General features: G+C 63.7%; 110 protein-coding genes, 4 tRNA genes and 1 pseudogene (2 of these 115 running past the window's edge). 55 read left to right on the top strand and 60 right to left on the bottom strand.

The window, feature by feature from the left end; all coding sequences use genetic code 11:
• On the top strand, positions 1-2,314 hold the 3' portion of the coding sequence (gene ihpC, locus RAD15_RS15550; RefSeq protein ID WP_458178853.1) for a divalent metal ion exporter subunit IhpC. Its footprint begins 899 nt before the window's first position; only the last 2,314 of its 3,213 coding nucleotides appear in the window; its start codon lies off the left edge, out of view; its stop codon occupies positions 2,312-2,314.
• Positions 2,315-2,316: 2 nt separating this feature from the next.
• On the top strand, positions 2,317-3,297 hold the full coding sequence (locus RAD15_RS15545) for a cation diffusion facilitator family transporter (protein ID WP_458178851.1): 981 nt from the start codon (positions 2,317-2,319) through the stop codon (positions 3,295-3,297).
• A 262-nt stretch (positions 3,298-3,559) separates the two neighbouring features.
• Here the strand turns inward: RAD15_RS15545 and RAD15_RS15540 are convergent, their stop codons facing one another.
• Positions 3,560-4,420, bottom strand: coding sequence for a class I SAM-dependent methyltransferase (locus RAD15_RS15540; protein WP_458178849.1), 861 nt, complete (start codon positions 4,418-4,420; stop codon positions 3,560-3,562).
• Between the two features lie 196 nt (positions 4,421-4,616).
• On the opposite strand from RAD15_RS15540, the gene RAD15_RS15535 reads away from it, so the two are divergent.
• Together RAD15_RS15535 and RAD15_RS15530 are read left to right on the top strand one after the other, a co-directional pair.
• A complete protein-coding gene (locus RAD15_RS15535) occupies positions 4,617-5,339 on the top strand; it encodes a hypothetical protein (RefSeq protein ID WP_458178847.1) in 723 nt (240 codons plus the stop codon).
• A 223-nt stretch (positions 5,340-5,562) separates the two neighbouring features.
• Positions 5,563-6,639, top strand: a complete 1,077-nt coding sequence (locus RAD15_RS15530) for an acyltransferase family protein (RefSeq protein WP_458178845.1) — start codon at positions 5,563-5,565, stop codon at positions 6,637-6,639.
• 46 nt (positions 6,640-6,685) lie between these two features.
• Here RAD15_RS15530 and RAD15_RS15525 read toward each other — a convergent pair whose 3' ends face one another.
• Together RAD15_RS15525 and RAD15_RS15520 are read right to left on the bottom strand one after the other, a co-directional pair.
• Complete coding sequence (locus RAD15_RS15525) at positions 6,686-7,294, bottom strand: acetyltransferase (RefSeq protein WP_458178843.1); 609 nt, start codon at positions 7,292-7,294, stop codon at positions 6,686-6,688.
• Positions 7,295-7,300: 6 nt separating this feature from the next.
• Complete coding sequence (locus tag RAD15_RS15520) at positions 7,301-8,314, bottom strand: Pnap_2097 family protein (protein ID WP_458178841.1); 1,014 nt, start codon at positions 8,312-8,314, stop codon at positions 7,301-7,303.
• 458 nt (positions 8,315-8,772) lie between these two features.
• Here RAD15_RS15520 and RAD15_RS15515 point away from each other — a divergent pair, with 458 nt between their 5' ends.
• Positions 8,773-10,599, top strand: a complete 1,827-nt coding sequence (locus tag RAD15_RS15515; protein WP_458178839.1) for a caspase family protein — start codon at positions 8,773-8,775, stop codon at positions 10,597-10,599.
• Positions 10,600-10,729: 130 nt separating this feature from the next.
• On the opposite strand, the gene RAD15_RS15510 is transcribed toward RAD15_RS15515, so the two are convergent.
• Positions 10,730-10,807 (bottom strand) — tRNA-Val (locus tag RAD15_RS15510).
• A 118-nt stretch (positions 10,808-10,925) separates the two neighbouring features.
• Here RAD15_RS15510 and RAD15_RS15505 point away from each other — a divergent pair.
• From RAD15_RS15505 to RAD15_RS15485, 5 genes are all read left to right on the top strand, one after another.
• A complete protein-coding gene (locus RAD15_RS15505) occupies positions 10,926-12,773 on the top strand; it encodes a caspase family protein (protein WP_458178837.1) in 1,848 nt (615 codons plus the stop codon).
• Positions 12,774-12,901: 128 nt separating this feature from the next.
• On the top strand, positions 12,902-14,749 hold the full coding sequence (locus RAD15_RS15500) for a caspase family protein (protein WP_458178835.1): 1,848 nt from the start codon (positions 12,902-12,904) through the stop codon (positions 14,747-14,749).
• Between the two features lie 151 nt (positions 14,750-14,900).
• Positions 14,901-16,742, top strand: coding sequence for a caspase family protein (locus RAD15_RS15495; RefSeq protein WP_458178833.1), 1,842 nt, complete (start codon positions 14,901-14,903; stop codon positions 16,740-16,742).
• 24 nt (positions 16,743-16,766) lie between these two features.
• Complete coding sequence (locus tag RAD15_RS15490; RefSeq protein WP_458178831.1) at positions 16,767-17,270, top strand: hypothetical protein; 504 nt, start codon at positions 16,767-16,769, stop codon at positions 17,268-17,270.
• A 119-nt stretch (positions 17,271-17,389) separates the two neighbouring features.
• Positions 17,390-17,466: transfer RNA gene (locus RAD15_RS15485), tRNA-Val, on the top strand.
• A gap of 120 nt (positions 17,467-17,586) precedes the next feature.
• Here RAD15_RS15485 and RAD15_RS15480 read toward each other — a convergent pair.
• The 6 genes from RAD15_RS15480 to RAD15_RS15455 all read right to left on the bottom strand — a co-directional run bounded on the left by RAD15_RS15480 (position 17,587) and on the right by RAD15_RS15455 (position 25,058).
• Positions 17,587-17,991 (bottom strand): GFA family protein, encoded by a 405-nt coding sequence (locus tag RAD15_RS15480; RefSeq protein WP_458178829.1) that lies wholly within the window; start codon positions 17,989-17,991, stop codon positions 17,587-17,589.
• Positions 17,992-18,053: 62 nt separating this feature from the next.
• On the bottom strand, positions 18,054-20,477 hold the full coding sequence (lon, locus tag RAD15_RS15475) for an endopeptidase La (protein WP_458178827.1): 2,424 nt from the start codon (positions 20,475-20,477) through the stop codon (positions 18,054-18,056).
• A 326-nt stretch (positions 20,478-20,803) separates the two neighbouring features.
• Positions 20,804-22,075, bottom strand: a complete 1,272-nt coding sequence (clpX, locus tag RAD15_RS15470) for an ATP-dependent Clp protease ATP-binding subunit ClpX (RefSeq protein WP_018320118.1) — start codon at positions 22,073-22,075, stop codon at positions 20,804-20,806.
• Positions 22,076-22,525: 450 nt separating this feature from the next.
• A complete protein-coding gene (locus RAD15_RS15465) occupies positions 22,526-23,158 on the bottom strand; it encodes an ATP-dependent Clp protease proteolytic subunit (protein WP_145666109.1) in 633 nt (210 codons plus the stop codon).
• Positions 23,159-23,437: 279 nt separating this feature from the next.
• Positions 23,438-24,799, bottom strand: coding sequence for a trigger factor (gene tig, locus RAD15_RS15460; protein ID WP_458178824.1), 1,362 nt, complete (start codon positions 24,797-24,799; stop codon positions 23,438-23,440).
• Between the two features lie 174 nt (positions 24,800-24,973).
• Positions 24,974-25,058 (bottom strand) — tRNA-Leu (locus RAD15_RS15455).
• A gap of 154 nt (positions 25,059-25,212) precedes the next feature.
• On the opposite strand from RAD15_RS15455, the gene RAD15_RS15450 reads away from it, so the two are divergent.
• The gene (locus RAD15_RS15450) at positions 25,213-26,538 is read left to right on the top strand and encodes a multicopper oxidase family protein (protein WP_458178822.1); all 1,326 of its coding nucleotides are present in this window, start codon (positions 25,213-25,215) and stop codon (positions 26,536-26,538) included.
• 4 nt (positions 26,539-26,542) lie between these two features.
• Here RAD15_RS15450 and RAD15_RS15445 read toward each other — a convergent pair whose 3' ends face one another.
• Positions 26,543-28,042: an NAD(P)H-hydrate dehydratase gene (locus RAD15_RS15445; RefSeq protein ID WP_458178821.1), complete on the bottom strand. Its 1,500-nt coding sequence runs from the start codon at positions 28,040-28,042 to the stop codon at positions 26,543-26,545.
• A 381-nt stretch (positions 28,043-28,423) separates the two neighbouring features.
• Here RAD15_RS15445 and RAD15_RS15440 point away from each other — a divergent pair, with 381 nt between their 5' ends.
• The 3 genes from RAD15_RS15440 (at position 28,424) to RAD15_RS15430 (ending at position 31,105) form a co-directional block, all read left to right on the top strand.
• Positions 28,424-28,762 (top strand): P-II family nitrogen regulator, encoded by a 339-nt coding sequence (locus tag RAD15_RS15440; RefSeq protein WP_007603495.1) that lies wholly within the window; start codon positions 28,424-28,426, stop codon positions 28,760-28,762.
• 152 nt (positions 28,763-28,914) lie between these two features.
• The gene (gene glnA / locus RAD15_RS15435) at positions 28,915-30,324 is read left to right on the top strand and encodes a type I glutamate--ammonia ligase (RefSeq protein ID WP_458178819.1); all 1,410 of its coding nucleotides are present in this window, start codon (positions 28,915-28,917) and stop codon (positions 30,322-30,324) included.
• Between the two features lie 205 nt (positions 30,325-30,529).
• Positions 30,530-31,105, top strand: coding sequence for a DUF4291 domain-containing protein (locus RAD15_RS15430; RefSeq protein ID WP_458178817.1), 576 nt, complete (start codon positions 30,530-30,532; stop codon positions 31,103-31,105).
• Between the two features lie 238 nt (positions 31,106-31,343).
• Here RAD15_RS15430 and RAD15_RS15425 read toward each other — a convergent pair whose 3' ends face one another.
• The 4 genes from RAD15_RS15425 to RAD15_RS15410 form a co-directional block, all read right to left on the bottom strand.
• Entirely contained in the window at positions 31,344-32,477 is a 1,134-nt protein-coding gene (locus tag RAD15_RS15425; RefSeq protein WP_458178815.1) for an asparaginase, read from the bottom strand.
• A 74-nt stretch (positions 32,478-32,551) separates the two neighbouring features.
• Positions 32,552-33,319: a slipin family protein gene (locus RAD15_RS15420; RefSeq protein ID WP_458178813.1), complete on the bottom strand. Its 768-nt coding sequence runs from the start codon at positions 33,317-33,319 to the stop codon at positions 32,552-32,554.
• Positions 33,316-34,713 carry an NfeD family protein gene (locus RAD15_RS15415; RefSeq protein ID WP_458178811.1) on the bottom strand — a complete coding sequence of 466 codons (1,398 nt, stop codon included), beginning with the start codon at positions 34,711-34,713 and terminating at the stop codon, positions 33,316-33,318. The genes RAD15_RS15420 and RAD15_RS15415 overlap by 4 nt, the downstream gene beginning before the upstream one ends.
• 180 nt (positions 34,714-34,893) lie before the next feature.
• On the bottom strand, positions 34,894-35,151 hold the full coding sequence (locus RAD15_RS15410; RefSeq protein ID WP_458178809.1) for a tautomerase family protein: 258 nt from the start codon (positions 35,149-35,151) through the stop codon (positions 34,894-34,896).
• A 149-nt stretch (positions 35,152-35,300) separates the two neighbouring features.
• On the opposite strand from RAD15_RS15410, the gene RAD15_RS15405 reads away from it, so the two are divergent.
• The 4 genes from RAD15_RS15405 to RAD15_RS15390 all read left to right on the top strand — a co-directional run bounded on the left by RAD15_RS15405 (position 35,301) and on the right by RAD15_RS15390 (position 41,204).
• The gene (locus tag RAD15_RS15405; protein WP_458178807.1) at positions 35,301-36,278 is read left to right on the top strand and encodes a GlxA family transcriptional regulator; all 978 of its coding nucleotides are present in this window, start codon (positions 35,301-35,303) and stop codon (positions 36,276-36,278) included.
• 260 nt (positions 36,279-36,538) lie between these two features.
• On the top strand, positions 36,539-37,969 hold the full coding sequence (locus RAD15_RS15400) for an HlyD family secretion protein (RefSeq protein ID WP_458178805.1): 1,431 nt from the start codon (positions 36,539-36,541) through the stop codon (positions 37,967-37,969).
• Between the two features lie 68 nt (positions 37,970-38,037).
• Positions 38,038-39,231 (top strand): hypothetical protein, encoded by a 1,194-nt coding sequence (locus tag RAD15_RS15395; RefSeq protein WP_458179123.1) that lies wholly within the window; start codon positions 38,038-38,040, stop codon positions 39,229-39,231.
• Positions 39,231-41,204 (top strand): glycosyltransferase family 2 protein, encoded by a 1,974-nt coding sequence (locus RAD15_RS15390; RefSeq protein ID WP_458178803.1) that lies wholly within the window; start codon positions 39,231-39,233, stop codon positions 41,202-41,204. Before RAD15_RS15395 ends, RAD15_RS15390 begins: the two co-directional genes overlap by 1 nt.
• A 22-nt stretch (positions 41,205-41,226) precedes the next feature.
• On the opposite strand, the gene RAD15_RS15385 is transcribed toward RAD15_RS15390, so the two are convergent.
• The gene (locus RAD15_RS15385; RefSeq protein ID WP_458178801.1) at positions 41,227-42,000 is read right to left on the bottom strand and encodes a gamma-glutamyl-gamma-aminobutyrate hydrolase family protein; all 774 of its coding nucleotides are present in this window, start codon (positions 41,998-42,000) and stop codon (positions 41,227-41,229) included.
• A 256-nt stretch (positions 42,001-42,256) separates the two neighbouring features.
• On the opposite strand from RAD15_RS15385, the gene RAD15_RS15380 reads away from it, so the two are divergent.
• A complete protein-coding gene (locus RAD15_RS15380; RefSeq protein WP_458178799.1) occupies positions 42,257-43,393 on the top strand; it encodes an AI-2E family transporter in 1,137 nt (378 codons plus the stop codon).
• 6 nt (positions 43,394-43,399) lie between these two features.
• Here the strand turns inward: RAD15_RS15380 and RAD15_RS15375 are convergent, their stop codons facing one another.
• The 6 genes from RAD15_RS15375 to RAD15_RS15350 all read right to left on the bottom strand — a co-directional run bounded on the left by RAD15_RS15375 (position 43,400) and on the right by RAD15_RS15350 (position 47,075).
• Complete coding sequence (locus tag RAD15_RS15375; RefSeq protein ID WP_035673823.1) at positions 43,400-43,696, bottom strand: antibiotic biosynthesis monooxygenase family protein; 297 nt, start codon at positions 43,694-43,696, stop codon at positions 43,400-43,402.
• 101 nt (positions 43,697-43,797) lie between these two features.
• Positions 43,798-44,034, bottom strand: coding sequence for a hypothetical protein (locus RAD15_RS15370; RefSeq protein WP_458178797.1), 237 nt, complete (start codon positions 44,032-44,034; stop codon positions 43,798-43,800).
• A gap of 58 nt (positions 44,035-44,092) precedes the next feature.
• On the bottom strand, positions 44,093-45,313 hold the full coding sequence (locus RAD15_RS15365; RefSeq protein WP_458178795.1) for a diguanylate cyclase: 1,221 nt from the start codon (positions 45,311-45,313) through the stop codon (positions 44,093-44,095).
• 229 nt (positions 45,314-45,542) lie between these two features.
• Positions 45,543-46,022: a 30S ribosomal protein S9 gene (gene rpsI / locus RAD15_RS15360; RefSeq protein ID WP_007611021.1), complete on the bottom strand. Its 480-nt coding sequence runs from the start codon at positions 46,020-46,022 to the stop codon at positions 45,543-45,545.
• A 1-nt stretch (position 46,023) separates the two neighbouring features.
• Positions 46,024-46,488 carry a 50S ribosomal protein L13 gene (rplM, locus tag RAD15_RS15355; RefSeq protein WP_091965253.1) on the bottom strand — a complete coding sequence of 155 codons (465 nt, stop codon included), beginning with the start codon at positions 46,486-46,488 and terminating at the stop codon, positions 46,024-46,026.
• 158 nt (positions 46,489-46,646) lie between these two features.
• Positions 46,647-47,075 carry a PaaI family thioesterase gene (locus RAD15_RS15350; RefSeq protein WP_458178792.1) on the bottom strand — a complete coding sequence of 143 codons (429 nt, stop codon included), beginning with the start codon at positions 47,073-47,075 and terminating at the stop codon, positions 46,647-46,649.
• 85 nt (positions 47,076-47,160) lie between these two features.
• On the opposite strand from RAD15_RS15350, the gene RAD15_RS15345 reads away from it, so the two are divergent.
• The 4 genes from RAD15_RS15345 (at position 47,161) to RAD15_RS15330 (ending at position 50,588) form a co-directional block, all read left to right on the top strand.
• Entirely contained in the window at positions 47,161-47,985 is an 825-nt protein-coding gene (locus tag RAD15_RS15345; RefSeq protein ID WP_458178790.1) for an enoyl-CoA hydratase, read from the top strand.
• A 19-nt stretch (positions 47,986-48,004) separates the two neighbouring features.
• A complete protein-coding gene (locus RAD15_RS15340; RefSeq protein ID WP_458178788.1) occupies positions 48,005-48,589 on the top strand; it encodes a CoA-binding protein in 585 nt (194 codons plus the stop codon).
• 149 nt (positions 48,590-48,738) lie between these two features.
• Positions 48,739-50,019 (top strand): O-acetylhomoserine aminocarboxypropyltransferase, encoded by a 1,281-nt coding sequence (locus RAD15_RS15335; RefSeq protein ID WP_458178786.1) that lies wholly within the window; start codon positions 48,739-48,741, stop codon positions 50,017-50,019.
• 224 nt (positions 50,020-50,243) lie between these two features.
• Positions 50,244-50,588 carry a hypothetical protein gene (locus RAD15_RS15330; protein ID WP_458178784.1) on the top strand — a complete coding sequence of 115 codons (345 nt, stop codon included), beginning with the start codon at positions 50,244-50,246 and terminating at the stop codon, positions 50,586-50,588.
• Here RAD15_RS15330 and RAD15_RS15325 read toward each other — a convergent pair whose 3' ends face one another.
• Positions 50,589-51,671 carry a COX15/CtaA family protein gene (locus RAD15_RS15325; RefSeq protein ID WP_458178782.1) on the bottom strand — a complete coding sequence of 361 codons (1,083 nt, stop codon included), beginning with the start codon at positions 51,669-51,671 and terminating at the stop codon, positions 50,589-50,591.
• Positions 51,672-51,765: 94 nt separating this feature from the next.
• On the opposite strand from RAD15_RS15325, the gene RAD15_RS15320 reads away from it, so the two are divergent.
• The gene (locus RAD15_RS15320) at positions 51,766-51,987 is read left to right on the top strand and encodes a DUF2842 domain-containing protein (RefSeq protein WP_458178780.1); all 222 of its coding nucleotides are present in this window, start codon (positions 51,766-51,768) and stop codon (positions 51,985-51,987) included.
• Here RAD15_RS15320 and RAD15_RS15315 read toward each other — a convergent pair.
• Complete coding sequence (locus tag RAD15_RS15315; RefSeq protein WP_458178778.1) at positions 51,977-53,020, bottom strand: polysaccharide deacetylase family protein; 1,044 nt, start codon at positions 53,018-53,020, stop codon at positions 51,977-51,979. The two genes, RAD15_RS15320 and RAD15_RS15315, sit on opposite strands and share 11 nt — an antisense overlap.
• A gap of 130 nt (positions 53,021-53,150) precedes the next feature.
• On the opposite strand from RAD15_RS15315, the gene RAD15_RS15310 reads away from it, so the two are divergent.
• The 11 genes from RAD15_RS15310 to RAD15_RS15260 all read left to right on the top strand — a co-directional run bounded on the left by RAD15_RS15310 (position 53,151) and on the right by RAD15_RS15260 (position 61,808).
• Entirely contained in the window at positions 53,151-54,332 is a 1,182-nt protein-coding gene (locus RAD15_RS15310) for a GNAT family N-acetyltransferase (RefSeq protein WP_458178776.1), read from the top strand.
• 324 nt (positions 54,333-54,656) lie between these two features.
• Positions 54,657-56,069, top strand: a complete 1,413-nt coding sequence (locus tag RAD15_RS15305; protein ID WP_458178774.1) for a hypothetical protein — start codon at positions 54,657-54,659, stop codon at positions 56,067-56,069.
• A 184-nt stretch (positions 56,070-56,253) separates the two neighbouring features.
• Positions 56,254-56,439: a hypothetical protein gene (locus tag RAD15_RS15300; protein ID WP_458178772.1), complete on the top strand. Its 186-nt coding sequence runs from the start codon at positions 56,254-56,256 to the stop codon at positions 56,437-56,439.
• Positions 56,417-56,731: a hypothetical protein gene (locus RAD15_RS15295; protein ID WP_458178770.1), complete on the top strand. Its 315-nt coding sequence runs from the start codon at positions 56,417-56,419 to the stop codon at positions 56,729-56,731. Before RAD15_RS15300 ends, RAD15_RS15295 begins: the two co-directional genes overlap by 23 nt.
• Complete coding sequence (locus tag RAD15_RS15290; protein ID WP_458178768.1) at positions 56,715-57,608, top strand: hypothetical protein; 894 nt, start codon at positions 56,715-56,717, stop codon at positions 57,606-57,608. Before RAD15_RS15295 ends, RAD15_RS15290 begins: the two co-directional genes overlap by 17 nt.
• Before the next feature lie 157 nt (positions 57,609-57,765).
• The gene (locus tag RAD15_RS15285) at positions 57,766-58,749 is read left to right on the top strand and encodes a hypothetical protein (protein ID WP_458178766.1); all 984 of its coding nucleotides are present in this window, start codon (positions 57,766-57,768) and stop codon (positions 58,747-58,749) included.
• Between the two features lie 28 nt (positions 58,750-58,777).
• Positions 58,778-59,227, top strand: a complete 450-nt coding sequence (locus RAD15_RS15280; RefSeq protein ID WP_458178764.1) for a hypothetical protein — start codon at positions 58,778-58,780, stop codon at positions 59,225-59,227.
• Position 59,228: 1 nt separating this feature from the next.
• Positions 59,229-59,621, top strand: a complete 393-nt coding sequence (locus RAD15_RS15275) for a hypothetical protein (RefSeq protein WP_458178762.1) — start codon at positions 59,229-59,231, stop codon at positions 59,619-59,621.
• 68 nt (positions 59,622-59,689) lie between these two features.
• On the top strand, positions 59,690-59,977 hold the full coding sequence (locus RAD15_RS15270) for a hypothetical protein (protein WP_458178760.1): 288 nt from the start codon (positions 59,690-59,692) through the stop codon (positions 59,975-59,977).
• Positions 59,978-60,024: 47 nt separating this feature from the next.
• The gene (locus RAD15_RS15265; RefSeq protein ID WP_458178757.1) at positions 60,025-61,089 is read left to right on the top strand and encodes a hypothetical protein; all 1,065 of its coding nucleotides are present in this window, start codon (positions 60,025-60,027) and stop codon (positions 61,087-61,089) included.
• A 401-nt stretch (positions 61,090-61,490) separates the two neighbouring features.
• Positions 61,491-61,808: a hypothetical protein gene (locus RAD15_RS15260; protein WP_458178754.1), complete on the top strand. Its 318-nt coding sequence runs from the start codon at positions 61,491-61,493 to the stop codon at positions 61,806-61,808.
• Positions 61,809-61,834: 26 nt separating this feature from the next.
• Here the strand turns inward: RAD15_RS15260 and RAD15_RS15255 are convergent, their stop codons facing one another.
• From RAD15_RS15255 to RAD15_RS15225, 7 genes and pseudogenes are all read right to left on the bottom strand, one after another.
• Positions 61,835-62,233 carry a hypothetical protein gene (locus tag RAD15_RS15255; RefSeq protein ID WP_458178752.1) on the bottom strand — a complete coding sequence of 133 codons (399 nt, stop codon included), beginning with the start codon at positions 62,231-62,233 and terminating at the stop codon, positions 61,835-61,837.
• Positions 62,234-62,281: 48 nt separating this feature from the next.
• Positions 62,282-62,983, bottom strand: a complete 702-nt coding sequence (locus RAD15_RS15250; RefSeq protein WP_458179134.1) for a hypothetical protein — start codon at positions 62,981-62,983, stop codon at positions 62,282-62,284.
• A 39-nt stretch (positions 62,984-63,022) separates the two neighbouring features.
• A pseudogene (locus tag RAD15_RS15245) lies at positions 63,023-63,178 on the bottom strand (HNH endonuclease); the annotation flags it as partial.
• Positions 63,175-63,438, bottom strand: coding sequence for a hypothetical protein (locus tag RAD15_RS15240; protein ID WP_458178750.1), 264 nt, complete (start codon positions 63,436-63,438; stop codon positions 63,175-63,177). The gene RAD15_RS15240 and the pseudogene RAD15_RS15245, both read right to left, overlap by 4 nt.
• A complete protein-coding gene (locus tag RAD15_RS15235) occupies positions 63,435-64,088 on the bottom strand; it encodes an SOS response-associated peptidase (RefSeq protein ID WP_458178748.1) in 654 nt (217 codons plus the stop codon). Before RAD15_RS15235 ends, RAD15_RS15240 begins: the two co-directional genes overlap by 4 nt.
• Before the next feature lie 14 nt (positions 64,089-64,102).
• Positions 64,103-64,639 (bottom strand): hypothetical protein, encoded by a 537-nt coding sequence (locus RAD15_RS15230; protein WP_458178746.1) that lies wholly within the window; start codon positions 64,637-64,639, stop codon positions 64,103-64,105.
• 3 nt (positions 64,640-64,642) lie between these two features.
• A complete protein-coding gene (locus RAD15_RS15225) occupies positions 64,643-65,056 on the bottom strand; it encodes a hypothetical protein (RefSeq protein WP_458178744.1) in 414 nt (137 codons plus the stop codon).
• A gap of 235 nt (positions 65,057-65,291) precedes the next feature.
• Here RAD15_RS15225 and RAD15_RS15220 point away from each other — a divergent pair, with 235 nt between their 5' ends.
• The 4 genes from RAD15_RS15220 to RAD15_RS15205 all read left to right on the top strand — a co-directional run bounded on the left by RAD15_RS15220 (position 65,292) and on the right by RAD15_RS15205 (position 69,383).
• Positions 65,292-65,465, top strand: a complete 174-nt coding sequence (locus RAD15_RS15220) for a hypothetical protein (RefSeq protein WP_458178742.1) — start codon at positions 65,292-65,294, stop codon at positions 65,463-65,465.
• Entirely contained in the window at positions 65,462-66,022 is a 561-nt protein-coding gene (locus tag RAD15_RS15215; protein WP_458178740.1) for a hypothetical protein, read from the top strand. Before RAD15_RS15220 ends, RAD15_RS15215 begins: the two co-directional genes overlap by 4 nt.
• Before the next feature lie 194 nt (positions 66,023-66,216).
• Entirely contained in the window at positions 66,217-67,719 is a 1,503-nt protein-coding gene (locus tag RAD15_RS15210; protein WP_458178738.1) for a tetratricopeptide repeat protein, read from the top strand.
• 650 nt (positions 67,720-68,369) lie between these two features.
• Positions 68,370-69,383 (top strand): DUF4145 domain-containing protein, encoded by a 1,014-nt coding sequence (locus RAD15_RS15205; protein WP_458178736.1) that lies wholly within the window; start codon positions 68,370-68,372, stop codon positions 69,381-69,383.
• A 288-nt stretch (positions 69,384-69,671) separates the two neighbouring features.
• Here the strand turns inward: RAD15_RS15205 and RAD15_RS15200 are convergent, their stop codons facing one another.
• Positions 69,672-71,936, bottom strand: a complete 2,265-nt coding sequence (locus RAD15_RS15200) for a GumC family protein (RefSeq protein ID WP_458178734.1) — start codon at positions 71,934-71,936, stop codon at positions 69,672-69,674.
• Positions 71,937-72,125: 189 nt separating this feature from the next.
• Here RAD15_RS15200 and RAD15_RS15195 point away from each other — a divergent pair, with 189 nt between their 5' ends.
• From RAD15_RS15195 to RAD15_RS15185, 3 genes are all read left to right on the top strand, one after another.
• Complete coding sequence (locus RAD15_RS15195; protein ID WP_458178732.1) at positions 72,126-73,259, top strand: glycosyltransferase family 4 protein; 1,134 nt, start codon at positions 72,126-72,128, stop codon at positions 73,257-73,259.
• A gap of 121 nt (positions 73,260-73,380) precedes the next feature.
• A complete protein-coding gene (locus RAD15_RS15190; protein WP_458178730.1) occupies positions 73,381-74,931 on the top strand; it encodes an undecaprenyl-phosphate glucose phosphotransferase in 1,551 nt (516 codons plus the stop codon).
• A 182-nt stretch (positions 74,932-75,113) separates the two neighbouring features.
• Positions 75,114-76,370 carry an O-antigen ligase family protein gene (locus RAD15_RS15185; RefSeq protein WP_458178728.1) on the top strand — a complete coding sequence of 419 codons (1,257 nt, stop codon included), beginning with the start codon at positions 75,114-75,116 and terminating at the stop codon, positions 76,368-76,370.
• On the opposite strand, the gene RAD15_RS15180 is transcribed toward RAD15_RS15185, so the two are convergent.
• Positions 76,339-76,815: a MarR family winged helix-turn-helix transcriptional regulator gene (locus RAD15_RS15180; RefSeq protein ID WP_458179121.1), complete on the bottom strand. Its 477-nt coding sequence runs from the start codon at positions 76,813-76,815 to the stop codon at positions 76,339-76,341. The genes RAD15_RS15185 and RAD15_RS15180 overlap by 32 nt on opposite strands.
• Before the next feature lie 150 nt (positions 76,816-76,965).
• On the opposite strand from RAD15_RS15180, the gene RAD15_RS15175 reads away from it, so the two are divergent.
• Entirely contained in the window at positions 76,966-78,162 is a 1,197-nt protein-coding gene (locus RAD15_RS15175) for an FAD-dependent monooxygenase (protein WP_458178726.1), read from the top strand.
• Between the two features lie 139 nt (positions 78,163-78,301).
• Here the strand turns inward: RAD15_RS15175 and RAD15_RS15170 are convergent, their stop codons facing one another.
• Genes RAD15_RS15170 through RAD15_RS15160 form a run of 3 tightly spaced genes read right to left on the bottom strand, consistent with a single transcriptional unit; the run spans position 78,302 to position 81,097 of the window.
• Entirely contained in the window at positions 78,302-79,480 is a 1,179-nt protein-coding gene (locus RAD15_RS15170) for a saccharopine dehydrogenase family protein (protein WP_458178724.1), read from the bottom strand.
• Between the two features lie 9 nt (positions 79,481-79,489).
• Complete coding sequence (locus RAD15_RS15165; RefSeq protein ID WP_458178722.1) at positions 79,490-80,272, bottom strand: DUF169 domain-containing protein; 783 nt, start codon at positions 80,270-80,272, stop codon at positions 79,490-79,492.
• A gap of 57 nt (positions 80,273-80,329) precedes the next feature.
• The gene (locus RAD15_RS15160) at positions 80,330-81,097 is read right to left on the bottom strand and encodes a YdcF family protein (protein ID WP_458179119.1); all 768 of its coding nucleotides are present in this window, start codon (positions 81,095-81,097) and stop codon (positions 80,330-80,332) included.
• 158 nt (positions 81,098-81,255) lie between these two features.
• Here RAD15_RS15160 and RAD15_RS15155 point away from each other — a divergent pair, with 158 nt between their 5' ends.
• The 3 genes from RAD15_RS15155 (at position 81,256) to RAD15_RS15145 (ending at position 83,146) form a co-directional block, all read left to right on the top strand.
• The gene (locus RAD15_RS15155; RefSeq protein ID WP_458178720.1) at positions 81,256-82,197 is read left to right on the top strand and encodes an acetamidase/formamidase family protein; all 942 of its coding nucleotides are present in this window, start codon (positions 81,256-81,258) and stop codon (positions 82,195-82,197) included.
• A gap of 200 nt (positions 82,198-82,397) precedes the next feature.
• Positions 82,398-82,595, top strand: a complete 198-nt coding sequence (locus RAD15_RS15150; protein ID WP_007603456.1) for a hypothetical protein — start codon at positions 82,398-82,400, stop codon at positions 82,593-82,595.
• Between the two features lie 71 nt (positions 82,596-82,666).
• Positions 82,667-83,146: a GcrA family cell cycle regulator gene (locus RAD15_RS15145; protein ID WP_458178718.1), complete on the top strand. Its 480-nt coding sequence runs from the start codon at positions 82,667-82,669 to the stop codon at positions 83,144-83,146.
• A gap of 304 nt (positions 83,147-83,450) precedes the next feature.
• On the opposite strand, the gene RAD15_RS15140 is transcribed toward RAD15_RS15145, so the two are convergent.
• On the bottom strand, positions 83,451-85,007 hold the full coding sequence (locus tag RAD15_RS15140) for a porin (RefSeq protein ID WP_458178716.1): 1,557 nt from the start codon (positions 85,005-85,007) through the stop codon (positions 83,451-83,453).
• Positions 85,008-85,415: 408 nt separating this feature from the next.
• On the opposite strand from RAD15_RS15140, the gene RAD15_RS15135 reads away from it, so the two are divergent.
• A complete protein-coding gene (locus RAD15_RS15135; protein WP_458178714.1) occupies positions 85,416-85,922 on the top strand; it encodes a MarR family winged helix-turn-helix transcriptional regulator in 507 nt (168 codons plus the stop codon).
• 72 nt (positions 85,923-85,994) lie between these two features.
• Here RAD15_RS15135 and RAD15_RS15130 read toward each other — a convergent pair whose 3' ends face one another.
• Together RAD15_RS15130 and RAD15_RS15125 are read right to left on the bottom strand one after the other, a co-directional pair.
• Positions 85,995-87,107, bottom strand: a complete 1,113-nt coding sequence (locus RAD15_RS15130) for an alpha/beta hydrolase family protein (protein WP_458178712.1) — start codon at positions 87,105-87,107, stop codon at positions 85,995-85,997.
• A gap of 252 nt (positions 87,108-87,359) precedes the next feature.
• The gene (locus RAD15_RS15125; protein ID WP_458178710.1) at positions 87,360-88,331 is read right to left on the bottom strand and encodes an SDR family NAD(P)-dependent oxidoreductase; all 972 of its coding nucleotides are present in this window, start codon (positions 88,329-88,331) and stop codon (positions 87,360-87,362) included.
• A gap of 613 nt (positions 88,332-88,944) precedes the next feature.
• On the opposite strand from RAD15_RS15125, the gene RAD15_RS15120 reads away from it, so the two are divergent.
• Positions 88,945-89,184 (top strand): hypothetical protein, encoded by a 240-nt coding sequence (locus RAD15_RS15120; RefSeq protein ID WP_007611067.1) that lies wholly within the window; start codon positions 88,945-88,947, stop codon positions 89,182-89,184.
• A 122-nt stretch (positions 89,185-89,306) separates the two neighbouring features.
• Here RAD15_RS15120 and RAD15_RS15115 read toward each other — a convergent pair whose 3' ends face one another.
• Positions 89,307-90,281 carry an alpha/beta fold hydrolase gene (locus RAD15_RS15115; protein ID WP_458178708.1) on the bottom strand — a complete coding sequence of 325 codons (975 nt, stop codon included), beginning with the start codon at positions 90,279-90,281 and terminating at the stop codon, positions 89,307-89,309.
• A 120-nt stretch (positions 90,282-90,401) separates the two neighbouring features.
• Between RAD15_RS15115 and RAD15_RS15110 the strand changes: the two genes are divergently transcribed.
• Positions 90,402-91,025, top strand: a complete 624-nt coding sequence (locus RAD15_RS15110; protein ID WP_458178706.1) for a TetR/AcrR family transcriptional regulator — start codon at positions 90,402-90,404, stop codon at positions 91,023-91,025.
• A gap of 264 nt (positions 91,026-91,289) precedes the next feature.
• Here the strand turns inward: RAD15_RS15110 and RAD15_RS15105 are convergent, their stop codons facing one another.
• Both RAD15_RS15105 and RAD15_RS15100 read right to left on the bottom strand, forming a co-directional pair.
• The gene (locus tag RAD15_RS15105; protein WP_458178704.1) at positions 91,290-92,372 is read right to left on the bottom strand and encodes a hypothetical protein; all 1,083 of its coding nucleotides are present in this window, start codon (positions 92,370-92,372) and stop codon (positions 91,290-91,292) included.
• Positions 92,373-92,854: 482 nt separating this feature from the next.
• A complete protein-coding gene (locus tag RAD15_RS15100; protein WP_458178702.1) occupies positions 92,855-93,121 on the bottom strand; it encodes a hypothetical protein in 267 nt (88 codons plus the stop codon).
• Between the two features lie 95 nt (positions 93,122-93,216).
• On the opposite strand from RAD15_RS15100, the gene RAD15_RS15095 reads away from it, so the two are divergent.
• Positions 93,217-93,294: transfer RNA gene (locus RAD15_RS15095), tRNA-Pro, on the top strand.
• Between the two features lie 94 nt (positions 93,295-93,388).
• Here the strand turns inward: RAD15_RS15095 and RAD15_RS15090 are convergent.
• From RAD15_RS15090 to RAD15_RS15065, 6 genes are all read right to left on the bottom strand, one after another.
• Positions 93,389-93,967 carry a MerR family transcriptional regulator gene (locus RAD15_RS15090; RefSeq protein WP_458178700.1) on the bottom strand — a complete coding sequence of 193 codons (579 nt, stop codon included), beginning with the start codon at positions 93,965-93,967 and terminating at the stop codon, positions 93,389-93,391.
• A 24-nt stretch (positions 93,968-93,991) separates the two neighbouring features.
• Entirely contained in the window at positions 93,992-94,333 is a 342-nt protein-coding gene (locus RAD15_RS15085; protein WP_206733146.1) for an integration host factor subunit alpha, read from the bottom strand.
• Positions 94,334-94,467: 134 nt separating this feature from the next.
• Positions 94,468-95,448 carry a beta-ketoacyl-ACP synthase III gene (locus tag RAD15_RS15080; protein WP_458178698.1) on the bottom strand — a complete coding sequence of 327 codons (981 nt, stop codon included), beginning with the start codon at positions 95,446-95,448 and terminating at the stop codon, positions 94,468-94,470.
• Complete coding sequence (gene plsX, locus RAD15_RS15075; protein ID WP_458178696.1) at positions 95,445-96,506, bottom strand: phosphate acyltransferase PlsX; 1,062 nt, start codon at positions 96,504-96,506, stop codon at positions 95,445-95,447. Before plsX ends, RAD15_RS15080 begins: the two co-directional genes overlap by 4 nt.
• A gap of 298 nt (positions 96,507-96,804) precedes the next feature.
• A complete protein-coding gene (locus tag RAD15_RS15070) occupies positions 96,805-97,374 on the bottom strand; it encodes a YceD family protein (RefSeq protein WP_458178694.1) in 570 nt (189 codons plus the stop codon).
• Positions 97,371-97,934 carry a ubiquinol-cytochrome C chaperone family protein gene (locus RAD15_RS15065; protein WP_458178692.1) on the bottom strand — a complete coding sequence of 188 codons (564 nt, stop codon included), beginning with the start codon at positions 97,932-97,934 and terminating at the stop codon, positions 97,371-97,373. Before RAD15_RS15065 ends, RAD15_RS15070 begins: the two co-directional genes overlap by 4 nt.
• 98 nt (positions 97,935-98,032) lie before the next feature.
• On the opposite strand from RAD15_RS15065, the gene RAD15_RS15060 reads away from it, so the two are divergent.
• The 4 genes from RAD15_RS15060 to RAD15_RS15045 all read left to right on the top strand — a co-directional run bounded on the left by RAD15_RS15060 (position 98,033) and on the right by RAD15_RS15045 (position 100,655).
• Positions 98,033-98,518, top strand: a complete 486-nt coding sequence (locus RAD15_RS15060) for an outer membrane protein assembly factor BamE (RefSeq protein ID WP_458178690.1) — start codon at positions 98,033-98,035, stop codon at positions 98,516-98,518.
• Between the two features lie 118 nt (positions 98,519-98,636).
• Positions 98,637-99,638, top strand: coding sequence for a Bug family tripartite tricarboxylate transporter substrate binding protein (locus RAD15_RS15055; RefSeq protein ID WP_458178688.1), 1,002 nt, complete (start codon positions 98,637-98,639; stop codon positions 99,636-99,638).
• 233 nt (positions 99,639-99,871) lie between these two features.
• On the top strand, positions 99,872-100,300 hold the full coding sequence (locus RAD15_RS15050; protein ID WP_458178686.1) for a MerR family transcriptional regulator: 429 nt from the start codon (positions 99,872-99,874) through the stop codon (positions 100,298-100,300).
• On the top strand, positions 100,239-100,655 hold the full coding sequence (locus RAD15_RS15045) for a carboxymuconolactone decarboxylase family protein (RefSeq protein ID WP_458179117.1): 417 nt from the start codon (positions 100,239-100,241) through the stop codon (positions 100,653-100,655). The genes RAD15_RS15050 and RAD15_RS15045 overlap by 62 nt, the downstream gene beginning before the upstream one ends.
• A 106-nt stretch (positions 100,656-100,761) precedes the next feature.
• On the opposite strand, the gene RAD15_RS15040 is transcribed toward RAD15_RS15045, so the two are convergent.
• The 12 genes from RAD15_RS15040 to RAD15_RS14985 all read right to left on the bottom strand — a co-directional run bounded on the left by RAD15_RS15040 (position 100,762) and on the right by RAD15_RS14985 (position 111,507).
• Entirely contained in the window at positions 100,762-102,882 is a 2,121-nt protein-coding gene (locus tag RAD15_RS15040; protein WP_458178684.1) for a sodium-translocating pyrophosphatase, read from the bottom strand.
• Positions 102,883-103,216: 334 nt separating this feature from the next.
• A complete protein-coding gene (gene thiL / locus RAD15_RS15035; RefSeq protein WP_458178682.1) occupies positions 103,217-104,215 on the bottom strand; it encodes a thiamine-phosphate kinase in 999 nt (332 codons plus the stop codon).
• 194 nt (positions 104,216-104,409) lie between these two features.
• Complete coding sequence (nusB, locus tag RAD15_RS15030; RefSeq protein WP_458178680.1) at positions 104,410-104,904, bottom strand: transcription antitermination factor NusB; 495 nt, start codon at positions 104,902-104,904, stop codon at positions 104,410-104,412.
• A 3-nt stretch (positions 104,905-104,907) separates the two neighbouring features.
• Positions 104,908-105,399 (bottom strand): 6,7-dimethyl-8-ribityllumazine synthase, encoded by a 492-nt coding sequence (ribH, locus tag RAD15_RS15025; RefSeq protein ID WP_458178678.1) that lies wholly within the window; start codon positions 105,397-105,399, stop codon positions 104,908-104,910.
• Between the two features lie 64 nt (positions 105,400-105,463).
• The gene (locus RAD15_RS15020; RefSeq protein WP_458178676.1) at positions 105,464-106,090 is read right to left on the bottom strand and encodes a riboflavin synthase; all 627 of its coding nucleotides are present in this window, start codon (positions 106,088-106,090) and stop codon (positions 105,464-105,466) included.
• Positions 106,090-107,238: a bifunctional diaminohydroxyphosphoribosylaminopyrimidine deaminase/5-amino-6-(5-phosphoribosylamino)uracil reductase RibD gene (gene ribD / locus RAD15_RS15015; protein WP_458178674.1), complete on the bottom strand. Its 1,149-nt coding sequence runs from the start codon at positions 107,236-107,238 to the stop codon at positions 106,090-106,092. The genes RAD15_RS15020 and ribD overlap by 1 nt, the downstream gene beginning before the upstream one ends.
• Positions 107,235-107,717 carry a transcriptional regulator NrdR gene (gene nrdR, locus RAD15_RS15010; RefSeq protein WP_128951432.1) on the bottom strand — a complete coding sequence of 161 codons (483 nt, stop codon included), beginning with the start codon at positions 107,715-107,717 and terminating at the stop codon, positions 107,235-107,237. Before nrdR ends, ribD begins: the two co-directional genes overlap by 4 nt.
• Positions 107,718-107,732: 15 nt before the next feature.
• The gene (gene glyA / locus RAD15_RS15005) at positions 107,733-109,031 is read right to left on the bottom strand and encodes a serine hydroxymethyltransferase (RefSeq protein WP_458178672.1); all 1,299 of its coding nucleotides are present in this window, start codon (positions 109,029-109,031) and stop codon (positions 107,733-107,735) included.
• A 259-nt stretch (positions 109,032-109,290) separates the two neighbouring features.
• On the bottom strand, positions 109,291-109,512 hold the full coding sequence (locus RAD15_RS15000; RefSeq protein ID WP_014494771.1) for a hypothetical protein: 222 nt from the start codon (positions 109,510-109,512) through the stop codon (positions 109,291-109,293).
• A gap of 43 nt (positions 109,513-109,555) precedes the next feature.
• Positions 109,556-109,792 (bottom strand): hypothetical protein, encoded by a 237-nt coding sequence (locus RAD15_RS14995; protein WP_458179115.1) that lies wholly within the window; start codon positions 109,790-109,792, stop codon positions 109,556-109,558.
• Positions 109,793-109,994: 202 nt separating this feature from the next.
• Positions 109,995-110,513: a transcriptional regulator LdtR gene (gene ldtR / locus RAD15_RS14990; protein WP_018320040.1), complete on the bottom strand. Its 519-nt coding sequence runs from the start codon at positions 110,511-110,513 to the stop codon at positions 109,995-109,997.
• A gap of 490 nt (positions 110,514-111,003) precedes the next feature.
• Positions 111,004-111,507: a DUF6163 family protein gene (locus tag RAD15_RS14985; protein WP_458178669.1), complete on the bottom strand. Its 504-nt coding sequence runs from the start codon at positions 111,505-111,507 to the stop codon at positions 111,004-111,006.
• A 138-nt stretch (positions 111,508-111,645) separates the two neighbouring features.
• Here RAD15_RS14985 and hemB point away from each other — a divergent pair, with 138 nt between their 5' ends.
• Positions 111,646-112,056, top strand: the beginning of a protein-coding gene (gene hemB / locus RAD15_RS14980) for a porphobilinogen synthase (protein WP_458178667.1). 651 nt of this gene lie beyond the right edge of the window; 411 of the gene's 1,062 nt are visible here — the first part of the coding sequence; it begins with the start codon at positions 111,646-111,648; its stop codon lies off the right edge, out of view.

Raw genomic sequence — 112,056 nt, 5'->3', positions numbered from 1 at the left:
GAACAGCCGCACGGTAGCCCAGCGCGTGAAGGCCAGGCTCGCCGAGATCGCGAAGTCGCTGCCCGACGGTGTGATCGCACGCGCCGTCTACGACCGCACGCATCTGGTCGAAGCGACCATCCAGACCGTCGAGAAGAACCTCGTCGAGGGCGCAGCGCTGGTGATCGCGGTGCTGTTCCTGATTCTCGGCAACATCCGCGCCGCATTGATCACCGCCTGCGTCATCCCGCTGTCGATGCTGTTCACGATCACGGGCATGGTCGAGAGCAAGGTCAGCGCCAATCTGATGAGCCTCGGCGCCATCGATTTCGGCATCATCGTCGACGGCGCGGTCATCATCGTGGAGAACTGCCTGCGGCTGCTCGCTGCCGAGCAGCATCGCCGCGGCCGGCTGCTGTCGCTGGAAGAACGGCTCGAGACCATCCGCGCGGCGAGCGGCGAGGTGATCAAGCCGAGCCTGTTCGGCACGCTGATCATTGCCGTGGTCTACCTGCCGGTGCTGACGCTGACCGGGACCGAAGGCAAGATGTTCACGCCGATGGCGCTGACCGTGCTGATGGCGCTCGCCGGCGCGGCGCTGCTGTCGGTCACCTTCGTCCCGGCCGCCATCGCGATCTTCGTCACCGGCAAGGTCTCGGAGAAGGAGAACATTTTCATGCGCGAAGCGAAGCGGCTTTACGTGCCGCTGCTCGACCGCGCCATTCGCTACCGCGCCAGCGTCGCACTCGGTGCCGTGCTGATCGTCGCCGGCAGCCTTTTCGCCGCGACCCGCATGGGCGGCGAGTTCATCCCGAGCCTGGATGAAGGCGACATCACCATCGAGACCATCCGGATTCCCGGCACCAGCCTGACCCAGAGCGTCGACATGCAGCTGCGGCTGGAGAAGGCGGTCAAGCAGGTGCCGGAGGTCGCGACCATCTTCTCCAAGGTCGGCACCGCCGAGATTGCCAATGACCCGATGCCGCCGAACGTCGCCGACACCTATGTCACGCTGAAGCCGCGCGAGGAATGGCTCGATCCCGCCAAGCCGAAGAACGAGGTGATCGAGGAGATCGAACGCGCCGCCAACACCCTGCCCGGCACGGCCTATGGCATGACCCAGCCGATCCAGATGCGCTTCAACGAGCTCATCGCCGGCATCCGCAGCGACGTCGGCGTCAAGATCTTCGGCGACGATCTCGACGTGCTCGCCGGGATCGCCCAGCAGGTCAACGGCGTGGTCCGCGGCATCGAGGGTGCCGCCGACGTCAAGACCGAGCAGATCGCGGGCCTGCCGATCCTCACCGTCAAGCTCGACCGCCAGGCGCTGTCGCGCTACGGCCTCAGCCTCGGCGAGGTGCAGAATCTGGTCGAGATCGCGATCGGCGGCAAGCCGGTCGGCAAGCTGTTCGAAGGCGATCGCCGCTTCGACATCGTGGTGCGGCTGCCGGAAAACCTGCGAGCCGACCCCGAGACGATCAAGTCGCTGCCGATCCCGCTGCCGCCGGGGGAGGATGCGGCCGCCGTCACCAAGACCGCCTGGCCGGGTGCATCGGGGACGGCGCTGCGCTACGTACCGCTGTCCTCGGTCGCGGCCATCGAGATCGCGCCGGGCCCGAACCAGATCAGCCGCGAGAACGGCAAGCGCCGCGTGGTGGTGATGGCCAACGTCCGCGGGCGCGACCTGCGCTCCTTCGTCGCCGAGACGCAAGCCGCCGTCGCCGAGAAGGTCAAGCTGCCGCCGGGCTACTGGATCGGCTGGGGCGGACAGTTCGAGCAGTTGGTCTCCGCCACCAAGCGGCTGACGATCGTGGTGCCGGTGGCACTGCTGCTGGTGTTCCTGCTGCTGTTCATGGGCATGGGATCGGCGGCGGATGCGGCGCTGGTGTTCTCCGGCGTACCGCTGGCCCTGACCGGCGGCGTCGCGGCGCTGCTGCTGCGCGGGATTCCCTTGTCCATCAGCGCCGGCGTCGGCTTCATCGCGCTGTCGGGCGTCGCCGTGCTCAACGGCCTCGTCATCATCGCCTTCATCGAACGGCTGCGCAGCGAGGGACGGCCCATCGCCGACGCCGTGCGCGAGGGCGCGTTGACGCGGCTGCGGCCGGTGCTGATGACGGCGCTGGTCGCCTCCCTCGGCTTCGTTCCTATGGCCATCGCCACCGGCGCCGGCGCCGAAGTGCAGCGGCCGCTTGCGACCGTGGTGATCGGCGGCATCATCTCCTCGACCATGCTGACACTGCTGGTGCTGCCGGCGCTCTACGTGCTGTTCCGCCGTGACGTGAGAAGCGAAACGCCTACAATGGCGACCGATTTGGCAGCTTCCGGGGAGCGCTAGAGGTGGGCAACCACGACCATCACGGTCATGACCATCATGACCATGCCGGCCATGACCATGGGCACGATCACGGCCATGCCCACGGTCCCGGCCACGCGCATGTCCATGCGCCCGCCAGTTTCGGCAAGGCGTTCGCGATCGGTATCGCGCTCAACACCGCGCTGGTGGTGGCCGAGGCGGTCTATGGCTATATCGGCAACTCCACCGCGCTGCTTGCGGACGCCGGCCACAACCTGTCCGACGTGCTCGGCCTGGTCGTGGCCTGGGGCGCGTCGATCGCGGCAAAGCGCGCGCCGAGCGGCCGCTTCACCTATGGCCTGCGCGCTTCCACCATTCTTGCAGCGCTGGCGAATGCGGTCTTCCTGCTGGTCGCGACCGGCGCGATCGGCTGGGAAGCGATCCTGCGGCTGCGCGAGCCGGAGCCGGTCGCGGGCGTGACCGTGATGGTGGTCGCCGGCATCGGCATCCTCATCAACGGCTTTACGGCCATGCTGTTCGCCAGCGGTCGCAAGGACGACATCAACATCGAAGGCGCCTATCTGCACATGGCCGCCGACGCTGCGGTCTCGCTCGGCGTCGTGGTCTCGGCGGCGCTGATCATCTGGACCGGCTGGCTCTGGCTCGATCCCGTCACCAGCCTCGTCATCTGCGCCACCATCCTCTGGAGCACGACGAGCCTGCTGCGCGGCTCCATCAACATGTCGATGGCCGCGGCGCCCAAGGGCACCGACCTGGCCGCAATCAGGGCATTCCTGCTGGCGCGGCCGGGCGTGTCGGCGATCCACGATCTCCACGTCTGGCCGATCTCGACCACCGAGACGGCGCTGACCTGCCACCTCGTCATGCCCACTGGGGCCGCCGACGCATTCCTGATGGAGACGGCGCAGCTGCTGAAGACATCCTTCCGCATCGGCCACACCACGCTCCAGGTCGAGACCCATCCGGACAATGGCTGCGCGCTGGCGCCGGATGATGTGGTGTAGGGGGTTGCTGCGGATGATATTCGCCGATTGAGCGCATACGCATCTACACTGTCACTAGGAATGACGAGGTTGGCGCAGCGTCCCAAATCTCTCACCGTCACCCTGAGGTGGCCGCTTCTTCAGCGGCCCTCGAAGGGCGACGGCCCGGCTGCATCCCGGCCGTTCATCCTTCGAGGCTCTCGGCGCGATGCTGAGCATCGCGCCACTCGCACCTCAGGATGACGGGTCTGATAGAGACGCAAACCGCTACGATAGCTTGCGCTTACCCCGCCTTCGCCGTCACGATCCAGATCGCGCCCTGCAGCGCCACGCTCTGCCCCTTCAGGAACGGCGCGAGCATTTCGCGGATCGAGGCTTTTGCGGCCTCGTACGTCTCGGGCGGATGGCCTTGCAGCGCCCGGCTGGCGGGGCCGATCTGGAGCGCGCCGTCGACCGCGGCGTCGAGCCCGCCGCCGATCGCGATGTCCATCGCAAGATTGTGCGGCTCCATCGCCACGTCCGCGAAGCCGGCACCTTTCAGGATGCGCATCACGCGCTCCTCCGAGGCGAAGGCGAACGGGCCCGGCTCCTCCGGCCCGACCGGCGGCATCTTCGGCACGTGTTTGTAGACCGCCATCAGCGGCGCCATCATCCACGGGTTTTCCTTGGGCTCGCGCCAGCAGGCAAAGGCGAGCCGCCCGGACGGCTTCAGCGCACGGCGGAGATTGGTGAAGGACGCAATCGGATCGGCGAAGAACATGACGCCGAAGCGCGAGGCCAGGAGGTCGAAACTCGCCGGTTCGAACGGATGCACCGTCGCATCCGCCAGCACGAAGTCGAGCGGCAGGCCTTTCGGCGAAAACGCACGCGCCTGCGAGAGCATGGGATCGGAGACGTCGAGACCGAGTGCGAAGCCATCAGGCGCCACCGCCTTCGCGAACGCCACGGTCGTCGCGCCGGAGCCGCAACCGACGTCGATCACACGCTCGCCCGGCTTCGGCCCGGCGCGATCGACCAGGACGTCCGCGATCGGCCCGAGCAGCTTCTCCTGCACCGCATGGCGGTCGGCCCAGCGCTGCCCGCTCGGTCCGTTCCAATAGGCAATCTGGTCGGCGTTCTCTGCGTGTCCGCTTGGCTGTTGCATCATATCTCCGGTCATTCCCGTTCACGCGACGCCTGCCGCCATCGCCGTCCAATCGCGCGGCCGCCGGCACAGCGGCGATATCACGTCAGGCCCCCCGGCGCAGCCCTTTGTTGGGCGAGCTCGGCCGCTGCTCTGCTCGACATGCTGCAACGCAGGCGGCTTGAATGGGTTCGCCCCGGGGTGGTAGAAGCGCTGCATGCGTTCATTGATAAAGAAGATCCCTGCCCTGAGGCGGGCTTATTACCGTCACAAGATGCGGCGGCCACAGAGCCAGTCGAACGAAACCGTCATTTTGGATCGCTTGGCGGAACGCTGCGAAAAGACATTCGTCGAATTCGGTTTCCACCCTGCCGAATTCAACTGCGCCAGCCTGGCGCGTCGGCCCGATTGGAGGGGTCTTCTCATAGACGGCAATCGGACCCAGGTTGAAGATGCGAAAGCGTTGCTGCCACCGAACGTAGAGGCAGTTCATAGCTTCCTCAGCCTCGAGAACATCGGCTCTATTGCTTCTCATTTTCGAAAGATCGGCGTCCTGTCAATCGACGTGGACGGCAACGATTACTGGTTCCTCAAGGCCCTGATCGACTCAAGGCCAGATGTGATCTCGGTGGAGTATAATTCAACATTCGGCGTAGAGCCGATAAGCGTGCCTTACGATCCTGCTTTCGACCGACATCAAAAGCACAGCAGCGGATGGTATCACGGCGCTTCGCTGACCGCCCTCGCCGGTTTGTGCCGCCAGCACGGCTATGGTCTGGCGGCAATTTCGGACAATGGCGGCAACGCCTTTTTCACGCCGGACGGCACCTTGGATCCGATCAGGGAATGGCGGCCGAGCACGTTCCGGCAGAGCTATTCCGGAATCGCTCAGCCCGGCCAGTGGGAAGCCGTCAAGTCACTCCCCTATATCAGAGTCTGATGTAAGCCGTTGCGGGACTTGAGGCGATCGGGGAGCGCTTGTCTCCGAGGATTTCATAACACGGGCGGCGCTCTAACCAGTTGAGCCAACCGCACCTCACCGGAAGGACGGCTCCCGGACGCAAGGCCTGTTCCGGCGACGCCGGATGCGGGCCGTCGCTGCCGCCGCGGAGTTGACACGATCGGGCACCGCTGGTCTAACTCGGGAAACATGGGGTAACCCTTTGAAATCCGAAAGATCAGTCGGCATCGATTGCCTGCGCGCAATCGCCATTATCTGGGTCCTGCTCTATCATTTCGTCCCGATGCAGGTATTCAACCGGGGCACCTTTGGCGTCCTGCTGTTCTTCATCATCAGCGGTTATTGCATCGCGTTCAGCGTCGATAGCTCGAAGACTGCCTGGCACTTCTACGCAAAGCGGGTTGGCCGGCTGGTGCCCGCGCTGATCGTCTGCGGCTTTCTGACCACGTTGTTCAAGCACCTGGCTCCGGATCTCGTCGAGCATGGCCGGGAAGCACCGTGGCTCCATTACGCCTACACGCCCTTCGCGCTTGCCACGCTCAACGTTCTCCAGAAGAACTACGCGCCCCCGGACTGGGCCTACTGGTCCTTGATGATCGAGTTTCAGTTCTACTTTTTCTGCTGCATGATGATGGCTCTGGGCCAGAAGCAGCGCCTGATCATGATGCTGTGCGCGATCACCGTCTTTCGCACGTTGACCACCAGCACCGACTACTACACGTCGAACGATTTCTTTCCGTTCTTCATTGCTGGAATGAGCGTGGCCGCCATCGTGAAGGGGCGCACGAAGGAAGCGGTTGCGGGTCTTGCTGTGGCTGCCTCCGTCGAACTCTATCATCTCGTCTTCCACTACAGGCAGCCGTCCGTTCCGATCGAGATGTACCGCTCGGTGCTGCTCTGGGTCGGGACGGCGGCGGTCTACCTTGCTGCCCGGTACGACCATCTGTTGCCGCGGTGGTTCGGCGTTTTCGCCTTCGTCGGCCTGATCAGCTATCCGCTCTACCTGATCCATCAGGATGTCGGGAACATGATCCTGCAATGGGCACACATCGGCCGCGACTCGACTCCGGACTTGCTGGTACGGGCCTTCGTCCTCCCGTCGTTCCTCGGCGGAATCGCCTGGCTGGTCTATGCGCTCGTCGAGAAACCCACGATCAAACCGCTGACCGCCTTCCTGGCCAACCCGCTCGCCTGGCTCCGCCAATGGCAAGCGGCGACGATCCCGATCGCGGCGGACGAGCCCAGCGGCGATGTCGCGCCTCAGGAGCTGGTGCGATAACGTCAATCAAATTCCGCAAAGCCCGCCGGCCGCCGATCGCGCGGCCTCAACCGATGCGCCTGACGAGCCGCGCCGGATTTCCGCCCATCACGACATTCGGCTCGACATCGGCAGTGATCAGGCTGCCGGCCATGACCTGAACATTGTCGCCGATGGTCCTGTTCGGAACGACGCCGCTCTTGATGCCGAAGAAGCAATTGGCGCCGACCTTGACTCCTCCGCCGAACGTCACACCGGCCGTCACCTGGGACAGCGCACCGAGAACACAATCGTGGTCGACGCTGGAAAGGGTGTTGACGATGGTGTCACGCCCGATCAGGGCTCTCGAGCCGACGACAGCACCGGCACAAATCACGGCGCCGCTCTCGATCTCGGCGTCCCGCGCGACGAAGGCTGTCGGAGCGACGCACGGCGGCATGTTCACCCTGGCTGCCCGCAAGCGCGAGGCACAGAGTTCGCGCGCCGCGTTGGCGCCTATTCCGAGATAGGCGTCCCCGGGCGGAAGCTCACGGAAATAGTCGTCCTCGGACATCACGCTTCCGGGCAGCGCCGCCTCGCCGTCCGGGCTGCGCACGACAAAGACGGGCGAGACATCGAGGAACGAGGCGATCACGCGCGCATGGCCGCCTCCACCGAAGATATATGCCTTAGCCATTATACCTTAGCCCTGGGATTTCTTCGTCAGCATGTAGGCCATCACGACACCATCGCTCTTGCGCGACAGGGAGGTCTCCGTCGCGAGCACGGCTTCGGACTGCTCCCATTTGTGAATACGGAAGACGATACGGTCCTTAATGTCGGCGTTGGCAAAGTAGTAGATGTCGCGCGAGACCGTGCTCTGTTCGGAAAACTCCGCCGAGTATCGCAGCGCGCAGATGTCGCTGATGATGGGATAGGACGCGAAGTAGAGCAGCCCGACGCCATTGACGTCGTGAAATGGTATGATGTCGTATTCCGTCTCGAACAGCGGCGCTGCCGGCGTCCTTGCCCTCACCTCACGGTATTCCGACACGAAGGCCGGCAGCGGAACTTCCGGAATCGGACAATTCGGCGGAATCGTCGGCTGCCCCTTCAGGAGCGAAGTGTTGTTCGCTTCGCCACGCCGGGAAAAATTCGACATCAGGCGCGCCTCACCCGCAGCAAGGTCGTGGCGCAGCGTGATGTCCGAGATGAACGTGCCGGCTCCGAACCGGGAAATCGTCCCGGTGAGATCGAGGCCGCTATCCTCGCCGATCGCACTGAGCGGCTTGCGCAGCGAATAGCCGATGCGCGTGAACGTGGCGTACAGGCGGTTGCCTCCGCCGTCCTTCAATGCCGAGCTCGGGCTGCCGAGGCCCGAGGTGATCATGGTCCAGTGCATGTCGCCGAGCTCCTTCAGGAGCCAGGACTCCGACAGCCCTGCCATCGCCATCTGCGGCATGTTCACGAACAGGCTGCGCCGCTCCATGGCCGCCGCTGCGGATGCGCGCGAAGGCTGCTGCACCGACGAAAGGGCCAGGATGTCGTTCAGGGTCTCCACGCGTCCCCAGGCCTCGTCACTGACGGGCCGTCCAAGCGCAGTCTCGATCCTTCCCCTCAGCACCACCAGCCCGAAACTGTCGATCGGCAGATCCGCGAGCGGAGCAGAAAAGTCGGGGCTGCCGGGTACCTCTTCCGCAATGATCTGGCGCAGCATCCGACGTCCCCTGGCAAGTCTTTCTCGCGCGACCGCCCCGACGGAAGCATTCCCTTGTTGGGGCAGCCGCTCTACGCGTCCCCGTTTGGGCCGATATGCCCGACGAGCAGACGGGCCGCAAGCAGAAGATACAGACGGAACCGGACGGATTATCGGCGAGAGGCCGCCAACCCACGCACGGAATTATCGCAGGCCTGCGCACGGGCACCAAGCCGGAAATTACCAGATCGGAATGATCGAGCCGCGCCGGCTCATGCGTCGCAACTCGCGCAGGCAAGCCCGGCAGCGGTTTCGATAGATCAGATCAAGCAGAGCACACATTGGCCGTCCCTCCGTTGTGACTTGCGGACTGACACTGGCCCACTCCCGCGCGGCCGCCTGTGACGTTCGTCACATAGGGGCTTTTGCCTTGATGGCACTCTGCGACTACTCTGGTGACATTGCGATTTGGGGCTGCAATGGGCGCGTTTCGGATTTTTCTATTTTTATTGGCCGTCTGCTGTCTGGGCTGCGCGCCGGCGCACGCAGAACGGCGCGTCGCGCTGGTGATCGGCAATTCGGCCTACAAGAGCGCACCGAGGCTGAGCAACCCGGTGAACGATGCGAGCCTCGTCGGCGGCATGCTGAAGAAGGCCGGGTTCGACAGCGTCGACATCAGGCTGGACGTGAACGCTGCCGACATGCGCAGGGCGCTGCGCGAGTTCGCCGGCAGAACCCGCGATGCGGACGTCGCCGTCATCTACTATGCCGGACATGGCATCGAGCTGGATGGCGCCAACTACCTGATCCCGACCGATGCGATGCTGGAAACCGACGGCGATGTCCTCGACGAGACGGTCGCGCTCGATCGGGCGCTGTTCGCGGTCGAGCCCGCGAAACAACTGCGCCTGATCGTCCTGGACGCCTGCCGCGACAATCCGTTTGCCAAGACGATGAAGCGCACCGTCGCTGCTCGCGCGATCGGTCGCGGCCTCGCCAAGGTCGAGCCGACCAGCCCGAACACCATGGTCGCCTATGCGGCAAAGGCCGGCTCGACCGCCTCCGACGGAGACTCCAGGAACAGCCCGTTTGCAGTAGCGCTGGTCGAGCGCCTCCCCACGCCCGGGCTCGACCTGCGCAAGGCGTTCGGCTTCGTCCGCGACGACGTTCTCAAGAACACCGGCTACAAGCAGGAGCCTTATGTTTACGGCTCGCTGGGCGGCGACGACGTGCCGCTGGTTGCGACGAAGCCGGTCTTCGCCGGCCCCCAGGCCAACCCCGACAGCGAGATCCGGCGCGACTACGAACTGGCGCTTCAGCTCGGTACGCGTGACGGATGGACAGCCTTCCTCAAAAGCTTTCCGAGTGGCTTCTATGCGGATCTCGCCAAAGGCCAGTTGAACAAGATCGCCGCCGAAGAAACCCGCGCGGCCACGGCAGACAAGGCCCGGCGGGCGGAAGACGAGAAGGCCCGGCTCGCCGCCGAGCGGGCCACCAAGGCCGAGCAGGACAAGGCGGCAACCGCGGCCAAGGCGGCCGAGGAGAAGCGCCTTGCCGCCGAGAAGGCCAAGCAGGTCGAGGAAGCCAAGGCAGCTGCGGCCGAGCAACGACGGAAAGACGCCGAGGCGGCAGCGGCAAAAGCTCTCGTCGACAAGCAAGCGGCCGAGAAGGCGCTGGCCGAGAATTTCGCGAGCGACAAGGCCGCAGCTGAGCTCGCCGCGAAGCAGGCCGCCGAGAAACAGAAGGTCGCGGCAGTTGCGCCCTCTTCGACCCCGCCAGCGATGTCGCCGCAGGAAACGACGAAATTGGTGCAGTCGGAACTCCGCCGCGTCGGCTGTCTGACAGCTTCTGCAGACGGCGATTGGAATGCGTCGTCACAACGTTCGCTGATGCTGTTCAACAAATATGCCGGCACCAAGTTCGACACCAAGCTCGCGACCTTCGATGCACTGGACGCGATCAAGGCCAAGCCGGGGCGCGTCTGCCCGCTGATCTGTGATCGCGGCTTCAAGGCCGACGGCGATGGTTGCGTGAAGATCACCTGTCGCGCCGGCTACAGCGTCAATGACGACAATGAATGCGAGAAGGTGCAGGACAAGAAGCCGGTCGCGAAGCGCGATGATGGACAAAAGCGAGATGCTGAGCGCAAGAACGCAGAGAGGTCGCCGCCCAAACCTGAAGCGAAATCATCGAGCCAGCTTTTCTGTGGTGCGGCGGGATGTCGTCCCACAAGGCCTGGTTGCCACGTCGAGGGGGCTGGCTCCTCGGGAGTGGGTTCCGTGGGGCAGAGGGAAGTGTGCCCCTAACTGATGGAGCCGCGCAGCATTCCTGCAGAAAAGACGTCGACAAGTCGGCCATCGGGTATCCGCGGCGGCTTTCCGGGATCGCGAAGTTGTTGGAAGTCTCGCTCGCCAGCCGCAGCCCGCGAAGTGGAGTTGGTGGGCGGTCACGGATTCGAACCGCGGACCCTGTCGGTGTAAACGAGATGCTCTAACCAGCTGAGCTAACCGCATCGCCACCTATTAACCCCACGCGGGCTGGCCCGGACGCCTGTGACGTTGGTCACATATGGGGGCTTTGCCTTGATGGCATGCTCTGGCCTATTCTGGTCACATTGCGATTTGGGGCTGCAATGGGCGTGTTTCGGATTTTTCCATTTTTATTGACGGTCTTGTGTCTCGGCTGCGGTTCGGCGCACGCGGAAAAGCGCGTGGCGCTCGTGATGGGCAATTCCGCCTACAAGAGCGCGCCGAGGCTCGCCAATCCCGTGAACGACGCCTCCCTCGTCGGCGGCATGTTGAAGAAGGCGGGATTCGACCTGGTCGAAATCAAGCTCGACCTCAATGCCGCGGAGATGCGCCGGGCGCTACGCGACTTCGGTGGCAGGACGCGTGAGGCCGATGTCGCCGTGGTCTATTATGCCGGTCACGGCATCGAGCTCGACGGCGCCAATTACCTGATCCCGACGGATGCCAACCTCGAGACCGACAGCGATGTCCTCGACGAAACGCTGCCGCTGGACCGCGCCCTGTTCGCGGTCGAGCCGGCCAGGCAGCTCCGGCTCGTCATCCTCGATGCCTGCCGCGACAACCCGTTCGCGAAAACCATGAAGCGGACCATGGCCGCGCGTGCCATCGGCCGCGGCCTCGCCAAGGTCGAGCCGACCAGCCCGAACACCATGATCGCCTTCGCGGCAAAGGCCGGCTCCACGGCCTCGGACGGCGACTCCAAAAACAGCCCGTTTGCCACAGCGCTGGTCGAGCGCCTGCCGACGCCGGGGCTCGACCTGCGCAAGGCATTCGGCTTCGTCCGCGACGACGTGCTCAAGAACACCGGCTACAAGCAGGAGCCTTATGTTTACGGCTCGCTGGGCGGCGACGACGTGCCGCTGGTTGCGACGAAGCCGGTCTTCGCCGGCCCCCAGGCCAACCCCGACAGCGAGATCCGGCGCGACTACGAACTGGCGCTTCAGCTCGGGACGCGTGACGGATGGACAGCCTTCCTCAACCGCTTTCCAAGCGGCTTCTATGCCGATCTCGCGAAAGGCCAGCTGAACAAGATCGCCGCCGAAGAAACCCGCGCGGCCACGGCGGACAAGGCTAGGCAGGCGGAAGAGGAGAAGGCTCGCCTCACCGCCGAGCGCGCCAACAAGGCCGAGCAGGACAAGGCGGCAGCCGCAGCCAGGGCGGCTGAGGAGAAGCGTCTTGCCGCCGAGAAGGCCAAGCAGGTCGAGGAAGCCAAGGCCGCCGCAGCCGAGCAACGACGGAAAGACGCCGAGGCGGCAGCAGCGAAGGCGCTCGCCGACAAGCAAGCCGCCGAGAAGGCGCTGGCCGAGAAACTCGCGAGCGACAAGGCCGCAGATGAACTCGCAGCGAAGCAGGCCGCCGAGAAACCGGCCTCAGGCAATGCGGAGCAGAAGATCGCGGCCGTTGCGCCCTCTTCGACTCCGCCGGCCATGTCGCCGCAGGAAACGACGAAATTGGTGCAGTCGGAACTCCGCCGCGTCGGCTGCCTCACAGCTTCCGCAGACGGCGATTGGAATGCCTCGTCACAACGTTCGCTGGCGCTGTTCAACAAATACGCCGGCACCAAATTCGACGCCAAGCTCGCGAGCTTCGACGCGCTGGACGCGATCAAGGCCAAGCCGGGACGCGTCTGCCCGCTGATCTGCGATCGCGGCTTCAAGGCCGACGGCGATGCTTGCGTAAAGATCACGTGTCGCGCCGGCTACCGCGTCAATGACGACAACGAATGCGAGAAGGTGCAAGACAAGAAGCCGGTCGCGACGCGCGACCAGCCCAAAGCTCGGGATGACGAGCGCAAGCAAGTCGAATCATCGCCTGCGAAACCGCAGGCAAAGACGAGCGGACAAATGATTTGCAACAATGCTGGTTGTCGGCCGATTAGAAGCGGGTGCAGATTGGTGGAACTTCCAATGGGACGCGTGGTGCTTCAAAGGCAAATTGAGGAGTGCAACTGAGCCCAGCTCGATGATTGGAAAGTCGGAAACTGCCGCAACCGCGGCGCTGGGATGCATGATGCCGATCGGTAACGCAGTATAAGTGTGACCCTCGGAATGTTCTATTCGCATTGTGATTTGGGGCTGCGATGGGCAGGCTTCGGTTTTTTGGTTTGATCATTCTTGCTGTCTGGCTCGGGTGCGGATCGGCGCACGCGGAAAAACGCGTCGCGCTCGTGATCGGCAATTCCGCCTACAAGAGCGTGCCGCGCCTGGTCAACCCGGTGAACGACGCCTCCCTGGTCGGGGGCATGTTCAAAAAGGCCGGGTTCGATACCGTGGACGTCAAACTCGACCTCAGCGCCGTCGACATGCGCAAGGCGCTGCGCGACTTCGGCGGGAAGGCGCGAGAGGCCGATGTCGCGGTGGTCTATTATGCCGGCCACGGCATCGAGCTGGACGGCAACAATTATCTCATTCCGACCGACGCCGCGCTGGAGACGGACACCGACGTCTTCGACGAGGCGTTTCCGCTCGATCGGGTGTTGTTCGCCATCGAACCGGCCAAGCAGCTCCGCCTCGTCATCCTCGACGCCTGCCGCGACAATCCCTTTGCCAGGACCATGAAGCGCACGATCGCCGCGCGCGCCATCGGCCGCGGCCTTGCCAAGGTCGAGCCGACCAGCCCGAACACCATGATCGCCTTCGCGGCGAAGGCCGGCTCGACCGCCTCGGACGGGGACTCCAGGAACAGCCCGTTTGCCGCAGCCCTGGTCGAACGCCTCCCCACGCCCGGGCTCGACCTGCGCAAGGCGTTCGGCTTCGTGCGTGACGATGTCCTCAAGAACACCGGCTACAAGCAGGAGCCCTATGTCTACGGCTCGCTGGGCGGCGGCGACGTGCCGCTGGTTGCGGCGAAGCCGGTCGTCGCCGGCCCCCAGGCAAACCCCGACAGCGAGATCCGGCGCGACTACGAACTGGCGCTTCAGCTCGGGACGCGTGACGGATGGACAGCCTTCCTCAACCGCTTTCCGAGCGGCTTCTATGCCGATCTCGCGAAAGGCCAGCTGAACAAGATCGCCGCCGAAGAAACCCGCGCCGCGACGGCAGACAAGGCTCGGCAGGCTGAAGAGGAAAAGGCCCGGCTTTCTGTCGAGCGCGCCAACAAGGCGGAGCAGGAGAAGGCGGCTGCCGCCGCCAGGGCGGCCGAGGAGAAGCGTCTTGCCGCCGAGCAGGCCAAGCAGGTCGAGGAAGCCAAGGCGGCCGCTGCGGAGCAGCGGCGCAAGGAAGCCGAGGCCGCCGCAGCGAGGGCGCTGGCCGAGAAGCAAGCCGCAGAGAAGGCGCTCACCGACAAGCTCGCCAGCGACAAGGCTGCAGCTGAGCTCGCCGCGAAGCAGGCCGCCGAGAAACAGGCCTCCGCCAACACGGAGCAGAAGGTCGCGGCGGTCGCGCCCTCTTCAACCCCGCCCGCGATGTCGCCACAGGAAACCACGAAGCTGGTGCAGTCGGAGCTGCGCCGCGTCGGCTGTCTGACGGCCTCGGCCGACGGCGACTGGAATACCTCGTCCCAGCGCTCGCTGACGCTGTTCAACAAATACGCCGGCACCAAATTCGACGCCAAGCTCGCGAGCTTCGACGCGCTCGACGCGATCAAGGCCAAACCGGGGCGCGTCTGCCCGCTGATCTGTGATCGCGGCTTCAAGGCCGACGGCGATGGTTGCGTGAAGATCACCTGTCGCGCCGGCTACAGCGTCAATGACGACAATGAATGCGAGAAGGTGCAGGAGAAGAAGCCCGTCGCGACGCGCGAGGGCTCCAAACGGCGGGACGAGCAGCGGAAGCAGGTCGAATCTACGCCATCCAAGCCGCAGACTTCCGGACAGATAATCTGCAACGACGCCGGCTGCCGTCCCGTGAGGAGCGGGTGCAGGCTGGAGCAGACTTCAACCGCAACCGCCCGCAGAATCACTGATCGGCAGTTCGAGGTCTGCAATTAAAGGATAGGGAGCAAGCAAGCCCACTTTCGCCCCTGCGGGCTTCGGCGCGGCGGCTTTCGCCCGCCGCCTTCCTGTGACGTTCGTCACATAGGGGGTTTTGCCTTGATGGCACTCTGCGACTACTCTGGTGACATTGCGATTTGGGGCTGCAATGGGCGCGTTTCGGATTTTTCTATTTCTATTGGCCTTTTTCTGTTTGGGCTGCGGAGGAGCGCAGGCGGAAAAGCGCGTGGCGCTGGTGATTGGCAATTCGGCCTACAAGAGCGCACCGAGGCTGAGCAACCCGGTGAACGATGCGAGCCTCGTCGGCGGCATGCTGAAGAAGGCCGGGTTCGACAGCGTCGACATCAGGCTGGACGTGAACGCAGCCGACATGCGCAGGGCGCTGCGCGAGTTCGCCGGCAGAACCCGCGATGCGGACGTCGCCGTCATCTACTATGCCGGACATGGCATCGAGCTGGATGGCGCCAACTACCTGATCCCGACCGATGCGATGCTGGAAACCGACGGCGATGTCCTCGACGAGACGGTCGCGCTCGATCGGGCGCTGTTCGCGGTCGAACCCGCGAAACAACTGCGCCTGATCGTTCTGGACGCCTGCCGCGACAACCCGTTTGCCAAGACGATGAAGCGCACGGTGGCCTCCCGCGCCATCGGCCGCGGCCTTGCCAAGGTCGAGCCGACCAGCCCGAACACCATGATCGCCTTCGCCGCGAAGGCCGGCTCGACCGCCTCCGACGGCGATTCCAAAAACAGCCCGTTTGCCGCAGCCTTGGTCGAACGCCTCCCCACGCCCGGGCTCGACCTGCGCAAGGCGTTCGGCTTCGTGCGTGACGATGTCCTCAAGAACACCGGCTACAAGCAGGAGCCCTATGTCTATGGCTCGCTGGGCGGCGGCGACGTGCCGCTGGTTGCGGCGAAGCCGGTCGTCGCCGGCCCCCAGGCAAACCCCGACAGCGAAATCCGGCGCGACTACGAACTGGCGCTCCAGCTCGGGACCCGTGACGTCTGGACCGCTTTCCTCAACCGCTATCCGAGCGGGTTCTACACTGACCTGGCCAAGGCCCAGCTCAACCGGATTGCGGCTGAGGATGCGCGTGCAGCGGCCGCAGAAAAGGCCCGGCAGGCGGAAGACGAGAAGGCGCGGCTCTCGGCCGACCGCGCCAAAAAGGCCGAGCAGGACAAGGCCGCCGCCGCTGCCAAGGCGGCCGAGGACGCGCGGCTTGCCGCCGAGAAGGCCAAGCAGATCGAGGAAGCCAAGGCGGCCGCAGCCGAGCAGCGGCGCAAGGACGCCGAGGCGGCAGCTGCGAAGGCAATGGCCGAGAAGCAGGCCATCGAAAAGCGGCTGGCCGAGAAGCTCGCCAGCGACAAGGCCGCCGCCGAACAAGCCGCCAGGCTTGCGTCCGAGAAGCAGGCTGCCGGCGCGGAGCAGAAGGTCGCGGCTGCAACACCCTCCTCTACCCTGCCGACGCTGTCGGCGGAGGAGAGGACGAAGCTGGTGCAGTCAGAACTGCGACGGGTTGGTTGCCATCCCGCTCCCGTGGACGGCATCTGGACAGCCTCATCCGAGCGCTCGCTCACGCTGTTCAACAAATATGCCGGCACGAAGTTCGACGCCAAGGTCGCGAACTTCGATGCGCTCGACGCGATCAAGGCCAAGCCGGGTCGCGTCTGTCCGCTGGTCTGCGACCATGGCTTCAAGGCCGACGGCGACGCCTGCGTCAAGATCACCTGCCGCGCCGGCTATCGCGTCAATGACGACAATGAATGCGAGGAGGTGCAGAAGAAGTCGGTCGCAACACGCGATGACGCCAAGAAGCGGGATGAGCAACGCAAGCGGGTCGAGTCTGCGCCGGCAAAGCCGCAAGCCACTGGTCAGCTCGTTTGCAACGCGGCAGGATGCCGCCCGGTTCGACCGGGATGCAGGCTCGGGTACGCGAGGTCCGGACAAGGCGTTACGGTGGCCGAAGGGACGCGGGAAGTCTGCAATTAGGAGCCACTTCCATGACACCTAATAGTGTCAGAATATCTGCATCCCGCGCAGCGCGTCTCACCTGTACACACTGCGGCCGCATTCGTTTCACCGAACGGCCACACCGGAATCAGACGCCAACCAGATTTCGTCGATAGGTTTCGCCGTTCCTCAAACTGGAAAGGCATGACCATGCGTAGCTTCACGGCATCCGTCATCGTTGCAGCTCTCTCCCTCGGAACACCGGCTCTCGTGCAGGCACAGGGAGCATCGTCGCAACCCGGCGCGGAGTCCCCGTCTGCTCAGTCCAGCACGGCGATCCGGAGCATACAGGTTGTCGACGTCAAGGAATTGCAGCCGGCGGTGCGCGCGAAAGTCGATGAACTCGTGGCGCAGACAAGCGACAAGGACATACAGTCGCTTCGGCAGTCCATCGACGCCACACCGCAGGCAGCCTCCGTGCTCAAGGCCAAGGGCTTGAGCTCGTCCCAAGTCGTCGCCATCAACATCGCCGACGGCGTCCTGACGATGTTCACCAAGACAGCCTGACAACCAGGCGGGGTTCCAGGCCGAGGCGTTGCGCAGCGGCGGCGAGCATGATCGCCGCCTCATCGGGCGCGCTCGGCCCTTGCTCCGACACCCGCCGAGGCGCTAAAGAGGGCGCCGTGGGGCGGTTAGCTCAGCTGGTTAGAGCATCTCGTTTACACCGAGAGGGTCCGCGGTTCGAATCCGTGACCGCCCACCAGCCTTCGCCTGCTTCGCAGGCTACGGCTTGGCAAGCCAGCCGAGGCGCTCATTGGTGCGAAGCTGGCGAAGGCTGCCACGCCGAAGCCGTTTGGCGAAGGCGGGCTTGTCGCGAGCCAGCTCAATCCCCCGGCCGCCCTGGAAGCAGCGCTACCGCGTCGATCCACACCGCCGCCGACTGGCACCAGATCTGCCTGACGGGGCGTAGCGCGTCGCGCTGGCGGATGCTGCCCCAGCGGATGCCCCAATCGTCGGCCTGGTCGCCCTCACCGCTCGTGAACAGCGGGGAACCGCAGTCGGCGCAGAAGTGCTGGAAGCGCATCCGGCCGTTGTCACCGCGCTTGCCGTAGATTTTTGGCGTGCCGCCGGTCAGGCGCACATCGGCCTTGTTGCAGACGGCCGTCACGCGGAACGGCGAGCCGGTCAGGGTCTGGCAGTCGCGGCAATGACAGACCGAAACCGCCTCAGGGTCGATCTCGGCCTCAAAGGCGATCTTCCCGCAATGGCATTGCCCGTCGATCTGCATCGCCCGCTCCCAAAACAAAAACGGCGCCCGAAGGCGCCGTTTTATCATCTTTTCGCTTGAGATCAGTGAGCGGTCAGGCCACCGGCGGCTTCGTCGCCGTCCGACTTCACCGTCACCTTGGTGTCCTCTTCCCAGACGATCGGCACCGGCTTCTTCACCAGCGCCTTGGCGACGACGTCGTCCAGGCGCGAGACCGGGATGATCTCCATGCCGCCCTTGATCGCATCGGAAATCTCCGTGAGATCCTTGGCATTGTCCTCGGGGATCAGCACCGTCTTGATGCCGCCGCGGGCAGCAGCCAGCAGCTTCTCCTTCAGGCCGCCGATCGGCAGCACACGGCCGCGCAGCGTGATCTCGCCGGTCATCGCGACATCGTGGCGGACCGGGATGCCGGTCATGACCGAGATGATCGCGGTGGCCATCGCCACGCCCGCCGACGGACCGTCCTTCGGCGTCGCGCCTTCCGGCACGTGCACGTGGATGTCGCGCCGGTCGAACAGCGGCGGCTCGATGCCGTAATTGATCGCGCGCGAGCGGACATAGGACGCCGCCGCCGAGATCGATTCCTTCATGACGTCGCGCAAGTTTCCGGTGACCGTCATCTTGCCCTTGCCGGGCATCATGACGCCTTCGATGGTCAGCAGTTCGCCGCCGACATCGGTCCAGGCAAGGCCGGTGACGATGCCGACCTGCGGCTCGCTCTCGATCTCGCCGAAGCGGTACTTCGGCACGCCGAGCAACTCTTCCAGAGTCTTCTCGGTGACCTTGACCGACTTCTTCTTGGAGATCATCAGCTCCTTCACCGCCTTGCGGGCGAGTGTCGAGAGCTCACGCTCCAGGTTACGCACGCCCGCTTCGCGGGTGTAGCGGCGGATCAGCAGAAGCAGCGCGTCGTCGTCGATCGAGAACTCCTTGGAGTCCAGGCCGTGCTTGGTCACCGCGTTCGGGATCAGATGCTTGCGCGCGATCTCGACCTTCTCGTTCTCGGTGTAGCCCGCGATCCGGATGATCTCCATGCGGTCCATCAGCGGGCCCGGAATATTGAGCGTATTCGCGGTCGTGATGAACATCACGTTGGACAGATCGTAGTCGACCTCGAGATAGTGGTCGTTGAAGGTCCCGTTCTGCTCGGGGTCGAGGACCTCGAGCAAGGCCGAGGACGGATCGCCGCGGAAATCGGCGCCCATCTTGTCGATCTCGTCCAGCAGGAACAGCGGATTGGACGACTTCGCCTTCCGCATCGACTGAATGATCTTGCCGGGCATCGAGCCGATATAGGTGCGGCGGTGACCGCGGATCTCGGCCTCGTCGCGCACGCCGCCGAGCGAGACGCGCACGAACTCGCGCCCCGTCGCCTTCGCGATCGACTTGCCGAGCGAGGTCTTGCCGACGCCGGGGGGCCCGACGAGGCACAGGATCGGGCCGGTCAGCTTGTTGGCGCGCGACTGCACCGCGAGATACTCGACGATGCGGTCCTTGACCTTCTCGAGCCCATAGTGATCCGCATCCAGGACCGCCTGCGCGGCTTCCAGGTCCTTCTTCACCTTGGACTTCTTGTTCCACGGAATCGACAGCAGCCAGTCCAGATAGTTGCGCACGACGGTCGCTTCCGCAGACATCGGCGACATCTGGCGCAGCTTCTTCAATTCATGCTGCGCCTTATCGCGCGCTTCCTTGGACAGCTTGGTCTTGGAGATCTTCTCTTCGAGATCGGCGAGCTCGTCGCGACCGTCGTCGTCGCCGAGTTCCTTCTGGATCGCCTTCATCTGCTCGTTGAGATAATACTCGCGCTGGGTCTTCTCCATTTGCCGTTTGACACGAGAACGAATCCGCTTCTCGACCTGCAGCACCGAGATCTCGCTCTCCATCAGGCCCAGCACCTTCTCCAGGCGCGTGGTGACGGACAGCGTCTCCAGGATCTGCTGACGATCGGCGATCTTGACCGCGAGATGCGAGGCAACCGTGTCGGCGAGCTTGGCGAAATCGGTGATCGCCTGCACGACGCCGACGACCTCGGCCGAGATCTTCTTGTTGAGCTTCACATAGCTCTCGAAGTCGGACACGACCGAGCGCGACAGCGCTTCCGCCTCGACCGACTTCGCATCGGTGTCGGCGAGCGCAATGGCGGTTGCTTCATAGTAGTCGGCGCGATCGGTGTATTTCTGCACGCGCGCGCGCTCGAGCCCTTCGACCAGCACCTTCACGGTGCCGTCGGGAAGCTTCAAGAGCTGGAGCACGCTGGCAAGCGTACCGGTCTCGTAAATGGAATCGGGCGCCGGATCATCGTCGGACGCGTTCTTCTGCGTCGCGAGCATGATCAGCGCATCGTTCTTCATCACCTCTTCGAGCGCGCGGATCGACTTCTCGCGGCCGACGAAGAGCGGCACGATCATGTGCGGGAAGACGACGATGTCGCGCAGCGGCAGCACGGGATAAGCGTGCGTTTCGCCATGAACGATGGTTGGCCGGGGTTTTGGATTAGTCATGGCCTTTTCCTTTTGCTTTGCCCCCTTGCACGCAGCCCGCCATGCTCATGCGCAACCGCCACAAGGTGCCGAGGTGATCCGCAAGACCGGTCGGTCCTTTTGAAAAGTTGGACCGGCTCGCCGGATCGGAACTGAGGCGAATCTTGAAGAGAAGTCTCGCTCGCCGCCGACATTAGGTGGCTATCGACCCGGGGGGTGTCAAGTCATTGAAAAACGCGCGCCATCAGGCGCTTACGCACGCAAATAAGCGACGCAACACCGGCTGCGGAGATACACTTCCGCAGCCTGACTTGATGAGACGATTGGAGCGTTCCAGCGCCGGGAAATCAGGCGCTGGCGTTCTCGACCGCGCGATCGGACCGATCGGCGTAGATGTAGAGCGGACGCGCCGTTCCTTCCACGACTTCGCGGGAGATCACGACTTCTTCCACACCTTCGAGGCCCGGCAGGTCGAACATGGTCTCGAGCAGGATGGCCTCGAGGATCGAACGCAGGCCACGCGCGCCGGTCTTGCGCTCGATCGCCTTGCGGGCGACCGCGCCAAGTGCCTCGTCGGCGAAGGTCAGCTCGATGTTCTCCATCTCGAACAGCCGCTGGTACTGTTTCACCAGCGCGTTCTTCGGCTCGGTAAGGATCTTCTTCAGCGAGGTCTCGTCCAGATCCTCCAGCGTCGCCACGACGGGCAGACGGCCGACGAACTCGGGGATGAGGCCGTACTTCAGGAGGTCCTCGGGCTCGACGTGACGGAAGATCTCGCCGGTCCGGCGATCCTCCGGCGCCATCACCTGGGCAGCGAAGCCGATCGAGGTCGACCGCCCGCGCGCCGAGATGATCTTCTCGAGGCCGGCGAACGCACCGCCGCAGATGAACAGGATGTTGGTGGTATCCACCTGCAGGAATTCCTGCTGCGGATGCTTGCGGCCGCCCTGCGGCGGGACCGAAGCCACCGTGCCTTCCATGATCTTCAGCAGCGCCTGCTGCACGCCCTCACCCGACACGTCGCGCGTGATCGAGGGGTTGTCGGACTTGCGGCTGATCTTGTCGATTTCGTCGATATAGACGATGCCGCGCTGGGCGCGCTCGACATTGTAGTCGGCGGCCTGGAGCAGCTTCAGGATGATGTTCTCGACGTCCTCGCCGACATAGCCGGCTTCGGTCAGCGTCGTCGCGTCCGCCATCGTGAACGGCACGTCCAGGATGCGGGCGAGCGTCTGCGCGAGCAGCGTCTTGCCCGAACCGGTCGGACCGATCAGCAGGATGTTCGACTTCGCGAGCTCAACGTCGTTGTGCTTGGTCTGGTGATTGAGGCGCTTGTAGTGGTTGTGCACCGCGACCGACAGGACCTTCTTCGCATGGCTCTGGCCGATCACGTAATCGTCCAGGACCTTGCAGATTTCCTTCGGCGTCGGAATCCCGTCGCGCGACTTGACCAGCGAGGACTTGTTCTCCTCGCGGATGATGTCCATGCAGAGCTCGACGCACTCGTCGCAAATGAAGACCGTGGGACCTGCGATCAGTTTGCGGACTTCGTGCTGGCTCTTGCCGCAGAACGAGCAATACAGCGTGTTCTTTGAGTCGCTCGTGCCGACCTTACTCATTCATCTCTCCGTCCGCGGTTCGATCCCGTTCCGCTCGATCGCTCCATTCCGGCACGATGGCCAGCATGAAGCTCAAATAGAGCAAATTCCGTACCAAAAAAGACCCTACGCGTTACTACATTCCGTGCGAATCACGGTCACTCGATTCTCCGCGATCATAGCCGATCGATCGTAGCCAACCATGCTGTCACCCGACTATCAAGAATTCGCTAATCGGGGGTCGGCGGCTACCCGTGACAATACCGTGATTTCCGGTCTTGGCACGGGCGAAGTGATCGAAATGACCCCGGCGTTGCTGGATTGCCACGAAAAACAAGCACGAAAGCGGAACTTTCTGCCTGCCGCAGGGCGCAAAACGACGTTTTGCGATGCGCACACGTGTCCTTAACGTGAACGCCGCCCTGACGGTCCCCGGCAATCCCGAAGGATCGCCGTGACGGACCAGTAGTGCTACGGAGCCTTCGCCGCCGGTTCCTCGGCGCGCTTGTCGATGACCTTGTCGACCAGGCCGAACTCCTTGGCGTCGTTCGCGGTCAGGAACTTGTCGCGCTCCAGCGCGTCCTCGATCGTCTTGTAGGTCTGGCCGGTGTGCTTCACGTAGATCTCGTTGAGCCGCTTCTTCAGGTTCAGGATTTCCTGCGCGTGCAGCATGATGTCGGTGGCCTGGCCCTGGAAGCCGCCAGAGGGCTGATGCACCATGATGCGCGCGTTCGGCAGCGAGAAGCGCATGTCCTTCTCGCCGGCGCAGAGCAGCAGCGAGCCCATCGAGGCGGCCTGGCCCGTGCACAGCGTCGACACCGGCGGGCGGATGAACTGCATGGTGTCGTAGATCGCAAGACCCGACGTCACCACGCCGCCCGGCGAGTTGATGTACATCGAGATTTCCTTCTTCGGATTTTCCGCCTCAAGGAACAACAGCTGCGCGACGATCAGCGTCGACATGCCGTCCTCGACCGGGCCGGTCACGAAGATGATGCGCTCTTTCAGAAGGCGCGAGAAAATGTCGTAGGCGCGCTCGCCACGGTTGGTCTGCTCGACCACCATGGGCACGAGGTTCATGTAGGTTTCAACCGGATCGCGCATGAGTCACCTAGGGTTTTAAGAGGCGGACATCGCCAGTCTTGGCTGCCAGTTTGGGCTGGATCTGCCGGAAGGCCGATGGACGTCCCGTGATGCAGGAACTTGGTAGAGTAGAAGGCGTAGCGACAGATATAGCCCAATTCGCGCCTGACAAGTGCGGAGCGGATTAAGGCTTAATCCAAGGGGCAGTTGAAGCTGATTCGTGCAAAGAGGCCCAGCCAGCCATCTGGCTAGCCGGGCCTCTTCGCTGATCATCCTTAATGGAAGGCTTGCTCAAAGCCTTCAGGCGGCGGTCTTTTCCGCCTCGTCGTCCTTGTAGAGGTCCTCGCGCGAGACCTTCTTCTCGGTCACGTTGGCGAGCTCGAGGATGAAGTCGACGACCTTGTCCTCATAGATCGGTGCACGAAGCTGGGCCAACGCCTGGGCGTTGTTGCGATAGTAGTCCCAGACTTCCTTCTCGCGGCCGGGCATCTGACGGGCGCGCTCGATCACGGCGCGGCCTACCTCGTCGTCGGTCACGGAGATCTTGTTCTTCTCGCCGATCTCGGAGAGCACGAGACCGAGCCGCACGCGGCGGTCGGCGATCTTGCGGTACTCTTCCTTGGCAGCGTCTTCAGTGGTGTCCTCGTCGGCGAAGGTCTTGCCGGCGGAGTCCATCTCGGCCTTGACCGAGTTCCACATCAGATTGAACTCCTCGTCGACCAGCGACGGCGGCGCCTCGAAGCGATGGGCCTCGTCGAGACGATCGAGCAGCGCGCGCTTGACGCGCTGGCGCGTCGCGGTCGCGAACTCGGCAACCAGACGCTCGCGCGCGGCTTCCTTCAGCTTGTCCAGCGATTCCAGGCCGAGCGTCTTGGCGAACTCGTCGTCGATCGCGATGTCCTGCGGCGCCTCGATCAGCGTCGCGGTGGTCTCGAACTCGGCCGGCTGGCCGGCGAGCTTGTCGTTCATGTAGTTCTTGGGGAACGACACCTTCAGCGTGCGCGTCTCGTTGGCGCCGATGCCGGTGAGCTGCTCCTCGAAGCCGGGGATGAAGGTGTTGGAGCCGATGACGACCTGGATGCCCTCGCCGGTGCCGCCCTCGAAGACTTCGCCGTTGATCGAGCCCTTGAAGTTGATGGTGACGCGGTCACCCGACTCGGCCTTGGCGCCCTCGGCCTTGGCGGCATAGCCGCGGTTGGTGTCGGCGATGCGCTTGATCGCCTCGTCGACGTCGGCATCGGCCACCTCGGCAACGGGCTTCTCGACCTGGAAGGTCTTGAAGTCGGCGAGCGCGATCGCCGGCACCACCTCGATCGCAACCGTGTAGGTCAGGTCGGTCTTGCCGTTGAGCAACTCCTCGACCTCGGCCTGCTCGGTCGGCATGGTGATCTTCGGCTCGGTCGCGAGGCGGAAGCCACGCTCGGAGAACAGCTGCGTGTTGGTGTCGCGGATGGTCTGGTCGATAGTCTCGGCCATCACCGAGCGGCCATACACCTTCTTCAGGTGAGTGACCGGCACCTTTCCGGGGCGGAAGCCGTTGATGCGGACCTTGTCCTTGAGGTCGACGAGCTTGGCGCCGGCCTTGGCGTCGAGATCGGACGCAGGAACGCTGATCTTGAACTCGTGCTTCAAACCTTCCGAGAGGGTTTCTGTGACCTGCATGGCGTCCAATCTTCTTCTCGTTCGGCCCCGGCGCGCATGCGTCGGGACGCTGTCATTAATCGATCCGGCGCAAGGCAAACGCCTCAACGCCGATGGTTCATCGGACCGGCTCCCTGCGGATAAACATCCGCGAGGAAGCAGACCCTCGTAATCCGTGCAAACGCTGAAAGCGCTTGGTGCGGGCGGAGGGACTCGAACCCCCACAACTTTCGTCACTGGAACCTAAATCCAGCGCGTCTACCAATTCCGCCACGCCCGCGTAAATTTGCATCAAGACCGGCCGCGATGCCGCGGGCGGCGGGCTTATAGCATGTGCCCGCCTGTTCGCAGCAAAAAAATGGCCTGATGGAGGCAGGCTTCAAGTAGGTACGGCGGCTGGACTTATCCAGCGCGGCGTGGTCCGGATCGGCCGCATGAAACCGCGGATTTTCGACCCTGATCGGCGCGAGGTTTTGGCCGGGCTTGGCGCCTCGCTTGGAGCCTCCCTTGGCGCCTCGGCGGCCGGGCTGATCGCCGGCGGCGCCGCACCTGCGATCACCGCCCAGCTCGCCCTTCAGGCAAGGCCAGCAACCCTGGCGCTCAGGCCGGGGCAGCCGGCTACACCAATCTGGGAGCTGGCCGCCGTAAGCCATCTCGGGAACGTCCGTCTCAAGCGCGGCGACCGCTGCGAGGTGGTGTTTCGCAACGACCTGCCTGTCCCACTTGCCCCGGTCTGGTACGGCCTCAATGGCCCGGCTGCGGCCGATCCGCTCCGAGGCCGCGCGCCGACCGCGCCCGACACAGCCGAAACGTCAATCATTTCAATACCAAGCTCGGGAACCCTGCTGACCGACTTCCGCCTCTTCGAGGACGCCCTGAAGCAACCCGCGCGCCCGCTTCCGGTCATCGCGCAGGAGACATCCCCCCTCGCCATCGATCGCGACGAGGTTCTGCTGATCGAGGAATGGCGCCTGCAGCCGGACGGAACCGCGCTCCCGCCGGCACGCGATCCGAAGGACGCGTCACTGCTCTATACGCTCAACGGGCGGACTTCATTTGAACTCTCAGCCGCAGCTGGCGAGCGGTTGCGACTGCGCATTATCAACGGCTCCCAACGCACTGTTCTGGCGTTCAAATTGGAAAGCCACGAGGTCCGCGTGATGGCCCTGGATGGACAACCGGCCGAGCCGTTCCCGGCGCGCAACGGCGCCCTGGTGCTGGCCCCGGGCGGACGGGCCGATGCCCTTGTAGATGCGGCCACATCGGCCCCATTCCTGCTGCATGACGGCAAGGAGGCGCGCCAGGTCGGGAGCCTTAAGGTCTCCGGCAAGCTGGAGCGCGCGCCACTGTCGCCGCCACAGCCGCTCCCGTCGAACGACCTGCCTGAGAAGCTCGATCTGAAAGGCGCCCTGCGGTTCGATGTCGCGCTCGGCGCACCCGAGGCCGGCTGGACGCGGCCTGCGAATTTCTCCACAGCCTCCGCCCCCGTCTTCCGCACCAAGGCCGGCCGCACAATCGTGCTGGCCCTCAAGAACGCAGGCCCGGTCGCGACCGTCTTCCACCTGCACGGCCACCATTTCCGCCTGCTCGACAAGCTCGACGACGGCTGGAAGCCCTACTGGCTCGACACGCTCGCGATCGAGCCCGGCCAGACCCAGCGCATTGCATTCGCCGCGACCGCGCCCGGCCGATGGCTGATCGAATCCGTCGTCACCGACTGGGCCGCGCCGCGGCTGGTGCGCTGGTACGGGGTCGAGTGAGCTTTCAGTACTCCACCCCGAGCGCACTATAGATTCGCCGGTGCACGGCCGGCAGCGTCTCGGTGAGGTCTTCCGCGATCAGCCCCGGCCCCGCTTCGCTCGCCGCTTCGCCATGCATCCACACGCCGATGCTGGCGGCCTCAAACGCCGGCACGCCTTGCGCCAGCAGTCCTGCGATCATGCCGGCAAGCACGTCGCCGGCGCCCGCGGTGGCGAGCCAGGGCGGCGCGTTGGCGGCGATGGTGGCACGACCGTCGGGGGCGGCGATCGTGGTGTCCGGCCCCTTCAGCAGCACGACCGCGCCGGAGCGCTCGGCTGCGGCGCGCACGCGCTCGAGCTTCGAGCGGCCTGGATGCTTGTTGCTGAGATCGGAGAACAGGCGCGGAAACTCACCCTCGTGCGGCGTCAGCACCACGGCCGCGTCGTGCGAGGACTTGATCGATTCGAACAGGCGCTCGGGATTCGCGGCAAAGCTCGTCAGCGCATCCGCATCGAGCACCAGATGCCGTTGCGCCGTTAGCGCGGTGTGGACGAGATCGCAGGTGCGTTCGCCGATTCCGGCGCCGGGACCGATGATGCAGGTGTTGTAGCGCTTGTCTCCGAGCAGCTCGCCGAACTCGACCACGGTGTCGACGGGGCGCACCATCACCGCCGTCAGCGCGCTTGCATTGATCGCGAGCGCATCGCGCGGTGTGGCAAGGGTCACCAGCCCGGCGCCGGCCCGCAGTGCCGCGCGCGCGGCGAGCCGCGCCGCACCGGTCGCGGCCGCATCGCCTGATACCGCCAGCACATGCCCTCGCGCGTATTTATGGCCGTCGATCCGCGGCACCGGGAACGCCCCGCCCCAGAAATCCGGATCGTTCTCGAAGATCTCAGGCGCGATCTCGTCGAGCACCTGCGCGTCGATGCCGATATCGGCGACACGCACGCGCCCGCAATGGGCGCGGCCCGGCAGCAGCAGGTGCGCCGGCTTCTTGCGGAAGAACGTGACGGTCTCGGTGGCGTTCACCGCGACGCCCAGCACGGCGGCACTGGTGCCGTTGATGCCGCTCGGCAGATCGACGGCGAGCACCAATGCGCCGTTGGCGTTGATCGCCTCGATCATCGCACCCGCCTCGCCGTCAACGGGACGGCTGAGCCCCGCGCCGAACAGCGCATCGATGATCAGCGCGGGTCTTCCGATCGCCTGCGGATTGAACGGCAGCACCGGGTGCTTCCAGCCGCGCGCGGCGGAGGCCGCATCGCCCTGGAGCTGGTCGCGCTCGCACATCAGGATCACCGAGACCTCGCGGCCCTGCGCGGCGAGCTCGGCGGCTGCGACAAAACCGTCACCGCCATTGTTGCCGGGGCCGGCCACGATCAGGATCGGCCCCTCCTCCGCCAGCGCATTGGCGGCCTCGGCGACCGCCTGACCCGCGCTCAGCATCAGCTTGAAGCCGGGCGTGCCTGCCGCAATAGTGAGCTGATCGGCACGCTGCATTTCGGCGTTGGTCAGTACTTCCATGCCACTTCCCTGGTCCAAACGCCTTTTCAACAGGCACGTCCCGTGCCGACCCACCCAACGGAACAACGATCTGCACAGATATTGAACCGTTTGCCTATTTCGTAGTCTGCGGTATTTTGAGCCGGTCGGCGCCACCTATCAGAGATGCTCGTTAAAAGGCTGATAACGCTCCAATAATCAGGGCATTTGCAACTTGGCATAGACCCTGCTTTCGAGGAAGCCGCTTCGGTTTGTCGTGCTCACTGGCATTCATCAGGGTGTGGCCGGCCGTTGCTGCCGGGTTGGTCAGGCATCCCGGCATACCGAAGACAAGATCGTGCGTGAGAAAAGCGCATCCTGACGAAGACGTTGCTATTTGATCGAAAGGCCGGGAGGCGCGCAGTGAAGAAAATCGAAGCCATCATCAAGCCATTCAAGCTCGACGAGGTGAAGGAAGCGCTTCAGGAAGTCGGCCTTCAGGGCATCACCGTCACCGAAGCCAAGGGCTTCGGCCGGCAGAAGGGCCACGCTGAGCTTTACCGCGGCGCAGAATACATCGTCGATTTCCTGCCGAAGGTAAAAATCGAGATCGTGATCGGCGACGATCTGGTCGAGCGTGCGATCGACGCGATCCGCCGCGCCGCGCAGACCGGGCGCATCGGCGACGGCAAGATTTTCGTCTCCAACATCGAAGAGGCGATCCGCATCCGAACCGGCGAATCCGGGCTGGACGCTATCTGAGCCGGGTGCTATCCCGAATTTTGCGACACTCTGACAAGAAAAAGGCTGCTTCGGCGGCCTGATTTCGTTTGTGCGGTCGCGCGCGAACTCGCCAAAAGCGAGAACAATCTTGCTCATCTGGAAACCGACCCGCAGAGCCAAAAGGGGTATGCATGAAGACCGCCAAAGACGTCCTGAAATCGATCAAGGACAACGACGTCAAATACGTCGACCTGCGCTTCACCGATCCGCGCGGCAAGTGGCAGCACGTGACCTTCGACATCGGCATGATCGATGAAGACATCTTCGCCGAAGGGACGATGTTCGACGGCTCCTCGATCGCCGGCTGGAAGGCGATCAACGAGTCCGACATGTGCCTGATGCCGGATCCGGTGACCGCGACGATCGATCCGTTCTTCGCCGAGACCACCATGGTCATCACCTGCGACGTGCTCGAGCCGACCACCGGCGAGCCCTACAACCGCGACCCCCGCGGCATCGCCAAGAAGGCCGAGGCCATGGTGAAGTCGATGGGCGTGGGCGACAGCGTGTTCGTCGGCCCCGAAGCCGAGTTCTTCGTGTTCGACGACGTGCGCTTCTCCGCCAACCCCTACAATACCGGCTTCCGTCTCGACTCCTCGGAGCTGCCGACCAATTCCGACACCGAATATGAAGGCGGCAATCTCGGCCATCGTGTCCGCACCAAGGGCGGCTACTTCCCGGTCCCGCCGCAGGACTCCGTGCAGGACATGCGCTCGGAAATGCTCGGCGCCATGGCCAAGATGGGCGTCAAGGTCGAGAAGCACCACCACGAGGTCGCCTCGGCCCAGCACGAGCTCGGCATGAAGTTCGACACGCTGACGCTGATGGCCGACCACATGCAGATCTACAAGTACTGCATCCACCAGGTCGCGCACATCTACGGCAAGACCGCCACCTTCATGCCGAAGCCGGTCTATGGCGACAACGGCTCGGGCATGCACGTGCATCAGTCGATCTGGAAGGACGGCAAGCCGGTGTTCGCCGGCAACAAGTACGCCGACCTGTCGGAGACCTGCCTCCACTACATCGGCGGCATCATCAAGCATGCCAAGGCGATCAACGCCTTCACCAACCCGTCGACCAACTCCTACAAGCGCCTGGTCCCGGGCTACGAGGCCCCCGTGCTGCTCGCCTATTCCGCGCGCAACCGCTCGGCCTCCTGCCGCATCCCCTACACCGCTTCGCCGAAGGCCAAGCGCGTCGAGGTGCGCTTCCCCGATCCCCTCGCCAATCCCTATCTCGGCTTCGCCGCGATGCTGATGGCCGGCCTCGACGGCATCAAGAACAAGATCGATCCGGGTCCGGCGATGGACAAGGACCTCTACGACCTGCCGAAGGAAGAGCTGAAGCAGATCCCGACCGTCTGCGGTTCGCTCCGTGAGGCGCTGGAAAACCTCGACAAGGACCGCGGCTTCCTCAAGAACGGCGGCGTGTTCGACGACGACTTCATCGACGCCTACATCGAGCTGAAGATGACCGAAGTCGCCCGCTTCGAAATGACCCCGCACCCGGTCGAGTTCGACATGTACTATTCGGGCTAAGCGGCCCGCGATCACGACATGCGAAGGGCGCCCCGAGGGGCGCCCTTCTTTTTGCGCGCAGTCATCTTCCACTGCACTGGCTGTGTTTCAATTGCATTCTCGTTAAGGTTGTTCTAGAGGCTGGAGGCGAAAGGGAATCTGCCAACCGACAACGTCGGATTCGCGATTGGCGCCGACAAGTCCCAGAACAAACTCGCGACCAACTATGATCGATATTCCCGAACGGCAAATAAGAGCCGTCTATGACGATCAGACGATACGGGTCTACCAGGCCTATAGCGACGAGATTGCGGACGCGGCTCTGGCAAAGGGCACATTCGTTTCTCCGCCCTTCAAGATCAGCCGCATGACTTGGATAAAGCCGTCGTTTCTCTGGATGATGTATCGCAGCGGCTGGAGCTACAAGGACGCGGGCCAACGGCGGATTCTCGCGATCGACATCAGCCGCGAGGGATTTCACTGGGCCTTGGACAATAGTTGTCCCAGCAAACCCGACGCCTCCATGAATGAGGCGGACTGGAATAAGCTAAAGACCAATTCGCCCGTACGGATTCAGTGGGACCCGGAGCGAGATCTCCATCTTCGAGCGCTGCCCCACCGCGCCATTCAGATCGGGCTCGGCGAAGCGGCTGTGCCACTCTATGTCGGCCAATGGATTCGGAAAATCACTGAGGTGACCGACCTCGCCCGCACGATTCATAGTCTGGTGAAGGACAACAGACTGGACGACGCTGCGGCCAGACTGCCGCCCGAGCGCGCCTACAACGCCATCGTACCGTAGAGATGAACCGTGCGGTTTGGAGCCGTCAACTTTTGTTCTGCGTCTGACTCCACTTCGTTCTCAAAGAACGAATCGGAATCGCGAAAATCGGCGCGCAGCAATTCTTGCTGATTGGTTTATTCGATCACAGTTTGTAGGGGCTGAAGCTTCAGCAAACGCGGGACGAAATTGGTGGGGTACGCCGTACGGACTGCGCTCCGCACAATCCGCACGGCTAACCCACCCTACAAGATACGAGTCACCACGTCGCCGTGAAGGCCTTCTGCAGCTCGGCAGGCGCCGTCACGCCACCCACGATCAGCAACTGCGTGAGCACGCGGGCCTTCTGCGGATTGAGATCCTCGGACACGACGAACCCGTTCTTGTCGTCGTCGACCTCGACGTTCCTCGTGACGAAGCCGGAGCGAACGCGCGTCGAGCGGACCACGATGATGCCCTTCTTCGCCGCCGCCTCGAGCGCATCGAGGGCCGGCTTCGACGTGTTGCCGTCGCCGACACCGGCCAGCACGATGCCTTTGGCTCCGTGGGAAATCGCGTCCTCGATCGGAACGGCGTCCATGTTGGCGTGCGAGTAGACGATCTCGACGCGCGGCAATTGCTCGCCGGCCGGAAGCTGATAGTTCGCACGCTTGAAGCCGGCGGCCTGCGCCATGAAACGAATGCCGCCGGCGGTGTCGACATAGCCGACCGGCCCGTCATTGGCAGAATTGAACGTCTCGATGCTCGTGGTGTTGGTCTTGGTGACCGAGCGGGCACCTTGAATCTTGTCGTTCAGCACGGCCATCACGCCGCGGCCGCGCGCGCGGGGATCGGCGGCGACCTGCACCGCCTCGTAGAGGTTGCCGGGGCCGTCCGCGCTCACCGCCGTGGCCGGGCGCATCGAGCCGACGATCACCACCGGCTTGTCGCCGCGCACCACGTTGTCGAGAAAGAACGCGGTCTCCTCCAGCGTATCCGTGCCGTGGGTGATGACGACGCCATCGGCCTCGTTCTTGTCGAAGGCCTCCTGGATGCGGCGGGCCAGCGCAAACCAGACCTTGTCGTTCATGTCCTGGGACCCGATCGACGAAATCTGCTCGGCGTTCAGCTTGGCCAGCTTGTCCAGGCCCGGCACCGATTGCATCAGCTGCTCGCCCGTGATCTGGCCGGATTTGTAGGCGCCGGTGGCTCGCGCGTCGGCCTGGCCCGCGATGGTGCCGCCGGTCGCGAGCACCAGGATGCGCGGCAGGCCAGCGGCCGCGTCCTTGCCCGGCTCCGCGGCCTGGACGGCTGCGCTCCCGCACGCCCAAAGTGTGAAGGCAAACAGGGGAATGGAAAGCATTGAAATCCAGCGTTGGCGGCGACCGGCTGCACTGGCGGTAGACGTCGTCATCGAATTGTCCTCCCGTTCAAGTAGGGATCGACATTCGATACGCCCATTAAGGCCGAAGATGGGTCATCCACTGCTTATGGCTGCGGGTTGTCCCGCCGCGGCATGAAATGGTCGAGCAGACCCGTAGGCAGCGGAAAGACGACAGTCGACGACCGTTCGCCCGCGATGTCGTGCAGGGCCGCGAAATAACGCAGCTGCATCGCCTGAGGCTCCTGCGCGAGAATCCGGCCGGCCTCGACGAGCTTTTCGGCAGCCTGCTGCTCGCCCATCGCATTGATCACCTTGGCGCGCCGTAACCGCTCCGCCTCGGCCTGCTTGGCAATCGCGCGCACCATGGTTTCGTTGATATCGACGTCCTTGATCTCTATGCCGGTCACCTTGATGCCCCAGACGTCGGTCTGCTTGTCGAGGATTTCCTGGATGTCGGCGTTCAACCGGTCGCGCTCGGCGAGCATCTCGTCGAGCTCGTGCTTGCCGAGCACCGAGCGCAACGTCGTCTGCGCGAGCTGGCTGGTGGCAGCCATGTAATCGCCGACCTTGATGATGGCCCGTTCGGGGTCGACGATGCGGAAGTACAGAACGGCGTTGACCTTGACGGACACGTTGTCCCGCGAAATCACGTCCTGCGGCGGCACGACCTGCACCATCACCCGGAGGTCGACCTTGACGAGTTGCTGCACGACCGGAATGAGGAGGATGAGGCCCGGGCCCTTCACGCCGGTAAAACGGCCGAGCGTGAAGATGACGCCGCGCTCGTATTCGCGCAGGATTCGAATGGCCTGGGATAGAAACATGATGACAAGCAGCGCAAGCGCCGCATAAGTCAGATATTCCAGCATCATGATGTACCTCCCTCACCGGTCCTGGCTGGTGCGCGCCGTATCAGCAGCGTCAGGTCGACGACGTTCGCGACTTCGACCGTCTCTCCGGGCTTGAACGTTTCGGCGCCGCGCGCCTGCCAGCGCTCACCATGGGCGAAGACGTGACCTTCGCTCCCATTCCAGTCGAGAACCTCGGCCGGCAAGCCTCGCATCGCCTTCGCGCCGACCCGTTCAGGAGCCCTGGCGGCACGCCGAAGCGAACCAAGCACGACCAGCGCAAAGCCGGCGAACACGGCTGCCGTGATGCCGATCACCCACCACGACAGGTGGTAGCCGGGCGCCTCGACCCTGAAGAGCATCAGCGCTCCCAGCACGAAAGCGATGATCCCCCCGAGACCGATCACCACCGTCGGATTGAAGGCTTCGACGGTGAGAAGCACGATGCCGACCAGCATCAGGGCAAGGCCGGCATAGTTGATCGGCAGCAAATTGAGCGCATAGAGACCGATCAGCAGGCAGATCGCGCCGACGACGCCGGGAGCGACGGCTCCGGGAGACATGAACTCGAAGATCAGGCCGTAGATGCCGACCATCAGGAGAATGAACGCCACATTCGGATCGGTGATGACCGCCAGGAAGCGGGATATCCATCCGGGGTCGATGGCTTCAACGACTGCATCCTTCGTCGCGAGACGTTGCGTCTTGCCGCCTGCGACCTCCACCACACGGCTATCGATTTGCCTCAGCAATTCAGCCTGATCGCGCGCAACGAGTTCGATGGCATGGGCCTGCAGCGCGCCGTTGGCAGAGAGAGTGGCGGCCTCACGGACCGCCTTCTCCGCCCAGTCCGCATTGCGGCCACGCAGCTCCGCAAGGCTGCGGATGAAAGCAACCGCATCATTGGTCACCTTTGCCGTCATGGCATCCTTGGGCTCGCTCTGCTGGTCCCCGTCCTTCTTGTCCTTGCCGCCCTTATCCGGTGCGCCGCTCGGCAGCCCCGGCAGCGGTCCGCCAATCTGCACCGGCGTTGCCGCACCGATATTGGTGCCCGGCGCCATCGCCGCGATGTGGGTCGCATAAAGGATATAGGTCCCCGCGCTCGCCGCGTGGGCGCCGGAGGGAGCGACGTAACCGACGACAGGCACGGGCGAGGCCAGCACATCCGCGATGATCTCGCGCATACTGGAATTGAGACCGCCGGGCGTGTTGATTCTCAGAAGCACGACCTCGGCGCGCCGTTCGCTTGCCCGGGCCAAGGCCTCCTTCACGTAACTGGCCGACGCAGGGCCAATCGCCCCGTCGATCGACACAATCAGTGCACGACGGCCGTTCTCCTCCGCTGAGCTGGGAAGGAGGCAGCAGATCAAAGCAACGACGCCAATCGCCGCAACGAGGGCCGCCTTCATGGTCTGCACGGCAGGGCTCCCTTGCAGAGCATATGGTGTTCGTCTGTTGAACCTCAATGCAGCCGTGCGCGGGTGCAGGCCCCTGTCGTGATTGTGCGATGCAATGGAAACCGCCTCGTAGATCGGTTGAGCACGGGGCGGTGGCGGGCGGACCATGCCTTGAGCTGATCCGCCACGCATTCTGTGCTGCTATCGCCGCGCGATCCGCACCCCATCCGGTCCGATCGGGCCGAACGTGCCGGCGATGATCTCGCTCGTCGGCTGCATGCCGCCGAGCGACCAATGGGAGGGCTCCTGCTCCTCGATCCTGACCCAGACGTTGCGGCGGAAATCCGCACTGCCCTGCCCTTCGACCTCGACCAGGAGGTCGGTGACGCGTTCGAGCAACGTCTTCTTCTGCGCGGCATCCAGGATGCCGCGGACGGTGGAAATGGTGACGTAAGGCATGTCTTTCTCCAATCATGTCGGTTGACGACGGCGGCAGATTGGACCGGACAGCGCAGGCGAGGCAGTGGCGGATAAGACAGAGATCGGGCAATTTCCGCCATGCGCCCCGCGCACCGATCGGCTAGGATCGCGGCCCGACTGGAGGTTTCATGAAGCTCGCAATTCTGGCGCTGGAAGGCTGCATGCATTCGGCGATCGCCGGGATCGCCGACATCCTGTCGCTCGCCAATCACGTGATGCAGCAGAGCGGTGCAAAACCCCGCTTCAGCTGGCAGAAATTGTCGCTCGACGGCAAACCGGTGCGCGCCGGCGGCGGCCAGATGGTCGCGGTCGACGGCGCGATCGGGCAACGCGCTCGCTTCGACGCGATCCTCGTCCCCGGCAATCTCGTCGATCACGTCACGGCGGAACGCCTGCAACCGCAATATGCGCGGGCGGGCGCCTGGCTCCGGCAGCAGCACGCCAATGGCCGGCTGATCGGCGCGTTTTGCAGCGGCGTGTTCCTGCTGGCCGGCGCCGGCCTGCTCGACAACCGCCGCGCCACCATCACCTGGTGGCTGCAAGGCGAACTGCGGCAGCGTCATCCCGCCATCGACCTCGCCCCGGATGCCGTCATCACCGTGGCGGACCGCATCGTCTGCGCGGCCGGGCCGATGTCGTGGGTCGACCTGCTGCTCAGGCTGATCGAGATGGTCGACGGCAAGGAGACCGCGAAACTATGCGCGGACTACGTCGTCATCGACACCGCGCAGCGCACCCAATCGATCTTCATGCCCGTCGGCTATCTACTGTCGCAGGACCCGCTGCTGACCAGGGCCGACCTGCTGGTTCGCCGCGCCGGCAAGAGCCCGATGACGGTCAAGCGTCTTGCCGATGCGCTCGGCCTCAGCGAGCGCACGCTGAACCGGAAGTTCCAGGAGCTCACGCACGAGCCGCCGCAAGCCTTCATCATGCGCCGCCGCGTCGAGCACGCGCGCACGCTCTTGGAGACGACGGCGCAGCCGGTCAAGGCCATCGCACGCGCGGCCGGCTATGAAGACGAGAGCAGCTTTCGCAAGGCGTTCCGCAAGCTGACGCTGATGTCGCCGCAGGCGTATCGGGCGCGACGGATGGAGCGGGCGGCGTAAGCGGCGGTCGAAAGATCCGATCACTGAAGGATTCCGCAGGATCGACACAATTCCGACGCGCCTGCGTCTCCATTGCCGATCCGGAAGACGCCGGATGCTACGTTCGATTAATACATTGGCTAGGAACGCAAGGCACCCAGCCCTGTTAGCAGGCGAACTGAAAAGCCATTGCCCGAGGCCATGAGAAGCGCTCGAAAATTTCATCGCTAGCCACGTCTGGAGGCGACGCTCTCTGGTGCCGGCCAAATCAGGAGCCAGGAATGCACCAGATCATCAGCGGCGGGATTCCAGATAGAAACGGCGGCAGGCGGGCGAAGCGCCATCCTGTGATCCTTCGAGCCTCCTCCCTTGTGATAGCGGGCGTGCTGTCAGTTCTGCTGGTCAGCGCTGTCGTTCCACCGATCCTCGCCGATCAATCTGATCGGGCAGTGGTCAACGCACCGCTGACCCTGTTGACAGCGCCGATCGATGGCGAAATCGGCTCGCTCTCCAAACGGATTGGCAACGCAGTGGAACCCGGAGATTCGCTGGCGCTCATCTCCAATGCGCGGGTCGACAAATCCGCGCTGATAGCGTTGGAGCAGAAAATCTCTGACGCACGTGCGAAACTTGAAGCAACGAGGCAAAAGAAGGACTCAGACAAAGCCTATGTCGATGCACTGGATTCCGAGATCGACAATCAGACCGCAACGCTGCGAGCGCAATTTCAGTCGCAGATCGTTGCATTGCGCGCAAAAGTGGCGGAGTCCGACGCCCTGAGCCAAGCAAAGAAGTCCCTGGTTGACCGCCAGTCAACTCTGGTTGCTCGCAACGTCGCAAGCATGGACATGCTGAACCCGACCAAGGCGCAGTATTCAGCGGCGCTACACAACGCCGATGCCGACAGGGCCAAGCTCAATCAGAAGATCGCGCAACTCGATTCGCTTCAGAAAGGCATCTATGTCGGCGACGATCTTGTTGGGACTGGTATCCTCATTCAGAAGCGCCGTGACATTGGCCTCGATGCCACGCGAATGGAGATCGAGGAGAACGAGCTGTCCGCGGCACTGCGGGACCAACAGTCCCTCGTCGACAAGGAGCGTCAAAGACTCGCGAGCCTTGCTGACGCCGATGTCGTGGTTTCCACGCCGGGCAATGTCTTGACCATGGGAGTTACGCCGGGTCGGCGCGTCAATGCCGGCGACGCCCTCGCCTCGCTCGTTGATTGCAACAAGCGATTCGTTGTCGCGATCTTTTCCTATCGACAGGCCCAGAGCATGAAGGTCGGAACGCGCGTTCGCATCGAGAACGCCGATTTCAAATCCGGCACCGTCGAAACCATCCTGCCAAAGACGACCGACAAGGTCGACGAGCGATACGCGGTTCCCTTCCCGCAGACCGAGCGGCGCGAACTTTACGCGATCATTACGCCAGACGATCGTGACAGCAAGGTCGCGAGTTCCGGGCCTGCCGCATCCAGTGAAACGACGCCTTGCACCGTCGGCCAGTGGGTCACCGTCACCAAGGACAAGGCGGTGCTGCCGTCGATGTCCGTGACTTGGCGCCGGGTCGAAAAGCTCGTCGCCTCTGTGAATACCGACGAGCGGCAAGCGTCTGCCGAGAGCGAGGAAACTGCACATCCAACGGGTATCGCCGCTCTGATCAGCGTGTTCCGTTCTGTTGCAGCGGTCTCCCAGCCTTCAGTGCCGTGACCATGCAGTCTTCCGGGAGTTACAACGTCGCCGCGAGGCGAGGCGTGGTTATCGCTATTTGGCTGGCCATGATGACGCCCGCCGCGGGAGGTTCGAACGAGGATCGGGCTTCCGGCGCTGGAAGCGATTGCGCCGCCTTGGCGAAGGCCGTGACGTCGCAGGCGGCCGGCGCCGACGCGGTGTTCGTCCGCAGCTATGAGCCTGGCGAGGGCGAGAGCGGCCTGCCGGCGGGATTGGCCACGTCTGCGTTCATCTACGACAATTCGCTCGCGGCAATTGCCCTTGTGGCTTGTGGCGATGTGAGCCGGGCAACCGTCATCGGGAACGCCCTGACCCGCGCCGTTCGGAGAGATCGCACATTCACGGATGGCCGGGTGCGCAATGCCTATCGCGCTGGTCCATTGAGTGAAGGCGCCCCGACGCTACCTGGGTGGTGGGACGGGGACAAGAATATCTGGGCTGAGGATCCCGCACAGGACGGCAGTTCGACCGGCAACGCCGGCTGGACCATTCTGGCGCTGCTAACGCTGCATCAAGCCACGGGCGAGGCGTCGTTCATGGCGGATGCCGAGCGCCTGATGGATTGGGTGACGGCCAACGTCTCATCGGGTGCCGGCTTCCGCGGTGGTTTTCATGGTTACGACCCGCATTCGGTCCCCATCACCTGGATATCGACAGAACACAACGTCGACATTTCCGCGGCGGCCGCCTGGCTCTACCGCCTCAAGGGCAAAGCCAAGCATGCAGAAGCCGCATCGCAGGCGCGGCGCTTCGTCGACGGGGCATTCGCCGGGGACCATTTCCTGTTGGGAACGAAGCCCGACGGCACTCTCGCCGATCCGTCGATGCTTGCCCTGGACGTCCAGCTTTGGCCATGGATGGCGATTGCCGACGGCCCCGCCAAATGGCGATCCGCGCTGAAATTCGCCGCCACTCATTTGAACGTCGGCGACGGGTTCGACTTCAACGGCGACAGGGACGGCGTGTGGATCGAGGGCACCGCGCAGGCCTCGCTGGCGTACCGGATTGCCGGCGATCCCGTGAAAAGCAGGCAGCTGCTGATGACGCTAGAAGCCGCCCGCACGAGGTCCGGTTTTCTCAACGCAACCCGAACCGGGCGGGTCTCGACGGGCCTTTCGATCGACCCGACCAACACAGCACCGGATTTCTTCTACTTCAACCGCCCGCATCTGGCCGCGACCGCATGGGCGGCGCTGGCAGCGACGGCATGGAATCCGTTTACGGGAAGAAGGGTTGACTGATGTTCGAAGCCGCCGCTGACATCTCGTCCATCCTCTCGATCGACATCGGCCTGCTGATCGGATTGCTCGTCCTGACGCGGCTGCTCGACCCCGCCCGCAGCGGCGACCGTATGCTGTTTGGAACAGCCGCCGGAGCTCTGCTCGTCACATACGCCCTGTGGCGCTGGCACGATACCCTTCCTGCGCTTTCATTCACGATGCAAGCTTGGTGGCAATACCTGTTCTTTGCGTTCGAAGCGCTCGCCATCGCCTACACGTTGATGTCGATCATCATTCTTTTCCGGAGCATTGACCGATCCGGACAGGCCGACGCGGCACAGCAAAGGATGGAGCAGACCGGCAACTATCCTCCCGTCGATGTCTTCATTTGCACATATGACGAACCGCTCGAAATTCTGGAAAGGTCCATCCTGACGGCGCTGGCGCTGGACTATCCCCATGTCACCGTCTGGGTCCTCGATGACACCAGGCGCGGATGGCTGCGCGAATTTTGCGAGGATGCGGGTGCGCGCTACATCACGCGTGCCGGCAACGAGCACGCCAAGGCGGGGAACCTCAACAATGCTCTCGCATTCACCGCGGCGCAGACCAATGCTCCGGTCATCATGGTGCTGGATGCGGATTTCGCGCCGCGTCCGAATTTCCTGCGGCGCACGATCGGGCTGCTTGCGAGCCCGCGGGTCGCCGTGGTGCAGACCCCGCAATTCTACCACAACCCCGATCCTGTCCAGCACAATCTGCTGGCAGCGCAGAGTTGGGTCGACGACCAGCGCTTCTTCTTCGATGTCTTTCAGCCGGCCAAGGATGCATGGGGATGCGCGTTCTGCGTCGGCACGGCCTTCGTTGTTCGCCGCAATCGCTTGACCGAGATCGGCGGATTCCCGGACAAGACGGTCACGGAAGACATCCATCTGACCTACGCTCTGCTGGCGAAGGGTTACGAGACCTGGTGGCTGAACGAGAGGCTCAGCGCCGGCCTCGCTGCCGAGGGCTTGCCTGAATACGTCACGCAAAGAGCCCGCTGGTGCCTCGGAACAGTCCAACTCGCTCTGCTTCGCGATGGGCCCCTCCTTGGTCGTGGATTCTCGCTGACCCAACGATGGCAATATTTGCATGGCATCCTGAATTGGCTGTGCAAGCCGTTTCTGGTCATGCTGCTGGTAGCACCGTCCGTCTACTGGTTCGCGGACATTCCTGCATTCGAGGCCGACTATCTCTCATTCCTGCGCTATGGCGTGCCGGCGCTGCTCGGCCAAATGATCTACATGGCCTGGGCCTCGCGGTCGCGTACCCTGCCGCTATTCATGGAAGCGACACATGCCATTGCCGCATTTGCGATTTCCGCGGCTCTTATCGGCGCCGCCGTAAAGCCGTTCGGCAGGCCGTTCAAGATCACCAACAAGGGCGGAGACCGCTCGGAGCCCAAGACCCGTTGGACGTTCGCGGCGCTGTTCGGCCTCATCTCGTTCGGCTCTGCGGCCAGCATCATCTGGGCATTTGTTTCACCCTATGCCGCCAGCGAGATTTCGCCTCTCGATTATTTCAATCTGCTGTGGGCCGGCGTGGCGATGTTGATCGCCTTCATCGCGTTTCTGGCCTGCTTCGAGCTGGGACGCGGCGAGATATTGTTTGACGTCGACGAGGCGACCGAACTGGCATCGGATGGCAAAGTCGTTCCCGGTCTGCTGACCATGCTGTCGATGTCGAGCGCCCGGGTGGCCTGCAGCGGAAGCCGGGCCGTCCGTTCGATGAGCGGGCCCATGCGGTTGCATCTCAATTCACTGGGCTGGATCGACGCGGAGATTGCGGATCACGACAGGCTCACCATCGGGGTGCGGCTTCGGCCAACTGCTGCGCAGCGCAAGGCGCTCGCAATCCGACTTTTCGGCTCGCTGGACGGCAACGTTGCCGACACCGCCAGCATCCGCGGGACAATTGCCGGCACGATCAGGAAAGGGCTGCTAGGCAGGTAGCTCAGCCCTCGCCGCACTTCGCCTACGCTGCCGCCTTCTGCCGCGCCACCATGGCCTCGCCAAAAGCCTCGAACAGCTTGCGGTTGATCGGATTTTGCTGCGGGTCGTATTCGGCGTGCCATTGCACACCGAGCGCAAAGGTCGGGGCTTCCGCGATGCGGATCGCCTCGATGGTGCCGTCCTCGGCGACGCCCTCGATCAGCACGCGCTTGCCGGGATCGAGAATGCCCTGGCCGTGGAGCGAATTCACCCTGATCTTGTCGCAGCCGAGCAGCTTTGCGAACGCCCCGCCGGGCGTGAGGTCGACGTCGTGGCGGTCGGCGAAGACGACGGTCGGATCAGGATGGATCTCGCCGTTCTCGAGCCGGGGCATGCGATGGTTCATGCGGCCCGGGATTTCGCGGATCTCCGGATGCAGCGAGCCGCCGAAGGCGACGTTCATCTCCTGGAGGCCGCGGCAGATGCCGAACAGCGGGATGCCGCGGGCGACGCAAGCCACGGAGAGCGCCAGCGCCACCTCGTCGCGATGGATATCGTAGGGCTCGTGCCGCTCGCACGGATCGACATTGAAGCGGGTCGGATGGACGTTGGCGCGGGCGCCGGTGAGCACGATCCCGTCAACCACGTCGAGCAACGCGCCGATATCGGTGATGTCGGGTGCTCCCGCGAACATCATCGGCAAGCCGCCGGACACCTCGGCCACGGCGCGCAAATTGCGCTCGCCGACCATCTGGACCTGAAATCGATTTTCGACGCGATGGGCATTCCCGATCACGCCGACGACCGGCTTTCTCATCTCCCTTTCCGACCTCCGCGCAAGAAGATTCTCCAAACATGCCCTTGGGGTGGAACAAATTCAACAGAAGGGATCGCGGGACGGCAATGCTATTTTCGCGCAAATGCCGGCCGGAGGGCCGCCAAGGCCCCTTTTCGCGCCGGCGGCGTTGGCTCGTAAGGCCAGGGACAGGCCAGATCGCGCCGGGGCCCGGCTTGATCCGACGGCGGATTTCGCGAAAGAGTGCCCCGCCCGCCGCCCGTGAAAAGGACCCGATGTGACGATTTCCAGAGATGAACGGCCTAAGACACGCAACGATCTCGCCTGGGCGATCTCGGTCGGCGGCATCGGTGTCGTGCTGTTCACGGCCATGCTGGTCTTCACCTGGTATTTTGCCGCCACCGTGCTCCTGATCTTCACCGGCATGCTGCTCGGCGTCGCCCTCAACGCGCTGACGGGCGCCCTCGGCCGGCGCGTGCACCTGCCGCATGCGGTCCGGCTCGCGATCGTCTGCATCGTGCTCGCTATGCTACTCGCGGGCGTCGCCTATCTCGGCGGCGCCACCATTGCCGAGCAGGCCTCGCTGCTGAGCAAGACCATCAAGTCGCAGATCACCAATGTCAGGTCGTTCCTGGAAAGCCACGGCATCGACACCAGCTTCTTCGATCTCGGCAACGGTGCGCCCGCCGCCGCGACCGACGCGGCATCGACGCCCGCCCCGAACCCGGGCTCGCACGGCGGATTGCCGGGCGGTGCCGGCGCACTCGCCTCGAGCGGCGGGGCGATCGTCAGCCAGACCTTCAAGCTGCTGTTCGGCGCCATCAGCGCCGTCGGCAACATCTTCATCGTGCTGTTTCTCGGGCTCGCCTTCGCCGCCCAGCCCAGCGCCTATCACGACGGCCTGTTGTTCCTCGCACCGGCCAAATATCGCACCCGCGTCACCCTCATCATCGACCGCATCGGCGAGACGCTGGAGCGCTGGCTGATCGCGCAGATCATCGTCATGATCGCGGTGGGCGCGGTGACCTGGATCGGGCTTGCCGTCATCGGCATCCCCGGCTCGTTCATCCTGGGAATCCAGGCCGGCCTGCTCGCCTTCATCCCGACCGTCGGCGCCATCATCGCCGGCGTCGTCGTGGTGCTGGCAAGCCTCGCCTCGGGCTGGATCCCGGCGCTCTCGGCCTTTCTGCTCTTCATGGGCGTGCACGCCATGGAGAGCTATGTGCTGACGCCGATCCTGCAGCGGCAGGCGTTGGACATCCCGCCGGCCACGCTGTTCGCGTTCCAGATCCTGCTCGGCGTCGTGTTCGGAATCTGGGGCCTGGCGCTGGCGCTGCCACTGGTCGCCATCGCCAAGGTCATGATCGACCATTTCAAGACGTATGAGGCGCCGCCACTCGCGGAGGCGGCCTGACGCGCCTTAAGTCGTCAATACAGTCTCGGTGTGCTCGACCTCCGGGGGCGAGGCAAAATACTGGCCGACAAGGCCGCGCCATTCGGTGAAATTCTCCGAGCCGCGGAAGTCGACGGTGTGGTTCTCCAGCGTCGCCCACTTCACCATCAGCCGGTAGCGCTGCGGCTTCTCGATCGACTTGTGCAGCTCGAAGCCGTGAAAGCCCTTGGAGCGGCCGAACGCGGCCTTGGCCTTGGCGACGGCGGCCTCAAAGTCCTTCTCGCTGCCCGGCTTGACGTCGATTTGCGCGATCTCGGTGATCATCGGTTTCCACCCATTTTGTTCGATCGGCGTGTCTACCGCACCCCTCCCAAAAGAAAAAGGCGCCGAAACGGCGCCCTGGTCGGCTGGAAATGCTGGTCTCTTCAGGCGAGCAGCAGAACGGTGCCTGCCACGATCAGCGCGCAACCGGCGAACAGCGCGAGCGGCCAATAGCTGCGGCCCTGCGCATATCGCCCCTGGGCACGGCGCTCGGTGATCAGTGCGCTCTCGTATTCGTCCGCGGTGGAGAACAGACAGGCGAAACCGCCGCGGGCCGAGGCCGCAGCGGCTTCGAGCGACATCAGGGCAGCTTGCGGGTTCTGTCGACGGATCGATTCCATGACCACGATGGTAGGGATCGAATGGTAAACAGGGGATTACCGCAAGGCCTCCTGCGTATCAGGCCGTCGCCGGCTGTGTGCGCGGCACAGCGATCCGCGCGGCGCTCTGGCGGCGCCAATTCTCCAGCGACAGCGGCAGCTCTTCCGCCGCCTCGACGCGGTTACGGCCGCCGCGCTTGGCCTGGTAGAGCGCGGTGTCGGCCGAGGCCAGCAACACCTCGAGCTCGGTGCCGGCCGGACCGCCGGCGACACCGATGCTGACGGTGGTGTCGACCGGGCCTTCATCGACCACGACGCCGGAGGTCTCGAACGCCTCGCGCACGCGCTCGGCAACCAGCACGCCCTCCTCCAGCGAACACGGCAACAGCGCCGCGAACTCCTCGCCGCCGATGCGGCCCGACATGTCGGTGATGCGCAAATTGCTGACGACGACGGTCGAGAACAGTTTCAGCATCTCGTCGCCGGCGGGATGGCCGAAGCGATCGTTGATCGACTTGAAATGGTCGATGTCGAAGATCATCACGGTCACGGGCCGCCCGGCCTTGGCCTCGCGCTCGATCACACGGCCGCAGGCTTCCGAGAAGCCGCGGCGGTTGAGCATGCCGGTCAGCGGATCGGTGGACGCGGCGGTGCGGTGCGCGGTCACCGTGCGCTCGGACACCAGCATGAAGATCACGAAGACCGTGCCGACGGCATAGAGCACGAGCTCGACCGCGAACACGGTGACCCAGATGCTCGAGGAAAAGCCCGCATCATGCGGGCGCAGGAAGCTGCCGAGCAGGATCGGCAGCATCAAGACGCAGCCGTGCATCACCGGCACCACAAAGGCCGGCCAGCGCCGTTGCAGGCTCTTGCGCCGCTCGACCCAGAGCTCGCTTGCAGTCAGCGCCGCATAGACCGAGACGATGCCGGCGCCGATGATCATGCGCAGCATCGACGCCGCGGGATCGAGCAGCGAGACGGCGGCGACCCAGGCGAGCGCACCGAGCACGAGGCCAGGCCAGTTCGGCTTGCGGCCGTGGAAGACGCGCGCCGCATTCCACACCATGCCGCAGGCCACGAAGCCGACGGCATTTAACGCCAGATAGAGATGCGGACCGAGCTTGTCGCCGGCCGCAGTCCATAGCGCGACGGAGGCAGCACCGAGCAGATAGGCGGTGCCCCACCATTTCAGCGCAGGACTGTTCTCCTGCTTGCCGAAGAACACCATCATGGCGCCGAGCAGTGCGGCAACCATGGTGGCAACCAAATAGAGCGTGATGCTATCGAGCGACATCATGTCGGCCCCCTCTTAGACATAGCAGTTACGCGATCGGCCCAGCCGATTTGCGCGCCCTTCCGAATGCGACGCTATGTCTCGCGGGTTCCATTCAGGTTTTCACGCGGCAGCAAGTTTTCGGGAAACACTCCATCAATTTGCGTACAAACGAACAACAAAAAGGGCGCTGAAATCAGCGCCCTTTTGCATCTCATTGAAGCCGCTTTCGCGGCGAATGCGACCGAAGCGATTAACGCTTCGAGAACTGGAAGGACCGGCGGGCCTTGGCCTTGCCGTACTTCTTACGCTCGACCACGCGCGAGTCGCGGGTGAGGAAGCCGCCCTTCTTGAGGACCGTGCGCAGCTCCGGCTCGAAATAGGTGAGCGCCTTGGAGATGCCGTGACGGACCGCGCCGGCCTGGCCGGACAGACCGCCACCGGCGACGGTGCAGATCACGTCGTACTGGCCGGAACGCGCGGCCACCGAGAACGGCTGCTCGATCATCATGCGCAGCACGGGACGAGCGAAATAGACCTCGACCTCGCGCGAGTTGACGGTGACCTTGCCGGCGCCCGGCTTGATCCACACGCGGGCGACTGCGTCCTTGCGCTTGCCGGTGGCATAGGCGCGGTTGAACTTGTCGACCTTCTTCTCGTGCTTCGGCGCGTCAGGCGCGGCCGCCGTCTTGAGCTGCGAGAGCTGGTCGAGCGACTGGATGGATTCGGCCATGTTATGCGGCCCTCGTGTTCTTGCGGTTCAACTTGGCGATGTCGATCTTCTCGGGCGTCTGAGCCTCGTGCGGATGATCGGCGCCGCCATAGACGCGGAGATTGCCCATCTGGACGCGACCGAGCGGGCCACGCGGGATCATGCGCTCGACGGCCTTCTCGAGCACGCGCTCGGGATGCTTGCCCTCGAGGATCTGGCGCGCGGTGCGCTCCTTGATGTGGCCGACATAGCCGGTGTGCTTGTAGTAGGTCTTCTGCTCGCGCTTGCGACCGGTCAGGACCGCATGCTGCGCGTTGATGATGATGACGTTGTCGCCGCAATCAACGTGCGGGGTGTAGGTCGGGAGGTGCTTGCCGCGCAGGCGCATGGCGACGATGGTGGCGAGGCGGCCGACGACCAGACCCTTGGCGTCGATCAGCACCCACTTCTTCGTCACCTCAGCCGGCTTTGCCGAAAAGGTTTTCATGTCAGAGTTTCCGTGGACGGGGAGCATCGGCGCGAACACCGCACCGGACTGCGCGGTTTTCTAAAGAAGGGACGCGCAACGGTCAATGCCCGAGGACGTAAATTACTTGATAAAAATCAATGGCTTAAAAATATGGTACCAAGGTACCTGCAAAAAGCTCAAACATTTGGAATGGAATAGGTCGAGGTGACGTGGGCGATGGGATCGGGTGAGGTCCCGGACAACAGGTTCACCTCGCCGACCGCCAGCCGCTTGCCGAGCTTGAGCAGCCGCGCCTCCGCCAGCACATCCTGGCCGGGCTGGCCCTTGCGCAGGAAGTTGATGTTGAGATTGGTGGTCACCGCGAGCCCGATCGGCCCGATCGCGGACAGGAGCACCACGTACATCGCGAAATCGGCCAGCGCCATCAGCGTCGGGCCGGATACGGTTCCGCCCGGCCGTAGCATCCGTTCGCTGTAGCGCTGGCGCAGCAGGCAGGTCTGGCCGTCGGCACTCTCGATCGTGATGTCGTCGCTGCTGAAGGCCTGGGGGAACTCGTCACGGAGAAACTGCTCGACCTCCGCCACGCTCATTTTCGCTAATGCCATGCTACCCCTCACCCTCGCTTCACGTCCCCTGTTACATTAAGTTATCTGCGTCATCCAATTGCAATAATCCAACGGAAACGCTCCGATGTCCGCCCAGGCCGCCCGCGCCCCCTCCCCGCAACCGCCGATCCTGCTGCGCGAGACCGCAGGCCCCATCGCGGTCCTGACGCTCAACCGCCCGGCCGCGCGCAACAGCCTGTCGGAGGCGATGATCGCAAGCCTGCATGCCGCCCTCAACGAGATCCGCGACGACAGCGCGATCCGCGGCGTCGTGATCGCGGCCAACGGTCCTGCCTTCTCCGCCGGCCACGACATGAAGGAACTCACCGCCCGCCGCGCCGACCCGGATCGCGGCCGCGCCTTCTTCGCCGAGATGATGAACGCCTGTAGCGCGATGATGCAGGCGATCGTGCATTTGCCGAAGCCCGTGGTCGCGGCCGTCCAGGGCATCGCGACCGCGGCCGGCTGCCAGATCGTGGCAAGCTGCGATCTCGCGATCGCCTCGGAAGTTGCGAAGTTCGCCACGCCCGGCGTCGATATCGGTCTGTTCTGCTCGACGCCGATGGTTGCGCTGTCGCGCAACGTCCCGCGCAAGCAGGCGATGGAGATGCTGCTGACGGGCGAGCCTGTCACGGCCGACCGTGCCCGCGAGATCGGCCTCGTCAACCGCGTGGTGCCCGCCGGCACCGAACTCGGCGCCGCGATCGAGCTCGCGCATCAGGTCGCGCTCAAATCGGCCTACACCGTCAAGCTCGGCAAGGAGGCGTTCTATCGCCAGGCCGAGATGAACCTTGCGGACGCCTATCGCTATGCGGCAGAGGTGATGACCGAGAACATGATGGCGCGCGACGCCGAGGAAGGCATCGGCGCCTTCATCGAGAAGCGCACGCCGACATGGCGGGATGAGTGACAACAAGAAAAGACGGCAAATGAACCACGACGCCTATCCCGACAATTACATCCGCAGCATCCTCAACAGCGTGAAGTCGATCGCGATGGTCGGCGCATCGCCGGTCAACGTGCGGCCGAGCTATTTCGCGTTCAAATATCTGGCGCAGCGCGGCTACGACATGATCCCGGTCAATCCCGGCCATGTCGGCAAGGATCTGCTCGGAAAGCCCTTCGTCGCCTCGCTGTCCGACATCGGCCGTCCCGTCGACATGATCGACATCTTCCGCAATTCCAGCCACATCATGCCCGTGGTCGAGGAAGCCCTCACGCTCGATCCCTTGCCGAAGGTGATCTGGATGCAGCTCGGCGCACGCGATGAGGCAGCAGCGGCGAAGGCCGAAGCGGTCGGTATCAAGGTGGTGATGAACCGCTGCCCCAAGATCGAATATGGCCGCTTGTCGTCCGAGATCTCCTGGATGGGCGTGAATTCGCGCACCCTGAGCTCCAAGCGCCCGCCGGCACCGACGCAGGGCATGCGTCTGTCCCTCAATCGGATGAGTGTCGGCGGCGGTGATACCGCGGCATCCGATCGCGCCGCCAAAAACAAGACCGAGCAGAGCTGACGCAATCCCGAAGGATTCGTTTCGCGAACGCGGCAATGCGTAGCACGATCGTTCCCAAACGATCTTGATGTGAAGCGGCGGCTTGACGACAGCCACGGCGCCCATCAGCATGCCGCGCGATTTCAGACCAAGAGAACAGGACGCCCTCAATGAGCGATCGCCTTCCGGGATTTTCCACCCTCGCCGTGCATGCCGGTGCACAGCCCGATCCGACCACCGGCGCGCGCGCGACTCCGATTTATCAAACCACCTCTTTCGTCTTCAACGATGCCGACCACGCCGCCTCGCTGTTCGGCCTGCAGGCGTTCGGCAACATCTATACCCGCATCGGCAACCCCACCAATGCGGTGCTGGAAGAGCGCGTCGCCGCGCTCGAAGGCGGCACCGCTGCGCTTGCGGTGGCCTCGGGCCATGCCGCGCAGGTCGTGGTGTTGCAGCAATTGCTGCAACCCGGCGACGAGTTCATCGCCGCGCGAAAACTCTATGGCGGCTCGATCAACCAGTTCACGCACGCATTCAAGAGCTTCGGCTGGAACGTGGTGTGGGCCGATCCCGATGACATCGCAAGCTTCGAGCGCGCGGTGACGCCGCGCACCAAGGCGATCTTCATCGAGTCCATCGCCAATCCCGCCGGCAGCATCACCGACATCGAGGCGGTCTCGACGGTGGCGCGCAAGGCGGGCGTGCCGCTGATCGTCGACAACACGCTGGCCTCGCCCTATCTGATCCGTCCGATCGACCACGGCGCCGACATCGTCGTGCACTCGCTGACGAAGTTTCTGGGCGGCCACGGCAATTCGCTCGGCGGCATCATCGTCGACGCCGGCACCTTCGACTGGTCGACCGGCGGCAAATATCCGATGCTGTCGGAGCCGCGGCCCGAATATCACGGCATCCGCCTCCAGGAGACCTTTGGCAATTTCGCCTTCGCGATCGCCTGCCGCGTGCTGGGCCTGCGCGACCTCGGTCCCGCGCTGTCGCCCTTCAACGCCTTCATGATCCTCACCGGCATCGAGACGCTGCCGCTGCGCATGCAGAAGCACTGCGACAACGCCAAGGCCGTCGCCGAATTCCTCGCCGGCCATCCGGCGGTGGCCTCGGTCAGCTATGCCGGCCTGCCAAGCGACAAGTACAACCAGCTCGCGCGCAAATACGCGCCGAAGGGCGCGGGCGCCGTGTTCACCTTCAGCCTGAAGGGCGGCTATGACGCCGGCGTCAGCCTGGTGTCGAAACTGCAGCTGTTCTCGCACCTCGCCAATGTCGGCGACACCCGCTCGCTCGTCATCCACCCCGCCTCGACCACCCACAGCCAGCTCGACGACGCCGCCAAGGTGAAGTCCGGCGCCGGCCCCGACGTGGTGCGGCTCTCGGTCGGCATCGAGGACAAGGAAGATCTGATCGCCGATCTGGAGCAGGCGCTGGGGGCATAATCATCGCTGTCATTCCGGGATGGTCCGAAGGACCAGACCTCAGGTGCGCAATTGCGCACCGGGGAATCTCGAGATTCTCAGGTGCGCAATTGCGCACCATAGTTCGGTGCTTCGCACCGCCCCGGAATGACCGCGACCGTTTTCGGCGACCGCCGGTTAACAGTCATTAACCATATCTGCCCCATACATCGTCTTTGGATCGCCCCTTTGATTCGGAGCTGACGATGCTGCGCTGGATGGTGCCTGCCCTTGCGGCGATGCTGACGGTTTCAGCTGCCGTTGCCGCCGACTTGCCGGCCACGGCGAAGCGGCGGGCCGCCGTGCCGCCGCCGGAGCCGCCGCAGGTCTATGTCGATACCGATCCGGATGCGCTGATCTCACCGGCCTATGGCATCGGCAGCTACATCCGCAACCTGCCCGGCACGCCGCTCCTGCCCGGCTCCAACACCTTGCCGGGCTATTACGGCCGGCCCTGGAGCTACGATTATCAGGGCCCGTATTACGGCGGGAAGCAGGTCGACTATTTCTGGCGCCTGCCCTACGCGTGCGGCATCTACGGCTATTGCTGATCAGCCGGGCTGACTGAGCGGAACCGCACGCGGCTGCGCTTCCGTCGAGTGCCGCGAAGCCAGCCGCTCAACCTGCATCACCGCAAGCGTCAGCACTGCGATCGCGACCGCCTGGTGCGAAAGCGCAAGGTCAATCGGCACCTGATTGAGCAGCGTGAGGATGCCGAGCACAGCCTGCAGGGTCACCGCTGCAAACAGCCAGAGCGCGCCGCTCGCGGCTGAGCCTGCGCGCGAGCGCACGGCGTCGATGGCGTGCAGCGCCGCCAGCGCGAACAGCGCATAGGCGGCCATGCGGTGCTCGAACTGCACGGTCAGCACATTGTCGAACATGTTGCGCCACCACGGCGTCTCGAACCACAGCCGCTCGCTCGAGGGAATGAACGCGCCGTCGATCTGCGGCCAGGTGTTGTAGGCGCGCCCGGCGCGCAGGCCCGCAACCAGCGCACCGAAATAGATCTGCACGAAGGTCATGACGAGCAGCAGCGCGCTGGTGAAGCGCAGCCGCGCAGAAACCGCGATCCGCGGCCGCTCCTTGAGCCGCCGCACCGTCCAGATGATGCCGGCAAAGATCAGCAGCGCGAGCAGCAGATGCGTCGCCAGCCGGTATTGCGAGACCTCGACGCGTTCGGTCAGGCCCGAGGCCACCATCCACCAGCCGACCGCGCCCTGAAGGCCCCCGAGCGCGAACAGCAGCCACAGCCGCCGCTTCAGCTCACCCGACAGGCCGCCGCGCCAGAGGAAGAACAGGAACGGCAGCAGATAGGCGACGCCAATGACGCGGCCGAGCAGCCGGTGGCTCCACTCCCACCAGAAGATCTCCTTGAACTCCGACAGGCTCATGCCGGCGTTGAGCTCGCGATATTGCGGGATCTTCTTGTAGGCATCGAACGCCTCGGTCCACTGCGCCTGCGAGAGCGGCGGTATGCTGCCGGTGACCGGCTTCCATTCGACGATCGACAGGCCGGATTCCGTCAGCCGCGTCGCGCCGCCGACCAGCACCATCAGCGCGATCAAAGCGGCCACGGAGATCAGCCACCAGCGCACGGCGCGATGCGGGTTCGTTGGAGTGGAAATCGTCGTCATTCGGAGCAAAAACCAGACTTGAACCGGACTGCGTGCCCCTTATAGTCCCCCGCTTCCGCAGCGCAAGTTACGCGAAAGCCGCAGCATTCCGCCCATGACGATCCGCACCCGCAAGTTCCTCGGCACCATCCTGCTTCTGGTGCTGGCCACCGTCTGGGCCCTGCTCGGCATGGCCGCGGCGCAGATGCCGTGGATCGCCGAGTCCGGTTGGCGGCAGGCGATCTATTACGTCGTGGTCGGCATGGGCTGGGTGCTGCCTGCGATGCCGATCGTGAGCTGGATGCAGCGTCCGGATCGCGCCAAATCTAATTCGTAGCACTGCCCGTCGGCTTCACCGGCGCAAAGCCAACACCCGACACCAGCCCACGCAGCACCCGCAGCGAGCGCACCCGGCCGTCCCAGGAAATCCGCGGCAGCGCGCGCAGGTTGGTGCGCCCCTCCGCGTCCACGATGCCTGATATCGTCGAAACCGCGCTGGCAAACCCGGCCTCCTCGGCCATCACGACGTGGCTGCGCCGGAACGAAGCGCGATCACCGAACGGAAAGGCGAGATGCCTGATCTCGCGGTGGAAGGCCGCTTCCGCCACCGCCTTGCCCATCGTCATCTCGCGCAGCGCCGCCGCGTCCTTCATGTTGGCGAGAACCGGATAGTTCACGGTCGCGCTGCCGATCGTGACGAGCGGATCGGCCGCGAGCTTCGCCAGATCCTCCCAATCCATCGACGCCTCGCGCGAGAGCGCGGCGAGGTCGATCCGGTAGCGCGTGCAGAGATCGGCGATCGCGGCCGACAAATCCGCCGGCGGCAGTGAACGCAGCCAGCTCTCGAGATGCGAAAACAGCGCCTGCTTCTGGGCATTGCCGGTGACGGTGAAGCGCTGCTCCTCCTCGCCCATCATCAGGCTGATGCGGCTCTCGCGCGCGATCAGCTGCTCGAGGGCGAGCCACCAGGCTTCACCGACGCCGTCGGGAAACGCCGTAGGCACATAGACGGTGAACGGCACGGCGTGGCGCGCCAGCACCGGATAGGCGAAATCGATCAGGTCCTTGTTCGCGCCGTCGAAGGTGAGCGCCACGAAGCGCCGCTGCTCCGGCAGCGTCACCGCGCGCCGGCAGACCTCGTCCATGCCGAGAAAATCGTAACGCCACCGCTTCAGCGCGCGAATGGCGCGGTCGAGGAATTGCGGCGTGATCTCGTTCGCGCGCAGCGGCTGAAACCCGCCGCGACGCCTCGGCCGCACATGGGCAAAACGCAGGATGGCGCCGGCACCACGACTGCGCAGCGCAGCCTGGCCGCTGAACCAGGTCAGCTCGAGGCGCAGCCGCTCAAGCCATCTGTCGTCCGATGCCAATATGCCCACCTTCGCGCCAGCCGGCGCCCGTTCCCTCTCTCATTGTCATTACCCTTTGTTGACATTTCTTTGCAAAGGTCCGCCACAGGCCGAAATACCTATATTTTTGATTTCTCGACAGGTTTCGCGAATGACCATGGCTGCGGCGATGCAAAGCCGGACGGCAGAAGCGCCAGCGCGGTCGAAAGCGAGCCGCATCGCCCGTGTCGATATCGTCACCGATCTCGGCGCGACCGAGGCGATCTGGCGTTCCTTCGAGGAAGCCGGTCACCTCTTCACGCCCTATCAGCGGTTCGATCTGCTCAGCCCCTGGCAGCGTCTGGTCGGCGAACACGAGGGCGCCAAGCCGTTCATCGTGATTGCCCGTGACGCCGAGCACAAGCCGCTGCTGTTGCTGCCGCTGTCGCTGCGCCAAAGCCACGGCGTGCGCACCGCCTGCTTCATGGGCGGCAAGCACACGACGTTCAACATGGGGCTGTGGGACGCCGAGTTTGCGGCGCAGATCTCTGCCGGCGATCTCGACTCCCTCCTTGCCGCCCTGCGCCCGCATGTCGACGTGCTCGCGCTGACGCAGCAGCCGCTGCGCTGGAACGACCAGCAGAATCCGTTCGCGGCTTTGCCGCGGCAGAGCGCGATCAACGGTTGCCCGCTGCTGGCGATGGAGCCCGGCGGCCCGCCCGCGTCGCGGATCAGCAACTCCTTCCGCCGCCGCCTCAAGAGCAAGGAGAAGAAGCTCCAGGCGCTCGCCGGCTATCGCTATCACCTCGCCACGACGGACGCCGACGTCACCCGCCTGCTCGACTGGTTCTTCCGCGTCAAGCCGGCGCGGATGGCCGAGCAGAAGCTCCCCAACGTCTTCGCCGAGCCGGGCGTCGAACAATTCGTCCGCAGCGCTTGCCTGGCGCCGCGCGGCGAAGGCCGCGTCATCGACATCCACGCGCTCGAATGCGACGACGAGGTGATCGCGATCTTCGCAGGCGTCGCCGACGGCCAACGCTTCTCGATGATGTTCAACACCTACACGATGTCCGAGCACGCCCGCTACAGCCCCGGGCTGATCCTGATGCGCTACATCATCGACCGCTACGGCGAGCGTGGCTACCGCTCGCTCGACCTCGGCATCGGCTCGGACGACTACAAGCGGATGTTCTGCAAGGACCACGAAGAGATCTTCGACAGCTTTGTTCCGTTGACCTCGCGCGGAAAACTCGCGGCGATGGCGATGTCCTCGCTGAGCCACGGCAAGCGGCTGGTGAAGCAGAACCAGATGCTGTTCGATCTGGCGCGGCGGCTGCGGCAGGCGTTCGGGTAGCGCCGAAGTCTCGTCGAAAATCTCGCCACTCGCGAGCTGCCCTTCCCTTCTCCCCTTGTGGGAGAAGGTGGCGCGAAGCGCCGGATGAGGGGTATTTGTCCTCAGACTCAAGAGACAATTGGACTCGCGGAGAGAGACCCCTCACCCGTCTCGCCGCTAGCGCGGCGAGCCACCCTCTCCCACAAGGGGAAAATCCATCAAAAGAAAATCCCCAACAAATTCAGCATACTAAAGCCATTTCAACAGTTTATGTACTCCAAACGATAGAAAATCAGTATACATCAAAGTATACTCAGGGCTCGACCAAACCAAAGACCTGAGCCCATGACCAAATCAGATCAAGCAGTGACCATTCCTTACGGCATCCAGCAGAGCGGCTGGTGGCATTACTTCCGCCGCGTCCCGCTTCACATGCAAGAACTCGACAAGGCGCACAAGCGCTTCGTCAAGGCGGCCACGAAGATCAGGGTCGAGGACGATCCGAAAGGCCGCGCCGCGCGCAAGGCCATCGAGATAATCAACAACGAGACCGAAGCCTACTGGCGCGACCTAGTGGCCGGTCGCAATGCCGATGCACGCAAGCGCTACCGGCTCGGCGTCAAGCGGGCGCAACAGCTCGGCTTTACCTACGCTTCGCATCAGGATGTCGCCACCAGCATCCAGCTCGATCAGGTGCTCCGGCGCATCGAGACGCTGGACAAGACAGGCTGGCGCGATCCGGTGACGCAGGATGCGATGCTCGGCGGCACCTTGCAGGCATCATCGGTGCTGCTGTCTGAATTGGTCGATCAGTACATGCGCCTGCCGAGCGTGCTGCTGTCATCGAAATCGGGCGGCCTGAAGGGCAAGAGCGAGGAGCAAATCGCCAAATTCCGCAAGCATCGTGAGAAGGCGATCGAGCTGCTGATCGCGCAGATCGGCGACAAGGACATTCTTGCCGTCAGCGCCGCAGACGCCAACAAATTCACCGATTGGTATTTGCAGTACATCACGATCAACGCGCTCGGCACCGATGGACCGCGCAAGCATATCGACGTCATCCGCAAGATGATCCGTTCGATTTGCGAGCGTGATCGGCTCACCGATCCCGACGTGTGGGGCAAAAACCCGTTCCCGCGCCATGAAGGCAAGCGCAACGCCTTCTCAATCGCGTTCGTCAGGGACACGATACTCGCGCCCGGCGCGCTCGATGGCATGAAGCCGACCGACCGTGACCTGCTCTACGTGCTGGCCGATACGGGTGCGCGGCTCTCCGAGATTTGCCATCTGCGCAAGCCGTTTATCCATGTCGGGCCGAAGCACAACATTCCGCACATCAGCATCAGGCCAGTGGGGCGGCAGCTAAAATCCAAAAACGCGATCCGCGACGTCCCCCTGATCGGCGTCGCGCTGGAGGCGATGCGGCGCAACCCGGACGGCTGGCCGCAGTACCGCGACAATGCCAGCGCAGCATCGAAAGAGATCAACCGATGGATCAAGAGGCTGCTTCCTGCCGATGCCGAGATCAGCGAAAGCGACGATGAAAACAAGGAAGGCACCTGCCTTCACGCATTGCGCCACACCTTCAAGGATCGCTTGCGGGAGGTTCGCGCCGAGGACGAGATGAAGGTGGCGCTGATGGGGCAAGATGTCGGCAACACCGGCAAGACGCCCGATTACGGCAATGGCTATTCGCTCGAAACCAAGGCGGAAGTCATGGCTATGATCGATTTCGTCGCATCAAGCGGCACGGTTTGATTTCTTGCTTGCGGTTTTAAGCAAGTGCGCGCAGGATTAGCGCAGCTCTTGGGTCCGTGCGCGCTAGCTAAAGGGTCGTGCCTCTTGAGGCAGCGACATCGCGAAAACCCCAAGCCCAGCGCCCGAAGCTGGTACACGGTGATGAGCAACCCCTTTCAGAGTTTTTGGAAGCGGAGCCACGCCCGTGAGCAGCCAGCCTTGGCAATTCAAGCCGCGCGAAATCCGTCGCGCCATTCGATCCGTCCAATCTGCGGGACTTGAGGTCGCGCAGGTCGAGGTCGGACGCGGCGGCCAGATTGTCATCAACATTCGTCAGCCAGCACCCGCGCAGCAGCAGGTTGCCGCCGATGCCGACGCCAATCCGCGCTGACGGCGCTTTGCCGACCATGTCGGCGGATTCGCCGATCACCGAAGAGAGCATCAGGCGCGCCCTGCTCGTGGTGGCGCGCGTGATCACCGAGTGCAACAGGCCGGAATATGGTCCGCTGCTGGAGCGGTTGGAGCGCGAATTGCAGATGTACAAAGAGGCACGCGACCCGGTCTCGCGGGCGCGCGCGATCCTGCAAGCCTACGACACTGCCGCGTCGCGGCCGGCCGCGACGGCTGCGCCAGGCAGCGGAAAGACCAAGAGCAAGGCTGCCACCGATGGCACAGTATTTTGAAACAGGTACCAAAAAAGGTCGTGGCATGGCGCAGCGGTCCCTCGATCTGATCGAGGCGATGCGCGCTGTGACCGAGGTCGCGCAACCGATCACCGGTCGCGGCGTCGGGTACAAGCTGTTCACTCAGGGCCTCATTCCATCCATGGCGAGAGCGGAGATGCAGCGGGTGTACCGCCTGCTGCTGAAGGCGCGCGAGGAGGGCATCATTCCGTGGGAGTGGATCGTTGACGAAACCCGCGCAATGGAGCGGGTGCCAACATGGGCCAACCCCACCGAGTACGCCGAAGCCACTGCGCGCGACTATCGCCGCGACTTCTGGGATCAACAGCCCCGTCGGGTCGAGGTCTGGTCCGAGAAGGGCACCGTGCGCGGCGTGCTTCAGCCGGTGCTCGATCACTACGCCGTTGGCTTCCGCGTGATGCACGGATTTAGCGGCGCGACCACGATCTACGCCGTTGCTCAGGATTACGACGGCCGCGAGCTTGTTGTGCTGTACGTCGGGGACTTCGACCCGAGCGGCATGTACATGTCCGAGCAGGACCTGCCCGACCGCCTTGCCCGATATGATGGCGACCACATCGAGCTAACACGGATCGCGCTGAAGGTTGACCAACTGGAGGGCCTGCCGTCGTTCCCGGCCACCGACAAGCGGAAGGACCCGCGCTACCAGTGGTTCATCGCCAACCATGGGCGTCACTGCTGGGAGCTTGACGCCATGGACCCGAACGATCTGCGCGATTGCGTCGAACAGGCGATCATCGACCTGATCGAGCCTGTGGCGTGGCAACGATGCGAGGTCGTCAACAGAGCAGAGCAGGAATCCCTCAAGACCATCCTCGAACAATGGCCGCGCCAGGGCGCTGGGACACCAACATGAGGAGCGAGCCGAACGTGACCCACCACCAATAGCGAAACGCGGGCGCTTACCGGCACCCGCGCTCCAAAGAACACATCCACTCCTGATCCAGCCGGGCGGGCGGACATCAGGATCGATCAACCCCCTCAGGCACCGAAAGCCACGGAGGAGTGTGCCGATGTCTAAGACAACTCAGTCCCGCCCGCAAGATCATCACGACGACACCGCGGACATCGCGAGCAGTGGTCCGCGCGAGGTCACATCGCTTAAGGACCGCGAGCAATTTCGTAGCGCTCTTGCCGCATCTGACCTTTCCCGCGTGGCGCTCAAGCTGGCCCTCCAGATCAGTTGCCATTTCAACGGCAAGACCGGCCGCTGTGATCCCGGCCTTCTGAAGCTCGCCGAGGAGGTCAAGATACCGCCGCGCACGGTCGAGCGGGCAGCCGCTGAACTCAAGAAAGGTCGCTGGATCGTGGTCGAGCAAAACAGGACCGATCGCGATGCCAACGCTCAAATCCGCATGTTCATCCCGACCGGACTGCCCGCCAACATAGTGGCGGACACTCCAACGGAAGCGCCCGCCAACATAGTGGCGGACAGTCCGGCATCGGACTGCCCGCCAAAAAACGCCCGACTGCCCGCCAAAAAACGCCCGACTGCCCGCCAATACGGTGGCGGGACAGAAGAACAGTTTGAACAGTTTGAACAGGAGCGCGGCGAAGCCGCCGCGCGCGCCTCCCGTGTCGATAGAGACAGTGCTTCCAACGACACCTTCGTTGACGCGCCAGTTCCCGAGCCGCCAGCACCTGTGTCGGGCGCTCTCGCGCCGACAGAACCAGACGAACATCAATCAACATCATCACCACCGAACCCATCGCGACAATCTCCCCATCGCGACAATCCCGAAGCCCCAATGGGTCGTGCCGCGCACGCGGACCTCGATGAGCAGTTCGCGAGCCTCAAGCGCGTCTACCCGCCCTCGCGCGTTGGCGACGAGGAAGCTGCCTTCCGGGTGTTCTGCGCCACGATTGGTGGGCGTCCGCTGTTGGATGTCATGGAGGGCGTGCACACCGTGATGATTGAGAGCCCGGAGGTGCCGCCGCTCGCCGAGGCGCTGCAGATCGCTGCGCGCAGGCAAGCCGCGCAGGAGCGGCTGCACTGACAACCAGCGAGAGGAGAGGAGGACGACCATGAACTTCGTTTACAACGATGGCGGCAGAGCAGCCGCAGGCTTCAAGGGCCGCGCCGGTGACTGTGTCGCTCGCGCCATCGCCATTGCTTCGGGTCGCGACTACGCGACTGTGTACAACGAACTGGCGGCGGGCAACGCTGCGCAGCATGTCACAATGCGGTCGCCCAAGAAGCGCGGACGGACAGCGCGTGACGGTATCAGCACGAAGCGCAAGTGGTTCAAGGACTACATGCAAAGCCAAGGCTTTGTGTGGACGTCTACCATGGCCATTGGATCAGGCTGCAAGGTGCATCTGCGGGAAGATGAGCTACCCAAGGGCCGCCTCGTGGTCTCCGTCAGCAAGCACTGCGTCGCCGTGATTGACGGTGTCATCCACGATACCCACGATCCCGGACGCGACGGCACGCGCTGCGTTTACGGCTACTGGACGCACGCGCAGAGGAGCTGACATGGGCCGACACGAACGCCGCGCGGACCTCGCCCGCTTCCGCCGCGACGCATCACGCCGCGACCTGCTAACTTTTCTGGTCGAGCCGGATGATGCTCGCCTCTCCAAAGCGCCGCTGTTGCAACGCACGGCCAGCAACTGGCTCGATGCCCTCTCGACGCGGGTCAGACATTGCATCGTCTGCAGTTCGTGGCTGGTGGACAGGCAGCATGTCGGCGCATTGCTGCTAGCGACATCAGCGACGGTCCGGCCGACATCGGCCAGTGCATGCGGCGTCTGCCGGGAGTGCTGGAGTGCCGATCTTGGCCTTGAGGTGCTCGAACGTGCGGCCACCACCGCGTTGCAGGCGGCGGTGCCCAAAGGCGTGTTCGCGCCGTTGAGCACGCGCACGTGAAGTCGCTTCGCACCAGCGACCTCAGGCATGCGGACCCGGTCGGCTGGGGCCATGGCCGGACGCCAGCCGTGCAACTGGTAATCGATGAGAGAAATCATCTGCTGGCCGAGGCGGCGAAGTTCTTTCCGGGGGCCGGTGACCGCGAAGTGGCACGGAGGCTCCGCACCGCATGTCTACGCTATCAGGCAGGCGCATGGCGGCGAGAGCAAGCGGCGTTGACCTGTCCCGAGCGCCATGTCGACAAGCTCGGCGGTCTGCTGTGGCAACTCTTGAAGGGGAAAGATCACACGCCTTCCGAGGCGACGATCAGGGCCGCGCTATATCGTAGTCGCCGCGCCGCATGGGCTACTCCCTAGCCAATCGATGTGATCCGCTTCCACCATCGAGATGATGGAGGCGCACCATGACGTTTGAGCCAGCCACGAACACCGGACCTCACACGATCACCACGTTCTCGACGCCGAACGATCCGACCGCCGTGCTGCCTGATGCCGCTGCCGCCAAGTTTGTCCGGTTCGTGCAGCGTTGCCGCGACCATCACGCTGCGGTGCCGGGGTTTGCAGACCTGCAGGAGCAGTCGCACGCGGTGATCAGGCACAAGAAACGGATCGATGATTTGACCCGACCCAAGAGCGAGGGCTTCCACGGCCTGCCGGAGCTTGCGCCGCAAGTCGTCATCGAACGCCGTGAATTGGAGCGGGCCGAAGCCGAATTAAGCAGGTTGGCGTCACTGAAGGAAATTCGCGGCGCGAGATGGAACACCGCCAAACAGCTTGAGGCCCGCGTCATCGACTGGGTGATGCGCGGGGGAATTCCCACCAACTGCATCATCGAGCCGATTGAAGACCCGCCGCTGTCGGAACTGCTGAAGAAGGGAGAGACCATCGCCGACGCCGTCGATCGTTTTCGGCACCGGCTGCGCGAGCTTACGGCCGACGCCCATCGGGTGCGCTCCGCGCCGTGGCCGTCATCGGTAGTGAAGCAAGAAGCCAAGGCGCAGCTCGAACAGATCGCCGAGGCAGCCACGCCGAACTTCGACAGCATGATCGAACACCACGCACCGCTCGTTCTCCCGAGGGTTTCGCTGTCGTCATTGGTGCCGGGCGTTGAGCCTACTCTCGCGTTTGCGGAAATCACCGATCCAAGGCTCGTCTGCCGGGTGCTGATGGAGCAGGTACTGGCCAAGGTCTACGCCGGGCTTGATGAGGCCGCCGACGACAAGCACGCCCTCGACCAGCAGCAGCGCGAGCGGATGGAGGCGCAGATCAGCGAGGACGTGCTGGCTATCGAGCGCAGTGAGGTCGCCTGCATCTGGCACGCCGAAGCCAACAAAGGCGAGGTGATCGACTTTCGCCCTGACACATCGCCGCAAGCACTGCTCGGCGTAACTCTCAGAACCGTACCGCGCTCCGCCCCATCCGGCACCAGCGCGCAGCATGCCATCAACATCGTCGGAGCGCGGCGATGACCGATCGTGCAGGCCGGGGGCCTGCCTGCCTTCATCCCCGGCATTGCGCGAGGCGCGAGGGCGTTTCGAGTATTGGCCGCCCTCGCGCCACCCTTTGGATTGATCGCGCCGCTCTCGACGCCGCGATTGAATTGCTCTTCGGTCAGCAGCGCGAGATCGTGAAGCGTCATCTTGCGGGCAAATGTGGAGCATGCTCCACATTTCGAAGGTGATCGCACGTTGCGATCTTCATCAGCTTGTTCGCAGTCTTATCACGTGCTCGCGCCGCCGGGAACCGATCGACCGGCAGGCGCGTCAGGGCGGCCCGCCTCGCTGGCGCAGGGCGTGCCGCTCCGGGGCGAGGCCGTCTGCTGCGAGATGCGCCTCGCCCACCTCTTGATCGAGACGGAGATCAGCGGGCGATGCAGTTGAGAATGCGTGAGCGGCACGAACTTGAAAGCTACGACGAATACGCGCGCGTCGTTGTTCGTCTCGACGACAGGACGCGCGTGATCGAGTGCCGGGACGGCGTGCAATGGATCGTCCAGCGCGGCCACCCCGGTCACCATGGTCAGACCGAATGGACTGGCGTCTCGTTCTGCCGGACCAAGGAAGCGCTGCTGCGGTGTGCCGGACGTCGCGCCGGAGAGAACCCGGTCCTCGACGCGCTGCCAAACCGCTTCCCGGAGGCGAGAGAGGCTAAGACAGCCGAGATGACCGAGGTGGCCGAGGGTGAGTAAGGCCCGGAGCGTCCGGCCCGGCTACGTCAGGCCACCGTGCCGGTTTTGACGAGGTTCTGATGGAGCCCAACCATGTCGCACAGGAGAACAGCAGACGGGGTGGCACAGCCCGTGTCGCCCGTGTTCGCCGCGTGGCTTGCGATCCAATCGCGCGGCCCGGTGTGCGAGCGCTGGCAGCGGTTCACCGCGTTCGCTTTCGATGTCGGCCCGCGCCGGTCGTGGCGGCATCTAGTGATCCGCGATGATCCGAGCGGCGAGTCCGGGCCGGGCAATGCACGATGGCGGCCTGCGAGATGGTTCGTGCGGCGGCCGACCGCGAAGACACGTTGAGCGGAACGTCTGTTTACTTGACAACCCGATACGTTGGCGCGCTTCCGCCGCTCCGGTTTCTCCGGCTCGATGCCATGATGGATGGCCTGCTTCATAGAGGCACAAGTGAAGCGAAAGGCCGATGCAATTCTGGCGGTCGCGGCCTAGGTCCTCAATTGCATTCGCTCGAACGTCGTTGATTCCGTAGCTGCGCCGACGGCTACATCATAAGCCGGGAAGCCATCAACGGCGAACAGGCGCACCCTAACGCAGACTATTCTTTCGTTATGATTGGATGCCTGTCCCACTGTGAGAACGTGTAGATGGTCGGTTGGTGGCGAGGGAACGTTTATGGCGCGGCCAACGTAATGCGAGAGATACATAGGACGAATATTGCGGACCGCATTAGTTAAGAACGGATCGAACGAACCAACGCCTAAAGAACCGACAGCAAAGGAATGAGCGATCTTTGCGATGAATCTTCCAAAATCGTCACCAGACAGTGATCTTGCACCTCCCAGAATAACACTATTGCCCTTGCCTGCGACATTCCTCACTCTTTCCCAGAAATCAAGCGGGGTCGCGATGTTCAATGATTCCAATCGAAAACGGCCATCATCCAAGGGCTGCTGCAAAAATATGCCAGCAGGATAGAGGTTGGGGGCGATCATCGGGCTTGGATGATCGTCCATCGGAATTTCTTTTCGTGTGAAGTCGTCAAGGCTCTCGTGCAGTTCGAGCCTTGTTCCAATGGTCGGCTTATCCGACGGCTTGACGTAGATGGCGAAGGATTTTGGCCATCTTCTGCGATGGCCGCGCCGCATTTTGAAGTGAGCGCGAGAATTTCCATAGAGGCGATTGATCACGCGACCTTCGAAGGCGTGCGTTTCCAAAGCGCATTTGTGGCAGGTTGATTTCGGGAGCAGATACCTTCCTCCAATGGCATCCGGAATGATATGTTCGTCGTGAAGAGCTGGGTCACCCTCTGATCCACAGTAGATGCACCGCCCAACTGGCGGGAATGTTATGGGGATCGATACAACTCGCTTTAGCGGGATCACAATGACCTCAAAGAAACGATGCTGCGGGTGCGGGCGGTCCCCATGGTTTGAGCAACGCGCAGGTCAACTCGGGGATGGTCGGTATCGAAAATGACTTGGTTTACGTCTTGCTCCCTTCCGAAGGTACCGCTCTCGAAAGTACATGCGAGGGTGAGCTTTTCGGCGGAAACAGGCGGCGTACATAACATGGCGACAGCACCGCCAACGCTTGCAATGATACCGATCCCGAACATCAAACTTGGCCCTTCCATCGTGGTCATGCTGCCGCCGCGCGATCCTCTTTGTCCGCCCCGCGCATCACGATCCTGAGCGCGTCGTCCGGCAGGGGCCGCTGCAACCCCCTTGCCTCGTCCCATGGCGCGCGCATCCAAACATCGCGCTCCTCGTCGGTCATGAGGATTACCGGCATTGCCTTGGGGTGAATCGGCTCAACCACCGCGTTGGGCGCGGTCGTCAAGAAGCCGTAGACCTGATGTGGCCCCGGCACCGGCTTCGACTTCGTCCCGCGATCTCCGTTGAACGTCGTCCAGATGCCTGCGAACGCCGTCAACGGACGGTCCTCATTCAGCGCGAACCAGACCACGTCCTTCTTCTTTGTCTCTGGGTTCGGCTCTGGAGCGTATTCCGCGAAGCTGTTGAACGGGACCAAGCACCGGTTCTCCGGCTTGAGCCAGCCGCGCCAGTGCGGCGACGACGTGTTGCGGATGTTCGTGACCGGCGGCCCGCCGGTGCGTGGCGGTGGCGGCATGCCCCAGCGCATCAGCGCCATCTCGGTGTTGCGGATCACAGGAGCAGGATAGTCAGGAAAGACGCCCGGCATCGGCGCGAGATTGCCGACGTAGCGGTTGATGACGCGAAACAGCGCAGCGATGGCGGCTTGATTGGTGGTGATGCTGTAGAGGTTGCACATGAGCGTCGCATTTGTCAGATCAGATGCTTCAGTCGTTCCAGTTTCTTCAAGGCCTCAGACACCATATATCCATCGCCGTCTATGTGTTCCTGATAGCTATCGTAATGCGCGTTTGCGAGGTCGGCTTCCAACTGCAAAATGACGGAGGAGATTTCGCGAGGCAGGAAAATGGACGCCGCCGCAGCATCCTCGAATTTCTTTTTTGCAGTGCTCCATCTTCCCTTTACTTCTTCTAGGTACTTCTCGGTGTAATCTTTCGCGTGAACTACATCGTCCCACAGAATGTCGTTAGCGCGGTGCATTTCGCGCAGTGCCGCAAGCAGGTTCGAGAAGGTCGTCGCGTCCCGTTCCCAGCTTTTCTGCGATTTGAAGGTTTCGACTGCCCAGACCACGGCCAGTCGAGCGATTATCAAGGCACCTATGCCTTGCACTGCCAGCTTTAGGACATCCCAAATTTGTTTCGTGTCTGCCGCGTAGAACAGCGCGAGCACGGAAGCTGCGGCGGTTGTCAGCAAAACGCCCAAGACGAACGACGGAAGCTCCAGCCGCATGACTTAGCGCTCCCCCGGCCACCACGTTGACGAGGGATTGCTCGTCGAAATCTTTGTCGGCCGCAACGCGACCAGTTGACTGCGCTTGTACGGATAGCCGCGAACCTGCGAGCAGTCCTTGCAGCGCATGTACCGCTCCAGCTCATGGACCGGCGTCGCCTTCGGACGCCGCACAATGTCGAGGGCAACGGTCTGGTTGGTGTCACAGCCGAGGCACCTGACTTCCAAATAGCCGTAACCGGCATTGAGCGCGTCGCCGAGCGTCGGTGATGGCTGGACGGGTCCTTGAAATCCGAGCATGCGCGCGTTCCACGCCTCGACGGCGAGCCGGTCGGCCTTCTTGCGGGCTTCGGCCGCATGCTCGGCCGCCGCCCGGACCGAAGCCCCATAGATGCTCTCTCGTGATTTCGTGCCCATGCGCCGAAAGATCGCTCAGGCGTCCGGCGGTCGGCAAGCCGCTACGCCTAGCGGCCAATCGCCCGCCCGGCACAACCGGACGGTCAAGGGCGGCCCAATACGGGTCGAAGGCCCGCAGGGGCGGCCACGGCCGAAATAATGCCGGAGATTGAATTCTACAACAAAAACAATGTTTTACTGCGGTCATAGATGGTGGCTGAACGGTCGGATATCAACCGCCCACAGGAGCAAGCCCGTGCCAACCCCGAAACCCTTCACGGTCTTTCAGACGATACCCGGCCAGCCCTTCCCCAAGCCGCTTTTCGTCGTCCACACCTATTCGCTCGAAGCGGCCCGCGCGGTCGCCGCCGCAATGATCGCGGGCGAGACCATCGTTGTCGCCGTCTCGCGCGACGGAGCGGGCCGATGACGATCCCCGCCACACGCAACGGCCTCAACGCGATGACCTGCGTCAGCGCCCTCCAGAAGTGCATCCGTCGCGGCATGGAGCGCGAGGCGATGGAGTTTGCCTGCGAACTCATCCACACCTCGAAGGCATTCCACACGATGGTCTGCAATCGGCTCGAAGTGATTTGCCACGAAGACCTCGACACGCTGGCGGCACCGCACGTCTTTCCGTTCGTCGCCGCATCGCTCGCGGCATCACGGGAGCGGTATTCCAAGTCGATCGGCGAAGCCCGGTTGATGGTTGGCAATGCGATCCGCATGATGTGCCGGTCACCGAAGTCCCGCGCGGGCTGCCACTTCGCAGCCGCCATCGGCCTGCGGTCATCGCTGGAGGGCTTCGCGCCGACAATCCCGGACTGGGCCAACGATCAGCATACAGTCGCCGGGAAGAAGCTGGGGCGCGGTCTTGATCACTTCCGCAGGGAAGGTGCCAAGCTGATCCCGCCGCCGACCGGTGATGATCCCTACGAAAACGAAGCCTACCGGCTGTGGGCGATCAAGCAGCAGGGCAGGCCGTGAACGTCCGGTTCGGCCTAGGAGCCGACGTAGAACGCAAGTCGCATTTTGACCCGATTAGCGGACATCACGTCGTAGAACAGACGATTGTCGAAGCAACAACTTGAGGGAGGCGTGAACTAGTCAGCAACCTTGACCAACCCAACGCCGCGAAAATCTGCTAGTTTCGCGTTTGGCCCCCTACGGGGGAGGCAACGGTGACGAACTCGGAAGTCCCCAACGAGCTACCGGACAGACCAACATCCGATAACGAGCAACCGGACAAAGCGACATCCGACTGCAATCTCGCGACATCCGATCGCAATCTAAAGAGTCGCCTCCGGGCACGATTGCAGTTGATCGGCGGCGTGCTCGCCTCGATTGCCGCCGTCGGCGCGATCGCGGGTGGCCTCGTCGGCTACTGGAATGTGTGGAAGACAATCCGGACAGACGTTTTTCCGGACAAGCAACAGACGCAGAGGGAGGCCACGGCCCGGCCCGATGTTGCTCCCCGGTTGTCTCTCGTCGTCCTGCCATTCGCAAACCTCAACAACGATCCGGAACAGGACTATTTCGCCGACAGTATTACGACCGATCTGACGACCGATCTCGCGCAAATGCCCGGCGCATTCGTCATCGGACGCGGGACGGCCTTCACATACAAAAACAAGCCGATCGATCTCAAGACGCTCGGGAAGGATCTCGGCATCCGGTGGGCAGTCCAAGGGGCGGTGCGGCGCAACGGGGATCAGGTTCGGGTAAACGTATCGCTCACGGATATCGCGAGCGGTCGGGACGTCTGGTCGGATCGTTTCGATGGCGATCGCACGAATGTCGCCGCCTTGCAGGACCAAATCACGGCACGGCTCGCCCGCTCGCTCAACATTGAACTCATCCAAGCCGAAAGCCGCCGTAGCGAAATGGACCGATCACATAATCCTGACGCCGTGGACTTCACGATGCGCGGCTGGGCAAAGTTCTATGAGCCCCGGTCGAAGACGGAAATTGCGCAGGCAAAGGAGCTATTCGACAGTGCGCTGCGCCTCGACCCGGACAACGTCGATGCGATGATCGGGAAAGCATGGTGCTTAGCTCTTAATACACTCATCGGATGGTCTGCGTCCGTGCCTGACGACAAGAAGATCGCGACCGACCTTATCGACAGAGCCCTTTCAAAAAACCCTGCAAGCGCGCTGGCTTACGTGGTCAAGGGGGAAACTTTTCGAACATTTGGGCGTCCTGAGGAGGCGTTGCGTGAATACGACGCTGCGCTTGAAATCAATCCGAATTTCCCGGTCGCCTACGGTCAGAAAGGACTTGCACTCGTCCTCTCCGGGCGGGCGCGGGAAGCGTTCTCGCCGCTTCAGCTGGCACTCCGCCTCAGCCCGAAAGATCCTTCTGCCGTCGGTTGGCGTTACAACCTCTGCCATGCACACCTGCACCTGCATGAATACCAAGAAGCCATCGAGGAATGCAGGCGGGTGATCAATATTAACAACGCATTATGGTTCGGCCATGTAGATCTGGTTTCGGCTTATGGAACTATAGGGCAATTCGAAGAGGCACGGCGGAGCTTGACTGAACTGAATAAGATCCGACCAGATTTCACGATCCAGTGGTTCCGTGAATTTGGCTACGCATACTCAAGCAACCCGCAGTATCGTCGGGAATTTGATGAAATTCTCGAAGGGCTGAGGAAGGGAGGCGTCCGGGAGCAATAGCGTGGAGGCAAGTCGATTGCTGACGAGGCGACGAACGTCTGCTTCTGGCCCTTCCGAGACTTTTGGGTCCGACCAAAAGTCCGGTTTGCGCCGGAAAAGACGATGTCCGCCTCCGATCATTGGCTACAGGCCAATCCACACCGCCAGCGCGACCGCGACGACGACCACCGCGATGAAGATCAGCATTTGAATGTTCGACATGCGCCACATCGCACACCGCCATTGTATACCGATCCGCACAAAATTAAATCGAGAATGCGCGATGGCAAATATCCTCAAAGGGAGCGGTCGCGCGGGCCCCGCGCGCTCGGCCCTCCCCAAAGGACCCCGGACGACCGATTGCGGAGGGTCTCGCGAGGTAGTGTCAAATTGAGAAGTGGATCAAGGCCGCCCCGGAGGTCAAAGCTGGATCTGACGTGCTACTGTCCTCCGTGGGAATGCGGGGAACTAGAATGGGATTTTGCCCGGTTTGTAAGACATCGGCGAACCTTGAGGAGCCGACTGGTGGTGACTACAGGAGGGTAGAATGCCGCAAGTGCGGCAAGTTTCAGATCACGGGCTCGGCGCTAGCCATGTTGCCCTCTCGGATTGCAAACGCGGACGAACGGACGATTGCCCGCCTAAGCCATGCGATCCGGCTGATGTCCACAATGACCGATGCCAAGTGGCCCGAAATCAACTCGATCAATCTTGACGAACTTCTCAAGCGTCCGCTTCCCTCCATCGAACAACAGATAACGAACTTCCTCCTCTGGGCCGCAGCACAGCTCGACGACGATCAACTCGGTACGGTAGAGCTTCCGGATGAAGATGATCTAACGGGAGTAGTTGGCACCGTCGATGGAGGTCGGGTCGACGAATTAGTTTCGCGCACTCGAAAGGACGGACTGATCGAATTTGTTCCGGACCATCGCATTCGGATCACCAAAAAGGGATGGGCGCGTCTTCAACCAAAGACCGACGTGGTGTCCATTCCGCCTGCGCCGCCAGCCGTCGACCAAATCATCAAGGCACATTGCAATAAATGCCATGGACCGAAGAATTCATGGGTTCGTGCGGGCCATACCATCGGGGGCTCCGAAGGTCCAATCTCATGGACCCACACTTACGAGGTGCTCCAGTGCTGCGGTTGCGACACCCTTTCGGTCCGGCATGAGCACTGGTTTTCTGAGTGGGATCAAATCGACCACGACGAAAGCGGGCAGCTAGTAATGCGTCCCGGTATAAAGGAAACCTATTATCCGGCACCAACTGTTCGAGCTAAGCCTTCATGGTCGGACAGTATCGAAGACGAGGTTCTTAGAGATGTGTTTGACGAGCTCTATACAGCCCTCGACGGGGGCTTGAATGTGCTCGCGTCGATAGGGGCGCGTACCCTGCTCGACAGGGCGGGCTACTTGCTAATCGGCGATCCGAAGGGAGGATTTGAGGGCAAGCTGTCGGCATTGGTAACCGGGGGATTTATTAGCTCGCAGGAGAAGAAGACGCTCGACGCGGTGGCAGACGCGGGCAATGCGTCGGCACACCGGGGCTACACCCCCACCGCTGATCGCTTGGGGCACATCGTGGACATACTAGAGAATTTCCTGCACCGAGCGTTCGTCCTGACGAAAGCAGCGGAGGACATCCGGAAGTCGACGCCGCCTCGCAAGGGTCCCACCTAGAAGGGGGCACAGGCGACAGAGACCGATCAAGAGCCCGGTGCGGTCGCGGCGAGATCATAAGACGATAGCGCCGGAGGCTAGGGCTCGTCGGCATCACGTGCTAGGAGGTCGAGACCGGCCAGCCGGAAGGCCACTCAGCGGGCTTCTAAAGCGTTCCCAAGGGCCTCCGTTTAGGATACTCAGCGGGATACATGAAAAAGACGGCCCGAGAAATTCCCTCGTAAATTCAGATAGTTTAGCAGAGTTATCGAAATCGACTTCTCCCACAAGGGGAGAGGGTAAAAGAGCCTACGCCGCCACCACGCGCAGCGTCTCTGCCGCGCCTGGCGCCTGCACCGGCTTGCTCAGCATCGTCACCTCGCTGAAGCCGACGGCCCTCAGCTGCTCGCACATCAGCGTGCGCGCATCGGGCGTCATCGACGCATCGGGCACCACGACGGCGCGGGCATGCGCCGTCAGGAGGTCCGCCGGGAGGTCCGAAGCGCTGCCGGCATCGAGCAGCACGTGGTCGTAGGCGCGCAGCAGCGCATCGACCGCGAGCGTCACCCGCGGCGATTGCAGCAGGCTGCGGTCGAAGCCGGGACGGCCGGCCATGACCAGATGCAGCCGCGACAGCTTGTCCCGGGTGATGACCTGGGCGAACGACGCCTCGCCTTGCATCAGCTCGGCAAGGCCCGGCGCGGAGGCGTCGACGGACACGGCGGCGATGGTCGGCGAGGACGCGGCGAGATCGACCACGACGACGCGGGCGTCGCGCGCCAGATGCCGGGCGAGCGTCAGCGTCGACAGCGTGATGGCTTCGCCCGATGCAGTTCCGAGCACCGTGACCTTCTTCGCCGCGGCGCCCGCGGCGCGCAGGCTGTCGGCAAGATGTTCGATCTCGGCGAACTCGGCGACGTCGGCATCATCAGTCATCTCGGGCTGAAGCGGTGCTGGCTCGGGCTCGGCCATGACAGGATCGACAATCGGCTCGACGATCACCGGCTCCCGGTAAGCCGAGGCCTGCGCTGGCGCCGGCGTGAACGCGGCCACGGCGCGCGGCGCGGTCTGACGCAACAGCTCGCCGGTGACGACGACGCCGGACGACAGCAGCAGCGTCGCGATCGTGGCGATCAGCACGATCGGCAGCTTCTTCGGATAGGCCGGCGTATTCGAGACGATGGCACGCGAGATGATGCGGCCGTCGGTGGGCGCCGTGTCGATGGTCTCGCGGGTGTTGGCCTCGCGATACTTGGCGAGATAGCTCTCGAGCAGATCGCGCTGCGCCTTGGCTTCGCGATCGAGCGCACGGAGCTGGACGTCCTGGCCGTTGGTCGAGGTCGCCTGCTTCTTGAGCTGTTCGAGGCTCGCGGTCAGGCTGTCGACCCGGCCGCTGGCAATCCGCGCGTCGTTTTCCAGCGAGCGCGAGATCTTGCTCGCCTCGTCGCGAATCTGGGTATCGAGATCGCCGAGCTGGGCCTTCAATTCCTTGATGCGCGGATGATTGCCCAGCAGCGTCGAGGACTGCTCGGCAAGCTGTGCGCGCAGCGTCACACGCTGCTCCGAGAGCCGCCGCACCAACTCCGAGTTCAGAACCTCGGATGCCTCGATCGGCTTGCCGCTCTGGAGCATCTCGCGGATCAGCCGCGCCTTGGCTTCCGCGTCGGCCTTCAGCGCGCGCGCATTGTTGAGCTGGGTGTTGACTTCACCCATCTGCTGGTTCGACAGCGTGGTGTTGTTGGTGCCGACGAACAGGCTCGACTTCGAGCGGAAATCCTCGGCCTTCGTCTCGGCGTCGGAGACCTTCTTGCGCAGATTCTCGATCTCGCCCGCAAGCCATTGGCTCGCGTTGCGCGCCTGGTCCTGACGCGCGCTCTGCTGCAGCACGAGATAACCGTCGGCGATCGAGTTGGCGACGCGTGCGGCAAGCTCGGGATCGGCGGACTGGAATTCGACCACGATGACGCGCGACTTGTCGACGGCGTAGGCTTGCAGACGCTCATAATAGGCATCCAGCACGCGCTCTTCCGGCGTCATCGAGAACGGATCGCGGCCGATGCCTATCAGCGCGGCCAGCGACTTCAGCGGCGAGATGCCCTGCAGCACCGGATCGAACTCGGGCCGCTCCGCAAGCTTGTTCTTCTTGATGATCTCGCGCGCGAGATCGCGCGACAACACCAGTTGCACCTGGCTGGTGACGGCCTCTGCGTCGAGCGCCTGACGTTCCTCGGTGCGGTCGCTGTTCGGGCGCAGGAACACGTTCTCGCGGCCGTCGATCAGGATGCGGGATTCCGACTTGTAACGCGGGGTGACGAGATTGACGATCGCGACGGACGCGACGAGCGCGAGCACTGTCGGCACGATGATCCAGCCGCGCTTGCGTGCCAATGCCGCGCCAAGCGCGTGCAGATCGATGTCGCCGGATTCGACCGGCGCCGGCTTTGCAACGACGGGCTCAGGCCTTGCTTCGATCTTCTTGAGTTCAGTCTTGGGCGCGGCTTCGGCTTTGGGCTTCGAAACCGCCCGCTCGATCACAGCCTTGTCCTTGCCGGCACGCCAGAACGCTAAACGCATCGAACACTCCCGCAGGGCAACGCTGCGACTCTACCTCAACCCCGGCGATTACACTCCATTAAGGTTGCTGCTGGGTTAATCGCTGCATGCGGCGACTTGCGCATACGCACTCGTCATCGTTTGTTAACCACGAAGGCTCTTAATCCCTCGCGATATTTCGTGAGAATTGTTCGAGCGCTGGTTTTGATCATGCCCCCCTCTCCCGACCAGCCGCTCCGCATCCTGCACGCCGTGCGTGCTCCGGTCGGCGGCATCTTCCGCCACATCCTCGATGTCGCCAACGGCCAGGTCGACCGCGGCCATCATGTCGGCATTCTCGCCGACAGCCTGACCGGTGGCGAGCGCGCCGACAAGGCGCTTGCCGAGCTTGCGCCGCGGCTGAAGCTCGGCGTGCACCGGATGGCGATCCGCCGCGAACCGTCGCCCGACGATGTCCTGGTGTGGCTTCGCATGCGGCGCCTGATCGCCGCGCTCAAGCCCGACGTGATGCACGGCCACGGCGCCAAGGCCGGCGCCTTCATTCGCATGCGGGGTCGCTCAGATGACACCATCCGCATCTACACCCCGCACGGCGGCTCGCTGCATTATCCGCTCAACACGCTGAAGGGCGAATTCTACGCGCGGCTCGAGCGCTCGCTGACGCGTTCGACGGACCTGTTCCTGTTCGAGAGCGCGTTTGCCCGCGATACCTATCAACGCATCGTCGGCACGCCCAAGGGCGTGGTGCATTGCGTCTTCAATGGGGTGACGCCGGAGGAATTCGAGCCGGTCACGCTCGCCGACGATGCCACCGACCTCGCTTATGTCGGCGAGTTCAGGCACATCAAGGGCGCCGATCTCCTGGTCGATGCCGTGGCGCGCCTGCATGAGGGCGGCAGGAAGGTCACGCTGACGCTCGGCGGCGACGGTGAGGAAACCGCGGCGCTGAAGGCGCAGGTCGAGAGGCTAGGCCTCACCAGTGCCATCCGCTTCGTCGGCCACGTCAAGGCGCGCTACGGCTTCTCCAAGGGCCGGTTGCTGGTCGTTCCCTCGCGCGGCGATTCCATGCCCTATGTCGTGATCGAGGCCGGCGCCGCCGGCATTCCGATGATCGCGTCGCGAATTGGCGGCATCCCCGAAATTTTCGGCATCGACAACCCCGCTTTGTTCGCGCCGAGCAATCCCGAGGCCATGGCGGAGGCGATCGCTGCGGCGATGGACGATCCGCAAGCGACCGCGCAGCGCGCGACGTCCCTGCGCGAGCGCATCTCGGCGCATTTCTCGCAAGCCGCGATGGTCGACGGCGTGATCGCGGGTTATCGCGACGCATTTACCAATCACTAACCACCCTTAAGGCCGGCTTTAGAGAATCTTCCGATTTGTCCGATAATCCAGGAGCTAGGGGATACCTGCCCGGGGGCGCACGGCCGTGGCCCGCGGGTTCTTGGAATGGACGTGGAAGCCCGTGGAACCGCTCAACGCACGCTCGATGCTCGATGCCGCGACCAGCGTCGCGGCGAGACCGACTGACCAACCGTTCGTGGAGCGCCGCCGCCGGCTCTCGCCCGCAGCGCTCGACGTCGTCAACCAGAAGGTCGCCCGCGCCTATTCGCCGATCGTGATCACCGGCTTCGTGCGCCTGGCCGACTTCGCGCTGCTGAGTCTCGTCGGCATCGTGGTCTATGCCGGCTACGTCATGCCGCTCGCGGGCTCCTTCAGCTGGGTCTATCCTGCGGAGATCCTGGCCGTCGCGATCGCCGCGGTGGTCTGCTTCCAGGCCGCCGACATCTACCAGGTGCAGCTGTTCCGCGGTCAGTTGCGGCAGATGACGCGGATGATCTCGTCCTGGTCGTTCGTTTTCCTGCTCTTCATCGGCATCTCCTTCTTCGCCAAGTTCGGCAGCGAAATATCGCGGCTGTGGCTTGCCGCCTTCTACTTCCTCGGACTCGTCGCGCTCCTCTGCGAGCGTCTGGTGCTGCGCTCGCTGGTGCGCGCCTGGGCGCGCGAGGGCCGGCTCGACCGCCGCACCATCATCGTCGGCTCCGACAGCAACGGCGAGCAGCTGGTCGAGGCGCTGAACGCGCAGGAGGATTCCGACATCCACGTGCTCGGCGTGTTCGACGACCGCAACGACAGCCGCGCGCTCGACACCTGCGCCGGCGCGCGCAAGCTCGGCAAGGTCGACGACATCGTGGAATTCGCCCGCCGCACCCGCGTCGATCTCGTGCTGTTCGCGCTGCCGATTTCCGCGGAGACGCGCATCCTGGAGATGCTGCAGAAGCTCTGGGTGCTGCCGGTCGACATCCGCCTCTCCGCGCACACCAACAAGCTGCGCTTCCGCCCCCGCTCCTATTCCTATCTCGGCGAGGTGCCGACGCTCGACGTGTTCGAGGCGCCGATCACCGACTGGGACCTGGTGATGAAATGGCTGTTCGATCGCATCGTCGGCAGCCTCGCATTGCTCGCAGCCCTGCCGGTGATGGGCCTCGTCGCGCTGGCGATCAAGCTCGACAGCCCCGGCCCGGTGCTGTTCCGCCAGAAGCGCTTCGGCTTCAACAACGAGCGCATCGACGTCTACAAGTTCCGCTCGATGTACCACCATCAGGCGGATCCGACGGCGTCGAAGGTCGTGACCAAGAACGATCCGCGCGTCACGCGCGTCGGCCGCTTCATCCGCAAGACCAGCCTCGACGAGCTGCCGCAGCTCTTCAACGTGGTGTTCTCCGGCAATCTCTCCCTGGTCGGCCCACGCCCGCATGCAGTGCAGGGCAAGCTCCAGAGCCGGCTGTTCGACGAAGCCGTCGACGGTTATTTCGCCCGCCACCGCGTCAAGCCCGGCATCAGCGGCTGGGCCCAGATCAACGGCTGGCGCGGCGAGATCGACAACGAAGAGAAGATCCAGAAGCGCGTCGAATTCGACCTCTATTACATCGAGAACTGGTCGGTGCTGTTCGATCTGGTCATTCTCCTGAAGACGCCGATCTCGCTGCTGACCAAGAACGAGAACGCGTATTGAGTTGAGCTTCTTCGTCATGCCCCGGCTTGACCGGGGCATCCAGTACGCCGCAGCGCCAGCCGCATCCTCCAATGCGCGCCGCGGAATACTGGATCGCCCGGTCCAGTGCGCAATTGCGCACAAGGCCGGGCGATGACAGCGGTGTTTGTGGCGTAAGAGTTGCGTAAGAGCGTGAGCATGTGATGGCGTATGCGGCGACAGCCGGTGGAGTGAAATTTGCCGCACCCGCTGCGCCCGGCGTGCTGGCGGTGCAGCGTGCGCTGGTGTGGCTGGTCGGCGCCTCCGGCGCCATCGTCTTCATCGAGCCGAGCCCGTATGAAATCGCGACGCTGCTCGCCACCGTCATTTTCTTTGCCACCGGCCTGCGCCTGCGCCTTGCGCTGATGCCGCTGGTGCTGATGCTGGTCCTGCTCAATGTCGGCTACACCATCAGCGCGATCCCGCTGTTCGAGCAGCCCGAAGTGGTCAGCTGGATCGCGACCTCCTGGTACATGGCGGTGACCGTGGTGTTCTTCGCCATGGTCCTTTCGGAGGACACCGCGGCTCGGCTCGACATGCTGCGCCGCGGCCTCGTGGTCGGCGCAATGGTCGCCTCGCTGTCGGCAGTCGCGGGCTACTTCCACCTGGTTCCCGGCGGCGACGACCTTCTCACACTCTACGGACGCGCGCGCGGCACGTTCAAGGACCCGAACGTGCTCGGCGCCTTCCTGATCCTGCCGGCGCTGTTCGCGCTCCAGAGCGTGGTCTCGGACAAGCTGGCTAAGGCCTTCCGCAACGTCATCGCCTTCGGCATCATGTCGCTTGCCATCCTGCTCGCCTTCTCCCGCGCCGCCTGGGGCGGCCTGGTGCTGACCTCCGCATTCATGCTGGCGCTGATGGTGCTGACCAGCCGCACCAACGCGCAGCGCTCGCGCATCGTCATCATGGCGATCGTCGCCGCCGTGCTGGGCCTCGCGCTGATCGCGGTGCTGCTGTCATTCGATGCCACCGCCGAGATGTTCAAGCAGCGTGCGAGCTTCGACCAGAGCTATGACGAGGGCCGCTTCGGCCGATTCGGCCGGCATATCCTCGGTGCAGAGATGGCGCTCGACCTGCCGTTCGGCATCGGCCCGCTGCAATTCCACCGCTTCTTCCCCGAGGACACCCACAACTCCTACCTGAACGCCTTCATGTCCGGCGGCTGGCTGTCCGGCATGTGCTATCCCGCGCTGGTCTTCACCACCGTCATCATGGGTATCAGGCACATCTTCGTCCGTGTGCCCTGGCAGCGCGCCTATCTCGCGGTGTTCTCCGCCTTCATCGGCACCGTCGGCGAAAGCTTCGTGATCGACACCGACCACTGGCGGCACTTCTGGATGATGCTGGGCGCGATGTGGGGCATGATCGCCGCCGCGCAGGTCTACAAAATCAAGGCTTCGGACGAAGCTTCTTCAGCTTGAGCTCGGGCCGCTTCTCTGGCGGTGTATCGAGCAGGCCTTTCAGCGCCTCGGTTGCCGCGAGCACGCCCTTGTAGCCCTCGTTGGCGAAGCGCAACAGCAGGCGCAACTCCTCGTCGGAATAGGCGCCAAACACCTTCTCCATCGCCTGCTGCATCGGCACGTAGAACTGCCCGATCTTCATGGCCGCCTCCGGCACGACGGCAATGAAGACCTTGCGGCGGTCGTTCTCGTCGCGCTCGCGGCGCACCAGGCCAGCTTTCTCGAGCCGGTCGATCACGCCGGTGATGGCGCCGGTGGTCAGCCCCGTGACCTCGGCCAGCCGGCCCGCGGTGACGCGTCCTTCGAGATACAGGATGTCCATGCATTCGAGGTCGGAATTGGCAATTCCGGCAACATTCGCAACGGTCTGGCCATAGAGCACGCCCTGCGCGGACGACCGGCGCATCGCCTCCTCTAGCTCCTGCAACAGCGCAGCGCGCGCCTTCGTCCTTGACAAGGCCGACCTCATATCTTAGTCGATATATATCTTAGTCACTAAGAGATTTAGCGACCGTAATTTCTCCTAGCACCACGGAAACGTCGGGAGCAAGCCACCATGTCCAACCGTCCCCGCAAGGCCCTGATCATCGGCGCCGGTATCGCCGGGCCCGTCGCCGCGATCCTGCTGCGCCGCGCCGGCATCGAGTCCGCGATCTACGAGGCGTGGCCCTATTCGAAAGGCATCGGCGGCGGCCTGCAGATCGCGCCGAACGGCATGCATGTTCTGGACGAGATCGGCCTCTCGAACGAGCTGATCAGCCGCGGCTCGGTCGCAGAATCCTTCGACTTCTATTCGCAAGGCGGAGAGCGGCTCGGCTCGATCAATCGCGACATGGCGCGGCGCTTCGGCCAGCCCGCGGTGAACGTCTGCCGGGCCACGCTGAACGAGATCCTGATCGACAAGGCCTGGTGCGCTTGCGTCTCGCTGTATTTCGAGAAGCGCCTGATCAAGGTCGAAGATCGCGGCGACCAGCCGATCATCGCCTACTTCTCCGACGGCACCACCGCCGAAGGCGACTTCCTGATCGGCGCCGACGGCGTGCACTCGGTGGTGCGCCGCCAGGTGGTGCCTGATGGCCCGCAGCCGTTCGACACCGGCCTGATCGGCTTCGGCGGCTTCGTGCCGCACGCCGTTCTCGACGGTAGATCAATCGGCCGGCACGTCGAGACCACGTTCGGCCAGAGCGGCTTCTTCGGCTACGGCTATTGCAGCCCGGATCCGACCGACGGCGTAATGTGGTGGAGCACGCAGCCTGCGCACGGCATGGACGCGGCGATGTTCCGGGCGCTTGACGAGACGACGCTGAAGCAGCATCTGCGCGGCTTTCATCGCGGCTGGCACGATCCGATCCCCGACATCATCGAAGCCGCCGAGAACATCGTCGTCACCGACACGCTGGATGTCGCAACGCTGCCGACCTGGTCGCGCAAGCGCTCGCTGCTGATCGGCGATGCCGCGCATGCGACCAGTCCCCATGCCGGCCAGGGCGCCTCGCTCGCGCTCGAAGATGCGATGCGGCTTGCCCGCCTGATGCAGGAAGGCCAGGAGCTCGGCGCCACCTTCCAAGCCTTCGAGGCGGAACGCCGCCCGCGCACGGAAAAGATCGTCGCCATCGCCCGCCGCAACGGCAACAGCAAACGCGAGTTCAGCGCCACCGGCGCCTGGGTCAGAAATCAGATGATGAAATGGCTGCTGCCGCTCGGCGCCAAGGGCATGGACTTCATGTACGCGTATGACGCGCGGGCGGTGTAGCGGCGCGAACCCTGTCGTAGGGTGGGCAAAGCGAAGCGTGCCCACCAATCTGGAAGCGAAACCGCGGACAGATGGTGGGCACGGCGCGTTGCGCCTTTGCCCACCCTACGATCTTGCGTAAGCGATTAAAACCGAGGCCCTACCCCTCCACCCCGAACGTCAGCCCGGCGTGATCGACCAGCCGCTTGATCAGCTTGTGCTGCATCGCCGCGCCCGGCGTCCAGAAGCCGGCCGGAACGTCCGTCGCGTCGCGCAGCAGGCAGATCGCGCATTCGGAGATCATCTTCGAGGTCGAGCCGTAGCCGGGATCGCGGTCGCCGGTGACGCCGGCGCGAACCATGCGGCCGTCGGGCGCGATCGCGACATAAAGCAGATTGAAGAGACCCTTCTCGCGCTCTTCCTTCGACGGTCCCTCACCCGGCTTCGGCGCATTCGGGCCGGTCTTCTCGGCGTTGGCCGCCATCACGCGTTTTGCATTCGCTTCGCCCTTCTCGCCGGGACCGGTCAGGACCATCTCGTCGTAGACGAAGTCCTGGCCGTAGGGAAAGCCCATCAGCATGTTGGAGCGATGGACGTTGCGGGTGTTGATCAGCGCCATCATGAACGGCGCGGTCCAGGATTGCAGGTCCTCCTCGAAGGCCGCCCTGTTGCCCTTCGGCTGCTTCGGGCCGATGAACCCCGGCGTCAGCGCAAAATGATCGTTGAGAATGGCGACGAGGCTGAGATCCTTGGCCACGGCATCGAAGGTCGCCTTCGCGCTCGCGGCGGTGCCGCCCGACAGCGTGCCGCGCATGTCGCGCACGCGGCCCTTCACGCGCGCGGCGGGTGCTCCGAACACACGCTTGGCCTCTTCCTGCACGAAGAACGTGCCGAGCTCGAACGGCACGGAATCATAGCCGCAGGAAAACACGATGCGCGCGCCGCTCTCCTTGGCCGCCGCATCGTACTTGTCGATCATCTGCCGCATCCACACCGGCTCGCCGCAGAGATCGAAATAATCGGTTCCGGTAGCAACGCAGGCCGCGAGCAGGTCCTCGCCGTAGAACTGGTACGGACCGACCGTCGTGATCACCGACATCGTCCGCTCCGCCATCGCCTTCAGCGACGCCGCGTCGGACGCGTCCGCCACGATCAGCGGCGTGTCGGCGGACGCGCCGATCGCATCGCGCACGGATTTCAGCTTGTCGAGGCTGCGGCCCGCCATCGCCCATTTGAGCGCCTTGTCGCCCTTGTAATGCGTCGCCAGATATTCGGCGACGAGCTGACCGGTGAAACCGGTCGCACCGTAGACGACGATGTCGAATTTCGCAGAGCTCATGGTCGTCCCTTACTTTTTCGCGTAACTCACGCCCATGCCGGCACGGACGTCGCTTTGAATGCCATAGGGCGGGATCGGATAACGCAGGCCGTTCCTGGCCAGCGCCTTCATGCCCTCGATCGCCTTGGCGAGATGCGAAGGCTTCAAGGCCATCAGCATCTCCTCGTCCGGCACGCCGCCATAGCGCCGTTCGGCATAGCATGGCAAGGACAGGCTGGGTTCGCCGGTTTTCAGCGCTCGCCCCCAGGAATCCGCGCAGGCGGTCTCGCCGACCACGCCCCATTCGAATTTCTTGTAGCCGGTATATTGCAGCCCGTTGATCAGGATGATCATCTGCCCGGGCGTCGCGTAGACGAGGCAGATGTCGGGCGGATCGAGCCGGCCGCTCGCGAGCGGACTGACCGCGAGCGCCTGGTACTGGCCGAACGGAACCACGTCCAGCGCCTCCTGGCGCTTGCGCGCGTCCTCGGCGGTGCCGTGCCAGACCCCGACATAGTTCTCGCCGGCGAGCCATTTGTCGTCCTGGGGGCTAAGCCCAATCACCGCACGGCACTGCGCGCCGACAAGGTCGTCGGCGGTGATGCCGACGGTCCAGCCGAGCCGCGCGGCCATGCTGACGATCTGGTCGGTGGTGTGGATCGCGTTCGGCCGCCGGATCTTCGCAATCGCCTCCATCTCCGCAGCGCGCGCGAACAGCTTCATGCCGATCACAGTCGTCTTCAGCCGCAGCAGGCCGTTGAGATCGGCGACGAGGCCGGCAAGATCGATCCTGTCTGCATTCTGCTGCTGCATGGTGTTCCCTCCGGCCGGCGATCGCGCGCCGTTTGTTCTTGTTGTGCGGTCCTTGTTCTAATCCTTGGCCGGCCCCGGCAGCAACTCGCCGGTCCGTCCCATGATCCGGTAGGTCAGAAGACCGATCCATTCGCGCACCGCAACGTCGGTCCGCGCAAGACCGTCCCCGCCGACGCGGGTGAACGTGAAGAGATCGTCACGCCCGCCCATCCGCCAATCGACGGGATAGGCCTCGACGTCGAACCCGGCCTTGCGAAAGATCCCCATCGAGCGCGGCATGTGAAAGGCCGACGTGACGAGGAGCCAGCGCTCGCCCGGTTTCGGCGAGACCAGTTGCTTCGTAAAGATCGCGTTCTCCCAGGTGTTGCGGGACTCGCGCTCGAGGATCAGGCGCTCCTTCGCGATGCCGAGGTTTTCCAGGATCGGCGCGGAGTAGTCTGCCTCCTTGGACTCGGTCGCGACCAGGTTCGCCGTGCCGCCCGTAAAGACGATGCGCGCATTGGGATAGCGGCGCGCAAGCTCGGCCGGCGCCAGCAGACGATCGGCGGCGTGCGAGACGACCGGTGTGCGATGCGCCGCCGACAAATCGGTATCGATGGAGCCGCCGAGCACGATGATGCCGTCGGGCGCGCCGCGCGAGGCGTCCCAGGCCGGAAAGCGCGACTCCAGCGGATAAAGCAGGAGATTGCCGAGCGGCGAGAACGCGGCCAGCGCCAGCAGGAGCAGCGTGGTCACGGCCAGCTTGCGGCCGAGCGCGGCAAATCGCGTCGCCATCAGCACGAGCGACAGGATTCCGAGCTCGACCAGGAGATTGATCGGCAGCAGTGCGGTGCCGAGGGTCTTGGAAAGAACGAAATACAGGGGAGCCTCGCTGGAATGATCGTACCGGGCTTGACCCGCCCGTCCATCTTCAGAAATCTTCTTGAAAGAGGATCGATCGCCCGGTCAAGCCCGGGACCGATGAAACCGAACGGACACGGCAAATGGCCCATCACCACCTGCATTCCTGCCCCGAGACCTGCCATTGGGGCTTCTTCGAAGCGGCCCTGAAGCCCGTCCTCACCGTCAAAAGCGGCGACGAGGTGACGGTCGACACCATCAGCGGCGGCCCGGACATGCTGCCCGACCGCAACAAGTTTCACATTCCGCCGGAGATGTTCGAGGTTCACGCCAGGAACGAGCGCATGCTGCCCGGCCATATCCTCACCGGTCCGATCGCGGTCGAGGGTGCCGAGCCCGGTGACGTGCTCGCGGTCGAGATCCTCGACGTCCAGCTCCGGCAGGACTGGGGCTGGAACATGATCAAGCCGCTGTCGGGCACCCTGCCCGACGATTTCCACGAGACGCGCATCCTGAACATTCCCCTCGATCAGAAGCGGATGGTCGGCCGCATGCCGTGGGGGCTAGACCTGCCCTTGAAACCGTTTTTCGGCGTGATGGGCGTGTCGCCGCCCCCGGCCTGGGGCCGCATCTCCTCGCTGGTCCCGCGCGCGATGGGCGGCAATCTCGACAACAAGGAGCTCGGCGCGGGTGCGACGCTCTATTTGCCGGTGTTCGTCCCGGGCGCGCTGTTCTCCTGCGGCGACGGTCATGGCGTGCAGGGCGATGGCGAGGTCTGCGTCACCGCGATCGAGACCGCGCTGCAGGGCCGCTTCCGCCTGACGCTGCGCAAGGACCTCCGGTTCGACTATCCGCGCGCCGAGACGGCGACGCACTACATGACCATGGCGATGGACCCCGATCTCGACCAGTGCGTCGTGCGCGCGCTGCGCGACATGATCGCGCTGCTCGGCGAGACGCGTAACCTGTCGCGCGAGGACGCCTACACGCTGTGCAGCCTGGCCGCCGATCTCAGGGTCACCCAGACCGTCAACGGGTCCAAGGGCATCCATTGCATGATCGAAAAGGCCCTCGTGCACGGCTGAGCCGGCCCGCCTCTCCCCGACCTGCTGACGACAAGCCGCTGCCCGGCGGCTCGCGCGGCGCGCCGAGTCGCGTCAGTTTTCCTGAGCGATTCCAACAAGCTGATACACCGGTTCGGCCCGGATTTGACTTTCACCCCTGAACCTAAATAGAGTCTTAATCGTTACTTTTATGTACCTGCGTAAGAGGCTAGCGTTTAGGCATGGCCACCGAAAAAGCCGAGACTGACCGCATTCCCGTAACCTTGGCGCTCTCGACCATCACCTATCTGGAGAAGCTGGTGAGACAGGGCACCCACGGCACCAGCGTCCCCGGCGTCGCACGTACCTTGATCGAGGAAGGCATCCGTCTCGCCATCAAGGACGGGCTTTTGTCGATTCGCGACAATGGCAGGACGTGAGCGCGCGCCGAACGTGAGGCGGACGGATCTCGAGGGCGGATGGCCGACATCTGCAACCTGGGACCGCTATAATGCCTGTTCTCTCACCCACTTGGACCAACGAACGAATTGAACTTCTGAAGCAGCACTTCGAGGCCGGCCTTTCCTGCCGCGAGATCGCCGCCGACATCGGCGTCAGCCGCAACGCCGTGATCGGCAAGCTGTCCCGGCTCAATCTGACGCGCAGCCGCGCGGTCGAAGACCGCAGGCTCGAGCGAAGCCTCGCGCCGCCGGCCCGCGCGTCGCGAGCGGTGCCGCGACTGCAATACGAGATGCTCGCCACGATCTATGGCGAGACCGACGCGCCCGTGGTCGGCGGCCCCATCGACGATGCCAATCGCTGCTCGCTGCTGGAGTTGTCCGACAATCGCTGCCGCTGGCCGATCTCGACGCCGGGCGAAGACGATTTCTGCTTCTGCGGCAACGCCGCGCCTGACGGCCAGTCCTATTGCGCCGGCCACAGCCGCCTCGCCTACCGGCCGAATACGCGCGCCCGCGTGATGCGCGGTTAGATTCTGACGCGTTTTCTCGACGCGAACTCGAAAACGCTTTGCCCAAAAACGAAAAACCTCCGGCGGGGCATCACCGGAGGTTTCTGGAGGCTTAGCGTGAAGCTAAGAGCCGCAACTTTCGTATTTGGCTGAGAGCTATATAGCTGATTAACTCAGGTAAGTAAATAAGTTTGAGGACGATCGAATCGCATAGCTCGTCTTCGTCTCCTGCACGGGCCCCGCCGGATTTTCCGAAGGCCCTCTTGTCGTAGAAAAGCCCCGGCGGTCTCCCGCCGGGGCTTCGTCAAGTCCGCAAACCCTGGGCTTACCAGTTGCGCTGGGCGCGCAGCAGCATGCTGTAGGTGTCCTGGTCCTTCAGCTCGTAGGTGGCCGCCGGCTTGGCGACGCCCGTCAGTGCACCGGTCGTGACCACGCCCGAGTACTTCTGGTCGAGATGGCTGTAGGTGAAGTCAGCCGAGAAGGTCAGGTTCTTCACCGGCGTCCAGCGGGTGATGACACCGACCTGGCCGATGTTGAAGTCCGGGTTGCAGGTGCCGGTCAGGGTGGCGAACGCGGCGCTGCCGCAGATCAGGCCCTTGGCGGTGCCGCTGTAGTTGACCGCAGCCCACGCACCGTAGACGGCCGTGTTCCAGAACGGGCTCCAGTTGTGGGTGTAGGCACCACGGAAGCCGTAGGTCTTGGTCAGCTCGAGGCCGCCGCCCGGACCGAACACCGCGTCAGACACGCCGGCAAAGCCGATGCTCTGATACGCCGCGTTCGAGCTGCCGAACATCGAGTAGCTGGTCGCGGCCAGCTCCTGGAAGTTGTAGCGGCTCGCACCGTCGGTGTAGACGCCCGAGATGTTGATCGTGTCGCCGGCGCCGGTCGGGATGTTCTTGATCTGCAAGGCGAGCTGAACGGCCCAGCCCCACTTGTCTTCCGGATGGCCGGTGACTTCGCTCGCGCCGTAATAGCCGACATGGTTGTCGTGCGCGGCGACCGACGCCTGGAACAGGCCCCAGGCCTGATCGACGCGGACCATGCCGACGATATCGGGCGCCCGGCTGCCGCCGAGGTTGTTCGAGCCGTAGGCGCCGCCGAGGACGCCGGTGGTGCTCATGCCCGCGGTGTTCCAGATATTGGTCTGGAAGACCTGCGTCTGGTCCTGCACGGAGAACGCGGCCGTCACGCCCTGGCCGAAATCGGCCGTGTAGGTGGCCTGAACGACGCCGTTGGTGGTGCCGCTGCCGCCGACGAGTTGGTCGAAGTTGTTGCCCGGATAGTTGATCCAGGGCGCGTCGAACTGCGACACGGCCTTACCCAGCGTGAAGCCGGCGAACTGGATGAAGGCGTAGTAGACGCCGAGCGAGCCGCCCGAGAGGTTGCCGTCGGTGCCGTTGACGTTGCCGCCGGTGGAGCCGACGAGGCCCGTGCCCGCGGCGTTGAGACCGAGCGTGCCGCTGTACTGGGTGGCGCCCGTTCCCGAACCGGTGCCGACATAGTTGCCGGTCGTCCAGGTGAAGACCGCATCGAAATAGGTGCGGACCACGCCGTACTCGGTGGCGGTGCGCGTGTCGATGTTGAGATCTTCACGGGCGCGCATCGAGTAGTAGTTCGTCAGGCGGTTGTTCGCCGCGAACACGTTGCTGTACTGGCCGCTGTAGTTGCCGCCCGAGTTGAGCGCGACTTCGGCACGCAGGTAGCCGCCCAGCTTGATGCAGGTGTCGCTGCCCGGGATGTAGTAGAAACCCGCGCCATAGAGCGAGCAGATCTTCACGTACTCGACCGCCTTGGCCTTGACCGGAAGATCAGCCGCCTGCGCTCCGCCGACGGCGATGAGACCCGCCGCAGTGCCGAGCAAAAGGCTCTTCACCATTTTCATTTAAAACCTCCAAGTTGCTCATTTTACGGAGACTGGACCGTGAGGCCCCCCAGATCCCCGTCTCTTCAAATCCGCTCGGCCGCTTCGCGCTTTCGGACGCACCCGCTTTCGACGCGAGGGACGTGAGCGAACCACCTGCAACGGGACGATCGAGTACCCCCCACCGTCGCGAGCAATATGCCTGCGCTGTTCCGCTAATCAAAATAGTTTATTTGGTAAGCTTTGTAGTTTCGCTAAACCTGTGCCCCGGGCGCAACACTCAGGGCAAGCGAATATGCTGACCGGGTCATCTTTGTAATTTTAGTGACAAAATTACCCTGCTCTGCACTTGCGTCAGGGCAGGCTTGCGTGGACTATGGCCCTGCACGAACACCAGCCAGAAAGATTCAAGTTCACGGGAGTGACGCTGTGTCCGCGACGAGGAAAGAAGGAGCGCGCCTGCGCTCGATCGGCAATTTGGATATCATCAGGCGCTTCACCTGGGAGATATCGTCGATCAACATGTATCTGGAGGAGCTGCGTCAGTTCTGGGCGCGGACGCTCGGCATCAGCGGCCCGCAATGGCTGATCCTGATGGCCATCTCCGACCTCGACAAGGACGACGGCATTCCCGTCAACGTCGTTTCCAAGCTGCTCCACGTCGATCCGTCGTTCGTCACGACGCAGTCCAAGCTGCTCGAGAAGAAGGGCCTGCTGCGCCGCCGCCCCTCGCCGACCGACGCCAGGGTGGTCCGGCTGTCCCTGACCGACAAGACGCAGAAGCATCTGGCGAGCCTCAACGAGCAGTACAAGACGATCAAGGAATTCGTCTTCCAGGAGTTCGACGAGAACGAGCTCACCGAATTCACCGGCAAGCTCGCGACGCTGAAGACCCGGCTCGAGAAGGCCTGCGTCCGCCTGACCCTCGACTTCTGACGCGAAGCGCCGTCGCTATTCTTTGAGCATGACCTTTTCGGAAAACCGCTTCACACTTTTCCGGGTCATGCTCTAGATCCTGCCGGCGGTGCCGAGGCGCGATTCCAGCCAGTCGAAGATGTATTCGTTGGCGAGACTCGGATTGTCCGCATGGGCCTGGGCCGCGCCGGTCTCGGCCGCGGTGAACACCTTCAGCATGACATCCGAACTGCCGAGCCGGGATTTCTGCACGATCTGACGGGCCCGATCGGCCTTGAGCCAGCCGTCCTCGCCGAGCGTGATCAGCACCGGACAGTCGGCGCTGGACGCCATCAGCGGCGCGTGCGGCACCGGGACGATGCTGACGTCACTCATCGCGAATCGGCTGGCGAAGAACGCCCGCTCGTGCAGGTCCCACAGGCCGCCGTCGCAGACGGCAGCAGCAAACCGCGGCTCCTGCAACACCGCGCGCGCCACGAAGGACGAGCCCCAGCCGTCGGCGACGATCGCGACGCGCTCGAAATCGACGTCGCTGCGCGTCTCCAGATAATCCATGACGCTGGGGATCGCGCTCTCGAGATCACGGCGCCGCAACAGCGCATCGAGAAAGTCGTCGCGCTGGTCGCCGAACAGGTCGAGCGCCAGCATCGAAAATCCGCGCTCGCGCGCATGCGGCGCGAGCTTGAACAGGAATTCCTCCTTGCGGTGGCCGGGCTCGCCGATGCAGATCACGACCGGCGCCCGCCCGCCTCCCGCCAGCGCGGGCAGGAAGTAGCCCTGCAGGGAATGCTCGTCGAGCCAGGGGATCGTCACGACCTCGCCGGCCGGGCGACGGGCCGTGAGATAGCGGCGGGCGCATTCCTGCATTGCGAGCACCGCGACCCAGCGACGCTCGTCGGCCTGGTCGAGCGGCATTGCCGCCGCACCGTAGTAGTTCAGCGCACGCAGCCAGTTGCGCTGCGCGGTCGCCATGTGGCCCTCTGCGAACGCGGCCTCGGCGCGGTGCCGGTTGGCTTGCGCCAGCTTCTTCCATTCGCGATGCCAGGACTGGTCTTCGCCGATCTTCAGCTGCCGCGCGATCATCAGGCATTCCGCGATCGTGGCGCCGCCTTCCTGGGCCGCGGTGAGCAGCCGGGTGAATTCAGCGGAGATGTCCTCTCGCTCCGGGCAAAGGATCAAGTCGTCGGAGAGGCATGCGGGCATCATCGGAGCTACGCTCTATCATCGCGTTACCCCTGATTGACTAAACTATTTTGGTTCCTTGACCAAGCCGCCGTTCAGTCAAATGAGACCCGTTCAAGATCACCATCGCTTGAACGATGGACCATGTCGCATGCGTGACATTCCAATTCGTCATGAGGCGGAGAGATGTTGGCAAGAGGTGGCACGCATAATCACCTGCGCACCTCTTGCCATGACGAGCATCATACCTATATCGGCCCGCGCTTGTTGACGATCTCAACCAAGCCGCCAGCCGACCTCCTGCGTAAAACTTTCGTAGAAGGCGCGGTCGTAGGCCTGCTCGGGCGTGGCGCGCACGCGCTCGTCGAGTCGCCTTGCGTCCTCGCCGACGAGAATCCGCCAGCGCTCCGCCTTGACCCCGTCGAGGATGATCTTGGCGGCCTGTGCCGCCGTCGTCGGCGCATCCTCGAGGAAGCTGCGGGCGCGCTCGGCGAACACCGCCTGGATATCCTCGTCCGACATCTTGTCGGCATCCGGCACGCCGGCCGCGACCATCCGCTTGCGGGTCAGCGCGACCTCGTCGGCATTGAGTCGCTCGGAGCCGTCGGCGCTCTGCACCTTGCGCGAATTGGAGACGATCGAGGTGCCGATGTGACCGGGCATCACCACCGAGCATTTGACGTGCGGCGCGTGCAGGCGGAGGTCGTTGATCAGCGCTTCGGTAAATCCCTTCACCGCGAACTTGGCCGAGCTGTAGGCGGTGTGCGCCTGGCCCATGCCGATCGAGGCCCAGAAGCCGTTGACGCTCGCGGTGTTGACGATGTGGGCCTCGTCCGCCGCCACCAGCATCGGCAGGAAGGTGCGCACGCCGAGATAGACGCCGCCCCAGCAGATGTTGAAGGTGCGCTCCCACTGCTCGCGCGTGTTGGTGAACAGGCTGCCGCCGCCACCGATGCCGGCGTTGTTGAACAGCAGATGGATCCGGTCCGTCTTCTGCTGCTCGGCGAGCCCATCGCGAAAACGCTTGAGATGATCCTCGATCGAAACGTCGGCGACGTGCGTCGTGACGCGCAGCCCCTGCGGCAGCTTCTCGACCTCGCAGAGCCGCTTGGTCTCGGCCATCGCGGCTTCCGAAACGTCGCACATCGCGACATTGCAGCCCTCGGCCACCAGCTGCCGCGCGAGCTCTCGGCCCATTCCCGTGCCGCCACCAGTGATGACCGCGATCTTTCCTGCAAAATCCTTCATGGGACTTCGGTCCCTCCCCTTGTCGGTGTGTTTCTTTGTGGCTGCGCCGCTCATCGAGGGCGCACGCAAAATGTAGCAGCGCCGCATCCGCAGGTAAAAGTGGATCGGCGCTGCAATGGTCGACTTGTAATTTCGGCGCGCGGACTATTCGGCCGCTGGAGCTGCGGCAGGGCCATCGCCCATGGCAATTTGCGCAACCGGAGCGCACGCCTCGTCCTTCGAGACGACCGCTTCGCGGCCCCTCAGGATGAGGCTAAGCAGCATCGGCGCTCGCTCAAAAGACTGCCGCGCACTCCGCCCTCATCCTGAGGGCCCGCCAACGGCGGGCGTCTCGAAGGATGGCCACAGGGACATCGCTTCCAGATGCAACTGCCCTTCCAACTGCGGGGAGCCTGGAGTTGGCGCGGTGCGCCAACATCCCCGGAATCATCCCCCCCGGTTCCCCGTAATTGCCCGGCTTCGGGTTAGGGGCAATTTTTTTACAATCCGAATCGTTAAATGGACTCCGGACGCTGGGTCGAGTCGGCCAGGCCAGCGTGTTGTTTGTGTCACAGGCTCTGGCACTCCGCTTGCATCCTCTTCGTGGTCTGAAACTACCGATGAGGTGACAGGAATGTTCGTGACCGTCGTTGCCGTGCTCTGCCGGCTGAGCGCAGCCAGCTCAGGCAGTTGCATCGAGGAAATCGTGACCGACAGCAATATGACGCCCGAAATGTCGATGATGCAGTGTGCGATCGGCGCACAGGCACCCTTGGCAAAATGGATGGGCGAGCATCCGATCTATCACGCCAATTGGCGCCTGGATCGGTACAAATGCGTGCCCGGCCATTACGAGATCAAGGGCCACGCCTAAGGCCCCGCAAAACTACTGATACGAGGAAACGCCCGGGGGCCGCATTGTCCCTCCGCGCGGGCACCGCCAGCGCCAGCCCCATCGAGGCGGCGCACACTGTGACAACGGTCACACCTTCCACCTCAAGCCACCATGCGCATGATGAGCGCACGCGCCTTGCGCCCTTCCGGCGTCGGCATCAGCGCGTAGTTGTGCGGCTGGTCACGCCACAGTTGCAGCTCGACGGACACGCCTGCCATCCTCGCCCGCTCCGCAAGATCGACGCTGTCAGGGTAAAGCAGGTCGCGCGTGCCCGAGAAGATCGTCATCGGCGCGAGGCCGCGGAAGGCGCCGTTGAGCGGGCTGACGAAGGGATGGCCGACATCGAGCGCGCCGGCATAGAGCCGCCCCGCCTCGATGATCCCCGGAATGTCCTGGATCGGATCGCGCGCCGCGAGCGCCACCTGCTCCGGACGACTGACCGAGGCGTCGGCCGCCGGCGAGATCAGCACCATCCGGTTCGGCTGCCGATGGCCGCGATCGCGCAGCCATTGGCAGGCGGCGAGCGCGAGGCTGGCTCCGGCTGAATTGCCGACCACCGTGACCTCAGCCGACCCTGCATCCTCCAGCAGCATCCGCAGCAGCTCGGCCGTGGCCGGCACAATGTCCTTCGCGGTCGCGCGCGGCGCCAGCGGATAGATCGGCACGACGCACACGACGCGCGCCTTGCGCGTCATCCGGCCAACGAAGCGCCAATGCGCCGGCACGATCTCGTTGATGAAGCCGCCGCCATGCAGGAACATGACGTGGTTGCAGCCTTCATGGCCCGAGGACGGCGCCGTGTAATAGACCGGCCAGCCTCCCATCTTCGTCAAGGTGACCTCGACGCCGCGGCCAAGCCCGGTCGGCTCAAACGATGCGGGCTCCCGTGCGAGCTTTTGCACATGCGCCTGCACGGACTCGGCCGACGCCAGCTGTTGCTTGAACGGCAACATACTCAGCAGCGCATTGAAGCAGCGGCTCTGCAAGCTCGGCGCGGGATCGCGTGAAGCCGCGGCCCGCGCGGAATTGCCTTCGCCGCACATCCGCCCGATCGACGGGATTTTTGCTACGCTCATGCCCGTGCCCTCGCCTGCTATCTCGGTCGGCGCACAATTGCCTCTGTCCCAACGGACACCGAGCGCCTATAATGCGAGCATTCGCTCGCTTTTCCTACTCGCATTCGAAAGCGCAAGGCCATGGCGCGAAAGCCGCTGACAAAACCCCGTAAAAATGCCTCGCAGGCGCGATCGCGCGCCACCATCGACGCGCTGATCGAGGCGACCGCTCGCATTCTGGTCCGCGAAGGATTTGAGAAGGCCAGCACCAACCGCATCGCCGAGATCGCCGGCGTCAGCGTCGGCTCGCTCTACCAGTATTTTCCGAGCAAGGAGGCGCTCGTCGCCGCCGTGATCGATCGTCACAACGAGGAGATCATGGGGATCGTCCGCGCCGCGCTCGTTGAAGTCGCCGACCTGCCGATCGAGACGGCGGTGCGCAAGCTCGTCACCGTCGCCATCGAAGCCCACCGCATCAACCCGAAACTGCATCGCGTGCTCGCCGAGCAGATCCCGCGCAGCGGCCAGCTTAGGGATGTCGAAGCCTTCAACCGCGAGGTCCACGCCCTCGTCCGCACCTATCTCGAAAGCCGCCGCGACGAGATGCGCAAGATCGATCCGGGGCTAGCGACGTTCATCTGCGTGAGCACGATCGAGGCGGTCGCGCACAACACGGTGCTGAACCACGCGGAGATGCTGTCGGAGAAGATGGTGAGGACGCTGGTGGGCGAGACGACAAGGATGGTGGTGGGGTATTTGAGGTAGGCGGAACGATGCCCGAAACCTGGACACGCTTGCTAAACCGCGAGAATGGTTGCGCTTCATAGCGCGCGGAGAAGCCAACCCCGCTCCGGTGGTCGCGCTTCGAAATCCTGCGACGCAACGCACTGAAGCAGCTGCCTGCAAGCGGTTTTGGGCCGGTGCAACCTGCCTTTATGAGCAGAACGGGAGGGGGCGTCGATTCCTTGGCAGACAAGGCACCCGACCGGCTTATGGGAAAATATGCACGTCCACAAAATGGGAAAAACCTTAGGGGGCGCACTGATTGAGTATACCGATAAGCTTCGGCTTGCCGCTCCCAATGCTCATTCCCTCGAACCCGAGGAATATAGGTGCCTGATACGTGGACTGAATCGCCACACCAACATTCTCCCCCTTTCGAAGGGCGACTATTTCCTTTTGTGATAGGCTGTATGCGACATTGAACAGCCCGTTTTGAATCCGCTTGGAATCAGGATTCAATGGATACACTTGCCCATCGATCAAAAGAGAATGGGCGGCCATATTCATTAGTTCAGTATCCCTGCGAAGAGCATCGAAGATAGCAAGCAAGACTGCTCGGCGTTTTTCGCAGTAGAGGATGAACTTATTTATTCCAGATTCCTCGGTTGTTCGCTGTCCTTTGAGATAAAGTTGTCCGTCCGTACTTTCAACCGTCCAGACAGGTCGAGTCCGCCCGTTATTGACGACGTTCAGCCGTTCCAAAGTCGCTTTGTCGATTTCATGCATCCCGTCAGGGCTCGCGGCGGCGCCCAACGTGAATAAATCTGGATCAACATCCATTGAGCGTATGTATTCTACTGACAGGGCGGAGACGACTTGAGCAGTTCCTTCAATACGCTCATCGGCTCGCATCGACTTGAATTGGTGAACGCCGTATCGGGACCCCTGCTTAAAATACCTAAATTGACCGCCCAAATAGGCGTATGCGCACGCGCTATAACAGCCGCCCTCATCAATATCGAAGCGTTTTGGAGAGAATGATGATTTCCGACCGATATCGGTAGAAAATCCATGCTTTCGGAACAGGCGACCGAGTTCTATTCCCGCAACTAGGCTTCCGCCGCGTGAATTCAGGTAGACAACAGACCGGTCGGGAATACGATTTTGCGTTACATACTGCTCAAACCGCTGGGGTGCATCGGGATCGATGTCTCCGTCCAAAAAGACGAACCACTGATTGCCCGCTATCTCAATGGGTAACTCAGGCGGAATTCCCTTTACGGTCATGTTCGATTGCGCATCCGCTGAACCTGACTGAAAAGCCAATACCAATAGAAGAGCGAGCGCGTAAATCTTTCGCCGCACCATGGCTTTCACAAGCTTCGCCATCGATTCAATTCCTGCATCAAACGGCACAAAGTAGCGTGAGACCACAAGCCGTCGCTATATCTTTGGTAGAAGCAATCAGCGGCCGGCCTGACCCGCCGCAAACTCCATCCAAGCTCCGACCACCGCGTGGGTATTTGAGGTAGGTGGACGCTGCATCTTTGGCCATGCGACTACTTATTCCGACAAGACGTCTATAGTTTTTCCATCAATTGAGGCCAGTCTCGCCAAGCTTCTTCGACCAATAGCGCTCAAAGTTCATCACAACCTTCCCCAAAATGCCCGCAAAGGTAGCACGAGGGCCGCTAACATTACAAAATTGCGATCAACGTCTCGCGGGCGGAGAACTGTGCGTGATGGACAAACGCTGCCTCACCAAAGACGAAGCCGACGCCCTATTGCGACTGCAAAACGCTGGAGGCATTCGATCTCTGGCGCGCCATGGGGAATTATCCTCGGCGCAATCGCCGCGAAGCCGTCGACCGCTAGGCGGTCGCCAACAACGCGATGCTGAACAAAGCCAAGATGCTGTCGGAAAAGACGGCGCGGACGCTCGTGAAGGAGACGAAGCGGATGGTGGTGGGCATCTGAGATAGCAGGTCCAATGCCTGGGCTCGGACGCCACCTGCGAGCCTCGCGGACAGGTCGCTCATCCCACACGCCGGCATGATGGCATCATACTCCTGTTTTGCCCGACGCGTCAAATCGATTCGGAAAAACATCAATCCATCAATGCTATCGCTACTGTGCATGGGGTTGTTTCGGCACTTTTTAGTTTGCTGGGAACGGCAAAATGCTGCGGCGTCGCCTTGCGCAAAGCAGCGATCCTAGCTAATGGAACGTCGTTCGGAGCGTGGCGCAGCCCGGTTAGCGCACTAGTCTGGGAGACTAGGGGTCGGAGGTTCAAATCCTCTCGCTCCGACCATTATTCTCAAATCATCTGCCGGATGGATTGACCGTCGTGTGGGATCCTGCTCGCCGGTCCCCGGAACCGGCGGCGATCCCAGCGAAAAGCCGCCCTACCCGTCCTTCAGCGCCTGGTCCAGCATCTCCCGGCAGGCGACGAGGTCGGCGAGCGCCCGGCCGAGGCGCTCCCGGTCGATGGCGCTGGGGCCGGCGGGCGCGGCCGCAGTGCCGCCCTTGCGGAAGGTGGTGAGGATGTCCTCGTCGTCGACCTCGGTGAAGCGGAAGTCGATGCCTTCCTCCTCATCCCCCTGGTAGTCGTCATCGTCGGCATCGGTGACGCCCTTGATCGGCGCTTCCTCGTCCGGCTCCATCAGGCTCGCGCCGATGGCGTCCTCGATGGCGCCGAAGGAGACCGCGGCCGCGCCGTCGGCGAGGCCCTGCACCGATTTGACGCCGTGCTCCTTCAGGATCCGCTGCACCCCGCGGATGGTGTAGCCCTCCCCGTAGAGCAGGCGGCGGATGCCCTTGAGCAGGTCGACGTCGTCGGGGCGGTAATAGCGGCGGCCGCCGCTGCGCTTCATCGGCTTGATCTGGGAGAACCGGGTCTCCCAGAACCGCAGCACGTGCTGCGGAATGTCGAGTTCCTGCGCTACTTCGCTGATGGTTCGGAACGCATCCGGCGCCTTGTCCAAATGCAAATCCTTTCCGAAGGGCGGTTACGCCTCGGGTTGAGCCTTGCTGGCATCGCCATTGGCGCGGTGCTGGCCGTTGATGCGCTGCTTCAGGATCGCCGACGGCTTGAACACCATGACGCGCCGCGGCGAGATCGGCACCTCGGTGCCGGTCTTCGGGTTGCGGCCGATGCGCTGACCCTTCTTGCGGACCATGAAGGACCCGAACGAGGACAGCTTCACCGTCTCGCCCTTTTCCAGGCAGTCGGTGATCTCCTTCAGCACGAGTTCCACGAAGGCAGACGATTCCGTCCGCGACAGCCCCACCTTCTGGTAGACGGCTTCGCAGAGATCGACACGCGTTACGGTTTTACTTTGATCGGTCATCGCCCTGCCCCACATCACGGCGAACAATTGTTGTCTGAAATTATGAGGTTACGATACAGCGGTCAACAGCGCTCATCAATGCAGACGCATCGATAATCGCGGCTGATTCCGGCAAAATTTTATCGACTGTGGCGCTACCAGCGCACCAGAGCCGAGCCCCAGGTGAAGCCGCCGCCCATCGCTTCCAGCAGAACCATGTCGCCGCGCTTGATGCGGCCGTCCTTGCGCGCCACCGACAAAGCCAGCGGAATCGAGGCGGCTGAGGTGTTGCCGTGACGGTCCACCGTCAGCACCACCTTCTCCGGCGCGATGTGCAGCTTGTGCGCGGAGGCGTCGATGATTCGCTTGTTGGCCTGGTGCGGCACGAACCAGTCGATGCTGTCGGCATCGAGCCCGGTCGCCTGGAAGGCGTCGACGATCACGTCGGTGATCATGCCGACCGCGTGCTTGAAGACCTCGCGGCCCTCCATGCGCAGATGGCCGACGGTCTGGGTCGAGGACGGCCCGCCGTCGACGAACAGCTTTGCCTTGTGGCGGCCGTCGGAGCGCAGATGCGTGGTCACGATGCCGCGGTCGGTTGCGGCATTGCCCGGCTGCTCCTGCGCCTCCAGCACCACCGCGCCGGCGCCGTCGCCGAACAGAACGCAGGTGCCGCGGTCGTTCCAGTCGAGGATGCGCGAGAAGGTCTCCGCGCCAATCACCAGCGCGCGCTTGAAGGCGCCGGTGCGCAGGAAATTGTCGGCGGTGGCGAGCGCGAACACGAAGCCCGAGCACACGGCCTGGAGGTCGAACGCCGCGCCATGGTTGATGCCGAGCCCGTGCTGCACGGCAACCGCCGTCGCGGGAAAGGTGTTGTCGGGCGTCGAGGTCGCCAGCACGATCAGGTCGATCGACTGCGCGTCCACGCCGGCGTCACTGAGCGCGGCCTGCGCCGCCCTGATCGCCAGATGCGAGGTGAACTCGCCCTCGGCCGCGATGTGCCGCTCGCGAATGCCGGTGCGCTGCACGATCCACTCGTCGGAGGTGTCGATGCGCGCCGCCAATTGGGCGTTGGTCACCACCTGCTCCGGCAGATACGAGCCGCAGCCGAGCACGACCGAACGAATTTGAGTCACGAAACAGCCTCCTGCGCGGTCTGCACGGAACTAAGTGCACCACCCTCGCGGTTGAGCATCTGATTGATCTTGTTCAGGAGATCGTAGTGAGCCATCTCATAGCCAACATCGATCGCAGAGGCAAAGCCTTCGGCGCTGATTCCGCCATGGCTCTTGACCACCAGTCCGCGGAGCCCGAGGAACACGCCCCCGTTGGACTTATTCGGGTCCATCTTGTTGCGCAACGCCTGAAAGGCGTCGCGCGCGAAGAGATAACCGAGCTTGGACAGCCAGCTCCGCTGCATTCCTTCCCGAAGCAATTCCGCCATCTGCCGCGCGGTTCCCTCGGCGGCCTTGAGGGCGATATTGCCGCTGTAACCTTCGGTCACGATGACGTCGGCGAGACCCTTGCCGATGCCGTCGCCCTCGACGAAACCGATATAGTCGAGTTCCGGCAGGTTCCTCGCGCGCAGGATTTCACCGGCCTCGCGGATCTCCTCGTGCCCCTTGATCTCCTCGACGCCGATATTGAGCAGCCCGACCGTGGGGCGCTGCTTGTCGAACAGCACGCTGGCCATCGCTGCGCCCATGACTGCGAGCGACACCAGATGGTGCGCGTCGCCGCCGATGGTGGCGCCGAGGTCGAGCACGACGGATTCGCCGCGCTTGGTCGGCCATACCCCGGTGATTGCGGGACGGTCGATGCCCGGCAGCGTGCGCAGGTGGAAGCGCGACATCGCCATCAGCGCGCCGGTATTGCCTGCGGAAACCGCGACATCCGCCTCGCCCTTCTTCACCGCATCGATGGCAAGCCACATCGAGGAGGTCTTGCGGCCGCGCCGCAGAGCCTGGCTCGGCTTGTCATGCATGCTGACGGCGACGTCGGTATGGACGATCCGCGATGCGGCCTTGAGTGCGGGGTGCTGCTCGAGCTCGGGCTCGATCTTGGCGCGGTCCCCGACCAGCAGGAACTCGGTGTCGCGATGCCTGCCAAGCGAGATGGCGGCGCCTGGAATGACCACGGCGGCGCCGTCGTCGCCCCCCATGGCGTCAAGCGCGATGCGAACCTTGCTTGGCATAAAAGTCCTGGAAACCTGGTCTGGTGCGGTCTTGAACGAAGCGGGGCCGCAAATGGGTTCGCCATGGATATGGCGACCCGGCCAAGCGCCACGCCGCACCCGAACCGGGGCGCGACAATAGCGTTTTGTGCCCCCGAAACAACCTCTTGCCCCCAGCCTTTTGCATTCGGGGCGATCCGGCGACGGGCCGGCAGATTCGCAGGAAATACATGGAAATCAAATAGATAAATCAGGCTTTCAAACCATCCCCGCAAACGCCTCACCCCCGTAGCAAAGCGGTCCTACGGGGAAGCGGCGGCTATTGGCCTTTCTTCTTGTCCTGCAGCGCCTTCAGTGCCGCGAAGGGATGGTCCTCCGGATCGGGGGCGGTGACCTCCGCCTCGAATACGACCCCCTGCTTGCGGGGATAGGGATCGATCGCCAGGAACAGGGCGTCGGTGGCGAGGCGGCCGAGGTCGATGATGCCGTTGACGATCGGCTCCGGCGGGTCGGCGACCTCCGGCGGCTCCTTGTCGTCCCGCCCCTCCTCGATCAGGTCGGCCAGCCGCCGTGCCTCGGCCTCGGGGGCGAATGTCAGGTCCACCTCCTCCTCGATATCGCTCTCGATCGGATCGAGCGTGACCACGCAGGTCTGGCCGATCAGGGCGCGGACGTGCCCCGTGACCTGGATCCGGCCGCCGCTTTTCGGCACGACCTCGAAATCTGCGCTGGCAGAGAGGACCTCCCGCAGGCCTGCGACCGCGGCAATGGCCTGCCGCTCGGCGGCCGAGGCCTCGAGCTTGCGGTGCAGCCCGGTATCGGGGATCTGCGCGACAATGACGGGCGCCCGCCAGGGATCGGGCTCGGATCCGGTCGTCGGTCGGCTCATGGTGTGACATCCTCAGGGAGCGCCGGGGGAAATTTGAAGGCCGCGCGCAGCAGCGCGGCCTCGTCGGTCCGGCCGAGATCGGCTTCCGTGGCCCGGGCATAGACCGCGAGCCGCTGCGCCTGGTCCAGGCCGGTCCCATTCAAGATATTCTTGCAGATCGCCGATGCCAGCGCCTCGCCGCCGCCCTCCATGGCCTGGTCATAGGCCTGGACGCGGCCATAAAAGGCCTCGCCGAATGCCCGCATCCGCTTCGGCACGGTCTGGTCGCCCACCCCCATCTCGCGCAGATTGTCGTCCATGTCCTCACAGAAGCGGTCGAACAGCGCCTGCGACAGCGCGGTGGCGCCTCCAGTGTCGCCCTGGACCGTGCGCAGGCGGCGCAGCAGCAGCCAGAGATGCAGCAGCAACAGGTCGAAACGCCCGTTAACCGTATCAGGCACGCCCAAGTCGCGGTAAAATATGGGTTCTCGCGCCTGCGTCACGATCATGCCATAGATGGCTTCAATGGTGCCCGACGGGGCTAGTCGGGGTTTCCTGAAGTGATTGAACGGCCAAAGCATTGTGGTTTCCGCAAGCGGGCGCGCGTGTGTTGCATTCAGAGCCTCCGCCCGGTACTTCAGCGCCTCGCGCGACGCAAGGGGACGGAATCAGTTCCGCTATGACGATAACGAACCAGACCAGCCTGCGCGCAGACAAGCGGCGCGGCATTCATGCACGCTGGCGCGGCCTGCGCATGCTCGCGGCCGTCACGCTGGTCGGCGCGGCGCTTGCGGGCTGCAGCGGCGAACAATTCCAGAAGGGTTACATCCTGCCGCCCGGCGCGCTGGAGCAGATTCCGATCGGCGCGAGCCAGGACCAGGTGCTGATCGTGATGGGCACGCCCTCGACGGTCGCGACCCTCGACGGTGAAGTGTTCTACTACATCTCGCAGCGCTCCGAGCGCATGGTCGCCTTCATGAACCAGAAGGTGGTCGACCAGCGCGTGATCGCGATCTATTTCGACAAGAACCGGCGCGTTCGCCGGCTTGCGAATTACGGCCTCCAGGACGGCAAGATCTTCGACTTCATCAGCCGCACCACGGCGACGTCGGGCCAGGAGATGAGCTACCTCGCACCGCTGTTCAAGCTGCTCAGCTTTAACTGAGCCTTCATCCTGCGGCGTCCTGCCGCTGTCCACGCGGCCCTTGCGGTCGCGTGCGGCTTGCCGTTGCGCGCCGGGTTCCATACGCTCCCCTGCAAAGCAAGAAACAGGGAGTGGATTCGTGCCCGATAAATTTCTGTCCCGCCGTCGCGTGCTCACCGGTGCTGCCGGCCTCTCGGCCGCGGCGATCCTGCCGCGATCGAGCCTGGCGGACTGGAAGCCCACCGAAAATGTCCGCCTTGTCGTCCCGGCTGCGGCCGGCGGCTCGACCGACGTGATGGGCCGGCTCCTCGCCGCGCATCTGCAAACCGCCTGGGGCCAGTCGGCCGTCGTGGAAAACCGCTCCGGCGGCGGCGGCACGATCGGCACGGCCGAAGTGGTCCGTGCCAAGCCGGACGGACACACCATCCTGATCGGCAACCCCGGGCCGAACGCGATCGCCTACAGCATCTTCAAGAACCTGACCTACAAGCCGGACCAGCTCCAGCCGGTCTCCAACATGATCCGGATCCCGAACATCGTCTCGGCGCATCCGAAAACCGGCATCAAATCGGTCGCCGAGCTGATCGCTTACCTCAAGGCCAATCCGGACAAGCTCAGCTACGCTTCCTCCGGCGTCGGACAGAGCCCCCACCTCACCGGCGCCTGGTTTCTCCAGCTCACCGGGCTGAAGATGACGCACATCCCGTTCCGCGGCGCCGGACCCGCGCTCCAGGCCGCGCTCGCCGGCGACATCCAGATCCTGTTCGACAACCTCTATCCAAGCCTGCCGCAGGTGCAGAACGGCACCCTCACCGGCCTCTGCGTCACCACGCCCGAGCGCAGCGACCTCGCGCCGAACCTGCCGACCATGCGCGAGAGCGCGCCCGAGCTGGCGGGTTTCGACGTGTCGTCCTGGTTCGCCGTGTTCCTGCCGAAAGGCGCCCCCGCCCCGGTCCTCGAGGCGCTCAATCTCCAGGTCAAGGCGATGCTCGAGCGCGACGACATCAAGAAGAACATCGCCGCCATGGGCGCCCGCGCCGACTACGGCACCCCGCAGCAGTTCGCGGACTTCGTGGACGCCGAGACGAAGAAATTCGCCGGCATCATCCAGAAGGAAGGCTTGCAGATGGATGTGCAGTAGCTCGCTCGGTTGTGGCGCGCCCGATGGCTTGACCGCACGTATCGACCGAACAAGCGTACAACGTCGCTCCCAATCGGCTCGACGGGGCCTGCCTGCTCATTGTCTCGATCAGCCGGCTCTCCGGCACGACCGTGTTGCCGACGGCGCGAGACTCGCATGGGCAGGCCCAAATGTCTCTTGACTTAGAGTGCGCTCGAACTCGTAGTTTCCGCGCGTCGTGATGAGAGACAGGCATGAAGATCGGCGAACTCGCGAAGCGTTCCGGACTGACTGCCCATACGATCCGCTATTACGAGCGGATCGGACTGATGCCTTACGCCGAGCGGGATCGATCCAGCCAACGTGACTACGATGCCTCGATCCTTGTGTGGATCGAGTTTCTCGGCCGCCTGAAGACGACTGGTATGCCGATCCGGGACATACTGCTTTACGCGGAACTCCGGGAGCGAGGCAGCGGTACCGAGGCCGAGCGGCGCGCGCTGCTGGAGCGGCACCGCGAAAGCGTGCGTGCCCACGTCGACGAACTGAATGCCTGTCTTCTCGTCCTCGACACCAAGATCGGCGGTTATGCCGAAACGGAACAGAGGATGAAGGATTATGATGCAACACTTCCCGAACGCCGGCGAAAGCCGGTTGGAGCGCGGTCGCCGCGCGCTCGCTGAGATCGACGGAGAGGCCGGCCATAAGGTCGTGGCGGCGCTTGGTGATATCGCCCCAGACTTCGCCACCTATATATTCGAGTTTCCATTTGGCGACATCTACTCACGGCCCGGGCTCGACGTCCGTTCGCGCGAAATCGCAACGATCGCAGCGCTCGCAGCCATGGGGAACGCCACACCTCAGCTCAAGGTGCATATCGAGGCAGGTCTGAATGTCGGGCTCGGCCGAGAGGAGATTATCGAGATCCTCATGCAGATGGCCGTCTATGCCGGCTTCCCGGCAGCCCTCAACGGCCTGTTCGCAGCGAAGGAGGTATTTGCGCAAAGAGCCGAGGACGGATCGGAGCCGAAAGCCTGAGGCTCGACCGTCGAACCCTGTCTTGTCGTGCAGCCGGACCGCGCTGCCCCTGACAAATAACCCCGCGGCTTTCGCCGCGGGGTTATCTCTTTCACCTCATCGCCGCTCAGTGCGCCAGGATCGCCAGCAGCAACAAGGCCACGATGTTGGTGATCTTGATCATCGGATTCACCGCGGGACCCGCCGTGTCCTTGTAGGGATCGCCGACGGTGTCGCCGGTCACCGCCGACTTGTGGGCATCGGAGCCCTTGCCGCCGAAATGACCGTCCTCGATGTACTTCTTGGCGTTGTCCCAGGCGCCGCCGCCCGAGGTCATCGAGATCGCGACGAACAGGCCCGTCACGATCACGCCGAGCAGCATCGCGCCTACGGCCGAGAACGCCGCCGACTTGCCGGCCGCGCCGCCGCCCGCGATCGCGTAGATCAGGAAGTAGACGACGATCGGCGACAGCACCGGCAGCAGCGAGGGGATGATCATCTCCTTGATCGCCGCCTTGGTCAGCAGGTCGACCGCCTTGCCGTAATCCGGCTTGTCGGTGCCCTGCATGATGCCCGGCTTCTCGCGGAACTGCCGGCGCACCTCCTCGACGATCGCGCTGGCCGCACGGCCCACCGCCGTCATGCCCATCGCGCCGAACAAATACGGCAGCAGGCCGCCGAACAGCAGCCCGACCACCACATACGGGTTGTTGAGCGAGAAGTCCGGATTGACGCCGGCGAAGTAGGTGTGGCGCGCGGAGTCCGCAACGAAGAATTTGAGGTCCTGGTTGTAGGCCGCGAACAGCACGAGGGCACCGAGACCGGCGGAGCCGATCGCGTAGCCCTTGGTGACCGCCTTGGTGGTGTTGCCGACCGCGTCGAGTGCGTCGGTCGACTTGCGCACCTCCTTCGGCAGGCCCGCCATCTCGGCGATGCCACCGGCGTTGTCGGTGACGGGGCCGAAGGCGTCGAGCGCGACGACCATGCCGGCGAGCGCCAGCATGGTGGCGGTCGCGATCGCGATGCCGAACAGGCCGGCGAGGCTGTAGGTGACCAGGATGCCGGCGATGATCACGATCGCGGGCAGCGCGGTCGCTTCCATCGAGACGGCAAGGCCCTGGATCACGTTGGTGCCGTGGCCGGTCACCGAGGCCTGGGCGATCGACTTCACCGGACGGTAGTCGGTGCCGGTGTAGTATTCGGTGATCCAGATGATCAGCGCGGTGACGACGAGGCCGACGACGCCGCACTCGAACAGCGCCATGCCGGTGAATTCGACGCCGTCGAGCTTGCCGAAACCGATCAGGCTGTAGATCACCCCGGCGATGCCGATCAGAGACAGGATGCCGGTCGCAATGAGGCCCTTGTAGAGCGCGCCCATGATCGACTGGCTCGGCCCGAGCTTCACGAAGAAGGTGCCGATGATCGAGGTGATGATGCAGATGCCGCCGATCGCGAGCGGCAGCGTCATCATGTTGGCGAGGATCGGCGTCTTGGCGAAAAAGATCGCCGCCAGGACCATGGTGGCGACCGCGGTCACCGCATAGGTCTCGAACAGGTCGGCGGCCATGCCGGCGCAATCGCCCACGTTATCGCCGACGTTGTCGGCGATGGTGGCCGGGTTACGCGGATCGTCCTCGGGAATGCCGGCCTCGACCTTGCCGACGAGGTCGCCGCCGACGTCCGCACCCTTGGTGAAGATGCCGCCGCCGAGACGGGCGAAGATCGAGATCAGCGAGGCGCCGAAGCCGAGCGCCACCATGGCGTCGACCACGGTGCGACTATCGGGTGCGAGCTTCAGCGAATGGACCAGGAAGCCGAAGTACAGTGTCACGCCGAGCAGCGCGAGACCTGCCACCAGCATGCCTGTGATCGCCCCCGCCTTGAAGGCGAGCTCGAGGCCCCCGGCCAGCGACGTCGTCGCAGCCTGGGCGGTACGCACATTGGCGCGGACCGAGACGTTCATGCCGATGAAGCCGGCGGCCCCCGACAGAATGGCGCCGATCAAAAAGCCGATGGCGACGTAGAGACCAAGGAAGTAGGCAAGCAGGAAGAAGATGACGATACCGACGATACCGATCGTCGTGTATTGACGCCGCAAGTAAGCCTGTGCGCCTTCGCGCACCGCTCCCGCGATCTCCTGCATGCGCGGCGACCCCGCATCCGCGCTCAACACCGAAGACGTCGCCCAAATCGCGTAGACGACGGAAAGCACTCCGCAGAGCACTATCAACCATAATGCTGTCATGTGATTTTTTGCCTCAGATCCTTGATGTACCCCGGGCGCCTTTTATTGTCCGTCGTGCGGTAGCGCCTTGATTTTGAACAAGGCCGTCCCTCTTTTCGAAGGGGCGGCCCTAGTCGGTCACAAGCTTGCCAAAATCAAATTGAGGGTGCAACGCCGGATAGGGCCGAAAAAGCCGATCTCGGCAGGTATTTGCGGCCAGTCCGGAGAGTTCGACCGCCGGTTTGGAGCAATTCCTAAAGCGCGATGAGATAGGGATGAATCGTCATCGCGCTTTAGGTTGTTGTTTGAGCATGATCTTTTCGGAAAACCGCTTCACACTTTTCCGGATCATGCTCTAGAAGTGGCTGTAAGACAGCCGCTTCAAGACCAGTTCCTGGCCCTGCCCATCCAGGAAGCGGGGCCGCTCATGACCGGCGAGAATCGTCCCGATCGCCGTGACGGCAAGACCGGCCGCCCGCCCGGCGGCAATCAGCGCATCGCTTTGCGCCGGCGAAGCGGTGCACAGCACCTCGTAATCGTCGCCTCCGGCAAGCAGCGTCTCGACACCAACGGAGTTGCGCGCAACCAGGCCGGCGGCAGCAGCCGACAGCGGCACGCTCGCCACGTCGACCATGGCCGAGACGCCAGACGCGGCGCAGAGCTTTGTCAGATCGCCGGCGAGACCGTCGGAGACATCCATCGCGGCCGTCGCGTGGTCGCGGACCGCCTGCGCCAGCAGGTTGCGCGGCTGCGGCACGCGATAGCGTGAAACCAGCAACTCCCGCGCCTGTTGATCGGAGGCGAGCGCCCCCGCCGCCGCCCCGCCGGTGAGCACGTCGAGGCCGAGCGCGGCATCGCCGATCGTCCCCGTCACCAGGATGCGGTCGCCCGGCCTTGCGCCGGTGCGCCCGACCATCCGTCCCTTGGGCACGCGGCCGAAGGCCGTGATCGAGATCATCTGCGGCCCCGGCGTCGACACCGTATCGCCGCCGAGCAGCGGGCATGCGAAGGTTGTGGCATCCTCGCCAAGCGCATCCGCGAATGGCCGAAGCCAGGCATCCTCCTTGCTGCGCAGCGCCAGCGTCAGCACGAAGCCGGCCGGCGTCGCGCCCTTGGCAGCAAGATCGGACAGGTTCACACGCAACGCCTTGCGCGCAATGGTGTCGGGTGGATCAGAGGCAAGATAATGCACGCCCTCGACAACGGCATCGGTGGTGACGACGATGTCGTCGCCGGATGAGGACAGGATCGCGGCATCATCGACCAGCCCGAACGCACCGGGATCGGTCGCCAACGGCTTGAAATAGCGCGCGATGAGGGAGTCTTCGGCGGAGGGATTTTTCGGGTTTGCCATCGGCGTCAGCCACATCCACCGCTGTCATCGCCCGGCCAGTGCGCAATTGCGCACTAGGACCGGGCGATCCAGTATTCCAGAGACGGTCGTGTGAAATCGATGGGCCGCGGCGTACTGGATGCCCCGCCTTCGCGGGGCATGACTGCGGAGAATGGGGCAGCCACATCGCATCACTTCACCGCCCTCGCGGATGCCTACCCCCGCCCGAACTCATCGCCGCGAAACTGGCGGCCGATCTGGTCGAGCACGGCGTTGACCATGCCGGTCTCCTCGCGGTCGACGAACGCATTTGCGACATCGACATATTCGGAAATGACGACGCGGCCCGGGACGTCCTTGCGATGCTCCAGTTCGTAGGCCCCGGCCCGCAGCACCGCGCGCAGGATCGCCTCGATCCGCTTCAACGGCCAGCCCTTGGACAGTGCCTCGTCGATCAGCGGATCGAGCTTCTTCTGGTCGCGCACGACGCCCGAGACAACGTCGCGAAAGAAGGCAGCTTCCGCCGGCAGATACGTGTCGCCCTCGACTTCGTTGCCGAGCCAGTGGCTTTCGAACTCCGCAAAAATGTCGTTGATGCCGGCACCCGCGATGTCCATCTGGTAGAGCGCCTGCACAGCCGCGAGCCGCGCCGCACCGCGACGGTTCGCTTTCTTCTCCGCAGAAGCTGCCGGTTTCTTGGTGTCAGCCATGGCTCAGGCCCGCGCCAGACGGCGTTTGATGCGCAGCATCGCAAGCGCGGCGCGCGCTGCATCGCCGCCCTTGTTGAGCTCGCTGGCGCGCGCCCGCGCCCAGGCCTGGTCCTCATTGTTGACGGTGAGAATGCCGTTGCCGAGCGGCAGCTTGCGCGCAACCGCAAGGTCCATCAGCGCGCGCGAGGATTCCTGCGAGACGACCTCGAAATGAATGGTGTCGCCGCGGATGACACAGCCGAGCGCGATCACCGCGTCATAGGGTTTTCCGTTCGCGGCCGCCGCATCAACGGCGATGGCCACCGCCGCCGGAATTTCCAGCGCACCGGGAACCGTGATGACGTCATGGGTCAGCCCGGCCGCCTTCAATTCGGTCACCGCGCCGTCCAGAAGCGCGTCCTGGAGATCGTCATAGAACCGCGCCTCGACAATCAGCGCGCGTGCGCCGGAAATGTCGGTCTGGTCCTTCAGGGGTGCGCGCCGCGCGTCTGCCATCGTCTCAATCCGTTCTACTGGGGTCGGCGCGTTATGTAGTCGCCGCAGGCGGATAAGCCAAGTTTTAAACCGTCATTTCCGTCAGCCGCGCCGCATAGCGGGCCATCAGATCGACCTCGATATTGACCTCGGCGTCGGCCTTCCAGCCGCCGATGGTCGTGACATCAAGCGTATGCGGGATGATCAGCACCGAAAAGGTCACGTCCTTCACCGTATTGACCGTCAGCGAGACGCCGTCGAGCGTGATCGAGCCCTTGGTGGCGATGAAGCGCGCCAGCTCCCGCGTGGTCGAGAGCTCGAACCGCGCCATGCCGGGCAGGTCCTCGCGGCTGACCAGGGTCGCAATGCCGTCGGCATGACCGGCGACGATATGGCCGCCGAGCTCATCGCCGATCTTGAGGGCGCGCTCGAGGTTGAGCCGCGTGCCCACCTTCCAGTGCTTTGCGGTCGTCAGCGCCAGCGTCTCGGCGGCGGCATCGACGTCGAACCAAGTACTTTGCTTAGAGCCTTTGCCGCCTGCGACGCCCGAAGCGACCACCGTGAGGCAGACACCATTGCATGCGATCGAGGCGCCGTCGGCAATGGTGGTCTGGTCATAGCTGCAGGCGATGCGCAGCCGGTGCAGCTGGCCCTGCGCCGTCGGCGTGAAGCTGACGATCTCGCCGATATCGGTGACAATCCCGGTGAACATTACGCGCGCTCGTAGATGGTGAGAGTATCGTGCTCGAATGTCTCGCTAGCATGAACCTTGTAGGCCTGCGACTGCGTGATTTTCGACAGGGGCAATGCATCGAGCGCATCGACGCCGTCAGCCCCCACCGCTTCCGCGCCGCGGAACAGCCAGATCTCGTCGACGAGGTCGGCCGCGACGAACGATGCCGCAACGCGGCTGCCGCCCTCGACCATCAGGCGGGTGATGCCCTTCTCGGCCAGCGCATGCAGCACGGCCGGTAAATCGAGCCCGGAGGCACTCCCGGGCGGGGTACGGATCACCTGCACGCCGGCCGCACCGAGCCGCGTGGCGGCCGCAGCCTCGGCGAGCTCAGACCCCACCACCCAGAGCGGCGTCTCGCGCGCGGAGCCCATGAGCCGGCTCGAGGCCGGAAGACGCAGGCTCTGATCGAGCACCACGCGCACCGGCGAGCGCGCTGCCATGCCCGGCAGGCGGCAGGTGAGCAGCGGATCGTCCGCCAGCACCGTGCCGATGCCGACCAGGATGGCATCGCTCTGCGCGCGCAACAGATGCACGCGGTTGCGCGCGGCCTCGCCGGTGATCGCGAGCGGCTTGCCGCCGGCTGCGCCAATCTTGCCGTCAGGCGAGACCGCGAGCTTCAGGATCACATGCGGACGGTGATCGCGGATGCGGCGAAAATGACCGGCGTGATCGAAGGCGGCCTCTGCCGCGCACAGGCCCACATCGACCGTGATGCCGGCGGCGCGCAAGCGCGCATGGCCCTGGCCCGCAACTTCGGGATTGGGATCCTCGATTGCCGCCACCACCCGCTTGATGCCCGCGGCGATCACCGCATCGGCGCAAGGCGGCGATTTGCCGAAATGCGAGCACGGCTCCAGCGTGACATAGAGCGTGGCCCCGCGTGCCGCCTCGCCGGCCCGCCGCAAGGCTTCGGGCTCGCCATGCGGCCGTCCACCTGCTTGCGTCCAGCCACGGCCGACGATCACACCGTCCTTGACGATCACGGCGCCGACAGCCGGATTGGGCCAGGTGCGTCCCTGCCCGCGCTTGCCCAACGCCAGTGCCAACTGCATGAAGCGGCGATCGGCGTCCTTGGACTCGCGGATCCTCGCGGCGAACTGATCTTCCAGGATACGGAAGATCATTTGCGGATCGCGGCGAGCCGCGCTTCCTCCTCACCGGAGAGCTCGCCGAGCACGTCGGCGAAATCCTTGGCCTCGCGGAAATTGCGATAGACCGAGGCAAAGCGCACATAGGCAACGTCGTCGAGCGTGCGCAGATGCTCCATCACGGTCTCGCCGATCACCTCGGAGGAGATCTCGGCCTCGCCCCCGGTCTCGAGCTCGCGCACGATGGTGGAGACCATCTTCTCGACCCGCTCGGGCTCGACCGGCCGCTTGCGCAGGCTGATCGACACCGAACGCATCAGCTTGTCGCGGTCGAACGGCACGCGGCGGCCGTTGCGCTTGATCACCGTGAGCTCGCGCAGCTGCACGCGCTCGAAGGTGGTGAAGCGGAAATTGCAGGCGACGCACACGCGCCGCCTGCGGATCACGGAAGAGTCCTCGGTCGGACGCGAGTCCTTTACCTGCGTATCGAGACTGTTGCAGTTCGGACAGCGCATCCGCTTGGCCCAGCCTTACTGATAGATCGGGAACCGGTCGGTGAGCGCCTTGACCCGTTCCTTGATCGCGGCTTCCACCAGCGGCGCCTTGCCGTCGGAGGACTGCGCGATCGCGTTGAGGACCTCGGCGATCATGCCGCCGACCTGCTGGAATTCCGCGACGCCGAAGCCGCGCGTGGTCGCAGCCGGCGTGCCCAGACGAATACCGGAGGTGACAAACGGCGACTCGGGGTCGAAGGGAATGCCGTTCTTGTTGCAGGTGATGGCGGCGCGAACCAGCGCCTTCTCCGAGGCGTTGCCCTTCAGGCCCTTCGGCCTGAGGTCGACCAGCATCAGATGGTTATCGGTGCCGCCGGAGACGATGTCGAAGCCGTGGCTCTTCATTGCCTCGGCCAGCGCCTTGGCGTTCTCGACGACGTTCTTCGCGTAGACCTTGAAGTCCGGACGCAGCGCTTCGCCGAAGGCGACCGCCTTCGCCGCGATCACATGCATCAGGGGGCCGCCCTGCAGCCCCGGGAAGATCGCCGAATTGAACTTCTTGGTCAGCGCCTCGTCATTCCACAGCATCAGGCCGCCGCGCGGACCGCGCAGCGACTTGTGCGTCGTTGTGGTGGTGATGTGGGCATAGGGCACGGGCGAAGCATGCACGCCGCCGGCAACGAGGCCCGCGAAGTGTGCCATGTCGACCAGGAGATACGCGCCGACGCTATCGGCGATCTCGCGGAAGCGCTTGAAGTCCCAGGCGCGCGAATAGGCCGAGCCGCCGGCGACGATCAGCTTCGGCTTGACCTCCTCGGCCTGCTTGGCGACCGCGTCCATGTCGATGATCTGGTCCTCGCGGCGCACGGTGTAGTGCGCGGCCTTGAACCACTTGCCGCTCATGTTGACGGGCGAGCCGTGGGTGAGATGGCCGCCGGCCGCAAGATCAAGACCCATGAAGGTGTCGCCGGGCTGGAGCAGCGCCAAAAACACCGCCTGGTTCATCTGGCTGCCCGAGTTCGGCTGCACGTTGGCGAAGCTCGCGCCGAACAGCTTCTTGGCGCGATCGATCGCAAGGTTCTCGGCGACGTCGACCCACTCACAACCGCCATAGTACCGCGCGCCCGGATAACCCTCCGCGTATTTGTTGGTCATCACCGAACCCTGCGCTTCCAGCACGGCCCGGCTGACGATGTTCTCGGAGGCGATCAGCTCGACCTCATGGCGCTGCCGGCCGAGCTCGCCCTTGATGGCGGCGGCGATTTCCGGGTCGGCCTGCTCGAGCGAGGCGGTGAAAAACGAATCGGGCGCGGAGGCGGTCTTGGCGAGGGTCATCTTGCGAATATCTCCACCGCCGCAGCCTTTTGGCGGGCTACGGGCGGTCTGGTGTGGCGATCGGAAGCGGCGAGCGCGATCTACCACATCGCCCGCCCCCGGCCAAGCATTTGCGGGTCGGGCCTGATATTTATGCAAGATATGGTGGGATTGGAGGTTTTGGGCACCGGGCGGTTTCCAGGAACCGCCCGTCCGCGAACACTCGGAATGGGGCCGCTTTGGGCCTTACTCTCCCGGGCCAGTTGCGGTCGGCGCCCCCCTACAAACCGGTATACCCCGCCTTCACCGGGTCCACGCTGCCGTCGAGCTGGCGCAGATAGGTCAGGCCACAGACCGTCAACCTGTGCGGGTCTTTCTCGCCGGCTTCCATCAACGTATTGAGATAGTTCGTGACCTTGGCCCGCGCCTCCTCGCTGGCCGCAGCGGTGCGGTTTGCGAGCAGGTCATAGGTCTGCATGATGCGGTCGATGGCAGCTTCCATGGCATCCTCTGGTTCTTTGACTTGCAAATATTCGGAGTTTTGATCAGGCAACCGCGCGGGCCTCGGACTGCGTCTCGAACCACGTGATCGCCTTGTTGGCGAGCCTGATCTTGTTGAATTCGCCGTGCTGGAGCAGCTTGATGATGATCCCGAGCAGGCGCTCGTCGGTGACGAGAGAGTCGGGGATCGCGCCAGAGCGGCGAAGGTAATTCGCGGCGATGGCATAGGCCTCGCTCACGAGTTCCACATTCATCGCCTGAAGCCCGCGCTCGACCAGCATCGACATTCCTCCGATCCGAAGGAGATAAGTGCCGAGCCCCGGAACAGGTTCCCACCGCTGGCTGAATTTTTCGCAGGCGCAAAATGTAAAACGCACCGGTCCGGAGGAAATCCGGGCCGGCGCGCTTGGGGAAGTTGACGCACGTTCGGGAGGGCTTGCCGGTCTTGTTGCGGGCCGGCTTGGCCTTGATCCCTTTGGAAACTCAGAGCCGATACAGGATCTGGTCGGTCCAGAACCGCTCGAGGCGGTGCAGCGACTTGTTGAGCGTGGAGAACTCCTCGCCGGAGATGCCACCGACCTGCTCGACCGTCTTGACGTGCTTCTGGTAGAGCGCGTCGACGATGCGGCGGACTTCCTGGCCCTGCGGCGTCAGGCGGATGCGCACCGAGCGGCGATCAACGCGCGAGCGCTGATGATCGAGGAAGCCGAGCTCGACGAGCTTCTTCAGATTGTAGGAGACGTTGGAGCCGAGGTAATAACCGCGCGTGCGCAGCTCGCCCGCGGTCAGCTCCTTGTCGCCGATGTTGTAGAGCAAGAGCGCCTGGACCGAGTTGATGTCCGCACGGCCGCGGCGATCGAATTCATCCTTGATTACGTCGAGGAGCCGGCGATGCAGCCGCTCCACCAGAGTCAAAGCTTCCAGATAGAGCGACTGCACCGAACCCTGCTGGCCGGAGACGCGCTCTGCGGTATCTGCCGCAGTTGCGACGGCTTTCATCATGACACTTCCCCTGTTGTCGTTTTTATCGACACTTATTCGACGAAACTTGTGTCCCGTCTGATAGGTGCAACTTAAGGGGCTCGTTTGAAGATCGGCTTAAATAAGAGAATAAAGAGATCATGAATTTAAGACAGTGAATTGCGGATTAAGCCTGTGCCACAAGCACTTTTCGCAACCGTCTGTTGACCTTCGCAAGGTCCTGTTCACCCTCCGTCCGCCCCTGTTGTCGCATTCCAGAACAGCCCCGCCCCGTTTCGAAACGGCCGCGTAAGAGCTGTGGCGGAACCGGCTGGTCAATGAAAACTTACCGCGAATTTTAGGCAACCAGTGGTCAACCAAGTCACCACGACCACGCTGGTGTCCCGGACAAGCGCAGCGCAGAGCCGAGACCCAGAAAGCCTCAAATGAGATCTTGGAGAGATGGGCCCCGGCTCTGCAGCGCACCGCTGAAGTAGCGCTGCGCTGCGTCCGGGACACGAGAGTGTGCGCGCTACGGCGGCCGCTCGCGCGCGGCCATCCAGGCGAGCGCGAGATAGGCGGCGAGCATGAAGGCCTCGACCCCGACCACGACCAGGCTGCCGCCGTAGATGCCCGGGAACATCAACTCGATCACCGCCATCGACACCACGGTCGTCAGCCACACCACCGCGCCCCAGGGCGTGGCCAGCCAAAGGCCGACGGCCGCGACGAGCTCGATCACCGCGAAATAGACGGTCGCGGCCTGCCAGGCCATCGACTGGTTCTCGAAGGCCTCGTCCTCGCCACCGACGAAGCCCGTGACCTGCGCCCAGTGATAGAGACCTTTCAGAATCGAGAGCAGCGCCATCAGCCGCAGGAACAGCACCAGCCGGCGCGTCCAGACATTGTCGTCGGACTCGGGGCGCTCCGACGAGATCGCGGCCACGGACATTGCCTTCTCTCTGGCATTGTCCCTGGCGGCGTCCCTGCCATTGGCGCCGTCGCGGGCCGCATCGCGGGTGGAGATCTCGGACATGGCACCCTTCTGGCCGCTTCGCCCTACAAAATCAATCGGCTGCCCAAGTCGGTTCAATTCTGCCTTGCGGCAGGTCAAGCCGCGGTGGCGGGAACCATGCGAGCTGGTATAAGAATAATTCCAGCCGGAGGAAGAGTGATGGCGATCAAATACGGACGTCCGATCGAATTGCGCGAGGTTTCGCGCCGGGATGGCACAGCTGCCTCCCCTGCCCTCGATCTGGCCATCCGTCCGCGCCGCAACCGCAAGGCCGAATGGGCCCGGCGCATGGTGCGCGAGAACGTCCTCACCACCGACGATCTGATCTGGCCGCTGTTCCTGATCGACGGCCACAACAAGCGCGAGCAGGTTGCCTCGATGCCCGGCGTCGAGCGCCTCAGCGTCGACCAGGCCGTGCGCGAGGCCGAGCGCGCCATGAAGCTCACCATCCCCTGCCTCGCGCTGTTTCCCTACACCGACCCGTCCCTGCGCGACGAGGAGGGATCGGAAGCCACCAATCCGAACAATCTGGTCTGTCAGGCGGTCCGGGCGATCAAGAAGGAGTTTCCG

Source organism: Bradyrhizobium sp. 14AA, from assembly GCF_054185205.1.
This window is presented reverse-complemented; position numbering and strand designations above follow the sequence as displayed.

What these genes read in the sequence shown, in the direction of transcription:
- RAD15_RS15540 (WP_458178849.1), bottom strand. Translation starts at nt 4,420, where the DNA reads ATGCAACAGCCAAGCGGACACGCAGAGAACGCCGACCAGATTGCCTAT.
- RAD15_RS15535 (WP_458178847.1), top strand. Translation starts at nt 4,617, where the DNA reads ATGCGTTCATTGATAAAGAAGATCCCTGCCCTGAGGCGGGCTTATTAC.
- RAD15_RS15525 (WP_458178843.1), bottom strand. Translation starts at nt 7,294, where the DNA reads ATGGCTAAGGCATATATCTTCGGTGGAGGCGGCCATGCGCGCGTGATC.
- RAD15_RS15520 (WP_458178841.1), bottom strand. Translation starts at nt 8,314, where the DNA reads ATGCTGCGCCAGATCATTGCGGAAGAGGTACCCGGCAGCCCCGACTTT.
- RAD15_RS15515 (WP_458178839.1), top strand. Translation starts at nt 8,773, where the DNA reads ATGGGCGCGTTTCGGATTTTTCTATTTTTATTGGCCGTCTGCTGTCTG.
- RAD15_RS15505 (WP_458178837.1), top strand. Translation starts at nt 10,926, where the DNA reads ATGGGCGTGTTTCGGATTTTTCCATTTTTATTGACGGTCTTGTGTCTC.
- RAD15_RS15500 (WP_458178835.1), top strand. Translation starts at nt 12,902, where the DNA reads ATGGGCAGGCTTCGGTTTTTTGGTTTGATCATTCTTGCTGTCTGGCTC.
- RAD15_RS15495 (WP_458178833.1), top strand. Translation starts at nt 14,901, where the DNA reads ATGGGCGCGTTTCGGATTTTTCTATTTCTATTGGCCTTTTTCTGTTTG.
- RAD15_RS15480 (WP_458178829.1), bottom strand. Translation starts at nt 17,991, where the DNA reads ATGCAGATCGACGGGCAATGCCATTGCGGGAAGATCGCCTTTGAGGCC.
- lon (WP_458178827.1), bottom strand. Translation starts at nt 20,477, where the DNA reads ATGACTAATCCAAAACCCCGGCCAACCATCGTTCATGGCGAAACGCAC.
- clpX (WP_018320118.1), bottom strand. Translation starts at nt 22,075, where the DNA reads ATGAGTAAGGTCGGCACGAGCGACTCAAAGAACACGCTGTATTGCTCG.
- RAD15_RS15465 (WP_145666109.1), bottom strand. Translation starts at nt 23,158, where the DNA reads ATGCGCGATCCGGTTGAAACCTACATGAACCTCGTGCCCATGGTGGTC.
- tig (WP_458178824.1), bottom strand. Translation starts at nt 24,799, where the DNA reads ATGCAGGTCACAGAAACCCTCTCGGAAGGTTTGAAGCACGAGTTCAAG.
- RAD15_RS15450 (WP_458178822.1), top strand. Translation starts at nt 25,213, where the DNA reads ATGAAACCGCGGATTTTCGACCCTGATCGGCGCGAGGTTTTGGCCGGG.
- RAD15_RS15445 (WP_458178821.1), bottom strand. Translation starts at nt 28,042, where the DNA reads ATGGAAGTACTGACCAACGCCGAAATGCAGCGTGCCGATCAGCTCACT.
- glnA (WP_458178819.1), top strand. Translation starts at nt 28,915, where the DNA reads ATGAAGACCGCCAAAGACGTCCTGAAATCGATCAAGGACAACGACGTC.
- RAD15_RS15430 (WP_458178817.1), top strand. Translation starts at nt 30,530, where the DNA reads ATGATCGATATTCCCGAACGGCAAATAAGAGCCGTCTATGACGATCAG.
- RAD15_RS15425 (WP_458178815.1), bottom strand. Translation starts at nt 32,477, where the DNA reads ATGACGACGTCTACCGCCAGTGCAGCCGGTCGCCGCCAACGCTGGATT.
- RAD15_RS15420 (WP_458178813.1), bottom strand. Translation starts at nt 33,319, where the DNA reads ATGATGCTGGAATATCTGACTTATGCGGCGCTTGCGCTGCTTGTCATC.
- RAD15_RS15410 (WP_458178809.1), bottom strand. Translation starts at nt 35,151, where the DNA reads ATGCCTTACGTCACCATTTCCACCGTCCGCGGCATCCTGGATGCCGCG.
- RAD15_RS15405 (WP_458178807.1), top strand. Translation starts at nt 35,301, where the DNA reads ATGAAGCTCGCAATTCTGGCGCTGGAAGGCTGCATGCATTCGGCGATC.
- RAD15_RS15400 (WP_458178805.1), top strand. Translation starts at nt 36,539, where the DNA reads ATGCACCAGATCATCAGCGGCGGGATTCCAGATAGAAACGGCGGCAGG.
- RAD15_RS15395 (WP_458179123.1), top strand. Translation starts at nt 38,038, where the DNA reads ATGATGACGCCCGCCGCGGGAGGTTCGAACGAGGATCGGGCTTCCGGC.
- RAD15_RS15390 (WP_458178803.1), top strand. Translation starts at nt 39,231, where the DNA reads ATGTTCGAAGCCGCCGCTGACATCTCGTCCATCCTCTCGATCGACATC.
- RAD15_RS15385 (WP_458178801.1), bottom strand. Translation starts at nt 42,000, where the DNA reads ATGAGAAAGCCGGTCGTCGGCGTGATCGGGAATGCCCATCGCGTCGAA.
- RAD15_RS15375 (WP_035673823.1), bottom strand. Translation starts at nt 43,696, where the DNA reads ATGATCACCGAGATCGCGCAAATCGACGTCAAGCCGGGCAGCGAGAAG.
- RAD15_RS15370 (WP_458178797.1), bottom strand. Translation starts at nt 44,034, where the DNA reads ATGGAATCGATCCGTCGACAGAACCCGCAAGCTGCCCTGATGTCGCTC.
- RAD15_RS15365 (WP_458178795.1), bottom strand. Translation starts at nt 45,313, where the DNA reads ATGATGTCGCTCGATAGCATCACGCTCTATTTGGTTGCCACCATGGTT.
- rpsI (WP_007611021.1), bottom strand. Translation starts at nt 46,022, where the DNA reads ATGGCCGAATCCATCCAGTCGCTCGACCAGCTCTCGCAGCTCAAGACG.
- rplM (WP_091965253.1), bottom strand. Translation starts at nt 46,488, where the DNA reads ATGAAAACCTTTTCGGCAAAGCCGGCTGAGGTGACGAAGAAGTGGGTG.
- RAD15_RS15350 (WP_458178792.1), bottom strand. Translation starts at nt 47,075, where the DNA reads ATGGCATTAGCGAAAATGAGCGTGGCGGAGGTCGAGCAGTTTCTCCGT.
- RAD15_RS15345 (WP_458178790.1), top strand. Translation starts at nt 47,161, where the DNA reads ATGTCCGCCCAGGCCGCCCGCGCCCCCTCCCCGCAACCGCCGATCCTG.
- RAD15_RS15340 (WP_458178788.1), top strand. Translation starts at nt 48,005, where the DNA reads ATGAACCACGACGCCTATCCCGACAATTACATCCGCAGCATCCTCAAC.
- RAD15_RS15335 (WP_458178786.1), top strand. Translation starts at nt 48,739, where the DNA reads ATGAGCGATCGCCTTCCGGGATTTTCCACCCTCGCCGTGCATGCCGGT.
- RAD15_RS15330 (WP_458178784.1), top strand. Translation starts at nt 50,244, where the DNA reads ATGCTGCGCTGGATGGTGCCTGCCCTTGCGGCGATGCTGACGGTTTCA.
- RAD15_RS15325 (WP_458178782.1), bottom strand. Translation starts at nt 51,671, where the DNA reads ATGACGACGATTTCCACTCCAACGAACCCGCATCGCGCCGTGCGCTGG.
- RAD15_RS15320 (WP_458178780.1), top strand. Translation starts at nt 51,766, where the DNA reads ATGACGATCCGCACCCGCAAGTTCCTCGGCACCATCCTGCTTCTGGTG.
- RAD15_RS15310 (WP_458178776.1), top strand. Translation starts at nt 53,151, where the DNA reads ATGACCATGGCTGCGGCGATGCAAAGCCGGACGGCAGAAGCGCCAGCG.
- RAD15_RS15305 (WP_458178774.1), top strand. Translation starts at nt 54,657, where the DNA reads ATGACCAAATCAGATCAAGCAGTGACCATTCCTTACGGCATCCAGCAG.
- RAD15_RS15295 (WP_458178770.1), top strand. Translation starts at nt 56,417, where the DNA reads ATGCCGACGCCAATCCGCGCTGACGGCGCTTTGCCGACCATGTCGGCG.
- RAD15_RS15290 (WP_458178768.1), top strand. Translation starts at nt 56,715, where the DNA reads ATGGCACAGTATTTTGAAACAGGTACCAAAAAAGGTCGTGGCATGGCG.
- RAD15_RS15285 (WP_458178766.1), top strand. Translation starts at nt 57,766, where the DNA reads ATGTCTAAGACAACTCAGTCCCGCCCGCAAGATCATCACGACGACACC.
- RAD15_RS15280 (WP_458178764.1), top strand. Translation starts at nt 58,778, where the DNA reads ATGAACTTCGTTTACAACGATGGCGGCAGAGCAGCCGCAGGCTTCAAG.
- RAD15_RS15275 (WP_458178762.1), top strand. Translation starts at nt 59,229, where the DNA reads ATGGGCCGACACGAACGCCGCGCGGACCTCGCCCGCTTCCGCCGCGAC.
- RAD15_RS15265 (WP_458178757.1), top strand. Translation starts at nt 60,025, where the DNA reads ATGACGTTTGAGCCAGCCACGAACACCGGACCTCACACGATCACCACG.
- RAD15_RS15260 (WP_458178754.1), top strand. Translation starts at nt 61,491, where the DNA reads ATGCAGTTGAGAATGCGTGAGCGGCACGAACTTGAAAGCTACGACGAA.
- RAD15_RS15255 (WP_458178752.1), bottom strand. Translation starts at nt 62,233, where the DNA reads ATGAAGCAGGCCATCCATCATGGCATCGAGCCGGAGAAACCGGAGCGG.
- RAD15_RS15240 (WP_458178750.1), bottom strand. Translation starts at nt 63,438, where the DNA reads ATGACCACGATGGAAGGGCCAAGTTTGATGTTCGGGATCGGTATCATT.
- RAD15_RS15235 (WP_458178748.1), bottom strand. Translation starts at nt 64,088, where the DNA reads ATGTGCAACCTCTACAGCATCACCACCAATCAAGCCGCCATCGCTGCG.
- RAD15_RS15230 (WP_458178746.1), bottom strand. Translation starts at nt 64,639, where the DNA reads ATGCGGCTGGAGCTTCCGTCGTTCGTCTTGGGCGTTTTGCTGACAACC.
- RAD15_RS15225 (WP_458178744.1), bottom strand. Translation starts at nt 65,056, where the DNA reads ATGGGCACGAAATCACGAGAGAGCATCTATGGGGCTTCGGTCCGGGCG.
- RAD15_RS15215 (WP_458178740.1), top strand. Translation starts at nt 65,462, where the DNA reads ATGACGATCCCCGCCACACGCAACGGCCTCAACGCGATGACCTGCGTC.
- RAD15_RS15205 (WP_458178736.1), top strand. Translation starts at nt 68,370, where the DNA reads ATGACCGATGCCAAGTGGCCCGAAATCAACTCGATCAATCTTGACGAA.
- RAD15_RS15200 (WP_458178734.1), bottom strand. Translation starts at nt 71,936, where the DNA reads ATGCGTTTAGCGTTCTGGCGTGCCGGCAAGGACAAGGCTGTGATCGAG.
- RAD15_RS15195 (WP_458178732.1), top strand. Translation starts at nt 72,126, where the DNA reads ATGCCCCCCTCTCCCGACCAGCCGCTCCGCATCCTGCACGCCGTGCGT.
- RAD15_RS15185 (WP_458178728.1), top strand. Translation starts at nt 75,114, where the DNA reads ATGGCGTATGCGGCGACAGCCGGTGGAGTGAAATTTGCCGCACCCGCT.
- RAD15_RS15180 (WP_458179121.1), bottom strand. Translation starts at nt 76,815, where the DNA reads ATGCGCCGGTCGTCCGCGCAGGGCGTGCTCTATGGCCAGACCGTTGCG.
- RAD15_RS15175 (WP_458178726.1), top strand. Translation starts at nt 76,966, where the DNA reads ATGTCCAACCGTCCCCGCAAGGCCCTGATCATCGGCGCCGGTATCGCC.
- RAD15_RS15170 (WP_458178724.1), bottom strand. Translation starts at nt 79,480, where the DNA reads ATGAGCTCTGCGAAATTCGACATCGTCGTCTACGGTGCGACCGGTTTC.
- RAD15_RS15165 (WP_458178722.1), bottom strand. Translation starts at nt 80,272, where the DNA reads ATGCAGCAGCAGAATGCAGACAGGATCGATCTTGCCGGCCTCGTCGCC.
- RAD15_RS15155 (WP_458178720.1), top strand. Translation starts at nt 81,256, where the DNA reads ATGGCCCATCACCACCTGCATTCCTGCCCCGAGACCTGCCATTGGGGC.
- RAD15_RS15150 (WP_007603456.1), top strand. Translation starts at nt 82,398, where the DNA reads ATGGCCACCGAAAAAGCCGAGACTGACCGCATTCCCGTAACCTTGGCG.
- RAD15_RS15145 (WP_458178718.1), top strand. Translation starts at nt 82,667, where the DNA reads ATGCCTGTTCTCTCACCCACTTGGACCAACGAACGAATTGAACTTCTG.
- RAD15_RS15140 (WP_458178716.1), bottom strand. Translation starts at nt 85,007, where the DNA reads ATGAAAATGGTGAAGAGCCTTTTGCTCGGCACTGCGGCGGGTCTCATC.
- RAD15_RS15130 (WP_458178712.1), bottom strand. Translation starts at nt 87,107, where the DNA reads ATGATGCCCGCATGCCTCTCCGACGACTTGATCCTTTGCCCGGAGCGA.
- RAD15_RS15125 (WP_458178710.1), bottom strand. Translation starts at nt 88,331, where the DNA reads ATGAAGGATTTTGCAGGAAAGATCGCGGTCATCACTGGTGGCGGCACG.
- RAD15_RS15120 (WP_007611067.1), top strand. Translation starts at nt 88,945, where the DNA reads ATGTTCGTGACCGTCGTTGCCGTGCTCTGCCGGCTGAGCGCAGCCAGC.
- RAD15_RS15115 (WP_458178708.1), bottom strand. Translation starts at nt 90,281, where the DNA reads ATGAGCGTAGCAAAAATCCCGTCGATCGGGCGGATGTGCGGCGAAGGC.
- RAD15_RS15110 (WP_458178706.1), top strand. Translation starts at nt 90,402, where the DNA reads ATGGCGCGAAAGCCGCTGACAAAACCCCGTAAAAATGCCTCGCAGGCG.
- RAD15_RS15105 (WP_458178704.1), bottom strand. Translation starts at nt 92,372, where the DNA reads ATGGCGAAGCTTGTGAAAGCCATGGTGCGGCGAAAGATTTACGCGCTC.
- RAD15_RS15100 (WP_458178702.1), bottom strand. Translation starts at nt 93,121, where the DNA reads ATGCACAGTAGCGATAGCATTGATGGATTGATGTTTTTCCGAATCGAT.
- RAD15_RS15085 (WP_206733146.1), bottom strand. Translation starts at nt 94,333, where the DNA reads ATGACCGATCAAAGTAAAACCGTAACGCGTGTCGATCTCTGCGAAGCC.
- plsX (WP_458178696.1), bottom strand. Translation starts at nt 96,506, where the DNA reads ATGCCAAGCAAGGTTCGCATCGCGCTTGACGCCATGGGGGGCGACGAC.
- RAD15_RS15070 (WP_458178694.1), bottom strand. Translation starts at nt 97,374, where the DNA reads ATGAGCCGACCGACGACCGGATCCGAGCCCGATCCCTGGCGGGCGCCC.
- RAD15_RS15065 (WP_458178692.1), bottom strand. Translation starts at nt 97,934, where the DNA reads ATGCTTTGGCCGTTCAATCACTTCAGGAAACCCCGACTAGCCCCGTCG.
- RAD15_RS15060 (WP_458178690.1), top strand. Translation starts at nt 98,033, where the DNA reads ATGACGATAACGAACCAGACCAGCCTGCGCGCAGACAAGCGGCGCGGC.
- RAD15_RS15050 (WP_458178686.1), top strand. Translation starts at nt 99,872, where the DNA reads ATGAAGATCGGCGAACTCGCGAAGCGTTCCGGACTGACTGCCCATACG.
- RAD15_RS15045 (WP_458179117.1), top strand. Translation starts at nt 100,239, where the DNA reads ATGCAACACTTCCCGAACGCCGGCGAAAGCCGGTTGGAGCGCGGTCGC.
- RAD15_RS15040 (WP_458178684.1), bottom strand. Translation starts at nt 102,882, where the DNA reads ATGACAGCATTATGGTTGATAGTGCTCTGCGGAGTGCTTTCCGTCGTC.
- thiL (WP_458178682.1), bottom strand. Translation starts at nt 104,215, where the DNA reads ATGGCAAACCCGAAAAATCCCTCCGCCGAAGACTCCCTCATCGCGCGC.
- nusB (WP_458178680.1), bottom strand. Translation starts at nt 104,904, where the DNA reads ATGGCTGACACCAAGAAACCGGCAGCTTCTGCGGAGAAGAAAGCGAAC.
- ribH (WP_458178678.1), bottom strand. Translation starts at nt 105,399, where the DNA reads ATGGCAGACGCGCGGCGCGCACCCCTGAAGGACCAGACCGACATTTCC.
- RAD15_RS15020 (WP_458178676.1), bottom strand. Translation starts at nt 106,090, where the DNA reads ATGTTCACCGGGATTGTCACCGATATCGGCGAGATCGTCAGCTTCACG.
- ribD (WP_458178674.1), bottom strand. Translation starts at nt 107,238, where the DNA reads ATGATCTTCCGTATCCTGGAAGATCAGTTCGCCGCGAGGATCCGCGAG.
- nrdR (WP_128951432.1), bottom strand. Translation starts at nt 107,717, where the DNA reads ATGCGCTGTCCGAACTGCAACAGTCTCGATACGCAGGTAAAGGACTCG.
- glyA (WP_458178672.1), bottom strand. Translation starts at nt 109,031, where the DNA reads ATGACCCTCGCCAAGACCGCCTCCGCGCCCGATTCGTTTTTCACCGCC.
- RAD15_RS15000 (WP_014494771.1), bottom strand. Translation starts at nt 109,512, where the DNA reads ATGGAAGCTGCCATCGACCGCATCATGCAGACCTATGACCTGCTCGCA.
- RAD15_RS14995 (WP_458179115.1), bottom strand. Translation starts at nt 109,792, where the DNA reads ATGCTGGTCGAGCGCGGGCTTCAGGCGATGAATGTGGAACTCGTGAGC.
- ldtR (WP_018320040.1), bottom strand. Translation starts at nt 110,513, where the DNA reads ATGATGAAAGCCGTCGCAACTGCGGCAGATACCGCAGAGCGCGTCTCC.
- RAD15_RS14985 (WP_458178669.1), bottom strand. Translation starts at nt 111,507, where the DNA reads ATGTCCGAGATCTCCACCCGCGATGCGGCCCGCGACGGCGCCAATGGC.